This window comes from Colwellia sp. MB3u-45, assembly GCF_014077005.1.
Lineage (GTDB): Bacteria > Pseudomonadota > Gammaproteobacteria > Enterobacterales > Alteromonadaceae > Cognaticolwellia.
The window spans coordinates 461,372-576,714 of record NZ_JACGVC010000049.1 but is presented as its reverse complement, the minus strand read 5'-3'; the positions used below and the strand labels follow the sequence as shown (position 1 = coordinate 576,714).

Annotated in this window: 95 protein-coding genes (2 of these 95 running past the window's edge); 51 read left to right on the top strand and 44 right to left on the bottom strand. The window is 38.5% G+C overall.

The features are described 5' to 3' along the window. The 6 genes from H4J41_RS13455 to fadD form a co-directional block, all read left to right on the top strand. Positions 1-703: the 3' portion of an ATP-dependent DNA helicase gene (locus H4J41_RS13455; protein WP_182137597.1), read on the top strand. 1,250 nt of this gene lie to the left of the window's left edge; the window shows 703 of its 1,953 coding nt (coding positions 1,251-1,953); its start codon lies beyond the left edge, outside the window; its stop codon occupies positions 701-703. Positions 704-873: 170 nt separating this feature from the next. Further along, positions 874-1,560 (top strand): tRNA (adenosine(37)-N6)-threonylcarbamoyltransferase complex dimerization subunit type 1 TsaB, encoded by a 687-nt coding sequence (tsaB, locus tag H4J41_RS13450; protein WP_182137598.1) that lies wholly within the window; start codon positions 874-876, stop codon positions 1,558-1,560. A gap of 179 nt (positions 1,561-1,739) precedes the next feature. Then, complete coding sequence (locus H4J41_RS13445; protein ID WP_182137599.1) at positions 1,740-2,147, top strand: hypothetical protein; 408 nt, start codon at positions 1,740-1,742, stop codon at positions 2,145-2,147. A gap of 42 nt (positions 2,148-2,189) precedes the next feature. After that, positions 2,190-2,843, top strand: coding sequence for a M50 family metallopeptidase (locus H4J41_RS13440; RefSeq protein ID WP_182137600.1), 654 nt, complete (start codon positions 2,190-2,192; stop codon positions 2,841-2,843). A gap of 65 nt (positions 2,844-2,908) precedes the next feature. Continuing rightward, positions 2,909-3,772, top strand: coding sequence for an alpha/beta fold hydrolase (locus H4J41_RS13435; protein WP_182137601.1), 864 nt, complete (start codon positions 2,909-2,911; stop codon positions 3,770-3,772). Positions 3,773-3,983: 211 nt separating this feature from the next. Further along, positions 3,984-5,639 (top strand): long-chain-fatty-acid--CoA ligase FadD, encoded by a 1,656-nt coding sequence (gene fadD / locus H4J41_RS13430; protein ID WP_182137602.1) that lies wholly within the window; start codon positions 3,984-3,986, stop codon positions 5,637-5,639. Between the two features lie 299 nt (positions 5,640-5,938). On the opposite strand, the gene H4J41_RS13425 is transcribed toward fadD, so the two are convergent. Continuing rightward, a complete protein-coding gene (locus tag H4J41_RS13425; protein ID WP_182137603.1) occupies positions 5,939-6,676 on the bottom strand; it encodes a YciK family oxidoreductase in 738 nt (245 codons plus the stop codon). A gap of 280 nt (positions 6,677-6,956) precedes the next feature. On the opposite strand from H4J41_RS13425, the gene H4J41_RS13420 reads away from it, so the two are divergent. The 3 genes from H4J41_RS13420 to H4J41_RS13410 all read left to right on the top strand — a co-directional run bounded on the left by H4J41_RS13420 (position 6,957) and on the right by H4J41_RS13410 (position 11,708). Continuing rightward, positions 6,957-9,374 (top strand): VolA/Pla-1 family phospholipase, encoded by a 2,418-nt coding sequence (locus H4J41_RS13420; protein ID WP_182137604.1) that lies wholly within the window; start codon positions 6,957-6,959, stop codon positions 9,372-9,374. A gap of 597 nt (positions 9,375-9,971) precedes the next feature. Beyond that, positions 9,972-11,021, top strand: a complete 1,050-nt coding sequence (gene sohB / locus H4J41_RS13415) for a protease SohB (RefSeq protein WP_182137605.1) — start codon at positions 9,972-9,974, stop codon at positions 11,019-11,021. 36 nt (positions 11,022-11,057) lie between these two features. Further along, complete coding sequence (locus H4J41_RS13410) at positions 11,058-11,708, top strand: thiopurine S-methyltransferase (protein WP_182137606.1); 651 nt, start codon at positions 11,058-11,060, stop codon at positions 11,706-11,708. 484 nt (positions 11,709-12,192) lie between these two features. On the opposite strand, the gene H4J41_RS13405 is transcribed toward H4J41_RS13410, so the two are convergent. Then, positions 12,193-12,459 carry a hypothetical protein gene (locus H4J41_RS13405; protein ID WP_182137607.1) on the bottom strand — a complete coding sequence of 89 codons (267 nt, stop codon included), beginning with the start codon at positions 12,457-12,459 and terminating at the stop codon, positions 12,193-12,195. A 284-nt stretch (positions 12,460-12,743) separates the two neighbouring features. On the opposite strand from H4J41_RS13405, the gene H4J41_RS13400 reads away from it, so the two are divergent. From H4J41_RS13400 to rlmM, 4 genes are read left to right on the top strand one after another with little or no spacing between them, the layout of a single operon-like run. Beyond that, positions 12,744-13,652, top strand: a complete 909-nt coding sequence (locus H4J41_RS13400; protein ID WP_182137608.1) for a transcriptional regulator GcvA — start codon at positions 12,744-12,746, stop codon at positions 13,650-13,652. A gap of 5 nt (positions 13,653-13,657) precedes the next feature. After that, complete coding sequence (locus tag H4J41_RS13395) at positions 13,658-14,323, top strand: alpha/beta family hydrolase (protein WP_182137609.1); 666 nt, start codon at positions 13,658-13,660, stop codon at positions 14,321-14,323. Beyond that, positions 14,301-14,702: a DUF423 domain-containing protein gene (locus tag H4J41_RS13390; RefSeq protein WP_182137610.1), complete on the top strand. Its 402-nt coding sequence runs from the start codon at positions 14,301-14,303 to the stop codon at positions 14,700-14,702. The genes H4J41_RS13395 and H4J41_RS13390 overlap by 23 nt, the downstream gene beginning before the upstream one ends. A gap of 5 nt (positions 14,703-14,707) precedes the next feature. Continuing rightward, complete coding sequence (rlmM, locus tag H4J41_RS13385; protein WP_182137611.1) at positions 14,708-15,793, top strand: 23S rRNA (cytidine(2498)-2'-O)-methyltransferase RlmM; 1,086 nt, start codon at positions 14,708-14,710, stop codon at positions 15,791-15,793. A gap of 129 nt (positions 15,794-15,922) precedes the next feature. Here rlmM and H4J41_RS13380 read toward each other — a convergent pair whose 3' ends face one another. Then, positions 15,923-16,711: a hypothetical protein gene (locus H4J41_RS13380; RefSeq protein ID WP_182137612.1), complete on the bottom strand. Its 789-nt coding sequence runs from the start codon at positions 16,709-16,711 to the stop codon at positions 15,923-15,925. Between the two features lie 506 nt (positions 16,712-17,217). Here H4J41_RS13380 and H4J41_RS13375 point away from each other — a divergent pair. After that, positions 17,218-18,306 carry an L-dopachrome tautomerase-related protein gene (locus H4J41_RS13375; protein WP_182137613.1) on the top strand — a complete coding sequence of 363 codons (1,089 nt, stop codon included), beginning with the start codon at positions 17,218-17,220 and terminating at the stop codon, positions 18,304-18,306. Between the two features lie 535 nt (positions 18,307-18,841). Here the strand turns inward: H4J41_RS13375 and H4J41_RS13370 are convergent. The 5 genes from H4J41_RS13370 to queF form a co-directional block, all read right to left on the bottom strand. Continuing rightward, complete coding sequence (locus tag H4J41_RS13370; protein WP_182137614.1) at positions 18,842-19,849, bottom strand: isocitrate dehydrogenase; 1,008 nt, start codon at positions 19,847-19,849, stop codon at positions 18,842-18,844. Positions 19,850-20,332: 483 nt separating this feature from the next. Continuing rightward, positions 20,333-20,710, bottom strand: coding sequence for a DUF3192 domain-containing protein (locus H4J41_RS13365; RefSeq protein ID WP_182137615.1), 378 nt, complete (start codon positions 20,708-20,710; stop codon positions 20,333-20,335). 181 nt (positions 20,711-20,891) lie between these two features. Next, complete coding sequence (gene xni, locus H4J41_RS13360) at positions 20,892-21,692, bottom strand: flap endonuclease Xni (RefSeq protein WP_182137616.1); 801 nt, start codon at positions 21,690-21,692, stop codon at positions 20,892-20,894. A gap of 5 nt (positions 21,693-21,697) precedes the next feature. After that, positions 21,698-23,038 (bottom strand): nucleotide 5'-monophosphate nucleosidase PpnN, encoded by a 1,341-nt coding sequence (gene ppnN, locus H4J41_RS13355; protein ID WP_182137617.1) that lies wholly within the window; start codon positions 23,036-23,038, stop codon positions 21,698-21,700. 671 nt (positions 23,039-23,709) lie between these two features. Then, a complete protein-coding gene (gene queF, locus H4J41_RS13350) occupies positions 23,710-24,561 on the bottom strand; it encodes an NADPH-dependent 7-cyano-7-deazaguanine reductase QueF (RefSeq protein WP_182137618.1) in 852 nt (283 codons plus the stop codon). Positions 24,562-24,632: 71 nt separating this feature from the next. Between queF and syd the strand changes: the two genes are divergently transcribed. After that, positions 24,633-25,217 (top strand): SecY-interacting protein, encoded by a 585-nt coding sequence (gene syd, locus H4J41_RS13345; RefSeq protein ID WP_182137619.1) that lies wholly within the window; start codon positions 24,633-24,635, stop codon positions 25,215-25,217. Between the two features lie 53 nt (positions 25,218-25,270). On the opposite strand, the gene H4J41_RS13340 is transcribed toward syd, so the two are convergent. Further along, positions 25,271-25,594: a hypothetical protein gene (locus tag H4J41_RS13340; protein WP_182137620.1), complete on the bottom strand. Its 324-nt coding sequence runs from the start codon at positions 25,592-25,594 to the stop codon at positions 25,271-25,273. 173 nt (positions 25,595-25,767) lie between these two features. Here H4J41_RS13340 and H4J41_RS13335 point away from each other — a divergent pair, with 173 nt between their 5' ends. Beyond that, entirely contained in the window at positions 25,768-26,115 is a 348-nt protein-coding gene (locus H4J41_RS13335) for a DUF3192 domain-containing protein (protein ID WP_182137621.1), read from the top strand. A 325-nt stretch (positions 26,116-26,440) separates the two neighbouring features. Here the strand turns inward: H4J41_RS13335 and H4J41_RS13330 are convergent, their stop codons facing one another. From H4J41_RS13330 to H4J41_RS13315, 4 genes are all read right to left on the bottom strand, one after another. Next, positions 26,441-27,907 carry a DUF3300 domain-containing protein gene (locus H4J41_RS13330; protein WP_259364549.1) on the bottom strand — a complete coding sequence of 489 codons (1,467 nt, stop codon included), beginning with the start codon at positions 27,905-27,907 and terminating at the stop codon, positions 26,441-26,443. A 188-nt stretch (positions 27,908-28,095) separates the two neighbouring features. Beyond that, positions 28,096-29,478 (bottom strand): ATP-binding protein, encoded by a 1,383-nt coding sequence (locus tag H4J41_RS13325; protein ID WP_259364550.1) that lies wholly within the window; start codon positions 29,476-29,478, stop codon positions 28,096-28,098. A 48-nt stretch (positions 29,479-29,526) separates the two neighbouring features. After that, on the bottom strand, positions 29,527-30,216 hold the full coding sequence (locus tag H4J41_RS13320) for a response regulator transcription factor (protein ID WP_182137622.1): 690 nt from the start codon (positions 30,214-30,216) through the stop codon (positions 29,527-29,529). A 3-nt stretch (positions 30,217-30,219) separates the two neighbouring features. Continuing rightward, entirely contained in the window at positions 30,220-30,531 is a 312-nt protein-coding gene (locus H4J41_RS13315) for a PepSY domain-containing protein (RefSeq protein WP_182137623.1), read from the bottom strand. 253 nt (positions 30,532-30,784) lie between these two features. Here H4J41_RS13315 and H4J41_RS13310 point away from each other — a divergent pair, with 253 nt between their 5' ends. Next, positions 30,785-31,639 (top strand): choice-of-anchor H family protein, encoded by an 855-nt coding sequence (locus H4J41_RS13310; RefSeq protein WP_182137624.1) that lies wholly within the window; start codon positions 30,785-30,787, stop codon positions 31,637-31,639. Positions 31,640-31,821: 182 nt separating this feature from the next. Next, positions 31,822-32,472 carry a GNAT family N-acetyltransferase gene (locus tag H4J41_RS13305; protein WP_182137625.1) on the top strand — a complete coding sequence of 217 codons (651 nt, stop codon included), beginning with the start codon at positions 31,822-31,824 and terminating at the stop codon, positions 32,470-32,472. A 1,305-nt stretch (positions 32,473-33,777) separates the two neighbouring features. Here the strand turns inward: H4J41_RS13305 and H4J41_RS13300 are convergent. The 3 genes from H4J41_RS13300 to H4J41_RS13290 all read right to left on the bottom strand — a co-directional run bounded on the left by H4J41_RS13300 (position 33,778) and on the right by H4J41_RS13290 (position 36,722). Then, entirely contained in the window at positions 33,778-34,788 is a 1,011-nt protein-coding gene (locus H4J41_RS13300) for a hypothetical protein (RefSeq protein WP_182137626.1), read from the bottom strand. Positions 34,789-35,370: 582 nt separating this feature from the next. Next, the gene (locus tag H4J41_RS13295; RefSeq protein WP_182137627.1) at positions 35,371-35,673 is read right to left on the bottom strand and encodes a DUF3301 domain-containing protein; all 303 of its coding nucleotides are present in this window, start codon (positions 35,671-35,673) and stop codon (positions 35,371-35,373) included. Between the two features lie 8 nt (positions 35,674-35,681). Beyond that, positions 35,682-36,722, bottom strand: a complete 1,041-nt coding sequence (locus H4J41_RS13290) for a DUF3549 family protein (RefSeq protein ID WP_182137628.1) — start codon at positions 36,720-36,722, stop codon at positions 35,682-35,684. A gap of 407 nt (positions 36,723-37,129) precedes the next feature. Here H4J41_RS13290 and truC point away from each other — a divergent pair, with 407 nt between their 5' ends. The 3 genes from truC (at position 37,130) to H4J41_RS13275 (ending at position 40,706) form a co-directional block, all read left to right on the top strand. Further along, positions 37,130-37,882 carry a tRNA pseudouridine(65) synthase TruC gene (truC, locus tag H4J41_RS13285; RefSeq protein WP_182137629.1) on the top strand — a complete coding sequence of 251 codons (753 nt, stop codon included), beginning with the start codon at positions 37,130-37,132 and terminating at the stop codon, positions 37,880-37,882. A gap of 889 nt (positions 37,883-38,771) precedes the next feature. Further along, positions 38,772-39,824: a methyl-accepting chemotaxis protein gene (locus H4J41_RS13280; protein ID WP_182137630.1), complete on the top strand. Its 1,053-nt coding sequence runs from the start codon at positions 38,772-38,774 to the stop codon at positions 39,822-39,824. 39 nt (positions 39,825-39,863) lie between these two features. Further along, positions 39,864-40,706, top strand: coding sequence for a nitrate- and nitrite sensing domain-containing protein (locus H4J41_RS13275; protein ID WP_182137631.1), 843 nt, complete (start codon positions 39,864-39,866; stop codon positions 40,704-40,706). Positions 40,707-41,566: 860 nt separating this feature from the next. Here the strand turns inward: H4J41_RS13275 and H4J41_RS13270 are convergent. The 5 genes from H4J41_RS13270 to H4J41_RS13250 form a co-directional block, all read right to left on the bottom strand. Then, positions 41,567-43,477, bottom strand: a complete 1,911-nt coding sequence (locus H4J41_RS13270; protein WP_182137632.1) for a methyl-accepting chemotaxis protein — start codon at positions 43,475-43,477, stop codon at positions 41,567-41,569. Positions 43,478-44,149: 672 nt separating this feature from the next. Further along, the gene (gene dapD / locus H4J41_RS13265) at positions 44,150-44,980 is read right to left on the bottom strand and encodes a 2,3,4,5-tetrahydropyridine-2,6-dicarboxylate N-succinyltransferase (protein WP_182137633.1); all 831 of its coding nucleotides are present in this window, start codon (positions 44,978-44,980) and stop codon (positions 44,150-44,152) included. A gap of 30 nt (positions 44,981-45,010) precedes the next feature. After that, positions 45,011-47,635: a [protein-PII] uridylyltransferase gene (gene glnD, locus H4J41_RS13260; protein WP_259363351.1), complete on the bottom strand. Its 2,625-nt coding sequence runs from the start codon at positions 47,633-47,635 to the stop codon at positions 45,011-45,013. 128 nt (positions 47,636-47,763) lie between these two features. Then, positions 47,764-48,552: a type I methionyl aminopeptidase gene (gene map / locus H4J41_RS13255; protein ID WP_182137635.1), complete on the bottom strand. Its 789-nt coding sequence runs from the start codon at positions 48,550-48,552 to the stop codon at positions 47,764-47,766. 379 nt (positions 48,553-48,931) lie between these two features. Further along, positions 48,932-49,558 carry a hypothetical protein gene (locus H4J41_RS13250; protein ID WP_182137636.1) on the bottom strand — a complete coding sequence of 209 codons (627 nt, stop codon included), beginning with the start codon at positions 49,556-49,558 and terminating at the stop codon, positions 48,932-48,934. A gap of 373 nt (positions 49,559-49,931) precedes the next feature. Between H4J41_RS13250 and rpsB the strand changes: the two genes are divergently transcribed. From rpsB to H4J41_RS13145, 21 genes are all read left to right on the top strand, one after another. Next, on the top strand, positions 49,932-50,660 hold the full coding sequence (rpsB, locus tag H4J41_RS13245; RefSeq protein ID WP_182137637.1) for a 30S ribosomal protein S2: 729 nt from the start codon (positions 49,932-49,934) through the stop codon (positions 50,658-50,660). 94 nt (positions 50,661-50,754) lie between these two features. Continuing rightward, the gene (gene tsf / locus H4J41_RS13240) at positions 50,755-51,627 is read left to right on the top strand and encodes a translation elongation factor Ts (RefSeq protein ID WP_182137638.1); all 873 of its coding nucleotides are present in this window, start codon (positions 50,755-50,757) and stop codon (positions 51,625-51,627) included. 296 nt (positions 51,628-51,923) lie between these two features. Continuing rightward, positions 51,924-52,664, top strand: a complete 741-nt coding sequence (gene pyrH, locus H4J41_RS13235; protein ID WP_182137639.1) for a UMP kinase — start codon at positions 51,924-51,926, stop codon at positions 52,662-52,664. A 19-nt stretch (positions 52,665-52,683) separates the two neighbouring features. Further along, positions 52,684-53,241 carry a ribosome recycling factor gene (frr, locus tag H4J41_RS13230; protein WP_182137640.1) on the top strand — a complete coding sequence of 186 codons (558 nt, stop codon included), beginning with the start codon at positions 52,684-52,686 and terminating at the stop codon, positions 53,239-53,241. A 98-nt stretch (positions 53,242-53,339) separates the two neighbouring features. Next, positions 53,340-54,107, top strand: coding sequence for an isoprenyl transferase (locus H4J41_RS13225; protein ID WP_182137641.1), 768 nt, complete (start codon positions 53,340-53,342; stop codon positions 54,105-54,107). A gap of 193 nt (positions 54,108-54,300) precedes the next feature. Continuing rightward, on the top strand, positions 54,301-55,167 hold the full coding sequence (locus H4J41_RS13220; RefSeq protein ID WP_182137642.1) for a phosphatidate cytidylyltransferase: 867 nt from the start codon (positions 54,301-54,303) through the stop codon (positions 55,165-55,167). A 5-nt stretch (positions 55,168-55,172) separates the two neighbouring features. Next, positions 55,173-56,372, top strand: coding sequence for a 1-deoxy-D-xylulose-5-phosphate reductoisomerase (gene ispC / locus H4J41_RS13215; RefSeq protein WP_182137643.1), 1,200 nt, complete (start codon positions 55,173-55,175; stop codon positions 56,370-56,372). A 20-nt stretch (positions 56,373-56,392) separates the two neighbouring features. Then, positions 56,393-57,748 carry a sigma E protease regulator RseP gene (gene rseP, locus H4J41_RS13210; RefSeq protein WP_182137644.1) on the top strand — a complete coding sequence of 452 codons (1,356 nt, stop codon included), beginning with the start codon at positions 56,393-56,395 and terminating at the stop codon, positions 57,746-57,748. 29 nt (positions 57,749-57,777) lie between these two features. Beyond that, positions 57,778-60,252, top strand: coding sequence for an outer membrane protein assembly factor BamA (gene bamA, locus H4J41_RS13205; protein WP_182137645.1), 2,475 nt, complete (start codon positions 57,778-57,780; stop codon positions 60,250-60,252). Between the two features lie 141 nt (positions 60,253-60,393). Further along, positions 60,394-60,912, top strand: a complete 519-nt coding sequence (locus tag H4J41_RS13200) for an OmpH family outer membrane protein (RefSeq protein WP_182137646.1) — start codon at positions 60,394-60,396, stop codon at positions 60,910-60,912. Between the two features lie 450 nt (positions 60,913-61,362). Further along, positions 61,363-62,385, top strand: a complete 1,023-nt coding sequence (lpxD, locus tag H4J41_RS13195; RefSeq protein ID WP_182137647.1) for a UDP-3-O-(3-hydroxymyristoyl)glucosamine N-acyltransferase — start codon at positions 61,363-61,365, stop codon at positions 62,383-62,385. Positions 62,386-62,476: 91 nt separating this feature from the next. After that, positions 62,477-62,929 (top strand): 3-hydroxyacyl-ACP dehydratase FabZ, encoded by a 453-nt coding sequence (fabZ, locus tag H4J41_RS13190; RefSeq protein WP_182137648.1) that lies wholly within the window; start codon positions 62,477-62,479, stop codon positions 62,927-62,929. 1 nt (position 62,930) lies between these two features. Then, a complete protein-coding gene (gene lpxA / locus H4J41_RS13185) occupies positions 62,931-63,719 on the top strand; it encodes an acyl-ACP--UDP-N-acetylglucosamine O-acyltransferase (RefSeq protein ID WP_182137649.1) in 789 nt (262 codons plus the stop codon). 64 nt (positions 63,720-63,783) lie between these two features. Next, positions 63,784-64,932, top strand: a complete 1,149-nt coding sequence (lpxB, locus tag H4J41_RS13180) for a lipid-A-disaccharide synthase (protein ID WP_182137986.1) — start codon at positions 63,784-63,786, stop codon at positions 64,930-64,932. An 18-nt stretch (positions 64,933-64,950) separates the two neighbouring features. Further along, positions 64,951-65,601, top strand: coding sequence for a ribonuclease HII (rnhB, locus tag H4J41_RS13175; RefSeq protein WP_182137650.1), 651 nt, complete (start codon positions 64,951-64,953; stop codon positions 65,599-65,601). An 8-nt stretch (positions 65,602-65,609) separates the two neighbouring features. Beyond that, on the top strand, positions 65,610-69,164 hold the full coding sequence (dnaE, locus tag H4J41_RS13170; RefSeq protein ID WP_182137651.1) for a DNA polymerase III subunit alpha: 3,555 nt from the start codon (positions 65,610-65,612) through the stop codon (positions 69,162-69,164). Positions 69,165-69,216: 52 nt separating this feature from the next. Beyond that, positions 69,217-70,173 carry an acetyl-CoA carboxylase carboxyl transferase subunit alpha gene (gene accA / locus H4J41_RS13165; RefSeq protein WP_182137652.1) on the top strand — a complete coding sequence of 319 codons (957 nt, stop codon included), beginning with the start codon at positions 69,217-69,219 and terminating at the stop codon, positions 70,171-70,173. 95 nt (positions 70,174-70,268) lie between these two features. Continuing rightward, positions 70,269-71,645, top strand: a complete 1,377-nt coding sequence (tilS, locus tag H4J41_RS13160; protein WP_182137653.1) for a tRNA lysidine(34) synthetase TilS — start codon at positions 70,269-70,271, stop codon at positions 71,643-71,645. Between the two features lie 136 nt (positions 71,646-71,781). Continuing rightward, complete coding sequence (gene sstT / locus H4J41_RS13155) at positions 71,782-73,017, top strand: serine/threonine transporter SstT (RefSeq protein WP_182137654.1); 1,236 nt, start codon at positions 71,782-71,784, stop codon at positions 73,015-73,017. A gap of 253 nt (positions 73,018-73,270) precedes the next feature. Next, on the top strand, positions 73,271-73,840 hold the full coding sequence (locus tag H4J41_RS13150; RefSeq protein ID WP_182137655.1) for a PhnA domain-containing protein: 570 nt from the start codon (positions 73,271-73,273) through the stop codon (positions 73,838-73,840). A 162-nt stretch (positions 73,841-74,002) separates the two neighbouring features. Further along, positions 74,003-74,248: an EamA family transporter gene (locus H4J41_RS13145; RefSeq protein WP_404842469.1), complete on the top strand. Its 246-nt coding sequence runs from the start codon at positions 74,003-74,005 to the stop codon at positions 74,246-74,248. 202 nt (positions 74,249-74,450) lie between these two features. On the opposite strand, the gene H4J41_RS13140 is transcribed toward H4J41_RS13145, so the two are convergent. Next, positions 74,451-76,310 (bottom strand): DUF885 family protein, encoded by a 1,860-nt coding sequence (locus H4J41_RS13140; RefSeq protein ID WP_182137656.1) that lies wholly within the window; start codon positions 76,308-76,310, stop codon positions 74,451-74,453. Positions 76,311-76,627: 317 nt separating this feature from the next. Here H4J41_RS13140 and H4J41_RS13135 point away from each other — a divergent pair, with 317 nt between their 5' ends. Beyond that, the gene (locus tag H4J41_RS13135) at positions 76,628-76,996 is read left to right on the top strand and encodes a GNAT family N-acetyltransferase (RefSeq protein WP_259364552.1); all 369 of its coding nucleotides are present in this window, start codon (positions 76,628-76,630) and stop codon (positions 76,994-76,996) included. Between the two features lie 218 nt (positions 76,997-77,214). Here H4J41_RS13135 and H4J41_RS13130 read toward each other — a convergent pair whose 3' ends face one another. The 4 genes from H4J41_RS13130 to H4J41_RS13115 form a co-directional block, all read right to left on the bottom strand. Beyond that, positions 77,215-78,630: a M28 family metallopeptidase gene (locus tag H4J41_RS13130; protein WP_182137657.1), complete on the bottom strand. Its 1,416-nt coding sequence runs from the start codon at positions 78,628-78,630 to the stop codon at positions 77,215-77,217. A 92-nt stretch (positions 78,631-78,722) separates the two neighbouring features. Further along, complete coding sequence (locus H4J41_RS13125; RefSeq protein ID WP_182137658.1) at positions 78,723-79,256, bottom strand: YaeQ family protein; 534 nt, start codon at positions 79,254-79,256, stop codon at positions 78,723-78,725. A 116-nt stretch (positions 79,257-79,372) separates the two neighbouring features. After that, positions 79,373-79,792 (bottom strand): VOC family protein, encoded by a 420-nt coding sequence (locus H4J41_RS13120; protein ID WP_182137659.1) that lies wholly within the window; start codon positions 79,790-79,792, stop codon positions 79,373-79,375. Positions 79,793-80,138: 346 nt separating this feature from the next. Next, positions 80,139-81,137, bottom strand: coding sequence for a LacI family DNA-binding transcriptional regulator (locus H4J41_RS13115; protein WP_182137660.1), 999 nt, complete (start codon positions 81,135-81,137; stop codon positions 80,139-80,141). A gap of 304 nt (positions 81,138-81,441) precedes the next feature. Here H4J41_RS13115 and H4J41_RS13110 point away from each other — a divergent pair, with 304 nt between their 5' ends. The 3 genes from H4J41_RS13110 (at position 81,442) to H4J41_RS13100 (ending at position 86,540) form a co-directional block, all read left to right on the top strand. Then, entirely contained in the window at positions 81,442-82,713 is a 1,272-nt protein-coding gene (locus H4J41_RS13110; protein ID WP_182137661.1) for a sugar MFS transporter, read from the top strand. A 53-nt stretch (positions 82,714-82,766) separates the two neighbouring features. Continuing rightward, positions 82,767-85,316: a glycoside hydrolase family 3 N-terminal domain-containing protein gene (locus tag H4J41_RS13105; protein WP_182137988.1), complete on the top strand. Its 2,550-nt coding sequence runs from the start codon at positions 82,767-82,769 to the stop codon at positions 85,314-85,316. A gap of 105 nt (positions 85,317-85,421) precedes the next feature. Beyond that, the gene (locus H4J41_RS13100) at positions 85,422-86,540 is read left to right on the top strand and encodes a glycoside hydrolase family 16 protein (protein ID WP_259364554.1); all 1,119 of its coding nucleotides are present in this window, start codon (positions 85,422-85,424) and stop codon (positions 86,538-86,540) included. 55 nt (positions 86,541-86,595) lie between these two features. On the opposite strand, the gene H4J41_RS13095 is transcribed toward H4J41_RS13100, so the two are convergent. The 9 genes from H4J41_RS13095 to H4J41_RS13055 all read right to left on the bottom strand — a co-directional run bounded on the left by H4J41_RS13095 (position 86,596) and on the right by H4J41_RS13055 (position 99,540). Next, the gene (locus H4J41_RS13095; RefSeq protein WP_182137662.1) at positions 86,596-87,393 is read right to left on the bottom strand and encodes a polysaccharide deacetylase family protein; all 798 of its coding nucleotides are present in this window, start codon (positions 87,391-87,393) and stop codon (positions 86,596-86,598) included. A 1-nt stretch (position 87,394) separates the two neighbouring features. Continuing rightward, positions 87,395-88,108 (bottom strand): DUF6445 family protein, encoded by a 714-nt coding sequence (locus H4J41_RS13090; protein WP_182137663.1) that lies wholly within the window; start codon positions 88,106-88,108, stop codon positions 87,395-87,397. Positions 88,109-88,182: 74 nt separating this feature from the next. Beyond that, positions 88,183-89,679, bottom strand: coding sequence for a tryptophan halogenase family protein (locus tag H4J41_RS13085; protein WP_182137664.1), 1,497 nt, complete (start codon positions 89,677-89,679; stop codon positions 88,183-88,185). Between the two features lie 51 nt (positions 89,680-89,730). After that, complete coding sequence (locus tag H4J41_RS13080) at positions 89,731-90,747, bottom strand: cupin-like domain-containing protein (protein ID WP_182137665.1); 1,017 nt, start codon at positions 90,745-90,747, stop codon at positions 89,731-89,733. A gap of 33 nt (positions 90,748-90,780) precedes the next feature. Beyond that, positions 90,781-91,509 (bottom strand): SapC family protein, encoded by a 729-nt coding sequence (locus tag H4J41_RS13075; protein WP_182137666.1) that lies wholly within the window; start codon positions 91,507-91,509, stop codon positions 90,781-90,783. Between the two features lie 60 nt (positions 91,510-91,569). Then, positions 91,570-93,123 (bottom strand): tryptophan halogenase family protein, encoded by a 1,554-nt coding sequence (locus H4J41_RS13070; protein ID WP_182137667.1) that lies wholly within the window; start codon positions 93,121-93,123, stop codon positions 91,570-91,572. A gap of 274 nt (positions 93,124-93,397) precedes the next feature. Then, positions 93,398-96,376: a TonB-dependent receptor gene (locus H4J41_RS13065; protein WP_182137668.1), complete on the bottom strand. Its 2,979-nt coding sequence runs from the start codon at positions 96,374-96,376 to the stop codon at positions 93,398-93,400. A gap of 308 nt (positions 96,377-96,684) precedes the next feature. Further along, positions 96,685-98,013, bottom strand: a complete 1,329-nt coding sequence (locus H4J41_RS13060; RefSeq protein ID WP_182137669.1) for a glycoside-pentoside-hexuronide (GPH):cation symporter — start codon at positions 98,011-98,013, stop codon at positions 96,685-96,687. 180 nt (positions 98,014-98,193) lie between these two features. Then, positions 98,194-99,540: a GH1 family beta-glucosidase gene (locus tag H4J41_RS13055; RefSeq protein ID WP_182137670.1), complete on the bottom strand. Its 1,347-nt coding sequence runs from the start codon at positions 99,538-99,540 to the stop codon at positions 98,194-98,196. A 383-nt stretch (positions 99,541-99,923) separates the two neighbouring features. Here H4J41_RS13055 and H4J41_RS13050 point away from each other — a divergent pair, with 383 nt between their 5' ends. After that, positions 99,924-100,832, top strand: coding sequence for a homocysteine S-methyltransferase family protein (locus H4J41_RS13050; RefSeq protein WP_182137671.1), 909 nt, complete (start codon positions 99,924-99,926; stop codon positions 100,830-100,832). A 214-nt stretch (positions 100,833-101,046) separates the two neighbouring features. Here H4J41_RS13050 and H4J41_RS13045 read toward each other — a convergent pair whose 3' ends face one another. Then, positions 101,047-101,688, bottom strand: a complete 642-nt coding sequence (locus H4J41_RS13045; RefSeq protein ID WP_182137672.1) for a LysE family translocator — start codon at positions 101,686-101,688, stop codon at positions 101,047-101,049. A gap of 115 nt (positions 101,689-101,803) precedes the next feature. On the opposite strand from H4J41_RS13045, the gene H4J41_RS13040 reads away from it, so the two are divergent. Then, entirely contained in the window at positions 101,804-102,730 is a 927-nt protein-coding gene (locus H4J41_RS13040; protein ID WP_182137673.1) for a LysR family transcriptional regulator, read from the top strand. A 200-nt stretch (positions 102,731-102,930) separates the two neighbouring features. Here H4J41_RS13040 and nth read toward each other — a convergent pair whose 3' ends face one another. The 8 genes from nth to H4J41_RS13000 all read right to left on the bottom strand — a co-directional run bounded on the left by nth (position 102,931) and on the right by H4J41_RS13000 (position 111,578). Next, positions 102,931-103,593, bottom strand: a complete 663-nt coding sequence (gene nth / locus H4J41_RS13035) for an endonuclease III (protein ID WP_182137674.1) — start codon at positions 103,591-103,593, stop codon at positions 102,931-102,933. Positions 103,594-103,659: 66 nt separating this feature from the next. After that, positions 103,660-104,364: an electron transport complex subunit E gene (locus H4J41_RS13030; RefSeq protein WP_182137675.1), complete on the bottom strand. Its 705-nt coding sequence runs from the start codon at positions 104,362-104,364 to the stop codon at positions 103,660-103,662. Further along, the gene (gene rsxG / locus H4J41_RS13025) at positions 104,361-105,002 is read right to left on the bottom strand and encodes an electron transport complex subunit RsxG (RefSeq protein WP_182137676.1); all 642 of its coding nucleotides are present in this window, start codon (positions 105,000-105,002) and stop codon (positions 104,361-104,363) included. The genes H4J41_RS13030 and rsxG overlap by 4 nt, the downstream gene beginning before the upstream one ends. Then, entirely contained in the window at positions 105,002-106,066 is a 1,065-nt protein-coding gene (gene rsxD / locus H4J41_RS13020) for an electron transport complex subunit RsxD (protein WP_182137677.1), read from the bottom strand. Before rsxD ends, rsxG begins: the two co-directional genes overlap by 1 nt. 9 nt (positions 106,067-106,075) lie before the next feature. Then, positions 106,076-108,316, bottom strand: a complete 2,241-nt coding sequence (rsxC, locus tag H4J41_RS13015; RefSeq protein ID WP_182137678.1) for an electron transport complex subunit RsxC — start codon at positions 108,314-108,316, stop codon at positions 106,076-106,078. 12 nt (positions 108,317-108,328) lie between these two features. After that, positions 108,329-108,883 (bottom strand): electron transport complex subunit RsxB, encoded by a 555-nt coding sequence (gene rsxB / locus H4J41_RS13010; RefSeq protein WP_182137679.1) that lies wholly within the window; start codon positions 108,881-108,883, stop codon positions 108,329-108,331. Then, complete coding sequence (gene rsxA, locus H4J41_RS13005) at positions 108,883-109,464, bottom strand: electron transport complex subunit RsxA (RefSeq protein WP_081153075.1); 582 nt, start codon at positions 109,462-109,464, stop codon at positions 108,883-108,885. Before rsxA ends, rsxB begins: the two co-directional genes overlap by 1 nt. A 227-nt stretch (positions 109,465-109,691) precedes the next feature. Further along, entirely contained in the window at positions 109,692-111,578 is a 1,887-nt protein-coding gene (locus H4J41_RS13000) for an EAL domain-containing protein (RefSeq protein WP_182137680.1), read from the bottom strand. A 487-nt stretch (positions 111,579-112,065) separates the two neighbouring features. On the opposite strand from H4J41_RS13000, the gene rimP reads away from it, so the two are divergent. The 3 genes in view from rimP to infB are tightly spaced (at most 29 nt apart) and all read left to right on the top strand, a layout consistent with a single transcriptional unit that may run on beyond the window. Then, positions 112,066-112,527 (top strand): ribosome maturation factor RimP, encoded by a 462-nt coding sequence (rimP, locus tag H4J41_RS12995; protein WP_146878039.1) that lies wholly within the window; start codon positions 112,066-112,068, stop codon positions 112,525-112,527. A 29-nt stretch (positions 112,528-112,556) separates the two neighbouring features. Continuing rightward, positions 112,557-114,053 (top strand): transcription termination factor NusA, encoded by a 1,497-nt coding sequence (nusA, locus tag H4J41_RS12990; RefSeq protein WP_182137681.1) that lies wholly within the window; start codon positions 112,557-112,559, stop codon positions 114,051-114,053. A 21-nt stretch (positions 114,054-114,074) separates the two neighbouring features. Then, a protein-coding gene (gene infB, locus H4J41_RS12985; protein WP_182137683.1) for a translation initiation factor IF-2 crosses the window boundary here: on the top strand, positions 114,075-115,343 show its start. It continues 1,419 nt past the right edge of the window; only the first 1,269 of its 2,688 coding nucleotides appear in the window; it begins with the start codon at positions 114,075-114,077; the stop codon falls past the right edge of the window.

The window sequence follows — 115,343 nt, the reverse complement described above, 5'->3', positions numbered from 1 at the left end:
ATTTAAACATTTTTCTGGCCATTTAGGTATAGAGCATTCGGCCAGTTTGTTACTGGATAGCCCGTTTGATTATGCGAAACAATGCCAATTAATTATTCCGCGTTATTTGCCATCTGCTAATGATATGAATCGCGCTAAAGCCTTAAGTGAACTTGCTATTCCCTTAATTGCCGCCAGTGCTGGCGCCTGTTTTATGTTGTTTACCAGTTACCGTGTTATGCATCAAGTTGCTGAGTTATTGGCTGAGCGTATTGATAACCCATTACTGGTGCAAGGACAAATGGGTAAGCGTAAGTTATTAGAGCAATTTGTTGAGCAAGACAGTGCTGTGTTGCTTGCCACAGCAAGTTTTTGGGAAGGCGTTGATGTTAGAGGCGATAAACTTACCTGTGTGATAATCGACAAACTGCCGTTTGCTTCACCGAACGACCCTTTGTTGCAGGCCCGTAGTGAAGATGTAAAACGACAAGGCAAAGACCCATTTGCACAAATTCAATTACCCCAAGCGGTTATTGCCTTAAAGCAAGGGGTAGGGCGTTTGATTCGTGATGTTAATGACAAGGGTATACTGGTTATCTGTGATGACCGACTGGTTAATCGCCCATACGGAGAAGTTTTTCTCAAAAGTTTACCTGACATGAAGCGCAGTAGAGATATTAACCAAGCCGCAGAGTTTTTAGCACAATTGGTTGGTCGCGAATAACCTTTATCGTCAATAAAGTTTGCCGCGATCCAACTTGCTGTTAATTGACGTTGAAAGGATGCTTGTTTAGACGAGTAAAGTTTACCTGAGTTAAAGTTCTCTAGGCTTAAGGTAAAATAATGCTAAACTCGCCGGATTAGTAATGACAGTAATTTTAAAGGGTTTTTGACGTGAATTTTTTGGCCATCGATGCCTCTACTGAAGCTTGTTCAGTAGCAATTAAATATTTTGATCAACAGTTTAGTGAGTATGAACTGTGTCCTCAGTCTCATAGTTTGCGTTTATTACCTATGATTGACAGTGTATTAAAGCAGGCAAACGTTAAGTTAACTGAGCTTGATGGTATTATTTTTGGTCAAGGACCGGGAAGTTTTACCGGTGTGCGTATTGGCATAGGCGTAACACAAGGTTTAGCTTTTTCTGCAGAGTTGCCGGCGCGCGGTGTATCTACCTTACAAGCGATGGCTCAGCAAGCTTACCTTGATAAAGGTGTCAGCAAAGTTATTGCCGCGATTGATGCGCGTATGTCAGAGGTGTATACCTGCTACTTTGAAGTTGATGAACTCGGTATTATGCAGCCAAAAACTGAAGAAACGGTATTAAAACCTGAGTTGGTTGCCCAGTATTATAAAGACTTAGTATTACCCGCTTATGGTGTTGGAACAGGATGGGACGCTTATCCTGCATTGGCAGCATTAAAGTCTAATGTGGACTCACCTGAAATTTTGTTTCCAACCGCTTTAGCCATGTTAGCCATTGGGCAAATAGACTTTGCAGAGCAGTGTGTTGATGCTGAAAACGCCCAGCCTAAATACGTTCGAGATACCGTGTCATGGAAGAAGCTGCCAGGGCGATAAAGTAGGCATTATATTGCTTTTTGTTCTGAATGAGTTTTTTGATAAATACTTTCTCACACGGGCTTATGTTATTGCACTCGTGATGTTTTACTACATTTTAATCTAGCTTGGTTATTGCCCAGCTGATTTTTGATCAAAAATAGTTTTCACCTTGGTGATAAATTTGTTAGATTACTTTTATGCAAGTCAATAATTCTGTCAACTTAACATCCCAACCGGCTATCGGGTTAGGGAAGAATTCATCCGTACCCGCTCAAGAGCAGCGTACTAAGGCACTTGCGCGCGAAGCGCTTAGTAGCGAAGAAAGTCAAAGCCAAAAGTCACCATCGGATATTAATACACGCCAACGCCTCGATATCGATGAACAGGCAATGGCACTAATCGAACGTCAGCCGGTGCCCCCGTATGACAGTCGTAACAGCTCACCACAAAGCTCTCAACAAAATTATCAGCAAACTAGTACCAATAGTGGTTATGATACACCATCGAGCCAAAATAAATTGGCTGTAGCTGCTTATCAGTCAGTTGATGCTATTGCTCAACGCGATAGTATTCAACAAATTTTTGGTGTTGACTTATTTGCCTAATTTACTGGATAAAAACTATCATTCCTCTACCGAAAAAACACCATGAACTTTAGCCCTAAATATAAATTTTGGCTGATGTTATTCACGGTCATCATTATTTTACAACTGCCTTTTATTTCCATTCCATTTAAATGGTTAGAAAGCTATTTTCATGAAATTAGCCATGGCTTAACGGCGCTGTTAACCGGCGGAAGTATTGTACAAATTCAACTGTTTCCTAACGGCGCGGGGTTATGTACCACAAGAGGCGGCTCGGCATTTTTTATCAGCTTAATGGGTTATGGCGGCGCAATATTATGGGGCAGTCTGATATATTACTTGGCGTCGAGTCATAGAAAAACAGCACAGATTTTTTCTATACTGCTGATTGGCTTATTGGCGAGCAGTATTTTATTGTGGGTACGAGACTTATTAACCTTATTTATTGTGGTTGTTTTACTTATGTTAGTGATAGCGCAACTAAAATATTCATCACAAAAACACCTACAAACGTTATTACAATTAACCGGTTTATTAGTCTTAATTAACAGTTTAATGAGCCCGCTTTATTTACTTGACGGTCAAGCAAAAGGCGACGGTGCTGCTTTAGCTAATATGACCTTTATTCCTGAAATAATATGGGTTGTTATTTGGTTTTCGGCGGCATTATTTGCCACCTATCGACTCAGTAAATTATCGTTGCGTAGCACACGTTAGCGATTAGAAAATCATCATTGCTATGCAGCGTTAGGCTACTCTTTTCCAACTTATAAAGGATTTTTATGGCAACTTCTGATGTATTTAAACCAGTGGGATTTGATGTCAACGGCCGAAAAATTAGCGGTATAAGTTATGGTGATGAACAAGGACCCTTGCTTTTATGCTTGCATGGCTGGCTTGATAATGCGGCAAGCTTTCAACCGTTAATGCCGTATTTGTCAACCTATCATGTTATTGCTATTGATTGGCCCGGACATGGCTTATCTGATCATCGAGGCGCTGATGCCCATTATCACTTTTTAGATTGGGTCTATGACTTGATCAGTTTATTTCGCTCACAGCAATGGCAAGCTATCGATATTATTGGTCACTCTATGGGAGGGATGGTAGCGTCTGCGTTTTCGGCAGCCTTTCCTGAACATGTGAAATCATTAACATTGATTGACAGCATCGGTGTGTTAACCTCAGATGCAGCGACCACCACCAAGCAATTACGCAAAGGCTTGTTAAGTCGTTTAACGCGAGATAATAAAGCTAAAAAATATCATACTAGTCTCAACTCTGCTGTTGCGGCTCGCGTGTTAGTGTCAGATTTAAGCACCGATAATGCCACGCTCATTGTCGAACGTGGTATTGAGCAAACTAAGGCTGGTTTTATTTGGCGTGCCGACATTCGTTTACGTTCCACTTCTCCTTATCGATTTACCTTAGCGCAAGCCGAGCAACTTGTTACTGATATAAGCACTCCTGTGCAATTACTTTACGGCAGCAAAGGTATGGAAATGGTAACTAAAGGTGTAAAGTGCTTTGGCCCTTTGTTTAAAAACTTACAGGTGCATGAGTTGAGTGGTGGCCACCATGTACACATGGAACAAGCTGAGCAGGCCGCTAAGCTGATAAATGCCTTTATTCATCAGCAAAGCTAAGCAGTAAGATTAATTCAAGCAGTATATAACGGCTCCTTGAAGTGGAGCCGGTATACGTTATTTAGGGCGAATTTTAACCAGTTTGATGATATTAAATTTACTAATTATTCAGTTAATTTAAACAAGTGTTTAAATTAACTGGATCGACCAGTGAAAATTTGATAAAACGTGTCATTAAATTAAAAATAAAAATTTAAAGAGGAAAGGTACCGTGGAAAAAATTTGGCTTGAGAAGAGTTACCCTCCTGGTGTTCCATTTGAAATTGATCCTGATAAATACGCTTCAATTGTCGATATGTTCCATAAATATACTGAGGTTTATGCCGATAGAGCTGCCTTTATTAATATGGGGGCGCAGATTAGTTATCGTGAACTTGCGCAACAAGCTACAACCTTTGCTGCCTACTTACAGCAAGACTTAGGTTTAGTTAAAGGTGATAAATTTGCCATTATGGTACCCAATTGTTTGCAATATCCTATTGCACTATTTGGCGCCCTGTTAGCAGGTTTAACTGTGGTGAATGTTAATCCGCTCTACACAGCACGTGAATTAGAACATCAATTAAAAGACTCCAACACTAAAGCGATTTTGATTATTCAAAATTTTGCCAGTATTTTAGAAAAAGTTATTGATAAAACACCCGTTGAAAAAGTTATTTTAACCTCGCTTGGTGATCGTTTAGGTACAGTCAAAGGTGCCATTGTTAACGGCGTTGTTAAGTACGTTAAAAAAATGGTGCCCGCTTTTAATCTTAAGAATATAGAGCATTTTAATAAAGCTTTAGCTAAGGGAGAAAAATTAAGTTTTAGCCCAGTGACAATTTGCGGTGATGATTTGGCCTTTTTGCAATACACAGGTGGTACAACGGGTGTTTCAAAAGGCGCGATGTTAACGCATCGCAACATGGTTGCTAATCTAGAGCAAGCTAAAGCAGCGATTAAACCGCAATTAGAAGAGGGTAAAGAGCTGGTTGTTACAGCCTTGCCGCTTTATCATATTTTTGCGTTAACGGCTAATTGCCTGACATTTATTACCCTGGGTGGTACCAATTTATTGATCACCAATCCGCGTGATATGCCGGGGTTTGTTAAAGAGTTAGCAAAATATGACTTTACAGCCATTACCGGTGTAAACACCTTATTTAATGGTTTATTAAATACCCCGGGCTTTAGTGAACTCAATTTTTCTAATTTAAAATTATCACTAGGCGGCGGTATGGCGGTACAACGTCCGGTGGCCGAAAATTGGGAACGTGTCACGAAAACACGCTTACTTGAAGGCTATGGCTTGACAGAATGTGCACCTTTAGTAACGCTTTGCCCCTATAACCAAACACATTATAGTGGCAGTATTGGTTTACCTGCACCTTCTACCGATATTCGTATTGTGTTGGAAGATGGCAGTGACGCTAAAATAGGTGAAGCTGGAGAAATGTGGGTTAAAGGCCCGCAAGTAATGAAAGGTTATTATAATCGCCAAGAAGCAACCGATGAGATTTTAAAAGCTGGTTGGTTAGCTACAGGTGATGTCGCTTGTATGGATGAGAATGGCTTTTTCAAAATCGTTGATCGTAAAAAAGATATGATTATTGTTTCTGGCTTTAACGTCTATCCCAATGAAATTGAAGAGATAGCCATGAGCCATGAAGGCGTACTAGAAGCGGCGGCCATAGGTATTCCTAATGACGCTTCTGGTGAAGCAGTCAAATTATTTATTGTACGTAAAGATCCTAATTTAACTAAGAAATCGTTAATTAATCACTGTCGTGAAAACTTAACTAATTACAAAGTACCAAAATTTGTTGAGTTTCGTGATGAGTTGCCAAAAACCAACGTTGGTAAAATATTACGACGTGAATTACGCTAATGTAGAGATCGCTATCGCTTATCGACCATTAATTGACGTCAAAGTGACCATAAAAAAGGCCAACTAATGTTGGCCTTTTTTATGGTCAAATGAATTGTATGCTAGGTTCACATGAATGTGAAAGAGTGGCGATGTTCAAGTCGTTCTTAGCCATCTCGGTCATTGCACCTACCTTACTTTCATGACTGAGCTTTTTGTCAGAACATAATACAACAAAATATTGCGATAACAGCAAGATAACTATTATTTCAATCTAAAAGCACTAGGTTCTTAACTTGTTATTTTGCAGGGAAAAGGCATTATTGTGCGTTTATTCTTTCGCCATTAACCGCTTTGCTATCGTTAGCCATTAAATATACGTAAAGTGGCATGATATCTTTCGGTAAAGCAATTTCAGCTTTGTTTTCTGCGGGGTAAGCCACTGAACGCATATCGGTATTCGTTGCGCCGGGATTTACTACGTTAGTTCTAAGCGAACTGTTTTCATATTCGTCCGCAATAACCTGCATGAGTCCTTCTGTGGCAAATTTAGAAACGCTATAAGCACCCCAATAAGCTTTACCTTTATTGCCGACACCTGATGAGGTAAATACTAACGATGCATGGTCAGCTTTGAGTAACACAGGGATTAATGCTTGTGCTAATAAAAACTGGGCATTAACGTTAACTTGCATGACGTCTTGCCAAGTTTGTTGATTAATTTGGTTAAAGGGCGTTAACTCGCCTAGTATTGAAGCATTGAGTAATGCCCCATCTAATTGACCAAATTGATTATCAATGGTGGCGGCTAAGTCAATATAGTTTTGCTTTGTTGCCCCTTTTAAATCTAACGGTACAATGGCGGGTTCAGGATAGCCTTTAGCAAGTATTTCATCATAAACTGCTTCTAGTTTTGCAACGGTTCTGCCTAATAAAATAACCGTTGCGCCTAACGCAGCATAAGTTAATGCTGCTTGGCGGCCAATACTTGCGCCCGCACCGGTTACTAAAATGGTTTTGTTGGCTAAAATTTGTGGTGTTATTGTATAGTCAAACATAAGATTAATTTTTGAAATAATTTGATAACAATATTACTACTTTCACTGCTATGCTGACGAGAGTTTTTCGTTACTAATCTACATTTGTGGAATAAAACTTTGAATAAATTAAAATATCACTAGCACTTGAACTATTCTTGAGGTAAGTTTAACTGGTCGAACAAGTTGAGTTTAATGCTGGTATAAGTATAAAAATCAACGATAATAATGAAAAATAATAAAGATATATTTAGCCAGTAGTTAAGTATATAAAATAAAGATAAGTCAGTGGGGAGATAAAATGAAAAAGTTAGTACTCAGTCTAGCAATAGCGAGCACATTAGGTTTAAGTGCTTGCCAAGACGAAACCATAACAGATGTTGAAAGTGAAGTGGTTGATAACGGCACGGTCGTAACAGCCACAGCACGCGTTAAATTTGATCCAGCGGCGGGCGCTGTTGGACTTTCTATACCAAATGATTTGATTTTTTCTGGTACGGTTGATGGAACCTTAGAGATTCCTGTTGCCGACCCTACTGATGGTTCAGATCCTTTTGTTGCGATTAGTGCACTTGACGGTTGGTCAATTTCTCAACCTTTTCCCCTCGCTATTGAATTCCCAGCAGGAACTTCTTTAGATGCCAGTAGTGCTGCTGAACCTGGGTCGGTAAGAGTTTTTGAAACCGTGATGGGCGGTGACGTCAATGACAGTGATTGTACCGCTGTAACACGTGGCCTAGCCTGTAAAGTGATTGGCGAACTTACTTTTGGCCAACATTTTGTTACGCAAAAATCCGGCGACAATGTTTTGTTTGTCCCGATTCAACCCCTTAAAGCAGAAACAACTTATGTCATGGTGATGACGAATAATCTTCGTGATAACAATGGTAAAGCAGTTGCTGGCTCTAGTACTTATGAATTAGCGCGCCAAGATATCAATACCTTACCTTTGGGTAACGAGTCGCAATTAGGCTTACAAGGCGCGATTAATAGTTATGAAGCGGCTGTAATCGCTGCTGGCGTTGATAGCGATACTATTATTTATAGTGCTGCGATGACGACACAATCAACTACACGCGTATTAAGTACGGTTAAATCTTTAATGGCCGCTAGTGTACCTCAGATGGTTGCTAATGCTCAGCAAGGAACTCCAGCTATTGGCGTAGCTGATACCACTCTGTCAGTTGCGGATGTGTTAGCAGATCAAATTCCTGAAAGCTTGGTACCGTTATATTCTGCAGCAAACTATATTCGTGGTTCAATTACACTGCCTTATTACTCAGGCGTACCCTCTGCGGAAAACCCACTAGCACCGGTTAATGATTGGTGGCGTGCCCGTTGTGATTCAGGTGCTACACTGGCCGGATTAGCAGCAGCAAACCCAGCGGCAATTCCTGCTGGGCCATTAGATGCAAATGATGGCTTTTGTATGAACTTTGGTTTACGTGATTTGAGCTCAAGCTCAAATCCAGCGATAGCGGCTATTGATACTGAACGTAATTTAACTAAATTTAATCCAATTCCAACAGGAAAAATGTTGCCGATTGATGTGCAAATGACCACGCCAGATTTAGCCTGGGCTAACCCAGTGCGTGAAAGCATGGATTTACCAGCGTTAGAAGAGCCTGCAAATGGTTGGCCAGTAGCGATTTTAGTGCACGGTATTACCTCAACCAAAGAACAAATGTTACCCATTACCGGTATGTTATCTATATTTGGTATAGCAACGATTGCGATTGATCAGCCCTTACATGGTAGTCGCGGTTTTGATTTAAATGGCGATGATGTTGATGATATTAATGCCAGTACCGTATCAACCTTACATTATGTAAACTTGGGTAGCATGTTAAGTATGCGTGATAATACACGCCAAAGTACCTCGGATTTACTGGGTTTGCGTTTAGGTATGAACTTTTTAGGCGGTGCTGATAGTGATGGTAACCCAATAAAAATCGATAGTTCAAAAGTTCACCTGTTAGGTCATTCATTAGGTGGTATTTATGGGATTAATGCAGTTGGCTTAGCAAATACTGAGTTAAATCCACAAATCGATGGTTTATTTAAAATTGCCAGTACTTCTCTAGCCATGCCAGGTTTAATGTTGGCTAACTTTGGTTTGGATTCGCCAGCATTTGAAGGCTTAGCTAAATCTAATTTAACCTTACAGCTATCGCCTGAGTTTAAAGCAGCCGTTGAAGCAACTTTACCTGCCAATTATACCCAAGAAGAATTAAGTGCTTTCTACTTTGCTTTCTATGAAACTTTATCGGCTGAGCAAAAAGCCACTTTAAATGGCGGTTTCGCTCAATTTACTTTTGCAGCGCAAACAGTGACAGACTCGGGTGACCCTATTGCTTATGTACAAACATTAGCAGCGACTGAAACACCTACGCATTTAATCGAAGTTGTCGGTAATGGTGATGATAATTTATCAGACCAAGTGGTGACAAATAGAGCACCATTTACGCCCATGGGTGGTACTGAACCTGCGATTGCTTTCTTAGGCTTGCAAGGTGTGAGTGAAGACACTAATGGCTCAGGTGCAGTGAGATTTGTTAGTGGTCACCATAGTTCAATACTTGACCCTCGTCCTGTTGCCGCTTCACCAGATGCTGGGTTAAGTGCTAGAGCAACGCAAGAAATGCAATCGCAAGTGGCGGTGTTCTTTGCGACGATGGGACAATTAATTAAAGTAACTGACACTGCCGTTGTACAGTAGATTGCACAGTAGAGTATTCATGCACTTTGTGTTGAATAAAGCCTGCACCTTAGTCACAGTATTGAGTTAAGTCAGTTTTAATTAAATATTGTCGCAGGTTGACAAAATACTAACGGTCCATATCTTGGGCCGTTTTTTTTGGCTGGTATTTTATTTGTCTTGTAGTGCTTGTAGTACTTTTAATTCTGTAGCACTAAGGCCTAGTTTTTGATGGCACAGTAATGTTTTAGCTTAACGTACTTATGCCAGAGCAAAACTATACCAAAACTACACCAGGGCAAAGCTATGCTAAATAACGCTAGCCCGTGCTCAAAAGAGCAGGGTGTAAATCAGGTCAATTAGTTAACAATGTCATTGTGGTAGCGGATAAAGACGCATTTTTAAATACTACTCTGCAGTTTAGCCATTATTTTATAAAGCAAAAATTGGCTGACAGTTGCTTATTTATTTTCATTTAAGGGGTAACTTTAGTGAATAATTAGCTATTCCCCTTTTTTTACAAACTATATCCCCCATATTGATAACTAGAATAATCATTACAATTAATATACAACAATAGGGTTAACAGTTGTTAACCTGTTGTTTAGGAGAAAAATATTGGAATTTCTGTATGAATACGGTTTGTTTTTAGCTAAAACCATCACTTTCGTTATTGCGGTGGTTGCTATTATTATTGCTATTGCCTCTTCCGCAATGAAGCAAGGTGGTAAGAAAGGCGAGCTAGAAATTATTGACTTATCAGAGCAATATATTGAAGTTGAAGAAGATATTACCCACCACCTTTTATCTAAAGAAGAGTTAAACGAAAAAGAGAAAAAAGATAAGAAGGCGGCAAAAGAGCAAGCCAAAATCGATAAAAAAGCTCTCAAAGACGGCAGTGACGAAAAGAAAGCCATCCCACGTTTATTTGTTGTCGACTTTAACGGTAGTATTGATGCTAAAGAAGTTGGCTCTTTACGTGAAGAAATTAGTGCAATTTTAACTGTGGCTCAACCCAGCGATGAAGTTTTTGTTCGTTTAGAAAGTGGCGGCGGTATGGTGCACGGTTACGGCTTAGCGGCTTCACAACTCGACCGCGTACGTCAACGCAATATTCCATTAACGGCATCAGTTGATAAAGTGGCAGCCAGTGGCGGCTATATGATGGCCTGTGTGGCTAATAAAATAGTCTCAGCGCCATTTGCTATTCTTGGTTCTATTGGTGTTATTGCACAAGTGCCAAACTTTCATAAATTATTAAAGAAAAATGATGTCGACTTTGAGCAGTTTACCGCCGGTGAATTTAAACGTACGGTCACCATGTTTGGTGAAAATACCGATAAAGGCCGTGAAAAATTTGTTGAAGAGCTTGAAGATACGCACGTGTTATTTAAAAACTTTGTTAGTGAGCATCGTCCAAGTCTAGATATCGCTAAAGTGGCAACAGGTGAGCATTGGTTTGGCACACAAGCAAAAGAATTAGGGCTTGTTGATGAAATACTAACCAGTGACGATTACTTACAGGCACGTTGTAAATCTCACAAGTTAGTGCAAATTAAGTATGCAACAAAGAAAGGTTTAGCTGAAAAGTTTTCAAAAGCAGCATCTTTGTCATTTGATAGCATTATAAGCAAGGTTTGGCAAAATAATCGTATTTTTCCAAGTTAATAGCTTTGGCTGATTTAAGCTAATAAGGTCATATCAATGGACAGTTTTTTTTGGCATAAATGTTGGGAGCGCAACAAGCTGGGTTTTCACCAAAGTGACATACACCCTTTATTGTCTCAATATTTCAAAAAACTGTCTTTACCCTCCGATCAGCATGTGTTTGTGCCGCTATGTGGCAAAACACTTGATATGGCCTATTTAGCCCAGTATTGGCAGGTTACAGGTAATGAATTAAGTGAAATTGCCTGTAGCGACTTCTTTCTCGAAAACAATATTGAGTATCAAAAAAAGACCTCAGGTGATTTTGAGGAGTTTTTTTGTCCTCAGCTTTCACTATTACAAGGTGATTTCTTTAAGCTTTCTGCAGACGCCATTCACCCCGTAGATTGGATATATGACCGTGCGGCCTTAATTGCGCTACCAACAACAATGCAGCAAGCATACGTTAAGCATTTGAAAACGTTTTTTTGCTCACATACACGCTTATTTTTAGTAACAGTTGAGTTTCCAAGAACGCAATTAAGTGGTCCGCCATTTTCGATAACAGCCACTGATGTACAACGCTTGTTTTCAGGCTTCAATATTGAATGTATTGCGACCCATGAGCTTAAAGATAAGCAATTTGCCCAGCGAAGCTTTGAAGTTGATTACCTGAGAGAAAAGCTATATATCATCACTAAAAAATAATAGTGGATGAAGTAAATATCTAGCTAAACATAGTGTTAGGTACTTATTTTTAAGGAAATAGCGGTTAATTTAAATAGCGCTCAGTTAAATTTTTATTAATGGAAGGGGAGTTTTTTTAAAAGCTTAATTGAGTTTATTAGTGATGTATTTAACCTGACGGTTTTTATTTGACGTCATAAACTTGAGTAATATCTAGCAGTATAAATGCTGACCTATAATGATCAATCTTAAGCCTTCACTGCTTCCAATACACCTATGTTCCAATACACTTATGTAACCATTAATGTTACTTTGATTAGCTGCAATACCTTAGAAGGTATTCCTAAGTGCTTTAGATAGCTTACATAAGATTAATTAAGTTGCTATTGATTGCCTTATATTTTCGCATAGTTTATTGGGCTTTAAATAACAAAAAAGGTGCTGTTGGGCACCTTTTTTTTGAAGATTAATAGTCAAAAAGTTAATGGTTAATTTAATAGCCCTACTATTCAGCAAGCATCACCGCTTTGATGATAATTTCAGCGCCTTTGTTGACATGAAAATCGTTCATTGTAACTTGAGCGTGAGCTATTTTTTCGATAGGATTTATGACTATCGTATTTAACTTAATTGATTGTGCCAAGTGTAGTTTAGTGATTTCTACTAGTTCAACGGCGTTGATAGCCTGTACTTTAACTAATTGTGTTGCTTGGCTGTTACTTGCCACTAAAGCTAACATGGCGATAGTTGCTAATTTAAAAATGTTTTTCATAAGTCACCTGTAATAAAACGTTAATTGGTTTTATAGATGTTTTGGGACTCGTTCTTTTCAATGACAAACAAGGGTTGGGAGCCTGTTTGATTATTACCCGGTTATTTCGGGCTAAAGATGAAGTCCTTCATCTATGGCGTGCATATTACGGTAAAACTGGTAAAGTTTATAATGACTATTTATAATGCCATTCATTAGAAAAACTAATCCGACATGCTTATGTCGAAAACTTGATGAATTATGCAAGCATAGATTCATTTTTAACGTAAATTTATAGGTGTAATTTGGCGAATAGACTCCCACCACTTAACGCTTTGAGGGCTTTTGAGGCATCTGCTAGGCAGTTAAGTTTTACCCGGGCAGCGGAAGAATTATTCGTTACTCAAGCAGCAATAAGTCATCAAATAAAAGCCTTGGAAGATAATTTAGGCATAAAATTATTTATGCGTAAAAATAGAAGTTTGTTACTGACAGAAGAAGGCCAGTCATATTATCTTGATATTAAAGATGTGTTTAATGCCTTACATGACGCCACAGAAAGATTATTAGCCCGCGGGGCAAAGGGTGCTATTACGGTCAGCTTGCAGCCAAGCTTTGCCATACAGTGGTTGGTGCCTAGGTTAAACACCTTTAACTTATTACATCCTGATATTGACGTGCGTATTAAAGCAGTTGACCAACCTGAAAATTCGCTTACTGAAGATGTTGATTTAGCAATATATTATGGTAGAGGGCGGTGGAGTGGTATTCATGCGGAGCAATTACATACCGAGTATTTGATCCCCGTGTGTTCACCTTTATTATTATCGGGTAGTAAACCCTTAGGTATAATTGATGATTTAGCAAATCATACTTTATTACATGATGCCTCGAGAAGAGATTGGAAAAGATGGTTTAAGCATGTTGACTTCAAAGGCGGTAATGTTAACCATGGCCCAATATTTAGTCATTCGGCGATGGTGTTACAAGCGGCTATTCATGGCCAAGGGGTTGCTCTGGCGCATAGTGTGCTTGCGAAACCGGATATTGATAGTGGTCGATTGGTTTGCCCATTTAAAGAAGTATTAATCAGTAAAAACTCTTATTACATTGTCTGTCGAGAAAAACAATTGGAATTAGGTAAAATAGCGGCGTTTCGTGAGTGGGTATTACAAACGGTTGCCGACGAGCAAACTATGATTGATGAAGGGTAGCTAGTGTGATCAACAACGAATTATCAGTAAGTAACGAACTAAATAGCGCCAAAGACGCAAAAGCATTGGTCATATTTGCTCATGGTGCGGGTGCGGATATGCATCACCCGTACATTGAAGAACTTGTTGGTTTGATGAATGCTCAGCAATTGAGTGTTTTACGCTTTAACTTTCCTTTTATGGACAAGCGTAAACTTGATGGCAAAAGGCGACCACCGGACAGAATGCCCGCGCTAGTTGAGTGCTATCAAGCCATATTAGCAAAAGCCAATAGCACTTTACCGATATACATTGCCGGAAAATCAATGGGTGGTCGAGTAGCCGCGACTTTAGCGGGTGATAGCGTTTTAATGAAAAGTAATTTAATACGGGGCGTTATCTGCCTAGGTTATCCATTTCATCCGGTAAAAAAACCAGAAAAGTTACGCTTAGCGCCATTGCAAGATACACAATTGCCTGTGTTGATCTTACAAGGCGAAAGAGATGCGCTAGGTAGTGAAAGTGAAATTAAGCAATACGAAATTTCCTCACGTTGTCAGTTACATTACTTTAATGACGGTGACCACGATTTAAAGCCACGGGTAAAATCGGGTTACACCCTAAAACAGCATCAAACTACAGCGGTTCATAAAATGAGGAGTTTTATCGATGAAATTAATAACAGTTGCTAAACTACTGATGATATTTGTTGGTATCAGTGGGTGTTTTTCTGTATTATTCGGCGCTTGGTTAGCCCATGGTGGGCAATCGCTACCTTTGGCGTCACAAGAACGACTAATGACCGCATTAACGTATCAGTTTTTTCATACGTTAGCGCTAATGCTAACCATCATCTTATATAAGCTGCACGAAAAAGCTATGTTATTGATCGCAGGAATATTATTTGTGATTGGTATCGTATTTTTTAGTGGTAGTTTGTATATCAGAACGTTATTCGATGTGTTGAGTATTGGAAAGTTGGCGCCATCAGGCGGCCTGTCATTTGCACTTGCCTGGCTAGTGGTTGGATTTGCAGGTACTAAAATGTTTGACCAAAAGTTAGGTAATTAATTAAAATGACTGCAATAGTTTTATATTGTCGCCCCGGATTTGAAAAAGAATGTGGCGCAGAAATTCAAGAAAAAGCTTCATGGAATGAAGTATATGGCTATTTAGAGCTAACTAAAAACCAGGGCGTAGTTTATTTTCATTTAAATAAGCCGGAAGAGGGTGAGATTTTAATGGAAAAAATTCCATTAAAGCGACTTATTTTCGCTCGCCAATGGTTTGTCACGGTAACTGAAAAGATAGACTTACCTGACTACAATCGCGTTGAAGCCATTGTAGAAGTGTTAGGCACTGAGTGGCAATACGCTGATTTGCGTATGGAAACTCCTGACACAAATGACGGTAAAGAACTGTCGAAGTTTTGTCGTAAATTAGCAGTACCACTTCGACAAGCACTGAGAAAAGATAAAGTACTGACCGAAAAAGGTAATAAAGATGGCGCGGTGTTACATGCGTTATTTTTATCAGGCAAAGAAGTTATATTCGGCTTTTCATTAGCGCGAAATACTTCGCCACATGTGATGGGTATTCCACGTTTAAAATTCCCTAATGCCGCGCCAAGTCGTTCAACATTGAAACTTGATGAAGCTTTTTTATATTTTATTCCTAGAGAAGAATGGGATATACGTTTAACCTCAGGGATGAATGCAGTCGATTTAGGTGCAGCTCCAGGTGGTTGGACTTATCAATTGGTTCGTCGTGGCATGATGGTAACGTCAATCGATAATGGCCCAATGGCGGAGTCATTAATGCAAACGGGTCAAGTAAAGCATCGTACAATGGATGGCTTTAAGTACTTGCCGCAAAAGAAAAATGTTTATTGGTTAGTATGTGACATGATTGAAAAGCCACAACGCGTGGCAAAGCTGATGAGTGAATGGTTATTAAAAGGCCTATGCCAAGAAGCTATTTTCAACTTGAAATTACCCATGAAGGGGCGTTATCAGCAAGTTAATGATGACTTACAAACGATGAAAGATGCTTTTTCTCTGCACAATGTAAAATATGAATTGTATGCCAAGCATTTGTATTATGACCGCGAAGAAATAACCGTTCACGCTAGGTTATTATCTCCGCCGCCGATGGATATTTAGTGACTTTCTACTAACAATATTTTGAAAAAAAGCCCTATATTTCTGATGGATTTTAGGGCTTTTTTATATTTTAAGTTTATATATCTGCTAATACTGTTGTTTTACTATCAAATACACCGCTGTTATACATCAAGAGATAATCTTCCTTTTTATAAAAAATAGTAATGCTAATGATAGAATAGCGTATGATTTTGGTTCACCGACTGTTACCGCATTTGACACGCCTTGAATGACTATATTTTGAAAAGCGATAACTTCGCTGCCACCATTGACCTTAGCTTTCAATTCAAGTGTTAACAAGCTCCCAGTGTCTAAAATGGATGACGAAAATGCTTTAAATTCATTACTGAGTAATCGAGAATTTACCGTCATGGGATCGTTAAGCGCTATTAAGCTATTATCTTCTAAGCGGTAATTTTGTTGGGTATCTTCATTGCTTATACTTTGAAAAATTGTACTGTATGGATTGTTGTCAATACTGTAGCGCCATAAAAATTGGTCACTACTTTCAAAGTCGCCCATTGCCGCCATGTCGATAAAAAATGTTAATGCAGATAAATTTTTGATGTTGATTTTCCACTTAGCGAGGGCATCATCGATTGGGTTATTCAAGTTGACGGTATCAACAATGCCAAAAAAAGCTTGTGTATTGGTACTCGAAACAATGCCTAAACGGTCAGATATTGCTATTTCACTGTTATCTAATAATGCGTTGGGTATATTTAAACCAACATCTCGTTGATAGATTTGAAAGCCATCGTTAATACTTGAAAAAGTATTTTTAAATGGATTAGTATAGTTAATATGTGTCGATGAATGGGGTGTTAATAGCTCATAATTTATCAATGATGCATGGCTATTTCCGGTAAGAAGGTAGCTGCATATTATGGCTATAGTTTTTAGGTGAAATGGCTGCATAACAAAGTCCTTTTTGTCTTTAACATTTTGCTATAAGTTCCTCTAAGAAGTATTCGCTTTATTTGAAAAAGCAGGTAATTAACCGCTTTAAATACAATTAGCTTCATCCTTGGAGCAGGTTAGTATTACAGTAGTTTATAGGACGAATGTTAATAAATAGCCTATAAAACCTTAAACAGTATAGCGCTAGTGTTAATAAATGCGAATTTACCCAAGCCAACAATGTGAATCGACCTAGTAATTGAAATTATTGAACATTAAATACTATTAGGTCAATTTACACTAAGGCCAGAAAGCACTGAGTGATTGTTATCAGAAATAACCTTACTTGATGATCACTTAGATTTGGTTGCTAAGGTTAAAAATATATAAGTGTGGGACTCGTTATTTGGTCAAAAGATGTTAAAAACTCTATTTTAAATAAAAAGTAAAGACGTTCCCTTAAGTAAAAAACAAAAAATATTATGAATAATTCTAATATTTACATCTTCATATAAAGGAAAACAATGATGAGAAAACTACTTTTAGCCGCAATTTATAGCATAGCATTACTCAGTGCAGCGACGACATCGGCTAATAATAACAAGCTAAACACGGTAGCTATATTTGATGCACAACACCCTCCAGGCAATATTGCTATTACGCCGTCGGGCAGAAAATTTTTGTCAATACACGGATTTTACGGGCAAAAGCAAAAAATTATGGAGTTGTTCAAAGACGGTACAACAAAACCTTATCCTAATGAAGCGTGGGCTTACACTTACAATAACGGTAAAGGTTTTTATGATGTATTAGGTATTAACGTATCAGCCGATGGTATTTTATGGATGCTAGATACGTCAGGCCCTGATCACGCTGGACGATTAGTCGGTTGGGATACTATTAACGAGCAGCTTCATAAAATCATTTATTTAGCAAAGCCAACAATTACAGAGACCTCGTTTTTAAACGACCTAGCGGTTGATAACAAAAATGGATATATCTATATAGCAGATACAGCACAAGGCAGCCAAGCCGCGATTATTACTGTAAATATTAAAACAGGTGCAGCGCGAAGAGTACTGCAAAACAGCCATTATACTACTGCCGAAAACATCGACATAGTTATTGAAGGTCGCACTATGAAAATTGGGGGACAAGCGGCACGTTTAGGTGTAAACCCAATTACCCTTGAGCCAAATGAAAATTGGTTATACTTTGGCTCTATGTCGGGTACATCGATATATCGTATTGCTACCAGCGCAATGATAGATGAAGGTCTATCAAGTAAAGCGCTTGAACAAAAAGTAGAACGCTATGGTACTAAGCCAATTTCTGATGGCATTATTGTAGATGGTGGCGGCAACGTTTATGTAACGGATATTACTAACGGCGCTATCGGTGTGGTTAAGCCCAGTGGCGGTTACGAAGTGTTATTTAAAGATGAGCGGCTCGTGTGGCCTGATGGCTTCAGTTATGGTGCTGATGATAAAATTTACTTCACTGTGAATGAACTTCACCGTTCACCGCCACTTAATGACGGTAAAGACGGTAGCCAAGGCCAATTTAGCGTGCTTTCTTTTGAGCCGCTCGTTAAAGGTAAAGTAGGTCGGTAAGTGCCCCCTAATTCAGCAATAACTAACCGTCACTATTAGCATTGAGCAGTCCTTTAGGGACTGCTTTTTAGAAGCTAAAGTCGCTTTATTACTGTATTCCAACATGGATAAAAGGTTCAGATTTTAGCGAGATGAGGAAGGTTTGTGAACCTCTATTTTAGTTTGTGTTTAGCGCACCAAGTAATTGTGAATTTATTTCAGTATGAACAATTTCTGAGTGAGTCTCACTTGATGATGCAGAAGTTGATTTAGCTAAAAAACTATCACTTCTGAAACAGTAACTGCGTTTAGCACTTTTGTTGAGGTAATTTCATTACTCATCACTATTCAGACAAATTAACTTTTTTTTGAGTTATAACCAGTTATTCCTGCTCTAGTATATTTATACTAAGCTTGTTATATCCGTGCCATTAAACTTGTGGTTTTGTTATTGACAGGATCAATAAATTAATAACATGTGCAAGATAAGAGAAATGCTGAAGATAAAAAAACCAAGCACTGTGGCTTGGTTTTTCATATAAGGTAATAAGCAGTGTTATAAACGTTCTAATACAGCTTGTGTGAAGTCTGAGGTGCCGTGTGTGCCGCCAAGATCTCGTGTGGTGCGATCGCCAGACTCGATAACTTCCGTTATAGCGCGACGAATGTTATCTGCTTTATCAGCCATACCCAAGTATTCTAGCATTTGAATAGCGGCTAAAATAACTGAGGTAGGGTTTGCCAAGTTTTTGCCGGCAATATCAGGCGCACTGCCATGAACCGCTTCAAATATTGCACAGCCATTACCAATATTAGCGCCAGGTGCCATGCCTAAGCCACCCACTAAACCTGCACATAAATCTGACAGTATATCGCCAAATAAATTTGTAGTCACAATTACATCGAACTGCTCAGGATTCATAACTAACTGCATACAACAGTTATCTACAATCATTTCTGTTGATTCAATTTGTGGGTAACGTGCGGCTACTTCACGGGCTACTTTAAGAAATAGGCCAGATGTTGACTTTAGGATGTTAGCTTTATGAACAGCAGTTACCTTTTTACGACCTTCTTTTATCGCTGTTTCATAAGCGAAAGTTACAATGCGTTCAGCACCTTCACGAGTGACAAGACTTTTCGCTTCCGCTTGATTTCCGTCTTCTGAAACTGTTTGTCCTAGGCCTGAGTACATACCTTCAGTATTTTCACGAATGGTAATGATATCAATATTTTCATAACGTGCCTTCGTGCCTTTAAATGACAACACAGGACGAACATTAGCATATAGTTGAAAATGCTTACGTAAGGTGACGTTAATTGAAGTAAAACCTTCACCTACAGGTGTCGTTAACGGACCTTTTAGGCTGATTTTATTTTTTTCAATTAGTGCCAAGGTTGATTCTGGCACTAAGTCGCCATGATTCTCCAATGCGGTTAGACCAGCGTCAGCATACTCATATTCAAAATTACAGCCGGCTTTATCTAATATTTTGATAGTTGCGTCGATAATGTCTGGACCTATGCCGTCACCTGGGATCACTGTTATGGTTTGTTTTGCCATTGTTTAATTGCCTTTTGAGTATTGCTTTTTTGAATTACGAGAATCGTGAGTTTTTGTTTAAATATAAAACACTTACCAGCCAATATATTTGACCTGACACTACGCTTATTGATTCAACCGAGTTAATGCCTGCAATTATAGCAACTAACCGTAGCAGTTAGTAAGTTTTACTGTAAAACTTTAGTCTAATTCCTGTGCTACTAGGTTTCTAGTTGTTGGTAGGAGAAAAAATCAAGGCTGATGTTTATTCTTCTCAACTAAACTTGGGCTATTTTAATTAGCACATATGGGTAATAACTAAGTGGCATGGGTAGCTAGTGTTATATTTAGTGTGGAGTTTTAAGAATAAATATTTTTTTTCAGCAATACACGCGATATGAGTGATAGGCGTCGATTAAATATAAAAAAATGACTTATCAGACAGCTAATATGTCATCACTTGATGTTAAGTATAGCTGTTTAAATATTACTGAGATGTGCAGTTTAAAACGCTTTAAACTGCTGATAAGCTGTTTTACCAATAGCGGTTAAAATACCATTAGTAAACAATAATGCGGTGCATTCATCTTGTGTAGTGATGCCGTCAGACTTTACATGTTGGGTGCGGTAAAAGCTGACTTGATACCTGCTTTCGTTAACTATTTTTGCTTCGGTAATATCAGGACTACCTAGCTGTTCGATGGCACTATTAAAATTAAATTTTTTCAATTCAAGTTTAGCAATAAATTGTTGATTGTAAGCTTCTCGGTCTTCCCATTGCATGTTTGCAGGGCTGTCATCGTAAAAGTTGACCACTAAGGTGACAAATATACCGTATGCTGCTAAGGCGACTAATATGATAGCAATTATTTTTTTATTCACTTTTAATCCTTGAAGCTTTCTTGGTCATTATTTTTGAGTCATTATTTATTGTTAACGTCATTACTCATTATTAAGCTCTAAATAATGAGTAATGACGTTTTAGTGCGTTTTAATGGCTAGAGTGAAAATACCAGTAACAACTTTCAATGTTACCAGATTGTTAACTGCTGGCAAGTGCATTTTAAAAGGGTAGTCTTATGTCTTTTAAATTAAACCCTAAAGGGATATCAATTTTTAATGTCAGTAGCTTGCGACTTAACGTAATTTGTTCATCATGTTGCAATAGTTTTTCACTGATGCTATTTTTTAAGTCTTTAGCATTCAGTATACTTTTAATCGAGCCATACTGATTTAATAATTTTGCTGCGGTTACTTGACCTATGCCGGCTACGCCAGGAATTTTATTAGTGTTATCACCCGTTAAAGTCCATAAGTCCATTAACTTATCTGGTTTTACCGTGAACTTGTTAAGTACATATTCTTCGTCTAAATAACGACGATTAAAATAGTCATAGACTTGGATATTGGGATTGAGTAGTGATAAAAAACACTTGTCTGTAGATACCACAGTTACATTTCTACCACGCAATGCAACCTTTATTGCCAAGGTTGCAATTAAATCATCAGCCTCGTCTGCTTCTGAAACTAAAGAGTCAACGTGGTGTTGCATAAAGCGGTCTTGGATATCAGTTAACTTGTCAGCCAAATGCTCGGGCATTTTTTTACGGCCTTTTTTATAGTCTGGATAAATGTCATAGCGCCAACATGGCGCTTGAGAGTCAAACACCGCAAGCGCATGGCTAGGCTTTAACTGTTCAATAATTTTTTGTAAGGCTTGTTCACATGCTTTGGCGGTATTAAATAGCACTTGTTGCTTGGTATTTTCAGCCAATTCATTGTTCAACAAAAATGGCCGTTCTTGCACAGCATAAATTCTTCTGATTAAATTTAATGCATCAATTAATACCAAATGGACCGTCATAAAAATTAACCTTCAATGACTGTATAACAAGGAATGTATTCACTACCAGGTAGTTTCATTCTTTGTTGTTTGACGAAAGAATTCAATAGCGTATCCATTAATGCCATCATCTTACTATCACCACTTATTTTAAACGGCCCGTTTTCTCGGATGGCTTTTATGCCACTGGCTTTGACATTACCGGCAACAATACCAGAAAAAGCCCGGCGTAAATTGGCGGCTAATGACGCTATGCTTTGGTCATAATGCAAATTTAATGAGGCCATGTTTTTATGATCAGGCTCGAACGGCTGTTGAAATTCAGTTTCAATCACTAATGACCAATTAAAATGATAAGAGTCACCGGTCAATTTTCGATGTGCGACCACTTCTTCTGTGCTTAATTTAAAGGTTTTTGCGACTTGTTCAGGGTCATCAATAATAATTTTATAGAGTTGCTGTGCTGATTCACCAAGCGTGTTGGCAATAAAAGTGTCAATTTGCTGAAAATACTCTGCACTTTCAATGGGCCCAGTTAAAATAATAGGCAATTTTTGTAACTGGTTTTTTGGATGTAGCATAATACCTAAAATATAAAGTAACTCTTCTGCTGTACCTGCACCGCCGGGAAATATAATAATACCATGCGACATACGCACAAATGCTTCTAAGCGCTTTTCAATATCGGGCATAATGACTAATTCATTAACGATAGGGTTTGGTGGCTCGGCTGCAATAATACTAGGCTCAGTTAACCCTATATAGCGGCCAGTTGTGTTGCGTTGCTTGGCATGACCAAAGGTTGCTCCTTTCATTGGGCCTTTCATCGCGCCAGGCCCACAACCGGTACAAATATTAAAACTCCGCAAACCCAGATGATAACCTACTTGTTTGGTATATTTATACTCGGTACTATTAATCGAATGTCCACCCCAGCAGGTGATCAAATTAGGTGAACTGTCAGGAATTATCGCGTTGGCATTGCGTAACATATCAAAAATAACATTAGTGACACTGTCGACATCTTTAGTGCTGTAACAATCACCAATAAATAATATGTCGCGTAACACTGCCGAAAGGTGCTCTTGAATACCCTTGATAATAATACCGTCGACAAAAGCATGTTTGGGCGGGTTATCTAAGGCTAACTTAACACCACGCTCACGCCTTAATACTTTAATTTGAAAGTCTAAAAATTGTTGATATATATCTTCAGCATTATCGGTATGACTGCCGGCATTGAGTACGGCTAACGAGCAATTACGATAGAGATTATAGAGTTCACTGGTGGCGGATTGTTGTAAACGGTCAACTTCTGCTTGAGACAGTAAATTCATTTTGCCAACAGGATTAATTTGAGTATGCATAACGGTACTTCCTCGTGCTGATTATTATCCGTAAATAACGCTATATTTCCGTCTTTCTAGCTTGATACCATGCAGCGTTAGCATGTTCAAATGCGGTAATTTGTAAAAATAAACGGTAGACTTGCCACCTTTTTACGTAATATATTGAGCTTGTTTACTACAGTGGATTTATCGATATTACTCAACAAATTCTTCGTCACCATAACGGCTAATAAAAGCCTCTTTGGCCATAACACTTGTTAAGATAAAGGGTGTTAATTTTTTGCTAAACTACTGAGTTTTTTAGCATATATTTTAAGTTGATTAATTTGTTATTCAATAATATGTCATTGTCTTTGCAAGCGAGTGACAATTTATCATCAAGTTGTTCAATAATGCTGCTAGTGCGCTGAGCGTGAATCGCGGTATCAAATAAAGATTATAAACGGTTAATAGTGATGTTCGCGATAAAACTTTCACTCTTAAACTTTCAGCCATAAAAAAAAATCGCTCCAAAATATACTCATTGAATGGAAACAATAGCACTAGGTATGTTTTGAAACTATTGCTTTTACATCAAGGCTAAAGCAATAGTTTCTTGTTATATGATAATAATAAACACAACCATATAAAAAGCCAGTATAAGCGTATATCTAATAACTGACTGCTTAAAAACTACACGTTGTGTTGGCTTATTGTCGTAGTGTTCTTAATTTAGGCGCTTTTGTTTTGCTTGTTGAGCGAAATGGATTAATGTCTAAGCCGCCTCTGCGGGTATATCGAGCAAAAACTGTTAGGTGTTCAATCTGACAAAAACGCTTGAGATCACAAAAAATTCGCTCAACACATTGCTCATGAAATTCATTATGTTGGCGAAACGAAATTAAATATTTCAATAGGGTTTCATGACAAATTTGTTGACCGCTATATTCAATATAAACACTCGCCCAGTCAGGTTGATTAGTGATTAAGCAATTTGACTTTAATAAATGGCAAACTAAATATTCAGTCACAACATCTGCTTGGTCATGGTTGATACTTTTTAGTATTTGTGGAGCAAGTTGGTAATGACTCACTTCAATGTCTAACTCATCTATACATAATGCGTTATCAAGGGCTATAGCGAGTGCAGGGCAGTTATTGACAGGAAAAAGTTTTACTTCTGCACTGGCGCCAGCGGTAGCGGATAAGTCTTTTATTAATGCAGACTCTACACTTTGCCACGAGGAGAATCTAGTCTGATTAAAACTGTTTAAATACAGCTTAAAAGACTTTGACTCTACAATGTTTGGGCTGGTACATGGAAAACTAAATTCAGCCACCGCAACAACGGGCTTACCCTTGTCATTTAGCCATGACAGCTCATAGCCATACCAAACATCTTCACCTTTAAACGGCAGCTTGTTTGTTGTTAAACCTAAACTGTCTCTATTTAAGCTCCTAGGTACCGCTTGTAGTAATTCTGGGGTATATTGGCTGCAATAGCTTGTTACTTTTCCAAGCGTTAACTTGCTTAACGCTTTTGCGTTTGTATAAGTGCTCATTTTTGCGTAACTTCTTCTCTGATTGTAACAAGGTTGAAATCTTTCTCTATTTTATAGGAATTAACTGCTAGATGAAAATATCAAATCACTCTCTTAATGAACTCGTATGGCAATTTTCTCAAGATTACTTACAAGCATACCAAGATAGGTTTCAACATTTACCTATTACCCAAAAAGATGAAGACTGGTCATCGCCTTGTGAGCAGGGTGTGCATGAAGAAGATTTTTCTTTATGGCAGCCAATAAAAATGGCCCAAGTGTTAACGTTTGATAATGTTGAAGCGGCCTTGGAAGTCAAACTTCATGCTGACATTAAAGACTATTTTACCACTATTTATAGTGACAGCTTAGATGCCAGTTGCATAGAAGGAGACTTGTCATTGTTATTTGTATGGAGCGAAAAAGACTTTGCGCGTCTACAAGAAAATATTATTGGCCATATTTTAATGAAAACAAAATTAAAACAAAAGCTAACGATATTTTTTGCGCTGACTGATGATGACGACCATATTATTTCATTAGACAATGACACAGGCTCAGTGTGGGTGGAAAAAGTGGGCCGAGAGCCACATAAAAAAATAGCAGAGACACTGGCTGAATTTATGTCGCAACTTACGCCACGGATACCGCCAACCAGTATTGAAAATGCCCAGTAAGCGATAAATTTCTCAAACATTATAACGACTTTTTGGCCGTGCTGAGCATAAAGCTAGCTATTTTTATGCTGGTCTAATAATTGTTTTAGCTGTTGCTTTAATTCAGTTATATCTCGCTGCAGTGGCGCTAAAGCATTTGCTATCAGTAAACTTATTTCTGTGTTGTTAGGTTTTGCTTCAGTTGAGGTTTTGGTGGTGATTTCTTGATCTTGAGCCTGTATAAATTTTGGCTCGTGGTGCCAGTTTTTTAAAGCCGAAATTATTTTTGGCAAAGGTACGGCTTGATTCAGCTGACTTTTAATCAGTGCCACACTGGGCACTTTACCTTCATTGGCTAGCTTGTTGGCGATGATGGAAATTTCATCAGATATAGTCATAACGCATAACTCAGGTGTTAAAGAAGCAATATTTTAGCGAAAAACACTAACGCTGTCTCGCTTTGTTTTTAGTTTTTTTATTTATATTCAATACAATCAGTTGGTTATGAAAGTGGTTTAGTATTTGCAATTAGCCTTATCAAACCCATTACTTTTGATAAGAGAAAAATAAAATGAAACAAACGTTATTAGCACTCATTGTTATTGCGCCATTAACCTTGACTTTAACCGGTTGCGTTATTGCCGTTGGCGGCGAAGATGGTCACTCTATTTCTGGCGATTTTGACGATAGAGAATATCAAAATAGAAAAAAAATCGCCGGTATACAATTAAACACCACGTTTGCTGATGTTTCTCGTGTAATGGGCGTAGCTGATTTTAATGAAACTTATTTCGATGACGGCAAAACGGTTAATGTAGTTTATTTTCGTACACATCGTTTGCACAAAGATGGCTTAACAACGAAAGATGAGTGTACAAAGTTAGTTTTTGTTAACGATGAATTAACTGCCATAGAGTAAGGGTGATAATCAGTGGTGTGTTGATCGGGCTTATACCAATCTCACTCATTATCTGATCATTTTTACTGGTTAAAATAATCCACTACTGCGTTATTTATTTAATAATTAGCACAACTAGTGATTAAAATAAATGCCTTATATTTGGCCATTTTCCCTGCGTATAAAGTAGACCACCTAATTAATGAAATTGGTATGAGTATCTTAAAGGCATGAGAAAAGGGTGATATCAATTGATATCGCCCTTTTTAGTTTTACAAACGTAACATTTTCAGCATCGACTAACTATGTTATTAACGACCCGCTGGGAATAAACAGCGGGGATAAATTAGTTATGCCGCTTTGCTCTGTTTTGATGTGTTCTGCTACCCCTGTTTTTTTGGCTGCGAGTTACCTTGGCGTTTGAGCGCTTATGCACGCTTTTTTCACTTGTTGAAGTTGGGTGGTTTTGGTAAGTTTTTTTAGGTTTTTTTACAGCTTTAAGATAACTTTTCTCAGTACGGGCTCTATTAGTGATGCCTTGATCATTTTGGCTATAACTGTCTTTTTTTATATATTTTTTAACCTCATTATTCCTATTCCTATTCATATTTACCTGCGGCTTAGCTGTTTCGATTTTATCGTTATAGGGTTTTTTACTGCCCTTAGTTTGTTGCCAAGGCTTATTTTTATAGGCTTTTTGTTGAGTTAATGAATTTTTCTTAAGCGGATGCTTGTCAATTTTCAGCGCTCGATTAACCTGCAGCTTATGCTTCAGGCTTTGGTTTTGGTTTTTACTGTGGGTATATTTATTTCCGGTATGTTCAGTAAGGCGTTTATTTTTATTCACAAAAGACTTTTGTTTTGTACGCAAAGCCTTATGCTTTTGCACATTAGGTGTGTGACTGCGATATTTCTTCTGTATGTTGGATGTGCGATACGCTACGCCTTTTCTATGGCGAGGGTTATGCTGCCAAGGTTTTGATTGATAACTGGTAGACGATTTTTTATTACTATGGTGTTTGTAATATCGAGACTTGTGATGATTAACAACCACATGACGATTACTCCAGTGCACGGCACCAAAAAATAGTCCAACAGTCAGGTGGACAGGGTTATGCCAATAATAGGGGCCATGATTCGAAGCATAGTGCACAGGGTGGTGCCAAAAAATGGGCGGATAATGTGACCAGCGCCAATCGCCATAAACGACTCGAGTATCGTAATAAGGCACATAAATAATATCAGGTTGTCTTGACTCTATGATGATTGTTTGGCTTTCTCGAACAACCTTGACGTTACTCATATTTTCAAGGTTACCTGCTTGATCTGCTTGTTGGCGTAATCTTTGTAAACTGGCAAGCACCTGTGCTTCATCTTGTAAAAAAGCATCACCTAAATTAGTCATCCAATGTAAATCTTCACTTAATTTTTTAAGTATGTTTGGAAAAGGTAATAGGGCTTTAACGCTAGGATCCCAATCTTTGTCTTCTGCGGCATCAGCAAGTGCTTGAGTACTTAGCCGGTTATTTTTATTTAACCATCGCTCGGCGTCAACAACTTCAATAGGATAGGTTGTGGCAATAAGAATGTGGCTAAGCAAAGCGTCTGGATATAATGCGATGGGCGCTAGCATTTGTGCTAACTCAGCATCAGTAAAGTGACTGGCTTGGTCTGTTAAGCTAGGTTCAATGTTTGACTCATCGAAAGTTACACTGGTGTTGTCAGCGGCAAAACCTAGGGGTGAAAACACCAAGGCGCTTGATAAAAATAGCATTAAATAAATCAGTGAGTTTTTAAAGTTAATTTTTTGCATCTTGCTACTCCTTAATACGTATGATTAAAAAGCCGCCTATTCACACTAGCTATTTACATAGCCTAACGGTAAATAGTTAGTGTAAAACAGCTGAAGTGGCTTTTTAAGCTTTTTAAGTTATGCTAGCAATATTAACTGCTGTAAACTGAACGTTAGCTGAATCGAGTACTTATCAGGTGAGTTAAATTTTATAGTGGGAAATTAAGTGTAAACTTGGCACCTTTTAGTCGCGCTGACGACTCAATGCATATGCTACCTTGGTAACTATTGACTAAATCTCGCACTATCGCCAAACCAATGCCATGACCATGCTGATAAGTGTCGGCTCGAGTACCACGTTGTAATATCTCTTCTCTTAAGTCGGGCGCTATGCCAGCCCCGTCATCTTCAATAATGATCATCATGTTTTTGCTACTGTGACGGATCTCAAGTTGTATTTCTTGCTTAGCGGCTTTGCAGGCGTTATCTAATAGGTTACCTAGTATTTCTAATAGATCGGCTTCATCACCTTTAAAGTTGCATTCATCGGTGATATTGACCACAAATAATAAGGATTTATCGCGGTATATTTTTTCTAAACTTTTGATTAATTTATTGGCTATTGGTGCTACCGCTGTACCCAAGTACCAGGAGGATTGGCCAGCGCTTTGTGCTTTGCGTAACTGATATTCAATGATGGCATTAATAATATTGAGCTGCTCTTGAGTTAGTGGCGATAGCGCGGCCTGAGTTTGCATAACGGCCAGGGGTGTTTTTAAACTATGAGCGAGATCTGATAAGGCATTACGATAGCGCTGGCGCTGTTTTTGTTCGGCATTTAATAATAAATTCAATTGCTCAGTCACTTGATGTAGCTCGGTTGGGTAAGTGCCGATAAGACGCTCACTTTTGCCTTGTTCGACATCACTAAGCTCTGTTTGTAAGGTTTTTAACGGCTTTAACGTCCATAACGACCAAAGGTATTGAATCAATAAAAGTACTAGCATTAAACCGGCTAACCCTAGCATTAATTGGCGATGAAATTCGGCCATCATCTGAGTTAAGTCGTTTTGTTGTTTAATAATATGTAGGGTCATGGGCAAAGGTTGTTGTTCACTGCCATAACTGACACTTAAGCTATAAACAAAGTGTGGCTGCGCTGCTATCTGAGCTTGATAAAATGCACTTTCTCCTAAGTGAGGTTGTTGAAAGTTTTCTGCCGTCCATGGCGACAGTAATGACTGAGAACTCCAAAGCTTTTCAGGTGAGCTGGGTAGTTGATGCGCCGTATTTTCTTGCATGGTTGCTGAGCTACTAGTGAGCACCGCATATAAGCCTGACTGGCTAACATTAAATTGCGTTTCCAATAACTGCTCAGGCATCAGCAAGCTGTTATTTTCAACTTCAATAATGGCTAAAATTGAGTAGGAATAAGCAGAGAGTTCATTTTTTAAACTAGCAAGCATATGTTTTTCATAGGCATTACTGATAATCAACCCAACAATGGGCAATAAGATGAAAATCATTAATAAGGCACTAAGCAGCACTCTGGTTTTTAATGATTTAAGTGACTTTTTTAGCGAATTTAACAACTAAATTTACCTTTTGTAAAATAAAAGCCCAATGCTATGTTAGTTTGATTAACCAGAGGTTAGATGTGTTAAGTCTTTTAATAAATAGCCTTGGCCACGTAACGTTTCAATAAATTGGTATTGGTTTTCAGGGTCAAGTTTCTTTCGTAGGCGGCGGATAAAAACTTCTATCACGTTGGAGTCCAAGTCAAAGTCTTGATCATAAATATGTTCGGTGAGCTGTGTTTTTGATTTGACTTCACCTAAATGGTGCATCAAATATTCAAATAATTTGTATTCATAACTACTGAGCGAAATAGCCTGTTGATTAACGCTAACCTGCCTACTTGCGGTGTTAATCGCAAAGGGGCCATTTGCGATTAACGGACTTGCTTGACCGGCACTGCGTCTAATTAAGGCATTTAACCGTGCTAAAAGTTCTTCAATATGAAAAGGTTTAGTTAAATAATCATCAGCGCCAGCGTCTAATCCAGCGACTTTATCTTGCCAACTACCACGCGCCGTGAGTATTAATATAGGAAAGCTAAAACCTTGTTCGCGCAAAGATTTAACAACGCTCACGCCGTCAATTTTTGGTAAGCCTAAATCAATAATAGCCGCATCGTATGGAAACTCTTGGCCTTGAAATAAACCATGCTCACCATCACTTGCCACATCGACACAGTATTTTGCCGTGATTAAATGATCTTTCACGTGTTGTTGCAGATTTTTATCGTCTTCGATGAGCAAAATTCGCATTAATTAGTTTCCTGATACACGGCCTGATTGGGCGTCAACGTTAACTGAAATTACATGACCGTTGTCTTTAAGTAACTTTACCCGGTAGCTTGGATTTTTTTTAGAACCATTGTTATTAACTTTTAATATTTTACCGCCAAATTTATTTTGAACAATTCGGGCCGCTTGTTGAGGACTAAGTGATTTAGCACTGTTAGATTGACCATAGTTAGCTTTTACAATCATCAAGCTATTAGGCGTAGCCTCAATACTAGCAAACACTGGGGCTGCTATTAATGACGTTACTACGCTTAAGATAAATAATTGTTTTTTCATTGTGAAACCTTATTAAAACGACTTGATCAAAACGAGATTGTCAAACAGTGTAAAATAATGATGGATAGAATCCAAGTAGGGGTTATTTTAAAATAACTAAACTGAATGCTTTCTGAATATAAGCTTACTGTTTTATTCGTCTGCATCTCATGGTGTTTAATGACGGTAGTATTTAAAAGTTAAAAACAGTGTTCAGCTAGGGTTCAGAATACCTCAGGTTAAATGACAGCCATACTTTATCAAGGCTATCATTATGTTTAATAAAATTTTTTATAAACTGTTTAACAAACGACTTAATAAGCTATTTAATCAGAAATTTACTATCAAGTTAACGGCAACATTGTTGTTGGTCAGCCAAGTGTCTGTTGCACAAACGCAGCTAGAAGTTGAACAGGCAAGTCGCTCTGTTAGCGGATTAAAAAATAATGTCGTCGAGCGTGAAAAAACTAACCTTAACCCTAAAGGGCAAGTCAAGATTTCCCAGAGAACCTTAGCATTTAAAGGCATGAGTCGACCTGAGGTAAGCTATGCCCGCCAGCAAAAAGCAACATCAAATTTACTCACATCAGCGCTAAGTCAAGATACTGAATATGATGCCGGCTCGTATCATAGTTTTTCAATTTACAGCGGTTACAGTGAGCTTATTCTGGATATTGATGAAGACGGCTATTATCAGAGTTTTAGCGTCACATTCGATGCCGATATATTATCGTCAATGGCGAATGAACAAGCCGTTGTTTATGCTGATTTATACCTGAGTCAAAACGGTGGGCCTTGGGTTTTGTACTTTTCTAGTGATGACTTTGTTATTACTGGCGAAGATAGTGAAGATGAGTTTGAAGTAGTTACTCAGTTAGATTCAGGTTATGTAGCAGATCATTATGATGTGCTAATTGATTTATATGAAGTGGGCTTTAGTCCTGTGGTGGCGACTTACAGTGCCAACAATACTAATGCGCTTTATGCACTGCCATTAGAAAGTAGCGACTATGATCCTGAGTATATAGCGGTTGAATACTACGATGAACACTCAGGAGGCAGCAGTTGGTTGTTGTTCGGCGCATTATTGGCCTTAGTTTACCGTTATTGTTTAGTTAAATTCGGGTGATATTAAAAAATAAATTAAACTGACAAGGTTATGTTATTTCGCAGTAATAAAGCGACTATTAGCGAAAATAGCGTGGCTTGTCGCTTATGTATAGTAATAAAGTTTGACCTGATTTCTAATATCCTGATATGGTTGATAGATAAAAAAACAATAAAAATCGTACTATTTATGAGGGACTCTAGATGTCACCAGAAGTCATTGAAAAAACCAATGTCGATATAAAAGCTGCATACCTTTCGGCTGAAGATTTAAAATTAGCCGCATCATTATTATACCAAGCGTATCATGATGACCCGGTGTTTCTTGAAATATTCTCTGCGGATAAAAGCGATTATGAACAACGCTTACGGGCAGCGATACGCGAAGAACTGAATGTTTTTTGGCAAGCAAAGCAGCCAATGATCGGTTTGTATTTAGGTGAAACCATGGTGGGTGTTGCCTGCTTAAATAACCCTGAAGAAGGTGTGTCATCTGAGCGATTTTGGCATTGGCGCTTGAAAATGATGCTGGGTGCCGGTTATTTTAGTACCAAACAAATGATTGAAAAAGAAAATATTGTTTTAGCGACAGTTCCGTTGAAAAAATTTCACATGTTGTCTTTTATTGCTATACATCCATTACATCAACACCATGGCTTTGGTCATTATTTAATGGCAGCGGTAAATACCATTTTAGCAGAGCACAAAGACAGTGAAGGCGTTGCTGTTTACGCTACCAGTAAAAAATATAAAGCATTTTTTAAAGACGTAAACTATCAGTTCATTAAAGAAGTTGCTGTTGGTAATGTCTCTGGTTCTTTGATGGTTTATTATCGAGAAGCAGCGGAAAGTTAATTCTTAAGCATTTAGCTGTCAATTTTATATAAGTAAAGTGATACAACCAAAAGCTTTACTTTAGCTCGCTAGCTAAATCATCAACTCGTCACTAGGGTTATGGTTTTCATTGATTATGGGCGACTGGCATTTAGTTATTGGCTGTGATGTTATAGCGACATTAGCACTTAACTAACTAAAAGATTTTCTCATAACATTTCTAGTAGGCTTTTTGTTATAGACCCTTATCATTTCTAACTTAACTCCCAACGAGCAAGCCAAGAAAGCGTCACCTTTGGTGTTATCGATTTTGGCAATACTTTTATATAGAGACTCTTACCTAAAGGCTTTTATATAAACGCTCCCACATAGAGACTCCAATATAGACGCTCCCACCTAAATCTGAGTTACTAAGGTGACACACACGCAGTTGCCGAGAATAAACGCTTTTGGCTCTGGTAACCAACTTTCTGTTACTTTCACCCTATATTGTGCTGCCTTAAATTATGTCTGGTAGCGAACCCTTTCTCAGCTTGCACAAGTCTGCATCTTAAAATGCAAGGGGCACAATACTAGTAGTTTGTTTTTCGTACACCTGAATGCGCTAACTCAATGTAAGACATGTCTCACATTACTGTAAGATATAATACTTTTGATAGGCATGTACATATTTTTATTTATTTTAAGCTGTTGTTTTTATAGGTTTATTTTTTATTTTTCAATGCTGCGATTGATTTTTTGATGTTTTTTTTAAATCACCTACTTTGAAAAGCTAGCATTTAGTCTACTATTATACCTGTCAGGAAGACAAAGGGATTACGAATAACGGTAATGGTTTACCACTAGGATGCTTAGATTAGCAAAGAGATAGGATGTCTCACAAGGATAGATTGAATAGTTGTCACGGAATAATCATCAGGAAGATGAATATAGACAATTGATGTAACTAGGATAGTTATTATTAAGGATAATAGGATGTAACTAGGATAGTTACTATTAAGGACAATATGATGTAACTAGGATAGTTATTATTAAGGACAATATGGACAGCAAAAGGTTTGCTAGGAAAGGCTAGGGATAGCTCTTTATGGATGAAGAGGGAACATTATATATTTATGCAGGATGCATATAAGCTAGTTATAGAAATGCGGTTCATTGAACCGCTTTTTTTTCGTCTAAAATTCACTCAACGTACTAATGCCAGTCTAATTTTAAGCCAATCTAACAAGAAATTTTGTTAAAGCTTATTTTAAACAAGGCCATTAACCCCTCTTTAAATCCAATCATCAATTAATTCAATGCTGGTTTTTTTATTTTTAGGTCAAATTAATATTCAATTAAATTGGCATAAAAAGGCGATTTCCCTAACCTAGCTTGACTACCTTTTAATGAGAAACTGTAACCGCAGAGTAAAAATTTGTTTTTAAAAGCGATATTTTTAATTAACGCTTTGGTGTCTAATGGCGAAAAATAGGCATAATACTTGTTATCTATTGTGCTGACACTATAGGTTCTGATCACTTCTTCTTTCGTAAACTCGATGCTTTTACAACTTTTATCACCTGCAGCAGTGCCTAGGGACCAAACGTTAAGGTTATCTTTAACACTAGCTTGCCACTGGATGACAATAGCGTTATCAGCAGCGATCATGATAGAGAAGTTGTCTGGTAATGTTATTTGATGTTGAAATTCTTTTGCTGTTTTTTGAATTTCACTTGTGTGTTCCACAGGATTATCAGCCGGTGTTGGTTTAGCAAATAGCATTGATATAATGAATGCTATTACTAATAAAAAGCTAATCAAGGCTATAGTGAGTTGGCTATTTTTTTTGCTAAAAAGCGCTAAGCGAATTGACTCAGCAAGTTCGACTTTATCTTGCGAACTATCACTGAAGTGATTGGCATGGGTGGTTGAAGAGGTATTTTGATTGTTATCTGCAAGTGGCGAATAATCATTTTTATTAATTGAAGATTGACTGATATTGACACTATTCATAGTAGGTTCAATACGTTGGCTGTTACGAGAGTTAGTTTTTTTTAGTTGTTGAAAATCAGATAAATTAACTGGACCATTATAACCAAGTATATAGCGCTTTTGACTTTTACTTGGGTAAGTTAAAAGTACTACCATCATAAGTAAAGGTATTAATAGCAACCAATAGCTGCTGTTGTAGCCAGTAAAAACAATGAAAAAACCTGTTACCAAAAAACTGCCCGCAGGCGCTAGAATCCAAGTGTTATGTAGGTGCGCATCATTGAGTCGGCGCCGAGTAGCCGCTAAGTATGTTGATGAACATAATAACAGTATAAAAATGGCGCTGAATTTATGATCACTCAAGCTTTCATTTAGTATGATAAAAGCAAGAAAACATGTAAGACTAATAAAGATAAAACGTTGTCGGTTATCAAAACCGTGCCAGCAAAATAGCGACTTAATAAGTTGCAAAAGACCTCCAAAAATAAGTTAGCTATATGGCGGTATACGCTAACTTGAAAATTACTAAAATAAAACTCAATGAGAGTTATCAAGGGTAACTAATTTAGCCTGCGAAGTCAGTTTATCTGAGATATTTGTTTGTGCATTTATAGGCATTTATCAAACTAATAAAAATAAAAGTTTATCTAGCTATTTTAGCACATCAATTAAAGTAGACTCCATACTGTTAAGTAGGCACAGAGCTAGGGAGACGATTAAGTACAGAGAAAAAATAGCGTTGTATTTATAGCGTTAATCAATTTATTGCTCAGAGAGTATTAGGTTATATATTTAGGTTAATATGGATACTTTGCAGGACGTTTAGGTTATTCATGGAGTGAACAGACCCTTTTGGAACGATATGTTAAGGGCATAATTAGCGAAATCAAAAAAAAGCGACTTAAGGTCGCTTTTCCTTTACCTGCTTATTTATTCAGCGTTGTGTTAGTTAACTCGGTAAGGGGGCGTGTCGATATTGTCAAGTTTGTAACCGCGTAATATCATTGTGCCATGGTATGTAGATTCACCATCACCACTAAATTCAAAATCAAAATGACTTAACCAATGTGGTCCTAAGCGTTTAGAGAACCTAAATCGACTCGATAAACGCGCTATCGCTATAAATTGCAAATTTTCATCTTTACAATATTTATCAACATGGGAGCGAGCATACTCAGATACTTTTCGTAAATATACAAAATACCAAAAGAGTAAGCCGATAAAAAGTAGATAGTAAATATTTTCCATGAGAATGCCTATGGTTTAAAAAGCGTGCCAATGGCTTGGGCCAAATCAGGGCTGCGTTTTGGTGAACGAATGGCTTGCAATAGTACGGGGCGTATCATCGGTATTGCAACTAAATCTTTAAATATTGCTGAAAATAAGGCCTTGTTTTTATCTTTTATTAAATGCTCTAAGTAGACAAAAAGCATTTTTTCCGTACTTAATATTGGCCATAAACGACCCGCAATAATAATCAGTATATCTTCATCTAACCTTTGATTAATGATTAAATTATTCAGCAGGCTTTGACTATAAGTGTGCTCTGTACTCGATGCAAGTGCACGTAACAACGCGATGGTAATGACGGTATTGTTACTGGCTTGTGCTTGTTGAAAACGTAGTGTTATTTGCTCAATAACGTCAACAGGTAAGCTAACGTTTTCAAGTGCAGAAGATAAGGGAACAAGTACTTGTTCAGGCAAGTAACTTAAAGCGTTGGTTAAAACCTCACTGTTGTTAGCTTCGTTGAGTCGAAAGGCAAAGTCAGATAAACCTTGTACCCCAAGGTCTTGCCAAGCTTCCCATCCGTTGACACCCGATAAGTAACGTTGTGCAGGTGCATAAAACTTGCTGGCCGCTTGTTTAAGCGACGTTGACAAAACACTATTTATCGCGGCTAATTTATACTGGGCCGGTGTAAAGTGATAAGGATTTTTCTTCAGTAACGCTTCTTGTTGCTCGGTTGGATTTACCGTAAGGTTTTCACCTAAGGCTTCAACAATAATGGCAATAAAATGATTCCTAGCTCCTTGATTTAATAGACCTCGTTCATCTAACGGTAGTTTGACAAACCATAAGTAAGGGCTAGTAGATTGCTTTTGCCAAAATGCAATGGCAAGCATTGCATGACCTTGAATTGGAAAGGGGTAAGGCAGTTGAGCTGCTTCAATTTGTTCAAATTGCTCTATTGATATTTTATCTACTCGACGACCGATGTCGTAAATACAATATTGAGAATCTGATAAGTTCAGTAATGCTGAAATTGAAGAAATAGTGTCCGAAGTTATACTCATAGAATCTACTGTCGCTATTAAAAGTTTAATAAGTGGCTAGGTGTTGTTATGACACAACATTATAGAGATAACGCTGCTTTAACTCCACCGTTAATCTTTATCCTGTGATTTTAGGTAACGGCAATGATTATTATCTTCTATCTATAAAATTTATACTGCACAATTTCTATTTAGCACTTAAAGTAGCACTGCTGTGACGTTAATAGATCCAGCACTAAATCTGAGAAGGTAAAAATCTATTTTTGACCGCTAAATTGGCTAAGTACTATTTTTATCGAACGATTAATAACAACAATACAACAATACAACAATACAACAATAACGAATATTGACCATTTGGCCTGTGAGGTATTAACCAGATTATTTTGAGCAATAAAAGTTAATATCAGAGAGAAAAATAAATTAACATGACAATTAAAAATGCGGGTACGGTAATTGTTGAAAAACCACTATTGAAAATTTTATATCAAGATGAATATCTTGTGGCTGTTGATAAACCCCCAGGGCTTTTTGTCCACCGAAGCTTTATGGACAAAGATGAAATTTACTTTGCTTTACAACTTATTCGTGATCAAATTGGCCAATATGTTTACCCATTACATCGGCTTGATAGACCCACATCAGGTGTGTTGTTATTTGCCTTAACCCAGGATGTAGCTCGCTTAATGGGGCAAGCGTTTAGCGAGAGGAAGATAAAAAAAACTTATTTTGCCTTAACGCGGGGACATTTGCTAAATGAAGGGGTTATTGATCACCCATTAAAAGAAAAGCTTGATGATTTAGGAGATAAAAATGTTAGCCGTGATAAAGACGCGCAAAGTGCAGAAACATTTTACAAGTCAGTCGCTATTGCGTCATTGCCGGTGCCCTTAGGTAATTATACAAGCGTGCGATATTCGTTAATTAAATGTCAACCTCATACGGGACGCCGTCACCAAATTCGTCGACATCTTGCTCACTTACGCCACCCTATCATTGGTGATATAAATTATGGTGACAATAAGCAAAATCCATTTTTTGGTGAACACTTTGGTTTTAAACGTTTAATGTTAATGGCTAAACAGGTGGAGTTTATTCACCCCGTAACAGGGCTAGAAATGTTAATTGAAGCTGAGTTTGATGAACAATGGCAGCAGATATTTAATGTCTTTAAATGGTAATACTCGGCTTTTACAGTCGTGGTGTATTATTTGTCTCAATCTAACGAATCACGGGGCTGTTAATTTACATCCTCATTTTTTGTTGCAGGATTTAACCTAACTACGTTAGCTTGATACCCACTACCTTAAATGATAGTGGGTATCAGCCTATATATTCTATGGCGTTAACGCTTGCATAACAATATAGAAGGCTAAGGTGCTCTGAATTTACACACTTGCTGTGGGTTCTAGATAAAGTTGGAAACTGAAATTATTAGGTTTAGATACCAAAATATCTTTCAAAAAATTTAAGTTAACAGTCTCCTGATCGCCGACGTTGCCCATTGATTGAAATATATATTTTTTTGATGGAAGTTTTGTCATTGAGTCATCTAGGCTGACAGACAACTAGGCCACAGCCGTCGTTCATCATAAAACTGCTAATGCTAACTTTGTGCGTAGTGTTGACATAAATAGGTTAAACAAAAAGGTCAACTTTCCGATTATATAGCTGACATATTTTTCGTACTCCTCTGGTGCAAAGGGGCACGAGGCGTTATAAAATCTTTGATCCTATTTTGTAACACTTAGTTAAGCTTTTTTAATATTAACTGATTACTCTACCACTGGCAGCAACTCACTTCATAATTGACAGGAGTTCGATAATTAAGTTTGAAACCCCTTTTTTTAGTGCAATTGCACCATTTTATTACCAGAAAGCGGTTTTTAAATGGGTATATTTTAAAATAATACTTTAAAAACAGTTGATTATGTTTTGGCGTATATCTTGCTTTAGGAAAAATGCAATTAAATTGAGTGTATATGAATTATTATGGTCATTTTTCTACCAGTTGAATATTTAATAAGATTATTAGGCCTTAAGCTAACTTTAATCTGTTTTATTACATTAATGCTTACCTTAATTAATACTGTTCCTTTTTTTGGAAGTACAGAGGCTGCACTATTTTCTGCTGTCATTCTTTATTTTTTTTTCGGGCTAACATTAACCTTTTCACGCCAAGAACATCAGTTCAATTCAATCATAAATAATATTGACCCGGTAAGTTTTGACTACCGAAGCCTGAAGTTCGATACGTTATTATCCAAAAACACGTCAATTGCACTATTACAATCTTTTCGAGAGTTATCGCGTATTAATCAGCAGCAAAAAAATAAGTTAAAGGAAGTAACTTACTCTGCAAGCCAAGTAATAGAAACCACGATAAGTTTATCGAACAATGTGGAAAAGCAATTTAATGCAACATCGTCGACCGCAGCTGCAATTTTAGAAATGAGCCAATCAATTAGTGAAGTCAGCAGTAAAATTTCCGCAGTACACAGCTCTGCTAAGCATGCGGATGAAATAGTACAGAGTGGACAAAATCATATTACTTTGTTAACAGGCGCGATATTAGAGGTAAGCAAAGAAGTGTCTCAAACACAACAAGGCATGCAAGATTTAGACGATTTGGCACAGGAAGTCACTTTGATCACTGAATCTATTCGAAAGATATCATCACAAATCAATTTATTAGGATTGAACGCATCTATTGAAGCTGCGCGCGCTGGTAGTTTTGGTCGAGGCTTTGCTGTTGTGGCAGAAGAAGTTAGAAACCTAGCAATAAGCACAAATAGTTCTAGCGATCACATAGCCAATATAATCAATCAGGTATTAAGCCAAAGCAGTAATACTGTTGAAAGTATGAAACTTGTCTTCGACAAAACAAATGCTTGTGGTGAAAAAGCAAAAAATGTTAACAAAATGCTGGAAAAAATAGCCTCGGCAACAGACTCAGTGCAACAGGAAACAGAAGTCGTTTCAGTAAATGCCGAGCAACAAGTCTTAGCTACGGAAGAAATATCACGACATGTCGAGCAAATTGTTCAAAGTTCAGAAGCCAATGCTGACATTGCTAAACAAACTGAACTTGTGGCAGAACACTTGAGAAAACTTACCCATTAGCTGTGCAAAGAATTAACTTAAAAAGAGGGTTACTAACAAATGAATCTTTATCAAATAATTGTACTGCTAATATTTATCCTAGTTATCTTTTATTTAAAACTAAGACTTTCTAAAAAAAATCGCTTTAAAATACAGCATCAAGGTTTGCTGAATGTAAGAGCTTTAAAAGAACTTATTTATTTTATTCAACAACACAGAGGAATGACCGCGGCATATTTAAATGGCAAAAAAGAGATGTTACCTAAAATGAAGACCATCAGACAGCGCATTCAAGAAAATATTAGAGAAAATGAGCTAACTTTTGCTAAAGATAATGAGCGTTGGCACAGCTTTTTGGATCACTGGCAAAGACTTAGTACAGGTAGTACAAGCGCAGACAATAGTTTTGATCAACATACACTACTCATTAGCAACATATTATATTTACTTGAAGACGAAGCCGAAAAAGGTCTGTTATTTTCTCAATTTTTACTACAGTTTCCTGAAGCTGGTTATGTTTGGCGTGAAGTGATCGGTGCTACAGAAATGATTGGTCAGGCAAGAGCCATTGGCGTGAGCGTCGCAACACAAAAAACTTGTTCTAGTACCGACAATATTCGTCTAAGTTTCTTACAACAACAAATTAGTGAAGTAATTAAAACTGTATTGCATCAACTTCATTGTTTGCCACAATATTTAGAAGAACATAATAAGTTAATTAAAATCACACAAGAGCAAACCGAAATGTTCTTGTCTACCGTTGACCAAGCTTTTCTTAATGCCGATAAAATTACGTTAGATCAACAAGTATATTTTGAACAAGCTAGTTTGGTTATTCAGTCTATTGATGATGTATTTGAACATCAGTTAACGCAAATCAGTAACTCTTTGGATATAGCTTAGAGACAGTTACTGATTAACTAGTACCTCCTACTTAAAAAATGCCATCAATAGCTTATGTAGCTCTTTAGCTACGAGGAATAACAAATGACAATAACAACAGTCGCTTCTGTAGCTCAAACTACATTGATTTCACCTTCATTAACACTAAAGGAAATCAAACGCTCAACACACCATCAGACAGCCCCATCAAATACATATTTCACCACCCTACCAATCTATTACAGGAGATGGGCTCTGCATTACCACCTCAATGTGTTTTGATACCGACGAAGGACAAAAAATATTATGCATGGATATTTTAGCTGAGCACCAGTTTGATTTTATAGCCTCTACTTGCCTATCGCTGATGACCGCTTTGTTGTTCAAAGTTGTCGTTATGGATGTGTGACACAATGTCAGCAAAGTGGTAAAAGTGAATGTTCAGATAGGAGTCGTCACCGGCAGTAATGTTTGCAGCAGTCAGATAAATTATGTTCGTTCTACAACTATATTTGATTTTTCAATCATGATATTAGTCTCAAAATAAATTTTTGGAACGGTGACTATGCCAATGATTATCAAATTGACTTTCGACCTGCTTAAGTCAACTAAAGGGTGTACAGTCGACTTTACCTATACAAAAAATTTCAAATTTTTTCTTCCACTCTTGCGTATTAAGAAGCCAGGCTGCAACTTTATGTGGAATATTTTTGATGCTTTTTTAATCAATAAAGCTTATTGCCAAATTTTTCTATCTTTATTCACAAAAGCCCATTTATGCCCAACGGCATAAATGGGCTTGCATGGGATGTTTGTGTCGATTTTTATTTAGCTTCTACAACTGCTTAGATGTTGCTATTAGCACTTGCTAAAACTTTTTTTTATATTTTAAATCGTTCTACTAAGCTATCTAAGTTCATTGCCATTGCGGTTAACGATTCACTTGAAGAGGCTATGCGGGTTGATATTTGTGCACTATTTTCTGTACTATCACTAATCGCATGCACATGAGTATTAATTTCACCAACGACCGCGGCTTGCTCTTCTGTTGCCGTGGCGACCTGAGTGTTTAAATCTGAAATTTGTTGAATATTTGCAACAATTTCATTGAGTGCTTCTGTGGTTTGCTGAGCATCAGTCACCCCAATTTCGGCAGTCTCTTTACTTTCTCTTATACCCTCTACCGCTCGCTTAGATTCCGTCTGTAACAGGTTGATCATCTTATTAATTTCATCTGTTGCCTCGCTGGTGCGCTTCGCCAAGTTGCGTACTTCATCAGCGACAACAGCAAAACCACGACCCTGTTCGCCAGCTCGAGCTGCCTCAATAGCGGCATTTAAGGCCAGCAAGTTTGTTTGCTCTGAAATGCCACGAATAACATCGAGAACACTACCAATTGCATTGCTCTTATCGGCTAACGACGCAATGGTAGTCGATACTGACTCCATCTTCTGAGCCATCTGGTCAATATTTTCAGTGGAATCTTTAACAACAATTTGCGCATGCTTAGCTTGAGTTGTTGCTTCATTTGTCGAGTCTGCTGCATGGGCGGCATTTTCGGCAATTTCGCTGATGGTTGAACCCATTTGACTAATGGCTGTTGCAACTTGCGTTGCAATATCACGCTGACTTTCGGCATCTAATCTTGATTGTTCTGCATCTTGAGAAACTTTAATAGCGGCTTGGCGAACACTTTTCGATGTGGTGGACACATCATTAACCACAGCATGTATTTTATTGATAAAGGTATTAAAACCATGAGCTAAACGCGATACCTCATCACTACCGCTTTCACTTAGTCGGTAACTAAGATCGCCTTCTCCATCACCTAATTCACTGAATACTCGTGCAAGATCGTTAATAGGTTTGGTTAAACTTTTTGCTAAGATGATACTGATAAAGATAAACACAACAACAATAATACCAAACCATATAAGCATATAATTTCGAGATTCGTTCAATGCTAAGTAAAGCTCAGCTTTTGGAACTTCTGCAACCACATACCAGCCAAGGCTTGAGATATAGCTAGTCGCAATAATTAAATTTTCGGTTTCTTGGAAGGCAAATTCTTTTTGGGATAAAAGAATTTGAGCGTTTATATTACTGTAAAGATCAGTGAGTTTTGTTTTGTCACTTTTTTCCTTATCTTTATGAATTTTCACTAACCCTGAATCATTCACAAGATAAACAAAGCCAGACTCTTCAATTTTAAAGCTATTTAAATAACTCACCATGTCATTAAATGACTTTGACAATCCGGATATACCTCTTCCGTTCAGCTGCTGATAGTTGATAAACACATCGACATTACCATTAGGGTATTCGTAGGTACTTGCGGACTCTTCTTTGTTTCCATTGGTGAACGCAAAAAACCAACCGTCAATATTGTCATCTTTAAGTACACGAAGAAAACCATCTTGGTTCCAATATTTAGCTGTTTTACGATCGGCAAAGGATGCATTACTCAAGTTGTTATCTTTAGCTATTTTATCTAACATTTTTATAACGTTAGCGTCATTGTCTGCACTTGCACCAGACTTTATCCAATCAAGCAAAAAGGGGTTTGTTGCAATGGATTTTGTCAGCACTTTCATTTCTGAAATCTCTCCATCCACAGCATTGCGAACGCGCAGCAAAAGGTTAGGTAAGTCGGAATGCTGCAGTCGAGAAATAAGTAGCTCTTTAGCTTTTGAGTGACCGACAAATCCGACGATGCTAGTAGATATTACGACGGCCATTAACATGGCAATCACTAGTTTAGATCGGATAGAAAGGGTGGTGAAAAATCTCATCAAAGAGTTCCTATGGGTAAGTTTTCTGTAGACTTTGCTGTTACGGCGATTTGACAATAAAACTCTGTTATAACGGGGGTATAACAAGTGTTCGCTATAAATTTTTTCTAGTTTAACATATGCTTGTATTCTCACCATTAAAAAAACAATCTTTATCTAATTAGCACCAGCAAAAATCTATTATTTTTTGTCTACCGCTAATTAGGCTGATTAACTGCCTACAAGCCGCTAGGCATTAACAGAGAGCAGTTTAATAGATAGGTTACTTAATGGCGTTTTTATCTCTATTTGTAGCAGTAAATTATAATGTTTTTTTTGATAATAAAGTGTACTTAGCTTGATGATTGCAAAGGTGATAGTGGTAAGCGTTATAGCGGCAAAGCTTAGAGCAATTATAAATTTGACTAAGTTAGATTATTTGACCTTCTCGCTTAATATTATAGTGCTTTGACTTGTTGATGAACTTTTGATTTAAAGCGCTTTTTAAGCATTGGGTTTATGGTGCTGAGCATGGTGATGAGCAGATATTTAGAAAATTTATTTAGTCAATCTAGATGAGAAGCAAGGTGTTAACAAACAGGGTTTTATTTAAGAGGTATAATGTTTTAATTAAACTTGTGCAGTGTACTTAACAACACTACACAAGTTAAGGTTAACAGTTAAAGCAGAAAATTACTCTTCAGATACCGAGCGAAGTAGGGCATTAATACCTACTTTAGCACGTGTTTTTGCATCAACTTTTTTAACGATTATCGCTGCATATAAGCTATAGGTACCACATTTAGAGGGAAGGTTACCTGGCACAACAACTGAACCTGCTGGTACTCGACCGTAATGCACTTCACCAGTTTCTCGGTCATAAATACGCGTACTTTGACCGATATAAACGCCCATTGAAATTACGGCACCTTCTTCAACCACAACGCCTTCAACAATTTCTGAACGAGCGCCAATAAAGCAATTGTCTTCAATGATGGTTGGTCCGGCTTGTAGCGGTTCAAGTACGCCGCCAATGCCAACGCCACCTGATAGATGCACGTTTTTACCAATTTGTGCACAAGAGCCAACCGTTGCCCAAGCGTCTACCATACAGCCTTCATCTACATAGGCACCAATGTTAACGAAACTTGGCATTACCACAACATTTTTACCAATAAAACTACCGGTACGCACTGACGCACCCGGTACAACTCTGACACCATCAGCAACAAAATCGGCATGGCTATAATCAGTATATTTCATCGGCACTTTATCGAAAAATGTGCTTTCTGCGCCGTCGATAACTTCGTTATCCCAAATTCTAAATGAGAGTAACACAGCTTTTTTAAGCCACTGGTGTACAACCCATTCACCCGCAATTTTTTCTGCAACGCGCGCTGAGCCATTGTTTAATGCCGCTAATGCATCTAATACCGCTTGTTTTACTTCAGTAGAGACAGTGGCAGGCGTAATGTTCATACGCTCTTCAAACGCTTGTTCAATAATTGTTTGTAATGCTAACATCAAAAATTCCTAAGATTAATTTGCTAAAGTTTATCGGTGACTATCAGCGCAAAGCATCGCTTCTAATACGTTTTTTTGCTCTGTGGTTAGTATTTTATTGTCATTATTTGAAATGGTAAAAACATCCTCAGCTTTTTCGCCGAATGTGGTGATTTTAGCTGAATGTATTTGTATGTTACATTTTTGAAAAATAGTAGCAATATTAGCCAATAAACCGGGATGATCTAAAGCCACTATATCTAATATCGTCCGGTTTTTTGCTGTACCGTCGATAAAACTGACATGTGTTGGTACTTTAAATTGGCGAAAGCGTTTCGCTAAAGGCTTAGGCTTGATACGGATTTCTTTTGACGCTAATTTAACGCTTAACGAACGCGCTATGGTCAGGGCTCTAGCACTATCATTAATGGCTTTATTACGGTTATCTAAGACCACAAAGGTGTTAGCAGTGAAGCCAGACTTATTAGTAGTTATTTTTGCATCATGTATGGACAGTTTTTTTGCGCCAAGTAATGAAACAATATTGAAAAATATATTAGGTTTATCCTTTGTATAAACAAATACTTCTGTGCCACCACGATAAGGTTTTGGACTAATAATGACCAAGGGCTTAACTTTGTTGTGCGACAAAATATGCTTAGAGTGCCAAGCAATTTGTTCAGGAGAATAACGTAAAAAGTAGTCGGCTTTAAACTCTTTCCATAATTGTTTTAAGCGCTCTTGATCAAGTGATTCTACTTTTAAAATTTCAATAGCTTGTTGTTGATTTTCTCTAATTTTTGCTCTTAAATCAACTGGCTTTTCAAGACCACGTCTAAAGGCTCGTTTAGTACTATAATATAAATCTTCCAGTAGATTAGCTTTCCAACTATTCCATAAACTTTCGTTGGTGGCACGCATGTCAGCGACAGTTAAACAGTATAAGTAGTCTAAGTGAGCTTCGTCTCGTACAATCGTGCCAAAAGTTTTAATGACTTCAGGGTCAGAAATATCTCTGCGCTGAGCGGTAACTGACATTAATAAATGTTTTTCTACTAGCCAAGCGATCATTCGACCGTCGTGATCACCTAATTTATGGATTTTAGCAAAATTTAACGCGTCAATCGCGCCAAGTTTTGCATGATCACCACCACGACCTTTAGCAATATCATGAAATATACCGGCAAGATATAATAGCTCAGGTTTACGAACACGTTGAACAATTTTGCTGCACAAAGGGTATTCATTATTATGTTTTACTTGGCTAAAACGGTACAAGTTTTTTAATAAACGATAACTGTGCTCGTCGACAGAATAGGCATGAAATAAATCAAACTGCATTTGGCCAACTATATTTCGCCATAGCGGTAAGTAAGCACCAATAATAGAATGGCGGTGCATAAGTGTAAACGCTAGGCCTAAACCACGAGGGTGTTTAATTAAGGCGATAAAGATTTCCCGGCAGCGAGCATAGTCAATCATACCTGATACTAATCGCCGGCGCGCATTACGCATTAAGCGTAAAGTCTCTGGATGTAAGTCAGTAATCTCTTTATGTTGGGCAATCAGTAAAAACATTTCCATGATCATGGTTGAACGGGTAAAAACTCGTTTATCACAGACCTTGATTTGACCATCAATAATGACAAAGTCATCATTAAGCACTATTTTCTTACTGTGTTTTTTTTCGTTTAATATCGCGTATTCAAAATGCTGCAATAGCATTCTATTTAACTCTGAAACACGCGATATAATACGGAAAAATCGTTTCATCATCCGTTCGATAGCAAGCTTGCCACCATCGCCAAAACCCATTAACTCAGCAACATCAGCCTGGTAGTCAAACAGTAAGCGGTTTTCATTACGTCCAGCGATAAAGTGCAATGCACAGCGCATGCGCCATAAATAATCTTGACACTCAAGCAGTTCAAAAAATTCATTAGTGGTGAGGTAGTTATGGTCAATCAATTGCTCAAGCGTATCTGCCATAAAATGACGTTTGGCGACCCAGCCAATAGTTTGAATGTCGCGTAAACCACCAGGGTTAGCTTTCAAGTTAGGTTCGAGGGTATAAGATGCGCCATGGTATTGTTGATGACGTTGATACTGTTCATTACGCTTGGCAAGAAAAAACTTTTCAGAGGTCCAAAAGATGTCTTCAATCAACAAGGGTTGTAATTGAGACACTAAGGCATTATTACCGCAAATTTGTCGCAATTCCATCAAGTTTGTCGCGATGGTAACATCGTCAATTGCTTGATTTAGACATTCTTTTATGTTGCGAACGCTATGGCCTATATCCAGTTTTACATCCCAAAGTTGGGTAATAAAAGCGGATATTTTTTCGGCTAAGTCATCGGCTACGACATTTTGGGTAATTAATAAAATATCAACATCTGAATAGGGATGAAGCTCTTTGCGACCATAACCGCCAACAGCAACCAAACTGATTTGAAATTCATCCAAATGGTGCTGACACCAAAGTTTGGTTAAAATCAGATCAACATAAAAGGCCCTAGCAGCAACAAGCGAGGTAACTTCACTTATGGGAAACTGCTCTTTTTGCCACTGAAGAAATTCATTACTCAGTAAACATATTTGTGAACTATTTAATGAAGGGGCACTAACGGAGAGAGCCTCAATGTACTTATCTGGAATTAATGATGATGTATTCAACAATTAGCTCTCATATTTAGCTCTCATATTTTTTATTAATATTGCCATTAGCTTTTAATTTATAATATTACTAATGGTTACTGAGTTATTAACCATTTAACCATTTAACCATTTAACCATTTAACGATTTAATTATGTAATATTCGGGCAATGGTGTCATCTTTGCGTAAGGTTAATATTTCGCAACCCGTTTTGGTCACTAAAAGGGTGTGTTCCCATTGTGCTGATTTTTTACCATCTAAGGTATATACCGTCCATTTATCTTCTTTGTCGAGCAAGGTATTAGCACGACCTAAATTGATCATAGGTTCGATGGTAAAGCACATGCCTTCTTGCATCTTTTCGTTGTCATTATTTTTATAATGAACAATTTGTGGTTCTTCATGGAATTCCGTGCCTATACCATGGCCACAATATTCTTTGACTATCGAATAACGCCCCGATTTTTTGATGAATTTTTGAATAGCTGTGCCTATTTCACCAAAGCTATTGCCAGGCTTAACTTTTTTAATGCCGATATAAAGTGCTTCTTGGGTAATACGACAAAGACGATTATCTTCAGCAGAAGTTTCGCCAATTAAAAACATTTTACTGGTGTCACCGTGGTAGCCATCTTTTATCACAGTAATATCAATGTTGATAATATCGCCATCAACTAAAGGCGTGTCATTGGGAATGCCGTGGCAAACCACGTGGTTAACCGAAGTACAAATGGACTTTGGAAAATGATGGTAATTTAAAGGTGCCGAAATGGCATTTTGTACTTTGTCAGTAAATTCAGCACATAAGGTATTAAGCTGATCGGTTGTTACACCAGCCTGTACGTGAGGTTCGATCATTTCCAATACATCTGAAGCAAGTTTTCCCGCAATTTTCATTTTTTGAATTTCTTGCTGATCTTTAATCGTTATTGTCATAAAACCTCAAACGTGACTCTGTAAATAATGTGATTAGGATAAATTAATTAGCTACTTATTGTATGTTAGTAAACTGTATCGCAATACAGTTAGTCGTAGGTAAATAATAATTATTGGTGATTTTACCTGCTTTTGTTACTTTTTCCCAATCGTAAAACGCTAGAGTGAATAGTTAAATAACAAATAGCAGATGTTTGCTGGGTATAGCGTGTAAATATTAACGATGAAAAAAGCATCGTGCAGCAGTTAAAAATAATTTCGACTCTCTTTTTTCTGTTTATTAAACGATGTTTATTGAGCTATTTCTCTTGAGCTATTTTTATAGGGTAATGTCCTTTAAAAAAGAGTAATGACAACGCAAAGTTGTCATTACTTAGCATTAAGATAAATTCTCTAATTCAATGTTAACTGCTTCTATTATGGCTTCAGGATTCTCTAAATAAAGGTTGTGATTTAACAATACCAAACTCTCATTGCATGCCAATAACATCGCTGGAATGGCTTGTGTGCCAATAATTTCCTGAATTTCTATAATGTCATGAATAGCAAATTCAGCATCTTTGGTTAGCTTGTTAGATTGCAGGCACTTTGCTGGTGGTGACAGTTTGAGCTCGTCAATAATTTCACTAACGCTTTCTTGGTCAGTTAATTCATTACCCAAAACAAAATGTGCATGCTGCAATTTCTTCAACAATTCAAAGGCAGACTTTGCTGATTTGTTTTGCACCCAGGCCATTAAGTTAGCGGCTAAAGTTGAGTCTTTTGTGTAATTGAGTGTATCAAGGTAGTTAGCACCAAACACTACTTGACTAAATTCGCCTACATCAGCAAGGGTAGTGGCTGACACTTTGTTGTCGCCATCGTAATAACCTATGTGCATAGCTCTAAGCGTAATGTTTGGAAAAGCACTTAACACTTTTTCAACTAATACTGCAGAGGCATAGCTCCAAGGACAATGACTATCATAAATATAAAAAAGTTCTGCATTTGGTGTGTTCAATGACATAAGTTAACGAGCCTGATAAAAAAGTGGCCTAATTTTAACTTGCTGCTATTAAAGATCCTAGCCCTTAGTAAAATAAAATATTATTAAGCTTAATTTCAAGTTAAAAACTAGTTAATTGCTCTTGAATATGTTATAAAGTGCGCCGTTAAATTGTTTGTCTGAGTCGTCGATGATGCTTGTCTAAATCTTCGCTGATTTTTTCAAATATATTTAGCACTAAAAAGGGTATTGAAAAAATTCAGTACATTAAAACTAAACTCACATACATCTAGCAAAGATATACCGGGGTGCTCAGCGAATTTACAATAAGTAAAACGCAATAAGGGTCGTGTATATTGGATGTATGAACGCTTAACCCCACAAAGGAAAAAACATGCCAAACGTTTCTATGCGCGATATGCTTAAAGCAGGTGTTCATTTCGGTCACAAAACCCGTTATTGGAACCCAAAAATGAAATCATACATTTTTGGTGCTCGTGATAAAGTTCATATCATCAACCTTGAACAAACTGTACCAATGTTCAACGACGCTCTTGCTGTATTAAGCAATGTTTCTTCGAAGAAAGGTAAAGTTTTATTTGTTGGTACTAAACGCGCAGCAAGCGATGCTATAAAAGATGCAGCGATAAAATGTGATCAATTTTACGTAAATCACCGTTGGTTAGGTGGTATGTTGACTAACTGGAAAACAGTACGTCAATCAATCAAACGTTTAAAAGATCTTGAAGCTCAAAGTTCTGACGGTACATTTGAAGCACTTACTAAAAAAGAAGCTTTAATGCGTACTCGTGAAATGGAAAAACTTGAGAAAAGCCTTGGTGGTATCAAAAACATGGGTGGTTTACCTGATGTTTTATTTATTATTGATGCGGATCATGAGCACATTTCTATTAAAGAAGCTAACAACTTAGGCATTCCAGTAATTTCTGTTGTTGATACAAACTCAAATCCAGATGGCGTTGACTACATCGTTCCAGGTAACGATGATGCGATTCGCGCTGTGACCTTATACTTAGATTCTGCAGCTAACGCTGTACTTTCAGGTCGCGAGCAAAACATCGCAGTACAAGCTGAAAAAGACGGTTTTGTTGAAACTGAATAAATCCAGTTTTAAGTAACGTTTTATGCTGTTATTACCACAACAATTTTGGTTGTTGTGGTAATTACTGATAACTTTTTATATTGAGGAAAATTTCATGACAATTACTGCTGCACAAGTTAAAGAATTACGTCAGCGCACAGCTGCGGGCATGATGGATTGTAAAAAAGCTTTACAAGAAGCTAACGGCGATATGGAACTTGCGATTGAAAATATGCGTAAGTCTGGCCAAGCGAAAGCGGCTAAAAAAGCGGGTAATATCGCTGCTGAAGGTACAATCTTAATTAAAACTGAAGGTGGCATTGCTGCTTTAGTTGAAGTTAACTGCCAAACTGATTTCGTAGCAAAAGATAATAACTTCCTAGCTTTTGCTAATGAAGTTGCTGATGCCGCTCTTGCTGCTAAAGCAACTATCGAAGAGTTACAAGCTCAATTCGAAGAAAAGCGCATTACGCTAGTGACAAAAATTGGTGAAAACATCAATGTTCGTCGCGTAGAATACATTGAAGGTACTACATTAGCGACATACAGTCACGGCGCTACTATCGGTGTTGTTGTTGCTGGTGAAGGTGATGCAGAAGCACTTAAGCACATCGCTATGCACGTTGCTGCAAGCAAGCCTGATTACATCAATCCTGAAGATGTTCCTGCTGATGTTGTTGAAAAAGAAAAAGCGATTCAATTAGATATCTTAAAAATTGAAAATGACAAGCTTGAAGAAAACAAGAAAAAGCCTGTAGAATTGCTTGAAAAAATAATTATTGGTCGTATGAAAAAATTCACTGGTGAAGTATCTTTAACCGGTCAACCTTTCATCATGGAACCTAAGAAAACTGTCGGCGTTATCTTAAAAGAGAAAGGCATTTCAGTTGCTAACTTTGTTCGTTTAGAAGTTGGTGAAGGTATTGAGAAGAAACAAGAAGATTTCGCTGCTGAAGTTGAAGCACAAATCGCTGCGGCTAAAGCTTAATTCACCTTGGTGAATTGATATGAGTTAAAGCAAATTTCTTGAAAAAGCGCCAATTGGCGCTTTTTTTATGGCAAAATTTTGCAGGTAATCCAGGCGACAATAAGTCAGCTACTTTGGATAATGTGTAGTTATTGTTCAAATATCATACTATTTTATCAGTGAAAAACGATAAATAGCTTCTAGGGTAGACTTTTTTCATATTTGACTTTCGAACCGTGGCTAAACGTATTAAAATAGTCGCGGTCGATCAGACCTAGTCTATTTTAATTTAAAAATTCTTAAGGAATGTTTATTACATGAGCATCAACCCCAAACCAATGTATCGTCGAATTCTTTTAAAACTTAGTGGTGAAGCCCTAATGGGCGAAGAAGGTTTTGGCATAGATCCGAAAGTATTGGATCGCATGGCACAAGAAATAAAAGAATTAATCGAAATGGGCATTCAGGTTGGCTTAGTTATTGGCGGTGGTAATCTGTTCCGTGGTAAAGGCCTGGCTGAAGCCGGCATGAATCGTGTTGTGGGTGACCAAATGGGCATGTTGGCAACCGTGATGAATGGCTTAGCCATGCGTGACGCTTTACATCGTGCTTTTGTTAATACGCGTTTAATGTCAGCAATCGATTTAGCTGGTGTTTGTGACCGCTATAATTGGGCTGAAGCTATTAGCTTATTAAAATCTGGCCGTGTAGTTATTTTTAGTGCTGGCACAGGCAACCCATTTTTTACCACTGATTCAGCAGCGTGTTTACGTGGTATTGAAATTGAAGCGGACGTGGTGTTAAAAGCGACCAAGGTTGACGGCATTTACTCAGAAGATCCTGTGGCCAATCCAGATGCAACCTTATATAGCCATTTAACCTATCAAGACGTTTTAGAAAAAGAATTACAAGTGATGGATTTAGCTGCTTTTACGCTAGCGCGTGATCACAGTATGACGCTACGTGTGTTTAATATGAATAAACCTGGCGCATTAAAGTCCGTCATTATGGGTGGTGATGAAGGTACAACGATAGATCACGCCAAAAATTTAAATTAATTAGTGCAGGAATAAAATAGTGATAAACGAAATAAAACAAGACGCTCAAGAAAGAATGGCGAAAAGTATCGAGTCATTAAAAATTAGTTTGAACAAAGTACGTACTGGGCGAGCACATCGTTCATTACTCGATAATATTGTTGTCTCATATTACGGTATGGACACACCGCTTAACCAAGTGGGTAATATCGCTGTGCCAGACGCACGTACTCTAGCTATTACCGTATTTGACAAAGGTATGATTGGTGCAGTTGAAAAAGCCATTTTAAAGTCTGACTTAGGGCTTAACCCGTCATCACAAGGTACGTTAATTCGTATTCCTTTACCGGCGCTAACCGAGGAGCGACGTAAAGACTTAGTTAAAGTCGTTCGTGCTGAGGCAGAAGGCGGTAAAGTTGCGGTACGTAATATCCGTCGTGATGCAAATACTGACATTAAATCATTGAATAAAGAAAAAGAAGTCAGTGAAGACGAAATGCATCAAGCGGAAGATGACATACAAAAAATTACTGACACGTTTATTAAACAAGTTGATGATATTTTGACCGTTAAAGAGAAGGAATTAATGGAAATTTAAAATTTTCATTGCTTAATCCATAACGCCGTAGATAATGACTACGGCGTTTTTGCATAGACCAATTTAATACTCAGCGTTAAGCTTACTATGGAGAGTATGTGAGTAAAACAGATAACCAAATTAACCCCTTGCTAGCAGTAGAGGCAAAAATACCTCAGCATATTGCTATTATTATGGATGGTAATGGCCGTTGGGCGCAGTTAAGAGGGAAAAAACGCGCAGCAGGGCATAAGTCTGGTGTTGAGTCAGTGAGATCTTCAGTCGCTACGGCAGCAAAAAGTGGTGTTAAAGCGTTGACCTTATTCGCCTTTAGTAGCGAAAACTGGCAACGGCCCGAAAGTGAAGTTGGCGTTTTGATGGATCTGTTTATGTTTGTGTTAACTCGAGAAGTTAAACGATTGCATAAAAATGGTATTAAATTTAATGTGATTGGTGACTTGAGTAAGTTTTCCAGCAAATTGCAGAAAATGATCCAAGACTCAGAAGCTTTAACGGCTGAAAATACTGGTATGGTATTATCAATCGCCGCTAACTATGGCGGTCGTTGGGATATCACTCACGCAGCAAAAAAATTGGCAGAAAAAGTAGCACGTCAAGAAATCACCGCTGATGAGATTACCGAAGCCGCACTGCACGAACAAACAAGTTTGGCGCAGTTACCTGAATTAGATTTATTGATCAGAACAGGTGGCGATTATCGCATAAGTAATTTTTTGCTTTGGCAAGCAGCCTATGCAGAGTTATATTTTACCGATGTCTTATGGCCAGACTTCAATGAAAAAGAGTTTATAAAAGCGATTACTGTGTTTGACCAACGAGAACGACGTTTTGGTCAAACGGGTGAACAAGTAACTAATAAAAACTAAAAATACTTAATAACAATTTGATTAACCAAATGATCTACTTTTTAATGAGGAAAAATGGATAAATACCAGGCATAAAATTTAGTCAGTAGTTATTCTACTTATAAGTTTTATAACGCCGTGTTTTTTCATTTTAACCAGTAAAAATTAACCGGTCATTAATCAAGTTGCTATAACACAATTTAAGGAATATCGTTTGTTAAAACAACGCATTATAACTGCATTAATACTCGCACCCGCTGCGATTTGGGCGATTTTTTATTTATCTCTAATTAACTTTGCAGCAGTAATGCTAGTTGTTATGGCTATTGGTGCTTGGGAATGGGGACCCTTAATGGGTTTTGCCAACAAGCGTCGCCGATTAGCTTTTGTGGCGATCACCAGTATATTAATAGCAACATTATGGCATTTTTTACCGCTTGAGCAATTGTGGCATGCGCCAAAGCTTTTACTTGAACAAGCCAATATAGTGTTATGGTTAGCTGTTGCTTGGTGGTTGTTGTCTGCAGGCTTAACCTTTTTATACCCACGCTATAGCGCATTTTGGTCAAGTCATCGCTCGGTGCGCGGAATTTTTGGCTGTTTAACGTTAATTCCTACGTGGTTGGCTTTTATGGTGCTTAGAAGTAGCGATTATCAAGTAGACAGTTACCATGGCGCGCAATTGTTGATGTTCCTGCTTCTCATGGTGTGGAGTGCTGACGTTGGTGCTTACTTTGTCGGCAAGTCTATTGGCAAGCGCAAACTGTTACCTAATGTCAGCCCAGGTAAAACCTTAGAAGGTTTCTTAGGCGGGGTTATTTTTGCCTGTGTTATGGTGGCAGTTGCCGGTTATATTATTGATTGGTCTATAGCGCAGTATCGCGTTGTAATACCCGTAACGATTTTAATTACCACTATTTCTGTCTTGGGTGATTTAAATGAAAGTATGTTTAAACGTCAAGCGGGTGTAAAAGACAGTGGTACCATATTGCCAGGGCACGGTGGGGTACTTGACCGTATTGACAGTTTAACCGCAACAGCACCTATCTATGCGTTATGTTACGTATATTTGGGTTGGTAGCATAAATGCAAAAATTGTGTATTCTAGGCTCTACCGGATCCATTGGCAAAAGCACCTTAGATGTTGTGCGATTGCATCCTGAAAAATTTGATATTGTGAGTTTGTCGGCTTATTCAAGCGTTGATGATATGTTCAATCAATGCCTAGAGTTTCAACCTAATAAAGTCGTTATGGTCTCTGAAATACATGCCGAACTGCTGGTTAAAAAATTGATTGTCGCAAAACTTGCTCACATTGAGGTGACCTCAGGTACTTCTGCGCTTGAAACCATCGCACAAGACCCGATTACTGATACGGTGATGGCCGCTATTGTCGGTGCTTCAGGCCTGTTGCCGACATTAGCGGCAGTAAAAGCCGGTAAAAAAGTGTTGCTCGCTAATAAGGAAGCTTTAGTGACTTCTGGCGCCATATTTATTGCGGCAGTAAAAGAATTTGGCGCCCAGCTTTTGCCGATTGATAGCGAACACAATGCAATATTTCAGTGTTTACCCTTAAGGGCACAACAACAACCAGGTTATTGTGACCTAGCTGATAACGGGGTGAGTAAAGTCTTATTAACAGGCTCAGGTGGGCCGTTTAGAACCTGGGAGAGTCATGAGTTAGAACATGTGACTCCTGCACAGGCTTGTGCACATCCTAATTGGGATATGGGCCGTAAAATATCGGTTGATTCAGCTACTATGATGAATAAAGGCCTAGAGTTTATTGAGGCCAAATGGCTGTTTAATCTTGACCCTGATGATATTCAAGTTGTGCTGCACCCGCAAAGTACTATTCACTCTATGGTGCAATATAAAGATGGCTCTGTTATTGCTCAAATGGGTAATCCTGATATGCGTACACCGATTGCGCATGCATTAAGTTTTCCACAACGCATTGAATCTGGCGTCGCACCCTTTGATTTTTTCGCCGCAAAATCATTAGAATTTCAAGCCGTAGACCTCATCAAGTATCCGAATTTAAAGTTAGCCATTGATGCCTGTAAAAGTGGCCAAGGTGCATGTACGGCACTGAATGCCGCCAATGAAATAGCCGTTGATGCTTTTTTAAACGAAAAAATAAAATTTACTGATATTGCGAAAATAAATGAAACTTCTGTCAATAAATTTGTCTCAGAAAAGGTGACTTCAATTGAAGAGGTTGTTGCTTTGGATAAAAATGTTAGAGTCTTCGCACAATCACTGATAACTCAAGCCAAGCATTAGCGTAATTAAAGAGTAGTAGCATGTTAGAGTTTATATGGAATCTTGTGTCTTTTGTTGTTGCACTGGGTATTTTAATTACCGTTCACGAATACGGTCATTTTTGGGTCGCACGTAAAAACGGTGTGCAAGTAGACCGCTTTTCTATCGGTTTTGGTAAAGCCATTTGGCGTAAAGTCGACCGTCACGGCACTGAGTTTGTTATCGCCATGATACCACTGGGCGGATACGTAAAAATGCTCGATAGTCGAGTCGATGACGTAAGCGAAGCACAAATAAGTCGCACCTTTAATGCCAAGTCAGTGTATCAACGCATTGCCATTATAGCCGCTGGGCCTTTTGCTAATTTTGGCTTTGCTATTGTTGCTTTCTATTTAATGTTTTTAATTGGTGTGCCAAGCGTAAAGCCTATTATTGGTGAGGTAACTGCGGGTTCAATTGCTAGTGAGGCTAACTTACCGAGAAATAGTGAAATAATTGCTATTTCAGGGCAGGAAACCTTAGACTGGCAAGCGGTTAATTTGGCGTTAGTCAGTGCAATAGGCGACAACAATATTATCTTTACGGTAAAGACCGCGGATAGAACATCAAGTCAAGACTTTAACTTAAATACCAAAAACTGGACATTTGCTCCGGAAAAAGAATCCTCGATAGCCAGCTTAGGTTTTATGCCATATCGTGCTAATGTGCAAGCAAAGTTAGCTGTTGTTGCAGCAGGTAGCCCAGCAGCAAAAGCAGGATTAGTAGTGGGTGATGAATTAATTTCGATTGCGGATGAAAACATTAATGGTCAATGGCAGAAGTTTTCTGATCAAATTAAACTCTATCCAGACAAAAATATTCCGGTTAGGGTATTACGAGATGGTAAAGAATTAACGCTTAACGTTCAACCTGAGGCAAAAACGCAGCAAGGTAAGGTGATTGGTTATTTAGGCGTGCAGCCGATATCGGATCCCTATCCAAAAGAATATTTATTTGAACAAGCTTATGGTCCAATATCTGCACTTGAACAAAGTGTGGTAAAAACATGGAATTTAGTAACATTAAGTTTTGATATGATTGGTAAGCTAATTACCGGTGACGTATCAGTTAAAAATTTAAGTGGCCCAATATCAATTGCACAAGGTGCAGGTAATAGCGCTAGTTATGGCTTTGTCTACTTTCTGGGCTTTTTAGCGCTTATTAGTATCAACCTTGGCATAATTAATCTTTTACCTTTACCTGTTTTAGATGGAGGACATTTGTTTTACTATTTTATCGAGCTTTTAACGGGGAAACCCGTGCCAGAAAAAATACAAGAAATAGGTTTTAAATTTGGTACTATAGCGTTACTAAGCTTAATGAGTATCGCCATATTTAACGATTTATCGCGATTATAACTAAAAGAAGTATATAAAGTTAATATTTTATGATTATTAAAAAACTTACCCTGGCGGTATTATTAGGTAGTTTGGGAACATCAGTGCAAGCGGCTGACGATTTTCAAGTAGAAGATATTCAAGTTAAAGGCCTACAGCGTGTTGCGCTAGGAGCGGCCTTAACTCATATCCCATTCAATGTTGGTGATAACTTAAACGAGTTTCGTGTATCACAATCAATTAAGGCACTTTATAAGTCTGGCCACTTCAGTGACGTTGTGGTCTCAAGAGATGCTAATGCTGTTATTTATCGGGTCCGAGAAAGAGCAACGATTAGTGCTATTACTTTTGATGGTAATAAAGATCTCAAAGAAGAGCAATTAACCGAAAGCCTTGACGGCAGTGATATTCGTGTTGGTGAAACGCTAGATATGACCGTTATTTCAGGTCTTGAAGTCGGTTTAGAAGATTTTTATCACAGTGTGGGTAAATACAACGCTGATGTTAAAGCCAATGTCACTCACTTGCCGCGTAACCGCGTTAACATCGACTTTGTTTTTAAAGAAGGTGATGCTGCTGCAATAGAGCAAATCAATATTGTTGGTAATGAAAAGTTTTCAGATACCGAGTTGCTCGAGCGCATTGAATTAACTTATGATTCACCTTGGTGGGACTTTATGGCGCAAGATCGCTATCAAAAGCAAACCTTGCAAGGTGATATGGAAACCATTAAAAGCTACTACCTCGACCGAGGTTATTTGCAATATAAAGTTGATTCAACGCAAGTATCAATGACACCGAATAAAGAAGCGGTATACATCACGCTTAATGTTACTGAGGGCGAGATGTATACCGTTAGTGAAGTTGACTTTATTGGTGATATGGCCGGCTTTGAAAAAACTATTCGTGCCATTACCCCGATTAAAACGGAAGAACTTTATAATGGTGCGCTGGTGACTTACTCAGAAGAGTTAGTCAGCAAGTTTTTAGGTCGTTATGGTTATGCCTATCCAAAAGTGGTGACTATTCCTGAAATTGATGAAGAAAACAAAACCGTGAAACTGGTGTTGTCTGTCGATCCGGGTAAACGAGTTTATGTTAATCGTATTAACTTTAAAGGCAATAATGTCACCTCTGAGAGCGTTTTACGCCGTGAAATGCGTCAAATGGAAGGTGCTTGGTTATCTAACAACCTGGTTGAAGGCTCAAAAGCTTGGTTACAACGTTTGCCTTATATGGAAACGGTTGAATTTCAAACTAACCAATTACCTGGTGAAGACGACCTCGTTGATATTGACTTTGAAGTGAAAGAACAACCATCGGGTTCATTTACCGCCGGTATTGGTTATGGCTCAACGACACAGTTAAGTTTAAACGCGGGTATCCAGCAAAATAACTTTTTAGGTACGGGTAATCGCTTAGGTTTTAGTATTAATACCTCAAGCTACTCAAAAAGTGCCAATGTTTCTTACACCGACCCTTATTTTACGGTTGACGGTGTTTCGTTAGGCGGTAATCTTTTCTATCAAGAGTTTGACGCCGGTAATGCCAACTTAGTTGAGTATAATAATAAAACTTACGGTGCAGGTATCACCTTAGGTTTTCCTATTAACGAGTATGTGCGCTTAAGTTTTGGTGCAGGTTATAAGAATAATGGTATTACTCGCTTAGAATCTTACGAACAAATTCAGAAGTTTTATGAATTATATTCAGATCCTGATGATCCTGATGGTGGGTTAAATTTTGAGAACTTTGATATTAATGCCGCCATATCACGTTCAACGCTGAATCGCGGAACATTTCCTACTGCCGGCTCGCAACAAAGTTTATCTTATAAGATGACCACGCCGAACTCAGACGTGAATTATTTTAAAATTAACTTAGATACTAAATGGTATTTTCCGTTAACCCAGGACCAACGCTGGACTGTTTTAGCTAAGTTTCAGCTAGGTTATGGTAATGGTTATGGTTCTGTCGAAGGCAACGATCAAGTTTTACCATTTTGGGAAAACTTTAGAGCGGGTGGCTCTGGCACTTTAAGAGGCTTTGAGTCAAATATTGTTGGACCACGTGCCATATATCGCCGACCAACTTCAATTCCAGGAACACCGGATTCAGTTGGCTCTAATGGTGGCTGTTGTTTAGGGCCTGATCACGATTTCATTCAAACCTCTAGACGTTCTGTTGGTGGTAATGCTATTGCTATTGCAGGTCTTGAACTTATCGTACCAACGCCATTTTTAGATGAAGGCTTTAGTAACAGTGTTCGCACAAGTATATTTATTGATGCCGGTAATGTTTGGGATACCGAATTTGATTTAAACAGCTACAAAGACTTGAATAGCATTGAGCGTGAAAAAATTGATGACTACTCAGATGCAGGTCGCTATCGCGCGTCGGCAGGATTATCTGTACAGTGGTTATCACCCATGGGGCCAATGATTTTTAGTTTTGCTAAAACATTGAAAGAAATTGAAAGCGATGATACCGAATTCTTTAGCTTTAATATCGGCCAAACGTTTTAAGTTTTACTTAAATAAAGGCTGTTAATTGACATAATTTAGCTTCCTTTAAATAAATAGGCTTGAACCAAATTAACTGAGGCGGTATAACTACCGCATAACAAAATTAAATAAAAATATTGAACAATATTTTAGGAGTAAAAATTGAAAAATTTGATTAAATCTATCGCTATGGCTACTGCAGCATCAGGGTTTTTATTAGCAAGTTCAGCTATGGCAGCAGAGCAAAAAATTGGTGTAGTTAACTTTCAAGAAGTTATGGGTAAAATTCCACAAACTGCAGCAATAATGAAAAGTCTAGGCGAAGAGTTTAAAGACGAACAAGCTGTGTTATCAAAACTTGAGACAGATATTAAGTACCTTCAAGAAAAGCGCAAACGCGATAGTTCTTTGATGAGTGCTAAAGATATTGCAGATTTAGAAGCTCAAATTGGTACGCTTTATCAAGATTATCAAGCGAAAGGCAAAGAGTTTCAGGAAAAAACTGGTGCGCGTAAAAACGAAGAAACTAATAAAATCATCGCATTGGTTCGCCAAGCAATAGACAATATTGCTGCAAAAGGTGATTATGATTTAGTACTTGAGCAAAGTGCCGTAGTTTATTCAAAACCAGACTCTGCCATCACAGCAGAAGTGGTTAAGCAAGTTAGTGTACTGAAGTAATAATTTATTGTCAGGCAGTTTGAATAAAAACTAATACAGTTCTTTATTCTTTGCTTTCTCGCCTATTTAATATTCCGAATCAAGTTGATTCGGAATATTGCGTTTAGCCCTAAGATGGCTAGCACTTTTCTTTAAGTCGAAATGGATTAAATAATTGACTACATTCAATGAGACAAAGAGTCATGTTCAATACGGATAATTGCTGCTACATACGCTGATGACTTACACCCATGTAAGAAGATGGCTCTAGAGTATAAGTCAATACTTGTACGTCGATGTAAGCCAATAGAACAAAGTCGCAGCACATTGTTGAAATAGTTAACGGATGTGATAGTGCACAACGAAACAGTGTGCTACTTAGACGATTTGAAGCTGAACAATTAATTTACCTGCCTGTTATAACGGCTACTTTAAACTTTACCTTAGACAACATATAAAAAGTTGATGCTTATGAGTTATATTCTTGCAGACATTGCAGAAAAAATAGGGGCTGTTGTTCAAGGCGATGGACAATGTGAAATATTGAGTATTGCCACCTTAGCTGGGGCATCATCCGGACAAATCGCTTTTTTAGCGAACAGTAAATACAGTGAGCAATTAGCAACAACTCATGCCAGTGCTGTTATTGTTACCGAAGCTGACGCGGAAAAATGTCAAACTAATGCCTTGGTCATGGGTAACCCTTACATGGGCTATGCTTTAGTTGCGCAGTTACTTGATACAACACCAAAACCTGCCCACAGCATTCACGCCAGTGCTGCTATCGATGATGGCGCTATTATTGGTGAAGGCGTGACTATTGGTGCTAATGCGGTGATTGAAGCCGGTGTGAATATTGCAAAAGGCGTTAGTATAGGTGCCGGGACTTTTATTGGTATTGGCGCTCAAATAGGTGCTAACTCTAGTATTTGGTCTAACGTTAGTATTTATCATGGCGTGGTTATCGGTAAAAATTGCTCAGTGCATGCTAATACCGTTATTGGTTCCGACGGTTTTGGTTATGCAAATAATAATGGCAGTTGGGTGAAGATACCGCAATTAGGCACAGTTATTATTGGCGATAATGTCGAAATAGGGGCGAGCACAACAATAGATCGTGGCGCTTTAGGTAACACTATTATTAATAATGGCGTTATTTTAGATAATCAAATACAGATTGCTCATAATGTGGTAATCGGTGAGAATACCGCCATGGCGGCTTGTAGTGTTATTGCTGGCAGTACTGAGGTTGGAAAAAATTGCGTTATTGCTGGCCTTGTTGGTATAAATGGTCATATTAGCATCGCTGATAACTGTGTATTTACCGGTATGACCATGGTAACAAAAGCGATATCTGAGCCAGGGGTTTATTCATCTGGCATGCCATGTCAACCCAATAAAGAATGGCATAAAAATAACGCAAGAATTAAAAAACTTGAATCGTTAACTAAACGCTTAAGTACAGTAGAAAAAGAATTATCTCAATTGAAATAATTCTCGCTAACGAAAGAATTCATTAAGTTAATGACGATGAGTAAAAAACTTGCACTTAAACGTCATAATTAAATACATAAAGGAATAAATTTTGGAATCGCAAAATAATATTATCGATGTTGAAGGAATTAAACAGATCATTCCACATCGTTACCCGTTTTTATTAGTTGATCGTGTACTTGATTATACGCCTGGAAAGTCAATCCATGCGATAAAAAACGTCACAGTCAATGAGCCTGCATTTATGGGACATTTTCCAAGCTATTCTATCTTTCCAGGCGTACTTATTCTTGAGGCGCTGGCGCAGGCTAGCGGTATTCTAGGCTTTAAATCAGTTGCAGATAAAGTCGATGGTGAATTGTTTTTATTTGCCTCAATTGATAAAGCAAAATTTAAAAAGCCCGTTCATCCTGGAGATACCATGCATTTGCATTTAGAACTTATTAAAGAGCGCCGTGGCATGTGGAAGTTTTACGGCGAAGCTAAAGTTGATGGCAAAGTGGTATGTTCTGCGGATTTAATGTGCGCAAGAAGAGCAATATAATATGATAAATTCAACGTCATTGATCCATCCGCAAGCTATTATTGAAGCTGGGGCTGTTATTGGCAAAAATGTTAACATTGGACCATGGACTCATATCGCAGCGAATGTTGTTATTGGGGATAATTGTCAGATAAGTTCACACGTGGTTATTAATGGCCCAACGACTATTGGTAATGGCAATCGTATTTTCCAATTTGCTTCGATTGGTGAAGATTGCCAAGATTTGAAATATGCCGGTGAGCCAACAGAATTGGTGATCGGGGACAACAATGTTTTTCGTGAATACTGCACCGTGCATCGCGGTACTATTCAAGACAATAATCTCACGCAAATTGGTAGCAACAATTTATTTATGGCTTACACCCATGTTGCGCATGACTGTATGGTTGGCAGCCACTGTATTTTGGCAAACGGTGCGTCAATTGCAGGCCATGTTCATGTTGGCGACCATGCCATTATTGGCGGTATGACCGGTGTGCATCAGTTTTGTCATATTGGCGCGCATTGTTTTGTTGGCGCCAATTCTTTAATTCTTAAAGATATTCCTCCTTATGTTATGGCCTCAGGCCAACCGGCAAAACCTTTTGGTTTAAATAGTGAAGGCTTAAAACGCCGTGGTTTTGATAAAGAGGTTATCTTGCATATTAAACGTGCTTATAAAGCGGTTTATCGCCAAGGCTTAACGGTTGATGAAGCCATGAAAAAAATTGCTGAAGGGGATGCAAGTCTAGCTGAATTAACCTTCTTCACTGACTTTATTAAAAATTCAAGCCGCGGTATTATCCGTTGATTTTCCTGTGATTAAAGTGAATTCAAAACCGTTAACTGACAATAACTTACCGAGTAGTGAAACGATGAATGATGCTGTAGTAACTTTTGCTATGGTGGTTGGTGAGCATTCTGGCGATACCTTAGGGGCGAGCTTAATGCAACAACTGCAACTGAGTTACCCTAAGGCCAAGTTTATCGGTATTGGCGGCCCTAAGATGTTGGCGCTGGGCTTTGAAAGCCTATTTGATATGGAAGAATTATCGGTAATGGGGGTTTTTGAAGTGCTTGGTCGCTTACGGCGGTTACTGCATATTCGAAAAACTTTAAGCGATTATTTTATTGCCAATAAACCTAACGTTTTTATCGGTATTGACGCGCCTGACTTTAATATTACCTTGGAAGCACGGCTAAAAACACAAGCGATAAAAACCGTACATTATGTTAGCCCTTCAGTTTGGGCTTGGCGGGAAAAGCGCGTTTTCAAAATTGCTAAAGCAACCAATATGGTGCTGTCTTTATTACCTTTTGAAAAAGCTTTTTACGACAAACATCAAATCCCTTGTACCTTTGTTGGCCATTCGCTTGCTGATGATATTCCGCTGGTGAGTGACAAAGGCATGGCGCGACAAGCGCTCGGTTTATCTGAGTCAGCAAAAATACTGGCACTTATGCCAGGTAGTCGTTCAGGAGAGCTAGCACGACTGGTTGAGCCATTTTTATTGACAGCAAAAAAACTATTGAGTACTGAGCAAGAAAATAGGGGTGAAGTCATCTTTGTTGTGCCTATGATCAGTGAGCAAAGGGCGCAACAATTTCATCAACTACATCATAAAATTGCGCCAGAGCTTTCGGTACAGGTTATTGTTGGAAAAACTCAACAAGTCATGGCTGCCAGTGACTGCTTATTAACCGCATCAGGTACGGTCACGTTAGAAGCGGCCTTAGTAAAACGCCCAATGGTGATATGTTACAAGTTTAACCCGTTGACTTATCATATGTTTAAAGGTTTTGTAAAATTGAAGTGGTTTTCATTACCCAATCTACTTGCTAACAAAAGCTTAGTGCCTGAGCTTTTGCAAGCAGAGGTTAGTGTAGAAAATATTCTGCCTTTAGTTACAGAGCGTTTGTTTGAAGATCAGTCTGCGTTGAATCAAGCTTACACTGATATCCACTTAACGCTTAAGCAAAATGCTAGCAAGCAAGCGGCTAAAGCGGTTATCGACTTATTATAATAGTGAACTAGAGTAATTATGCCTGCAGTTAAAAAAGTTTTTCCACCTTTTGAATATCCCTTAGCCTACTGCATTGCCGGTGTTGATGAAGTGGGGCGCGGGCCATTGGTCGGCGATGTCGTGACGGCTGCGGTGATATTAGATCCTGACAATCCTATTGAAGGATTAATGGACTCAAAAAAACTCTCAGAAAAAAAAAGACAGCATTTGTCAGAAGAAATTAAGCAACGTGCTATTGCTTGGTCAATAGGCCGTGCGTCGCCAGAAGAAATTGACAGCCTTAATATTCTCCACGCCACCATGTTGGCAATGCAACGTGCTGTGCAAGGATTAAACGTAACACCTGATTACGTCTTAGTCGATGGTAACCGCTGTCCAACGTTTGCCCATGAAAATGGTCATATTACCGGGCAAAGTGTAGTTAAAGGCGATGCGCGTGTAGCAGAAATTAGTGCCGCCTCTATTTTAGCGAAAGTAGCCAGAGATGGCGAGATGGTCGCCTTAGACAAGCTATACCCTTACTATGGTTTTGCACAACACAAGGGTTACCCAACAAAAGCACATTTAGAAAAAATCATTGAGCATGGGGTCTTAGATTGTTATCGCAGAAGTTTTAAACCTGTCGCCAATGTACTTGCTAATACAGCAGCCCATATTACCAATAATTAGAGCACTAGATGTCTGAATCTGAGTTCCCAATATCTGCCGCACTATCGGGTCAATTAGTCAGCACTAATGATCCCAAGTTTATTCATCTAAGAGTGCATAGTGACTATTCTCTGTCTGATGGTTTAAAAAAAGTTAAGCCCATTATTGCCAGAGCAGCCGAGTTGAATATGCCAGCTATGGCATTAACCGACCAAACTAATTTATGTGGTTTAGTAAAGTACTACCATGCCGCGCACAACGCAGGCATGAAACCTATTATAGGTTGTGACTTTTGGGTTAAAAGCGCTGCGCTTGAAGATGAATTATCACGTTTAGTGATTTTAGCAAGTAACAATGTAGGCTATAAAAACTTAACAGAATTAATTTCTCAAGCCTATTTACGTGGCCATATTCAAGGTAAAGCGGTACTAGACCGCGATTGGCTAATTGAGCGCGCAGAAGGCTTGATTTTACTTTCTGGTGGCCGAGAAGGCGACATTGGTAAAGCACTACTAAAAGGTAATAATGAGCTTGTTGATGAAATGCTCGGTTTTTATCAACAATATTTTCCTGATTGTTATTATATTGAGCTGATTAGAACAGGTCGTAACGATGAAGAGAATTACCTTCATCTTGCTGTAGAGCTTGCCTCTCGTTATGAGCTTCCTGTTGTTGCCACCAATGAAGTGATGTTTTTGAGTCCGGATAACTTTGATGCTCACGAAATTCGTGTGGCTATACATGACGGTTACACCCTAGACGATAAACGTCGGCCAAAAAAATATTCTAAAGAGCAATATCTTCGTACTGAAGAGGAAATGTTAGCCCTTTTTGCTGATATCCCCGAAGCACTAGCCAACTCAGTCGAAATTGCAAAACGCTGTAATGTTACCGTGCGCTTAGGAGAATATTTTTTACCTGACTTTCCTACTGAGGGCTTATCGATTGAAGACTTTTTGGTTAAAGTATCAGAAGAAGGTTTAGAAGAAAGATTAGAATTTTTATTTGATAAAAACGCCCCTGATTATGCCGAAAAACGTAAACCTTATGACGAACGTTTAGCTATTGAGCTAAAAGTGGTTAATAACATGGGGTTTCCGGGTTATTTCCTGATCGTGATGGAGTTCATTCAGTGGAGCAAAGATAATAATATTCCGGTCGGACCTGGACGTGGTTCAGGGGCAGGTTCGTTAGTGGCTTATGCCCAAAAAATCACCGATCTTGATCCGCTTGAATATGATTTACTTTTTGAGCGTTTTCTCAACCCTGAACGTGTCTCTATGCCTGATTTCGATATTGATTTTTGCATGGACAGACGCGATGAAGTGATTGATCACGTTGCAGAGTTATATGGCCGTGATGCGGTATCGCAAATTATTACCTTTGGTACTATGGCCGCAAAAGCGGTTATTCGTGATGTTGGTCGAGTGCTTGGTCATCCTTATGGTTTTGTTGACCGTATTTCAAAGTTGATCCCACCCACTCCGGGCATGACCTTAGCAAAAGCCTTTGAAGAAGAGCCAAAACTGCCAGAGATGTATGCTCAAGACAGTGACGTAAAAGATCTTATTGATATGTGTCGCATCTTAGAGGGCACAACACGAAATGCCGGTAAACATGCCGGTGGTGTGGTTATTTCGCCCACCACGATTACTGACTTTGCACCCCTTTATTGTGATGAAGACGGTAAAAATCCAGTCACCCAATTTGACAAAAACGATGTTGAGGACGCCGGTTTAGTTAAATTTGATTTTCTTGGTTTACGTACCTTAACCATTTTGCAGTGGGCCATAGAAATGGCTGATGAAAAACTGTTAAAACAGGGTAAAGAGCGGATTGATTTAGCGACTATCAATCTCGAAGATAAAGCCAGTTTTAAAGTGTTATTAAGATCGGAAACAACGGCTGTTTTTCAACTTGAATCCAGCGGTATGAAGTCACTTATCGCCAAACTTAAGCCAGATTGCTTTGAAGATATCATTGCCTTGGTAGCACTGTTTAGACCCGGGCCTTTGCAATCAGGCATGGTTGATAACTTTATTGAACGTAAACATGGCCGTGAAGCGATAAGTTATCCTGATGCAACTTGGCAACACCTTGACTTAAAACCTATCCTTGAGCCCACTTACGGCATTATTCTTTACCAAGAACAGGTTATGCAAATTGCCCAGGTGCTAGCGGGTTACTCGCTGGGTGGCGCAGATATGTTACGTCGTGCAATGGGTAAGAAAAAGCCAGAAGAAATGGCCAAACAGCGTGAGGGTTTTGAAGCCGGTGCTGTTGGCCGTGGCGTTGATGGTGAGCTGGCGATAAAGATTTTTGATTTAGTTGAAAAATTTGCCGGCTATGGTTTTAACAAATCACATTCTGCCGCCTATGCTTTAGTATCTTATCAAACGCTGTGGATGAAAACCCATTTTCCAGCACCTTTTATGGCGGCAGTAATGTCAGCCGATATGGATAACACAGATAAAATTGTTACCTTAGTTGATGAATGCGGCAACATGGGGCTTGATTTATTACCACCAGATGTTAACCGTGGCCACTATAAGTTCACTGTTAATGACGCCGACCAAATTATCTATGGTATTGGCGCGGTCAAAGGTGTTGGTGAGGGCCCGATAGCAGCCATAATCGCCGCACGTGAAAGTGATGGTGAGTTTATTGATTTGTTTGATTTTTGTGCTCGAGTTGATTTGAAAAAAATTAATAAACGCATATTAGAAAAACTAATTAAGTCTGGTGCCATGGATGCGCTTGGCCCTAATGCCAAAGACGGGCCACATCGCGCTGCCTTGTTTGAGACTTTACCCGAAGCGCTAAAAGCGGCTGAGCAACATGCCAAGGCACAAGCTATTGGGCAAAACGACTTATTTGGTTTGATTAATGAAGAGCCAGAAGACAATCGACAAGCATTTAAAACCGTTGCTAAGTGGCCTGAACAGCGCTGGTTAGATGGCGAAAAAGAAACATTAGGTTTATATTTAACCGGTCACCCAATAAATCGTTATTTAAATGAAATTAAACGTTATGCAACTGGGCGTTTAGTCAGCTTACAGCCAACCAATAAAGATAAAACTAGCATAGCCGTAGGCTTGGTTTTAGCGGTGCGGGTATTAGTCAATAAGCGTGGTCGACGCTGGGCCTTAGTCACGCTTGACGATAAAAGTGCGCGTATGGATATCCGATTATTTCCAGATGACTACGATAGGTTCGCTGAATTACTCATATCTGATGCAATTTTGGTCTGTAGTGGACAGGTCAGCTTTGATGATTACTCTGGGGGTATTACAATGACCGCTCGAGATATTATGACCATTGCTGATGCACGGGAAAACTATGTCACGTCATTAGATTTGCAAATCGATAAAAATCAGCTATCAGGACGATTTATCGATCAGTTTACGGAGGTGTTAACGCCTTATAAAGATGGTATTTGCCCAGTTCGTGTTTTTTATCAAAGAGATGAAGCGCAAGGTATGCTAGAGTTGGGAGTACAGTGGCGCGTATCGCCAAGCGACACGCTATTATACGATTTGAAAACCCTATTGGGTGAAGAGCAAGTCGAGTTAAAATTTAAATAGGTAGCGTTTATTAACAACGGTACTCAAAGCCAACATAGGTAAGAATAATCATATGTCACTAAATTTTTTAGATTTTGAGCTCCCCATTGCGGAACTTGAAGCAAAAATTGAAGAATTGCAATTGGTCAATAATGGCCAAGGATTAGATCTTGATTTAGAAGATCAAATTTCTCAGTTGCGAGAGAAAAATAACGAACTCACTCAAAAGATTTTCTCTGGCTTAGACCCTTGGCAAACGGCGCGAGTTGCCCGTCATCCTCAGCGCCCATATACCTTAGATTATCTGCCACGTATTTTTACTGAATTCGACGAATTGGCTGGCGATAGAGCCTATGCCGATGATAGAGCTATTGTTGGTGGCACGGCGCGTTTAGACGGTCGACCTGTGATGATTATTGGTCATCAAAAAGGTCGTTCAACGAATGAAAAAGTTAAACGTAATTTTGGTATGCCACGTCCAGAAGGTTACCGTAAAGCCTTGCGTTTAATGAAAATGGCAGAGCGCTTTAAAATGCCAATTATCACTTTTATCGATACTCCGGGCGCATATCCTGGTATTGGCGCTGAAGAACGTGGCCAAAGTGAAGCGATTGCGACGAATTTAAAAGCGATGTCACGTTTAAATGTACCGATTATTTGTACTGTTATCGGTGAAGGTGGCTCAGGTGGTGCACTCGCTATTGGTGTTGGTGATAAAGTGAATATGCTGCAATATTCAACTTACTCAGTGATTTCTCCAGAAGGCTGTGCCTCTATTTTGTGGAAAACGGCTGATAAAGCACCGACAGCAGCAGAAGCTATGGGTATTACGGCTAAACGTATTAAAGAGTTAGGGCTTATCGATAGTATTGTTGAAGAACCCTTAGGTGGCGCTCATCGTGATATGGATCAAATGGCGGCATTTCTTAAGCAAGCGTTAAAGTCTGATCTTGCTGAACTTGATAAACTTTCCAGCGATGAATTAATTGAAAGTCGTTATGATAAATTAATGTCATTCGGCTACTGTTAAAACCATAAAAAGCGACCTACAAAGGGTCGCTTTTTATATGCTTGGTAACACTTCCCTTAGTCATCATATTTTATACGCGATGTTGTTTTAGAACTGTGAATATAATTGAATTAGCACTGGTGAGTTTCTTTAAACCTACACCAGAAAAACCTATTATTATTGCCTATAGCGGTGGTGTAGACTCCCAAGTACTAATGGTTGCCTTGGCAAAATTAAAACAACAGCAACAACTGCCCAATGCTATTGTTGTTTGTCATGTTAACCACGGTTTAAGTCCTGATGCAGATGCGTGGCAAACGTTTGCACAACAAGAATGCGATAGACTATCTTTAACTTTTATCAGTCATAAATTAAATTTAAAAAAGCTAGCACAGCAAAGCTTAGAAGCGATTGCGCGTGATGCACGCTATAAAGTTTTAGTGCAAGCAAGCACTGAACCTGCTTTTATTGTTACCGGTCATCATCTCAATGATCAAGCAGAAACATTTTTATTGGCCTTAAAACGTGGCTCGGGATTAAAAGGTTTATCGGCTATGCAGGCAAGCTTACCGTTAGCGCAGCATACGCTTGCTCGGCCGCTGTTATCGATATCTCGTACCGATATTGTTGCCTATGCCAATCAGCAGCAACTGAGTTGGATTGAAGATGAGTCTAATAGCGATGAGCGCTTTGAGCGAAATTTTTTGCGTCATCAAATTTTACCAACATTGGATGCGCGTTGGCCAAGTATCAATAAGACGATAGCGCGCAGTGCTGAGCATTGCTTGGAAGCGCAGCAACTGCTAGATGAATTAGCGCAGCAAGACTTAGCGGATTGCCAATATTCGTCTTGTCAGTTATCTGTTGCTAAATTGAATGCACTGAGTGAGCCAAGGCTTAAAAACCTGTTACGCTATTTTTTATCTAGCCATGATTTTTTGATGCCAAGTCGTCAACAACTAATGCAAATATGCCAACAATTAAATGCACAAGCTGATAAGTCGCCGGTTGTTCAGTTAGCCGCGTGTTGCATAAGGCGATATAAAACAGCGCTGTACTTAACACCTATTTATCAGGATCTTTCAAAATGGCAACAGAGTTTAGATGTAGCGGTTTTAGCCGATGAAAAATCCTTCCAGGTTTGTCTTCCAGATAAATTAGGCGTGTTGAGCTTTTCGAGTTTACTCACACAAGAGCAAGATATAAGTCATTGGCATGCGTTGATCAAAAAACCAAATAATAATCAAATAGTCACGATACGTTTTTCTCACGAAAATCCTATCTGTTTACCGCAATACCGACAGCATTCACGCCCGGTAAAAAAAGTATTACAAGAGCTTGCTATCCCGCCATGGCAGAGAAAAAGATTACCTTTTATATATTATGATCATGAACTAGTCGCTGTAGCAGGGCAGTTTGTTTGTCAGGCCTATGTCGCTGATAACAAAAATTCAGCGTTGGCTATTTTATGGCGTGGTGAACTGTCTTTTTAAAGTTACCGTGTAACGAATAAACTAGACAGTTCTGGTGCATAAGTGGTAAAAAATATTTCATCAATACGTTATCTTAATAACTCAAATAACTCAAATAACAATAATTCAAATAATAATAACTTAAATAAGAGCAACTATGACAACAGAAAATACTCCTTTAGAAAGTCAGTCACTTTTTAGCAAACTAAAAGCGATTAATATTGTTAATCAAATCATTATTGCTATTATTTTGGGCATTGCTTTAGCACTTGTTGCACCTGCTATTGCTCAGTCATTTTCCATGCTGGGCAGTTTATTTGTCAGTGCATTGAAAGCGGTTGCGCCTATTTTGGTCTTAGCTTTAGTCGCGTCATCTATTGCGAATCAAAAACCGAATAGTGATGCGAATTTGAAGCCTATTGTCGGGCTTTATTTAATTGGCACTATAAGTGCGGCATTAGTGGCGGTGGTATTAAGTTTTATTTTTCCTGTGCAATTAACCTTAGATTTAGTTGGCGCCAGCGCTAATCCTCCACAAGGTTTAGGTGAAGTATTATCAACATTAGCCTTTAAAATTGTTGATAACCCTTTCAATGCCGTTGTTACTGGTAATTTTATTGGTATTTTAGCTTGGGGCTTAGGTTTAGGCTTCGCGTTGAAAAAAGGCAGTGATTCAACCAAGGTGATGGTGCATGATTTTGCCGAAGCTATTTCAAGTATTGTTAAGTTAGTTATTCGTTTCGCACCCTTAGGCATCATGGGTTTGGTCGCCAATACAGTAGCGACAACAGGCTTTGATACCTTAGGTGAATTTAGCCACTTAGTGCTGGTACTTCTAGGCTCAATGCTGATCATGGCATTGATCGTTAATCCCGTCATTGTTTACTTTGTTATGCGTAAAAATCCTTATCCGTTAGTGCTTAGGTGTTTAAAAGAGTCAGGTATTACTGCATTTTTCACGCGTAGTTCGGCAGCAAATATTCCTGTAAATATGGAATTATGTGAAAAACTTGATTTACATGAGGATACTTATTCGGTCTCTATCCCTTTAGGTGCCACTATTAACATGGCTGGAGCGGCCATCACGATTACCGTATTAACCCTGGCGGCAGCGAACACTTTAAATATTGAAGTGGATTTTGCTACTGCTATTTTATTGAGTGTTATTGCGGCGGTATCAGCTTGTGGTGCTTCAGGCGTTGCGGGTGGTTCATTATTACTTATTCCACTGGCTTGTGGTTTGTTTGGTATTGATAATGACATTGCTATGCAAGTGGTGGCGATAGGTTTTATTATTGGTGTTATTCAAGACTCAGCAGAAACAGCACTGAATAGCTCTACAGATGTTGTTTTTACGGCAGCGGCCTCGCATCATATTACTAAAAATTTATAATACATTTAGCTCAAATTTTAGTGTGCTTTGTTACTGTCATACGAAATAAACTGAATAAAACCATCGTCCTGAAATACATTCGGCTCGATGGCTTTATTACAATTTTACTGCATAAGCTGCTTATGAAAAATACAGTAAAACATTGTCATTAAATAAATTGTGTGGCTTAATTTCTACCGTGGCAATAATCAGCACTTCTTAAATCGCTTAATTAAGAGCATAATAACGCCAAAATTTTTGTGGATATATTATTATGGTAACCGAACAGGCATTAAAGCAACGTAGTAACTCAAGTTGTGAACTTTGTACTTCAACTGACAACTTAACGGTATTTCCTGTGCCGCCGACCAGTGATTTAAGTGCACAGCAAAGCATTTATTTGTGTAGCGTTTGTTTAGCACAAGTCGAAGGCAATGCTGAACTCGACATTAATCATTTACGTTGTTTAACTGACGCAATGTGGAATCAAGAACCTGCAGTGCAAGTCATGGCTTATCGTCTGCTACATAAATTGTCAGCAGAAAGCTGGGCGCAAGATGCGCTAGATATGATTTATCTAGAGGATGCGGTAAAAACATGGGCAGAGCAGGGTATAGCTGCCGCTGAGCGCGAAGGGCCAACGCGCGATAGCAATGGCGCTGAATTGCAAGATGGCGATAATGTCACCTTGATTAAAGATCTAAAAGTTAAAGGCGCAAACTTTACCGCTAAACAAGGCACTATGGTGCGTGGCATTAGCTTAACGGATAATCCAGAGCATATCGAAGGTAAAGTTAACGGAACGCGTATTGTGCTAGTGGCTAGCTATTTAAAGAAAGCCTAACGTTAAAGCAGCGCTACTATTAGTCAATAAATAACGACGAAAGCACTATCAGCCTAATCTCTGCTTAGTGCTTTTTTTATTGATGGTAGTTTGCCTTATTAGCAATGGCAAGCACGCTCTATTTGGGCGATTTGATATCTAGGTATATTTGGCTCATTGGTTGTGTTTTTAGCCTGTTTTTTCATCTTACAAAGATTAAGGGCGAGTACTGTTGCGTTGATTACTATGATGACACCTGTTTTTGCTTTGTATTTAGGGGCAAGGTTAAATAATGAGCCCGTAAGTTTATTTTTAGTTTTTGGGGCATTATTGGTTAGGTGTGGTTTAGCATGGTGTCGTGGGGCGGGAAAACTAAATGGCGAAAAAAAAGCGTCGGAAAATAAGTGGCGAAAAATAAAACCCGTTTAATGGTTAGCTTAAGCATAATTACCGCTAAAATAAAAACGCCAACTGCTTATGCACTTGGCGTTTTTTATATTCAGGATGAATGCTCAGCTTTTATGTTTCCGACAAAAGCTAAGTACCGACATCCATGTCGGCAATGCTAGGATCACATGAATGTGAAAGAGTGGCGATATTTAAGCTATTATAAGCTTAACTCATCATAGCGTTAACGATTTAATGCGATGTAGTCATTAACCATAGCTTCTAATACGTTAAGCGGTACTGCGCCATTGGTTAAGACAACATCATGAAATTCGCGAATATCAAACTTATCGCCTAACTGTTGTTTTGCTTTGGCTCGCAACTGCACAATTTTCAACATGCCAATTTTATATGCTGTCGCTTGTGAAGGCATAACGGCATGACGTTCAACCATTTTTATCGCATCAGACTCTGCATTTGGCGTATTATTCATGTAATACGCTAGGCTTTTTGTACGATCCCATTTTTTATTGTGCATGCCAGTATCGACCACTAAACGGCAGGCGCGCCATAGCTCCATTGCCAAACGGCCAAAGTCAGCGTAAGGGTCTTGATAAAAGCCAATTTCTTTTGGGATCATCTCTGAATATAAACCCCAACCTTCACTATAAGCTGTGTAACCACCAAATTTTCTAAATTTTGGAATACCTTCAAGTTCTTGTTTTAGCGCTATTTGCATATGATGGCCAGGAATGCCTTCATGGTAAGCGAGTGCTTCCATTTGATAAGTTGGCATGGCTGCCATATCGAAAAGGTTAGCGTAGTAAATACCAGGGCGTGAGCCATCAGGGGCGGGTTGTTGGTAAAAGGCTTTACCCGCAGATTTCTCTCTAAACGCTTCAACTTGTTTAACTTTTAAGTCTGCTTTTGGTTTAGTAATAAATAACTGATCTAGTTCACCTTTCATAGTATTAATGATGTCAGTTGCTTCAGTTAAATAACGCTGACGGCCAGCTTCATCGCCAGCATAATAAAATTGTGGGTCGTGGCGCATAAATTGGAAAAACTCGTTTAATGAGCCTTCAAAGTTAACCTTTTTCATGATCACGCGCATTTCATCATGTATGCGTGCAACTTCATCTAAACCAATTTTATGAATTTCATCTGCGGTTAATTCAGTGGTGGTTGTTCGGTTTAGGGCATTATTATAAAATTTATCGCCTTGTGGAAATTTCCAGGCACCGTAGTTATCATCAGCTTGTTGTTCAAGTTCAGTTAAGTAGCTGACTAATGCTTGATAGCCGGCCTTAAACTCTGTGGTTAAGGCGCTTGCTAGCTCATCAGTTAAGGACTGTTGCTCTTCATCAGAGAGCTCTAATTGTGCTATTTTTTTATTAAAGTCTGCGAATAAAGTACTGTCAGTTTTATTATCAAATGGGGCACCTACCAGTAAATTGCTTGCATCGCGTATGGTATGAGAAAAAACAAATTTGGGGGCAATAATACCTTTATCAGCTCTGATTTTAAGTTGATCAACCAATTGCTCCAGTAACAGTTTCGAGTTTTTTACACGGGCAATATAGTCATGGGCTTGCTTAGTGTCTTGAATACTATGTTGGTTAATCAGTAATGCGGGTATTTGTGAGTGAACCCCAAACATTTGGTTAACAGGGTAGTTATGGTGACGCCAAGGATAGTCAGCAATTTTTTGTGTTAATTTTTGTGAAAGTAGCTGGTAGCTCAACTGGGTTTGTTTATCGACATTATTGATGTCAATGACTTGAATTCGTTGCAGCGCTTGTTTAGCAAATTCGAGCTCTTGAGCACTATTTTCCTCTGATAGATCTTGCCACTTATCGTAGTCAGTTTTAATACCAAGATAGGTTTGTCTAACAGGATTACGATTAACGCCTTCCATAAAAATAGTGTCAAATAACTCATTTGCTGCTTGAGAAGCCTCAGCTGTGCTATTAAGTTGTGCTGATGTAGATGGCATTGCAAGCGCATTATTGCCTTTAACAACGGGTGTTATAGTCTCATTACTGCAAGCAAAGGATAGTACCGCGGTAATAGATATAACAAGAAGTGATTTATTGAAGGTCATGTTGAAGTCCTATTTTAGTTTATGCGCTATATTGCCGTTATCTTTCGTTAGTGATCAAGCATGCCGCGCCCAATGGTGGTTTTTTTGCGATGACTTTCAGTTATTCTCTCATAGTTCAAATAAGAAATTTATGGTTTACCTCATTAATCAACTTGCTATAGTAGTGTCATTGATGGATAAATTATTCGCCTTCGAGGTGACAAATAAATAAAGTATTGGCCAGTAATAACCTTAGCCAAAAGCGTGCAGCTATGGTTAGCTTTCGACGGGCAATAATAAACGATAGAGCTTTTCTGTTAAGCTTACGAAAAGTAACGATGAACAAGCATTTACAATATGCTGGACTTTATCTTGATGATACGGCTCATATGCTGCGCATTGATGAGTGTTTTTCTGATTCGTATATTATTTCATACCAAAATAAAGCGATTGGATTATTAAAATTAGGCTTGTTTGCTGATAAAATTCACCTGCGTCAATTACAGTTATTACCGCAATATCAAGGTTTAGGAATCGGCAGCAGAGTGCTTGAGTTAGTTAAGCGTAAAGCGCAAGAAAAACAGCTCGCTATTACCTTAAATGTATTGTTAAAAAATCCGGCTAAGCAGTTATATTTACGCCATGATTTTGTGGTTATGGATAGCAATAAACTCGAGTATCAAATGCGCTGGCAATGTCAGCCATAATGAGCAAATAGCTGAGCTTTAACCGCTTAAAAATAGCCGCTTAAAAATTTAGTGCTTTTGGTTATCATACGCCGGATTAACTTTTCTCTAATTAAGGGCGCTCTTATTAAAGGCTCGCCTATTAAAATTAGTCTTAAGTTAGACCTAAGGTTAGGCGTAAAGGTCAATATTAATTTTGAAGGCTAACACTGACTTTAAAGCTAAAAAGCATAATCAGTTTAGTAAATTTTACCTTCAGTGGCTACTTGCGCTTTATCAATGCGCGTTGGTGTTACTGCGCCGTCAACAAGCGACTGTGTTGCTGTGGCTAACGATTCAATGACTTTATGCATCGATGATAAGTCTAAACTACTAATATTGTCGCTAACTTGATGATAATGTTGGTCCTTATCGAGTTGTGTACTGCTAAAACTGTGTGCAGGTACACCTAAACGCGCCAAAGTTGCATTGTCTGAGCGATAAAATAGCCCTTGTTTTGGGTAGGGGTCTTGGTATATTTGTGTGTTAAGCGCGATGAGTTTGTCATTGAGTAATGCGCCTAAATTAGAGCGTTCCATACCCGTCATCCAAACAGTTCCTGGACCAAATTTCGATGGTTTGCCAATCATTTCAATATTGATCATGGCAACCACGTTATCAGGGTTAAGCTGCTGTGAAAAATAGCTAGAACCAAAGCCGCCAATCTCTTCAGCAGTAAAAGCACTAAACATTAAAGTACGTTTGTTATCGCCTTTTTGGGCGTAATATTGCGCTAAATTTAATACCGCTGTCGTACCAGATGCATTGTCATCAGCGCCATTATAGATTTTTTTACCATCGTCTGTGATACCCAAGTGGTCGTAATGTGATGAGTATAAAACGATTTCTTTAGTGCTTTCAATACCGGGTAAGACACCCACTACATTGGTTAGCGATTGTTTAGTTATTATTGCACTGGCGTCAACGCTATAGTTTTCAATTTCATTTTCGTCACTTAATACCATGACAATAGCACCAGGATGTTCAAGTGAAAGCTTAGTTAAGCCACGATTAAAATAGTTTTGATAGGCCTTAAAGCTTTTGGCATGTGCGCTATTGATAATAACTAAGTGTTGACCACCTACTTGGTTTAACTCAGTTAAGATTTTACGTAAATCATCGGTTTTATCAACCCTATGGCTTTGTGCATTACCGAATTGCCAATTTACTTGTTCCATCGTTGTCGCTATAGCCAAGTATTCAGGACTAATTTTTTTACTATTTAACACCACGTTAAGCGTTTGAGCTTGAATTTGATTGACAGTAAAAGTTTGTAAGAACAGCGCAGGTTTATCTTTGGCGTCAAGAGTCGCATTAATGGCTGCTTTACTTAACGGGAGATTGTTTTGCAGGGGCTTTAGGCCAATATTAGCAAAGCGCTGAGCAATATAATTTGCCGCTTGGTCAATTTCAGGGCTAAAACTTGCCCGACCTTTTAAATTGTCAGCGGCTAAATAGGTAATATCTTTGACCACTTGTTTTAAGGGTATTGTTGCTGCAACGCTAGAAAATGAGCAGGTAATCGCTAACACAACCGACAATGCTTTGAGTTTATAATCAGTGTTTTTCTCTAGTGAAGAGTTAAATATGCGCATCATAGTTATTGGTGTTGCCATAGTATTTAAAGCTTTTTTATTGAAATTTCACATAGATAATCAAGTGGTTAACGCTAAGTGTCGTTATTCAATTAGCGCATATTAGGCTAAGGTTATTTAAGTTTATCGAGTTCAATTAATAGTGACTGTTCACCACAGGTAAGCCAGCACTGGCCATCTTGTATACTCACTTGAAACTCCATCGAGCGATTGGCGAGTAGCTCCAAAGCTTGTGATGTTTCTTCACTAAAGCTTTCTACCGATAGTTTATTGAGTTGATTTAGTTTACTTTTAGATTGTTGCCACCAGGTGTCTACGCTGCTGCCATAACAATAAAGCTTTACTTGTTGGGCGCGATTACAGGCTTTTTTCAGCCTTTTTTCATCGAGTTGGCCTAGCTCAATCCATAGTTCAATGACATCACTGTAATTAACTCGCCAAATGGCTGCTTCGTCCTCATCACTAACACCTTTACCAAATTGTAGGTTTTCACTGGCATTGAGGACATAGGCAATGAGTCTGATCATCATACGACGGTCATTCTCAGAAGGGTGCTGTGCTATGGTTAATTGTATGGTGTCATAATAGTGACGATCCATATCAGAGAGATGGATCGTCGCTTTTTTGATGGTTGCTTTTAAGGCCATGAAGATTCTGAGTATTATTTTTGATTAATTAATTCAGTATATTAACGCGTATTAAGTCCTTGTGATAGCAACTTATAACAAGTGAATTAATTAATCTTCAGCTAGTATGTGCTATTTTACCAGCTACCTGAATTTTCCATACTTAACCAAGGTTCTTGTGGCGCTAATCGCTCACCTTTTTGCAATAATTCGATTGAAATATTATCAGGTGATTTAACAAATGCCATGTGGCCACAGCGTGGTGGTCGGTTAATAGTGATGCCTGCAGCCATTAGTTTTTCACACAAGGCATATATATCGTCAACCTCAAAGGCTAAATGGCCAAAGTTTCTACCCACAGTATATTCTTCTGCAGAATGCCAGTTGTGGGTAAGTTCTATTTCAGCTGCACCGGGCTCTGTTGCTAAAAATATTAAGCTGAATTTACCTGCAGGAACATCAAAACGGCGGGTTTCTACTAAACCTAAATGCTTAATAAAAAAATCTAGTGACTTATCTAAATCCGTAATACGAATCATAGTATGTAAAAATTTCATAGTTTACTCATCCAGTTTATATTTAATGATAAAAATTTATAACCTTATCATTTTTAGTCTTTGATATTATTATTTGGGAAGGTTTTTAAGTTATTTATTGTAAAAATATATCTCACAGTTTCGACTTCCCATAATGAAAGTATTGGATTTTTAGTTTTTAAAACAGGTGAAAATTATTGAGTTCAAGTTTAAGCACCATGTCTATATTAGCGTTTTATTTACCATCGTATTTTAACTCTTGTTATCTTTTACTTAAGAGAAATTGTGATGCTGGAAGATTAATTAGCTCAATATTTGCATCAATTTAAATCGCTTCAGTTAAGTTCGTGGATGATTACATCTCAGGTTAATTTTTTTTGACTGATTGTCGTTCAATAAGTTCAGGAATAAACATGTTTGTGATGTCTAACTCTTTTTGCTTATAGACATTTTTCAGAATCCATTGAGTAGACATTTTCGCCATATCGTTAACTGGAAAATTAATAGTCGTTAATTGAGGGTAGAGATACTCAGTGAAAAAAGCATTATCGAAACCAATAAATGAACATTGTTCGGGGATTAACCATTTGTGATCTCTGGCTCCTCGCATGGCCCCAGAGGCCATCTCATCATTTGAACAAGCAACAGCAGTAAATGTGCTTTTATGCTTGATGAGGTAATTGATACCATCTCGACCACTTTTTGTTAAATAATCACCTTCATAGAGTAAACTTTCTTTAAAGGGAATGTTGGCTTCAGCTAATGCTTTTTTATGGCCAGTTAAGCGCTCAGTAGAATCTTGTTTTGTTAAAGGTCCAGATATATAAGCAATCTCTTTATGCCCTTGTTCAATTAGATATTTTGCGGCTAAATAACCCCCTAGTTCGTTATCTAAATAAAAGCAATGGTCACTAATTTCTGAGATATTGCGGTTCAAGATAACAAAAGGGGTGTTACCTTTACTTAATTTAATTAAGTAGTCATCTGAAATGGCGTCAACCAGTAAAATAAGTGCGTCACATTTTCGATCAATTAAAAAATCTAAGCCATTTATTTCACTTTCTTCATCACTATGGCCTGCAGTAATAACCGCATGTTTACCTGCCTTTCTGAGCTCTAACTCAATACTGCTCAACATGGCACCAAAAAAGGGACCATGGAGTTCAGAAACTAGTACACCAACACTGTTTGAACGATTGGAGGCTAATGATCGGGCAATGGTATTTGGGCGATAGTTTAACTCGTTCATTGCTGCCACAACTTTTTCTTTAGTTTTTTTACTCACATGCTCATGATCATTTAGTACGCGAGATACAGATGATAATGAGACTCCCGCTAATGCGGAAACTTCGTATATAGTCGCCATTTTATTCCTTCATATTTTTTATTAATGCTGCTTTAGAGGATTTAAACATAAAAGGTCTTAGCTAAACCAAATACTGAGCCTATAGTTATATCTGTTACAAGATACACAAATAATTTCTATTTTAGAAGCGCTTCCTATGGCTATAAATAATAGTTGCTTTTTATCTTAATGGCATTCAATATGGAAGCGCTTCCAGTTTATTGTAAAAAATACTTACTTAAGGACTACTTAGGTATATTAAAGTGGAAAATTATAAAAATAACAACAGCAATGACCTGTTGTTCATAATTATTAGGGGAATTATATGGCTAGTACACCGATTCAATCAAATGTGAATAGGTTTTCATCAAACACTGAAAACAAAAATTATACCTTTGCACTTACATCATTAACATCACTCTTTTTTATGTGGGGATTCATTACTTGCTTAAATGATATTTTAATTCCTCATTTGAAAGCTATTTTCGATTTATCTTATAGCCAAGCAATGCTGGTACAGTTTTGTTTTTTTAGTGCTTACTTTCTTGTTTCTATTCCGGCAGGAAAAATAGTTAAAAAAGTAGGTTTCCAAAAAGGCATTGTGCTTGGTTTGATTGTTGCTGCCATTGGTTGTTTTGCTTTTTACCCAGCAGCAGCTATGCACAGCTACCCGGTGTTTTTATTGGCACTATTTATATTAGCCAGTGGTATTACGATATTACAGGTGTCAGCTAATCCTTATGTCAGTATTTTAGGCAATCCTGAAACAGCCTCTTCACGTCTGACGATGACACAGGCATTTAATTCACTTGGCACCACAGTCGCGCCATTTTTTGGTGCTTATTTGATCTTAGATCAAGTAGCAGAGTCGATGTCGGTTGCTCAACAAGCAGAATCGGTGCAATTACCTTATGTATTACTCGCTGGTTTATTATTAATACTTGCGGCTATTTTTTCTTATATAAAATTACCTGTCATTGAACATATTGAACATATTGAAGAGTCAGTGGCTGAAAAACCGATAGCGGGTAGCGCTTGGGAATATCGCCATTTAGTTTTAGGTGCCATTGGTATTTTTGTTTATGTGGGTGCTGAGGTTTCTATTGGCAGCTTCTTAGTGAGCTTTTTTAATGATCCGAACATTGCTGGTTTAGAAGAATCCCAAGCCGCAAAATATATTGCCTATTATTGGGGCGGTGCAATGGTGGGACGATTTATTGGTGCCGCGGTTATGCAAAAATTAGCCGCAGGAAAAGTATTAGCCTTCAACGCTTTTATGGCAGTAGTATTTATTATTATTACTATCTTTGCATCTGGTCAAATAGCGATGTTGGCCATTCTGTTAGTAGGTTTATGTAATTCAATTATGTTCCCTACCATCTTTAGTTTGGCCATTAATGGTCTAGGCCAGCATACTAGCCAAGGTTCAGGTATTTTATGTTTAGCGATTGTTGGCGGTGCTATTTTACCACTTATTCAAGGCGTTTTGGCCGACAGTATTGGCCTACAAAACTCATTTTTCTTACCCATTATTTGCTATGTATTCATTGCTTATTATGGCTTGTCAGGTAGTAAACCTGTATCAGTAAAGGTATAAATATTGTTATGTTTATTCAAATAAATTCACTTAAAAGCGTTGCTAAACCCTTCATGGGGATTGCTGTCGCCATGTCACTTTTTGCTTGTACTGATAACGCTAACTCTAACGCTAACTCGGATATAGCTCAGGTTGATGTTGCCCCTTATGGCGAAAACAATATAGCCATTTGGCCGGTACTTGATATTGAAGTTAAAAAAGACAGTAACGTTGAAACTAAAGTTGCCAAAATTCTAGCAACTATGACGTTAGAGCAAAAAGTTGCCCAGATGATCCAACCTGAAATCCGAGACATTACGGTTGAAGATATGCGTAAATATGGTTTTGGCTCATATTTAAATGGTGGGGGTGCTTTTCCTGATAATAATAAGCACGCAACACCTGCTGATTGGATAAAATTGGCTGAATCTCTGTATCAAGCATCAATCGATGACTCAGTAGATGGGACAAATATTCCAACTATGTGGGGTACTGATGCAGTACATGGTCATAACAATGTGATTGGCGCAACATTATTTCCACATAACATTGGCTTAGGCGCGGCAAATAATGCTGAACTTATGGAAAATATCGCCAGTATCACGGCTAAAGAAGTGATGGTAACCGGTATTGATTGGGTGTTTGCTCCTACGGTTGCCGTTGTTAGAGATGATCGTTGGGGCAGAACCTATGAAGGTTATTCTGAAGACCCTGAAATAGTTGGCTTATATTCGGCCGCTATTGTAAAAGGGCTACAAGGTGCTGTAGGCGATGACTTTTTAGGCGACACTCGCGTTATCAGTACGGTTAAACACTTTATTGGTGATGGTGGCACAAAAGGTGGTGATGACCAAGGGGATAACTTAGATAGCGAAAGTGATCTTTTTAAACATCATGCCCAAGGTTATGTTGGTGGCTTAACGGCTGGCGCGCAATCAGTAATGGCATCATTCAATAGCTGGCATGGCGCTAAAACGCATGGCAACAAGTATTTAATGACCGATGTTTTAAAAGATCGTATGGGCTTTGACGGCTTTGTTGTTGGTGACTGGAACGGCCATGGCCAAGTAAAAGGCTGTACTAATGAAAGCTGTCCACAAGCAGTCAATGCGGGCTTAGACATCTATATGGTGCCAACAGCTGCTTGGAAACCTTTGTATGAAAATACCATTAAACAAGTTAACAATGGTGAAATTAGCTTATCAAGAATAGATGATGCAGTTAGCCGTATTTTAAGAGTAAAAATACGCGCAGGTTTATTCACTAAACCCAGCCCAAAAAATCGTCCATTGTCAGGAAAAACTGACTTAATTGGCTCAGCAGAGCATCGTTTAGTTGCTCGTCAAGCCGTACGTGAATCTTTAGTTTTGCTTAAAAATAAAGCTAATTTATTACCCTTAACGCCGAGTGCAAATGTATTAGTTGCAGGAGATGGCGCTGACAATATTGGCAAGCAGTCAGGAGGGTGGAGTATTACTTGGCAAGGTACAGGTAACACTAACGCTGATTTTCCGGGTGGGTCTTCGATTTATGACGGTATAGAGCAAGTTGTTAATGCGGCTGGCGGTAAAGTGCAATTAAGCCCTACAGGTGAGTTCACTGAAAAGCCAGATGTTGCTATTGTTGTTTTTGGTGAGGAACCTTATGCCGAGGGTAATGGTGACTTAGATAACCTTGAGTATCAACGCGGTAATAAAACCGATTTAGCTTTACTCAAACGTTTAAAAGCACAAGGGATACCTGTTGTTTCTGTTTTTATTAGCGGACGACCAATGTGGGTAAATGCGGAACTTAATGCGTCAAATGCTTTTGTTGCTGCTTGGTTGCCAGGTTCAGAAGGCAATGGTGTCGCTGACGTTTTATTTAGTAAAGCGGATAGCAGTTTACGTAATGACTTTAAGGGTAAGCTTTCATATTCATGGCCTGCTAGTGCCGATCAAACCTCTGTTAATAGATTTGATGAAAACTATCAACCCCTATTACCTTATGGTTTTGGTTTAACCTATCAGCAGCAAGATAATAAAAAAATGACCCTATTGTCTGATCAGTTAAGTGAAGTCTCTAAAATATCTTCTGATGAGTTAGCCACTTTTAAAATATTTGAATTAGCGATTAAGCAGCCATGGAGTGTTGCGTTGCAATCAGGTGAACAGTCATCTCCTGTTACTTCAAATACGCAGTCATTAGGGGCTATTACCTTAAGAACTATGGACAAAGTGGTACAAGAAGATGCTAGAACAATAACCTTTGATGGCAGTGAACTGGCCAGTGTCAATATCTTTAGTAACTTTCCGGAAGATTTGCGGGCATATAGCGAGGCTGACTCGGTATTAAGTTTTAGCGTGCGTTTAGAAACTACACCAGTAGCACCGATTAATTTAGCTATGAGTTGTGAAGGGGATTGCAAAGGTTCACTTGATATCACCTCATTGTTAATTAACCAGAGTTTAAATGAATGGCATAACGTAACGATAGACTTAGCTTGCTTTAAAAAAGCAGGTACAGATTTCTCCAAAATTATGTCGCCATTTAACTTGTCGACTAATGGCAAAGTTTCATTAAGCTTCGCTGATATAAACTTAACGCCACAAGGTATTGATAAAGCAACAATGAGCTGTGATTAAACTATTATTGACGCGTTAAATTAAACCGCCGTATTACTAGAATTACGGCGGTAACTACTGATTGCAATTTATTAATAAAAACATATATATAACAAGGACTTTTCTATGCAGCATTTAACATTATTACTCATAGCCTGTTCAATGACTTTACTTGGATGTGGTGGCGGATCGGGTAACAACACGAACACGACTAATATATCAAGTACGCCAGCTACAGATATATCTTCTGATCATGCGAGTGAAGAGAGTAAAGACCCTACAACTGCTTCTGTAGAGAATAATCAATGGCAGTTAATTTGGCAGGATGAATTTAATGATAACAATATTGATTTAAACAAATGGAGTTTTGAGGTCAATTGTTTTGGTGGGGGTAATGATGAACAACAATGTTATACCGACCGAGAAGATAATGCTTTTATTGAACAAGGTATTTTGAAAATAGTGGCATTAAAAGAAAATTTTACCGGTCCTGCGGCACATGACGATGATACTAATTACAACGCTATGAATACCCGCACTCTACCTTATACATCAGCACGTTTACGCAGCAAAAACAAAGGTGACTGGACTTTTGGACGCTTTGAAATTAGCGCTAAATTACCGCAAGGACAAGGCACTTGGCCAGCCATTTGGATGCTGCCTACTGACTGGGCTTATGGTGGATGGGCTGGCTCGGGTGAAATTGATATTATGGAAGCGGTGAACTTAAAAACACAATCAGATGAAGCGGGTGCGAGCTCAGGAGAAGAAGAATCACGTGTGCATGGCACGCTTCATTATGGCCGTGCCTGGCCTGAGAATGTTTATTCGGGTAAAGGATTTAACTTACCTGATGGTGTAAACCCAGCAGATGGTTTCCACGAATACGCTGTTGAATGGCAAGCAGGGGAAATTCGTTGGTATGTTGATGATATTCATTTTGCTACACAGCGTGATACCGGCTGGTATAGCCAATATATGAATGATGAGGGTTTATTGGTAAACGGTGCGGGTGGTGCACCTTTTGATCAAAAATTTCATTTATTATTAAATTTTGCTGTTGGCGGGAATTGGTCCGCTTCGGTTAACGACAAAGGCATTAATGACAGTGTATTTCCACAATCATTAGAAATAGATTATGTCCGAGTGTATGAATGCTCAGTGTCACCTATCACAGGTGCTGGCTGCGCAACAATCGGTGATGACGCCGCTTTAGTGGGTGGTAAGCAAGCACCGGCGCTGTAACGTTAATATAGAATTGACTAAATTGAAATTTCTGCTAACTAATATCTTTATGATGCTAGTTAGCATTTTTTTTGATGTATAAACTAATGTTACGATAGGTATCAACCCAGTAAATATCTTTATTTTTTGCTAAGAAATCTAGTAGCTCCTGATGAGCCTTTATAGAAACAGGCAGATGATCACCGCCAACGCCGTGAAAAGTAAAATTAGCGATAGTACCGTAGAAAGCCGCTTGCTTTGCATAAGCTATTAACTCGGTCCCCGAGTTCCCCGATGGCGACCAAACTGCAGCATCCATCACATTGATTGAACTGCGACTTTTTGGGATTTTACCGACATGAGATTTAATACCGACAAAAGCATCATGAAGCGCATGCACGTAATTCTTATGCTCAACCAACTGATCGGCACAAGGTACAGTAAAGGTTCTTAGCGTTTCACCATCAATAGCTTTTAAAAATGTATTAGCGGTATTAATCTCTTGAATAATTTCATTAAATTGTTTTTTATCAAGATCATTGTAGGTTAGTACCCAATCTCTGCCAGGTAGCGAGCCATGACAGGCATGATTTATTGAATGATTACCTAATTCATGGCCCTGTTTAGCTATGTGACGCCACTCTTCTAAGCGTTTGCTAACCGTTGGTGAACTCAAGGTTAAATAGAATGAAGCTTTTAAATTGAGCTTATTTAGCGCAGGCAAGGCATGATCTAACTGACTATTTAATGCATCATCATAGGCCAGACTAATCGCTGCTTTAGCATGATTAGGCCATTCGAAAATTGTCTTAGCTGCTGCGTTTGAGCAAATGAATATTGATAATATCGTTATCGTTATCGTTTTTGTTTTCAAGTTATGTAAATTCTATAAAAACATTTGCCGTGAGCCGACCTGTTTCGGGATTTGGGTCTATATCATTTTCAGGGGAAATAATGATCGAATGAAGTAATTGTCCAGGATAAATAACTAAACGATTGGGTTTATATTCAATTTGTTGATATAACTCAAAATGCTCATTTGAACGAATACAATATTCCTGAGCAGACTCGCCATTATTATCAATAAAGCGTTGAGCCGAAGTTAAATAATATTCCACATTATGCGTTTCAATTTTGTCTAACCCCGTAGGTTTGTGACGAAATAAGCCTGTATTTCCGTGCTTATCATTATTGAGGTAATGCAAAATAGCAAAGTAAAATGGCCTACTGGTGTCAAAATGAGGCATGCGCTGCAGTAAGTTTAACTCGGTTGCGGCTGTAGTGATCAAAGAAAAATAAGCTTCTTGAGGTTTTAATTGTAAGTGCTGAGGAATGTTATAGATATGGCAAATATCTTGATAAATGGCTTGTAGTACATTGATGACATAGTTTTTAGGTAAAGGTGCTCTTATACCTGGATAATAAGTGTTATCAAGTGCTTTAAATTCAGCATGAGCACAAGCGTGAGCGATAATGTTATGGGTATCAATAGCAAAGTCATCAATGACGATCACCGGTGTTTTATCAACACCGACGGTCATTATTTTAAGCTTAATATCGCGATTTATTTGTATAGCTAAGTCATTCATTTTTTATATCATAAAATAGAACAATTAATCGGCAGCGCAGTAAGATCTGCCGGAATATTTTATTTTTCAATCCGTTACATCGTAGTGGATTTACAATAATGATTGATAAAATCGTTATTGTCAGGCCAGTTATCCACTTTGCGTTTTACGGCTGATTTTATATTATTTAAAAAGCTCGTTAATTCTTCATCGCTCATCAAATCTACAATAGGATGATATTGCTCAGGCATTAACCCTTGTCCCATCATGACTTGTATCCAAGAGGTTTCACCGAATAAGTCTTCTGCTTTTTTAAATACCTGGCCACTTTCCTTAAACAACGACATACGATGTTTTAAGGTATCTGGAATTTCCATATTTTTGCAATAGCGCCAAAATGGTGAATCTGTGCGCTCTGTTAAATGATAATGCAGAATAATAAAATCTTTAATGTTGTCGACTTCAGTTTTAGTTTGGCTATTAAATTCATCAACATCAGCTTGATTAATACCCTGAGAAGGAAACATTTGCATTAATCGCACAATGGACTTTTGAAATAAATGTATACCGGTTGACTCCAATGGTTCGATAAAACCAGAAGATAAGCCAATAGCAACACAGTTTTTATTCCAATGTTTACGGCGTGTGCCGGTTTTATATTTGATCACACGAGGTTCGTTGAGCAACTCACCTTGAACATTCGCTAAAAGTGTTTGCTTAGCTTCTTCATCTGTCATGTATTTACTACAAAAGACTAAACCATTACCGGTGCGGTTTTGCAGCGGTATTTGCCATTGCCAACCAGAATCCCTGGCGATAGCGCGGGTATATGGAACCGGTTTTCTGACCATTTTAGTTTGCACTGCGATAGCACTGTCACAAGGTAAGATATGACTCCAATCTTCAAAGCCTGTATTGAGTGCTCCTTCGATTAACATGCCTTTAAAGCCGGTACAGTCGATGAAGAGATCCCCCTCAACAATTTTACCTGATGCTAAAGTAATTGAGTCTATATAGCCGGATTCGTTATCTAGATTAACCTGGGATATTTTACCTTCAATGCGTGTTGTGCCATGTTTTTCAGCAAGACTTCTTAAAAACTTAGCATAGAGCCCAGCATCAAGGTGATAAGCATGGTTTAACTCTTGATTTGCTAAAACGGCAAACTTTCCGGCTCTTGCGCCCAAATGTTCAGGAACATAATCACCAATCTCAGAAACAATGCCTTTTGCACGGCCTTTTAGCCAAAAATGTTGAAAACCAGCCGCCCAACAACCTTTACCTAGAAAACCAAAGGAATGAATATAATCTTTACTTATGTCGCGCCAGTTTTCAAAAGAAATGCCCAGCTTAAAGGTGGCATTGGTTGCTGCCATAAACTCTTGTTCATTAATGCCTAATAATTGGTGAAAAATATGTAAGGTAGGAATCGTTGCTTCACCAACGCCAACCGTAGGGATTTCGTCTGACTCTATTAAAACAACCTCTATGCCTTTACCTAATAATTTTGAGAGTGCTGCTGCTGTCATCCAACCCGCAGTACCACCACCAGCAATAACGACTTTTTTAATTTTTTTGTTTTGTGTTTTCAAAATAAAACCTTATTAATTAACTTTAGTAGGATGATTTGTTGTACTTAGTTACTATCGTTTTAATTTATTCAGTAAATCTGCGCGTATTTGTTTCGCTAATAATTCATCAAGGGGTTTTGACAATCGCCCTTGAGCAGCGGTAGGAATATGAGAGAAATCTTCTTGGTCATGCTCAAAAATATAATAGTTAAATTGCGCTTGCCATGCTTTTCGCTGAGCTAAAGGCAAGTCTTTTAAGCTTAACATTGCCAACATAAGGGCATTGTTAGGGCGTCCCATAAATGCGGGGCTATCACGCCACCAATGGGTTACTAGCACGTTAAACGCGGTTAAACTTTCAACATGATGCCACCACATACTAGGTAAAAATAGGGCGTCGCCAGCTTCCAATTCGGCAACTTGTGCCGAGGCTAACGCTTGTTTAAACTTTGGATACTTAACAAAATCAGGGTTGTCAAAATCCACTAAACTAATTTCTTGTCCACCGGGGGAAAATTCCATCGGGCCAACGTACAAATTTTCAAGCTGCTCTGGTGGGAACAAAGTAAATTTACGACTACCCACTACACAACAAGCTAAATTATTAGGGAAATCAAAATGTGCAGCTATTTTGCTTTTATTGCCTAACCATATGCTGGTTAACGGCTTTAAATGGTCGATGGAGGCATTGTTTTCTTCATTATAGCCCGGTAAGCAATGGTTAATTTCAGTCGAACCCACATACATTGTCGGTGGTTGCGGATCATTGACATGCTCAAGTAACTTATCAAGCACTTGATTCAGGTTGGCTTTTGAACTGTTAAAATTAAAACCTGTCATGTTTTCATTGTAAAAAACACGGCCATTATTTTTAGACTCACCATAATAGGCAGTTATAGGCGCATTGGTATAAAACTTTCTTAAGTAATCAGCAGCTGATTGTGGCGAGGTTTTACCCGCAATAACTGCGGGCCAATTACTGCCAAAATTTTTCAAAATCATGGGCTCAGTAGAAGACAAGACAAATTCTGGAATATTGCCGGGTTGGCAATGGTGAATTTCTTTTACTTTATGATTAATTGTTAGCACCTAATCACCTTATTTAGCTCTGTATTAATGGTTTTACAAACCCAACTGTTCATTTTTTTTATTCATTAACGCTCGAACATTTGATTGCGAAGCAATCGCCATATAAATGGCTTGTAAATATCCCAACTGATGCAGTTTGGCCAAAGTATCCGGGGTTAGCGTTTTTAATTTATCTTCATTAATAGTATAAAAACCAACCATTTGGTTTTGGCTTTTATCGTTTAATGTCATATCTAGCGAGAAAGGCTCTAACAACTCATGTTCAATCAGTAATTCCATAAATAACTTACTGTCGATAAGGCCATGATGCATGGTTTCGAGTATATCTGCTGCATTATCTAAGTAAGGGGTATTGCCACCAAACTCTAAAAACAGTGCTTCACCTTTGTCTTGGCTCACTCTTGGGTGTTCAAGATCAATATGTAACATTCTTTGTTCTTTTTCTTCGCCGTCTTCTACAACTTTTTGGACACCAATTAAGAACGGCTGTCTTGCTACGCTTAATGGAATGTAAGGTGTCTGCCAGCCATCTTTTGATAAAAATAAGTTTTCATTTTCTTGAAAACCAAATAGCGCAACCGCATAAAATTGACCTGTACTTGAGTCTTTATTAAAAAATATCGGATAATAGGCCTGAACGCTTCTAAATTCAGTGGGGAAGGTTAGGGTAAACCAAACATTGTCGCCGTATTTTTCTTCACGTTCGGTAATAACTTTTAAATTTTGATGATCGGTACTATTTAGTAATACGTGATTTGCCATTTTCATTCCAAATTATGTTGTTTACTGATGTGTGGCTAGATTTTTTAAGCGTTGGTATCGCTATATTTTTGGTAAGCCATATTTTTTAATTTTATTAATTAATTCACGATTTGTTGGCAAGGCAGATAATAGTTGTTTTGTTCGTTGTACATTTTCATTGAACAAAGCCTCTGCTTTTGCTGATTGGTCTGTTCTTTTTTTATGGGGAGCTTGGGTAACAAAGCCCATACCATATAAAACGAATTGAAAACTTGCTGGCGGAAACATTTCTTCCGTATGAATTGCATCGTATTTATATGGCGCTTGATATTGCCATAATGCTAACTGTTCTCGTAAGCTCTCTGGGATATGCATTGCATTTTTATTATCGCCCCAATAATCTGAATCCGTTCTTTTACTTAACACGTAATGCAATTTGAGGAAATCAATGATGTTGTCCCAACGATGTAAAAACTTGCTATTAAAGCGCTTAGCCACAATGTCCATTGCTTGACGGTTTACAGGTAATTGTTCACTGATCATTTTAGCTGAGAGCTCTATTAACACTAATGCTGAAGCTTCTAGCGGCTCAATAAAACCAGCAGACATTCCTACAGCGACACAATTTTTATGCCAGAACTTTTCTCTGTGTCCAGGGTTTAGTGCTATTTTACGCATCATGGCAGCGTTGGCAGACTTTTTACCAATAAGAGGAGTAATGTACTCTATTAACTCTTCCTCAGCTTTTGTATCGCTAATATGAGCACTGGAGTAGGTGTAACCGACACCACGGCGTGAAGGTAAGCCTATATCCCAAATCCAACCGGCCGTTTGCGCGGTTGATGAAGTAAAAGAAGCAATAGGGCTATCTTCATTTTCATGAGGAACATGAACCGCTAGAGCGGAATCATTAAATAAAATATGTTTTTTACTGATGAAAGGAATCTTGTAGTGTTTAGCTAATAAAATCGATGCTGAGCCGGTACAGTCAATAAATAAATCAGCAGAAATATCACCATGTTTTGTGGTGGTAATTGAGGCTATATCTTCATTCTTTGCTGAGTTGATCTTACTGACATGATCAACAATGTGTTTAACATGCAATTTTTCAGTGCAGTGTTTGCGTAAAAACCGACCAAATTTAACTGAATCTAAATGATAACCATAATTGGCTGCAAATGAATATTCAGCGCTGGTGATTTGTTTAGGGGCTAGACCATGAGCGCCTAAATGACTTTGTTGACAAACGGCATCGGCAAAACTGATTTTATCTCGAAAGGGTTGCCAATACGATGATAGGTTTATGTCATTAAAGCCATGTGGCAAAGTAAAAGGATGATAATAGCCTTCATGAGTATTGGTAATCCAATGAGTAAATTTTGACCCTTGTTTAAAGCTAGCATCACACTCGATGAGAAATTCGGTTTCTGAAATTCCCATTTTTTTCAAGGTAGTACGCATTGATGGCCAAGTACCTTCGCCAACCCCCATAGTGGCAACATCTGCAGATTCAACTAGGGTGATTTCGATACCCGAATCTTGAGCACTGGCGTGTTCTGCCGCAATTATTCCAGCGGTCAACCAGCCAGCCGAGCCACCACCAACAATCACAATTTTCTTTAATGGTTTATTCATAAATTTACTTAAAATTAAAATATTTACAAAAAACATAAGGACATATTTCAACTAAAACTATATCGTGCTTTCTTTAGGCGATCTACTGCTAGTTAACGACTAACTGGGTATCTAACCTACTTAAGCGCTTGAAAATATTTGTTTAAGACCGATGTTTTTTGTAATAATTCTATTTTTACATCATATATAAAGAGGCCGCATAAAATATCAAATACATTATCGAATAATTTATACGGCCTTTAATTTACTTTCTTATCAGCTCAATAAAGGGCTGTTAGAATGTATAGCGAGCACCTAAAGAGTAACGTGCACCTTGTTGAATAGAATCTAATACTTGTCGTTCGTCACGTCCACTAGTGCGGGCATTTTCTTCAGTAATGTTGATGGCATTGAAGAAAACAGTTAATCCTTCTGCTTGTGGTACATCGTAACTTACGGTCATATCAACTTGAGCATATTCTTCAATATAGCGTGGGCCAGGACCTGCTTGACCATCTTGTACAAGCGCTACTAAGAATTTATCACGCCAGTTATAAGCAATACGAATTGATAAACCATCTTTTTCGTAGAAGCCAACAACGTTAGCCGAATCACTAATACCTAATTCAGCCGCTTGAGCGCCAATGTCAAAGTCATCATGTTCATTGTCAGTATTTGTTTTAGTGTAATTAACAATAGTACCAAAACCGCTATTACCAAATAAGTGTTGTACGGCAAACTCAATACCGTCATAACCGGTTTTTTCAGTTAAGTTTATCGGAGTACTAATACCGAAGTTCATCAAGTTATCAGTTTCAGCATTACCTAAAATAATAATGTTGCCACCTTCCATGAAGACGTGTTCTGGATCTGTTGCCGCATAGGTATCAAAGATGTATTGACGTTGTGCTAAACCATCATTGCCAACAGCTGCTCGTGCTTCTTCTGTATAAGGACCGTCTGCAGGGTTAACAATACCCGTGGTAGTATTTACCGTGTCTACTAATATATCGTTTGTTACGTCTTTAGTGAAATAACCTAATGAAACGTAACTACCTTCGCCGTAGTACCATTCTGCTGATAAATCGATGTTTTCAGATTCAAGTGGTAATAAACCAGCGTTACCGGTAGAACCTATACCGCCACCTACACGAGCACCAGGGTTTAGCAGTGTGCCACCAATCATATTGTTATATTGAGGGCGGCCAATAGTTTCACTGTAAGCTGCGCGAAGAATAACATCATCAGTAACTTCTAAATTGAAGTTAATGCTGGGTAGCAAATGATCATAGCTTGCTTCTTGTGTACCGTAGATAACATTACCAGAGCTTAATAGTGATACTTCACTGGTACCTTCCCAACGAGGTTCATTAGTAAATTCAGGCACTGAAGACGTTGAAGTAACATCTGTTTCTTCATAACGGATACCAAAATGCACATCAAATGGCATAGTACCAATTTCACCTTCGTAGTTATATTGGAAGTAAACTGAAGTCATTTCTTCTTTAGTATATTGGTCAGTTTGTGAAGCATAGTCGCTTGATGGACAAAATGAATTACCACAATCACCTAAAGCAGATGCTTGAACACCTAATACATCAACAGCACGTTCTCTAACGCCATTAAAATCAAAGGCGAAATAATTTTCTAAAATTTCGACATCGCCATTATAACCTTCAAAGTTACCACCGCTTAAATTGTCAAATTGGTCTTGAATGCTTCTACGTGGAAATAATGACTCATCGAATGAACCAGCAGTACCTTCACCACCCCAGTTATTTCGTTGAACATTCTTTTCTCTATGTCGGCTTTCAGAACTGGTCAATGATAGACCAAAATCTATGCTACCGGCTTCTTCAAGAATATAATTACCATGCAGTTGAGTTTGCGTAATATCAGCACGGTTTTTGATGTTGATAAAAGAACTACCGGTTACAATCATGTCTGAGGCTTGAACTGCATTACCGCCAGTAACAGATAGTACTGGAATATCACCTGTATAGTCAGTTGCAGAAGCTGTACGAACAAAAGCAGCCATACCGATAGTGTTGCTTGAACCTAAAGGACTATTTGGATCACTTTGAGCTGACGAGTCGTGATGATCTAATCTTAGACTTAAGCTGTTGTTTACTTGCCATTCTAAATTTAAACCAAGCGATTTAGTTTCATCTTTAACACTAAAGTCACCACCACCCATTGCAAGATCGGTAGGGTTATTTGGATCAAAAGTTTCAGAATAAACAGCAGGAGAACTTATTGGGCCATCTGTCCAAATATTTTCGCTTGGTCCAAAGTTATACCATACTGAAATGTCGTTAAATTGTGTGTCATTTTCTTTTTTTACATAGGTGTAATCAAGTGTCGCAGTAATAGCATCTGTTGGACTATATTGCAGCACTAATTGCGCATTACTTCTTTTACGCTGTTGTTCTTCAAACTTGTAAATAGTATTTTGTGGTACTGAATAAATGTCATCGTCGCCTGGGCGATTAGTTTGGCTATCATCTCTTCCTACACCACCCCATGCCGCATTAGAGCCACCCCAGTCATTATCCTGTACACCTGAAAAGCTTCGCCAGAAAGCTGTTTTACCTTGCTGACTACCACTTTCACGCTCTGAATAACTACCTGATATCGAAATACCAAATTTACCATCATCAAATGTATTTGAATACAAGCCCGAAAATTGTGGCGTAGTAGAGCCTTCTTTGGTTGTTTGATCTTTTAATGCTTCAGCGCTAAATACCGCTTTTTCGCCTGGATTATCAAGAGGGCGATGGGTAGTAATATTAATTGTTGCCCCAATACCACCGGTAGGAACATCTGCTTTTGAGGTTTTGTATACCTGAACACCGCTAACACCTTCAGCGGCAAGATTGGAAAAATCAAACGAGCGATCACCGGTAGTAGTCGGAAGTTGACGACCATTAAGCGTGACTAAATTACGTTCAGGACCAAAACCACGAGCGGTTACTTTACTGCCTTCGCCGTTTGATCTTTCTATAGAAATACCCGTAATACGTTGTAACGATTCAGCTAAGTTACTGTCGGGAAATTTACCAATGTCTTCAGCGTTAATAGCATCAACGATACCACTAGCTGAGCGCTTCATATCCATCGATTTAACCATACTGCTACGGATACCCGTAACTTCGATCACTTCAGTTTTATCTTTTGCAACTTCTTCAGCAGCAAAAACCGGCGTTATTGCCGTTACGCCTAAAATTATAGATAAACTTGTAGCAAGTTGAGTTTTTTTAAAAGTTGAATTCATCGTGTGTCTCCCGAGGTATTTCATATTATGATTATTATATATTTGGAAGCGCTTCCAGTTCAATTTAAAAAAACATCCTTCAATCAGGAAGCGCTTCCACAATTTAAAATATTTTACTAATAAGGTCAACCGTATTTTAATAAATAAAGTTAACTATTTTAGAGCTTTTACTCGTTAAATTTAAGTTTAAATGTTGTTTAGTTGTTAGATTTAGCATGCATTTATTTATTTGATAGAGGCGACGTTAACTCGCTAATAAAACGCTAACTATATTATTTTAGGCTAGCGATTTACATTTTTCAAATTAACTAACTTGATGTGTTTTTTAAAGCTTGGTGAATAAATTGCACTTTTTTTGCATCAAGTATGTACCAGCGCATTACCCAGGCAACTAATATCGACCCTACAGCAGGAAAAATAGTGAAAGCAGCTAATATGCCTTGTTGCGTGTTAGTGCTTTGTTCTATATCAGCTTGGTAGCCATAATAGGCCAATAACCAACCCGCTAATGCACCGCCAATGGCAACGCCAAGTTTGATGAAAAAAACGATAGCTGAATAAACCATACCCGTTATCCTAACGCCAGTTTTCCAGTGTCCATAATCGATGGTATCAGCCATTTTAGCCCAAAGTAAGGGGGTGGCCATCTGCAGGAAAAAACTCCAAAGAAAGAATAAAGTGAAGGCCATAACTGTTTGTTCACTGCCAACAAAATAACTGATAATACAAATAAAAGCAGCGATTGATTGTAAACAAATATAGGCTTTAATTTTACATACTTTTTTAGATAGTGGTAACGCCAGTGCACAACCTAGAATGCTACCTATCATCCCTAAAGTCATAAACAAGGTGATCAGGTCAGCGCGACCTAAATAATATTTCACATAATAAACCGCCAGTGTGCCGCGCAGTACTTGGCCACTTAATAACAATAATCCAGCTAAGCAAAGAATTCGCCATTGATCATTTTTCCATAAGGCAGACAAATCTTCTTTAAAGCTTGAGTTTTGATCTTTTGGCGGGCTAACTCTTTCTTTAGTACCGGCAAAACAAAGCAGAAAAAGCATTAAGCCTAGCAAGCTCATGGCTATCATAGTGTACTGATAGCCTTGTGCTTTATCTCCAGCACCAAACCACTCTACTAATGGCATAGTACCTGCTGCAACGATTAGACCACCTAACATACCAAAAACAAATCGATATGATTGTACTGATACGCGTTCTTCAGGGTCAGCGGTAAGTACACCACCCAGCGCTGAATAAGGAATGTTTATCGCGGTATAAGCGATCATTAATAAAGTATAAGTAGCAAATGCATAAACGATTTTACCATTTTCAGATAAATCAAAGGTGGTAAAAGCTAAAATACTGATCAGGCAAAAAGGCAGGGCTAGCCATAATAAATAAGGTCTGAATTGTCCCCACTTAGTTTTCGTTCTATCAGCCATTGCTCCCATTAAGGGATCAGTGATTGCATCAAATATTCTAACAACAAGAAAAAGAGTGCCAACAAGTGCGGGAGAAAGACCAACCACATCAGTATAATAAATAAGTAAAAACATCATCACGGTTTGGAAGATGATATTACTGGCTGTGTCGCCCAAACCGTAAGCTATTTTTTCTTTAATTTTTAGCATGTGAATCTCTTTTTTTTTAAAGTTAATATTATTCTTATTTTATATACAATGACACTTTACGTTGTTCAATTATATTCAAAGGCTAGTTTATAAACACTTGAAACAGCGCTATTGGTATCACATGGAAATAACATTTATTTTAATGATAGTTGTGTTTAAAGTATTCGGTTTTTCAATTAACTATTTGTTGTTATTGCTTTTTCGTTGATGGATTAAATCACGATAGGCATAACCACTGGCTTTTATAGTTCTTTCTTGGCTTTGATAATCGACGTAGACAATACCAAACCTTTTTAAATAGCCTTCAGCCCATTCAAAATTATCCATTAAACTCCAAGCAAAGTAACCTCTGATGTCGACACCTGATTCAATGGCTGTATTTACCGCGTTAAGGTGGCTTTGGTAATAAGCGACTCGGTGAGCATCTTCTACTTTGCCATCTTTGATACTGTCAGGCATTGCAGCGCCATTTTCAGTAATATAAATAGGAGGTAAGGTGTATTTGGCATCTAAAGAAATCAATAAATCAGAAAACCCTGATGGATATATCTCCCAACCCATATCGGTTAAAGCAACATCTTTAAGGGAAATTTGAGTGAATATTTCATTTTCATCAGCTTGATATATTGCACGTGTATAATAATTAATACCTAAAAAATCAACAGACTCTGAAATGATGTCCATATCACCTGCAATAATATCAGGATGTTGTGATAATGGCAGTTGCGCAAGTATTTCTGGATATTGAGCATCAAAAATAGGTTTTATATACCATTGATTAAAATATTCATCGGCAAACTGAGCTGCTGCTATATCAGCTGGATTTTGAGAAGCAGGGTAGCCAGGGGTAAAATTAAGTACAATGCCATTAAGTGTGTTCGGGCTTAATTTTTTAAGAGATTTCATCGCTAAACCATGAGCAAGTAATAAATGATGAGCTGCCTTTTTGCCAAACTCTTTACCTTTAATACCTGGTGCATGAATGCCAATTTCATAGCCTAAATAAGCGCTACAAAAAGGCTCATTTAACGTAGCATACGAATGCACTCTATTGCCAAATGCTTTAATCACTATTTCGGTATATTTTTGAAATTCGTAAGCCGTTTCTCTGTTTAACCAACCACCTTTATCTTCAAGGTGTTGAGGTAAATCCCAGTGATAAAGCGTAACAAAGGATTTAATGTTTTTCTCTACTAATTTATCTAACAAGGCAATATAAAATGCTACACCTGTGGCATTGATACTGCCATCTTCATTAACAACTCTTCCCCACGAAATAGATAAACGATAAGCATCAACGCCGAGAGATTCAATCATTTCGATGTCTTGAGGCCATTTATGGTAATGATCACAGGCAACGTCTCCATTTGAACCATCGACAATACTGTTTTCTAAAGAGCAAAATGTATCCCAGATACAGGGCAATCGTTGCTCGATACCGCCCTCGATTTGGAATGAGGCAGTAGCAACACCATAAATAAAATCTGTTGAATTCATTTTTGAGTTATAAGGTAAAGTCAATTTCATAGTTATTTATTCTTAATGATTTATTGTTAGTGGTTTTAGTTAGTGGTTTTAGTTAGTGGTTTTAGTTAGCGTTAATTATTTTTAGAACTTTCAGTTTTTTATCGAATTTGGAAGCGCTTTCAATTTAGCTCGATTGATATTAAAGGTCAATCTGTTTTCGGTAAATAGTAGGGTAACTAATGTCTGGTATAATGATTTTTATGTGATTTAAGTAGGAAAGGGCATGTTTTTAGTTGACTAGGCCAGTAGCTTGCTACTAGAGATCAACATCCAAAAACGCAAAGCCTAGTTCAATTTTATCAATGTCCTATTTACGCTTGCTTTACGCCAACCGCATGGTTATTCTGCTCTTATTTTTATAGATAACAGATGAAAGAATGAGTATGAAATTACCCTTTACATTTCCGATAATTCTTGATGGTGGTATGGGCCGTGAACTGCAACGTATTGGTGCCCCTTTTCAACAACCAGAATGGTCAGCTCAAGCGTTAATTGAAGCGCCTCATTTTATCTCTCAAGTGCATCGTAGCTTTATCAAGGCCGGTGCTGATATCATTACCACCAATACCTACGCGTTAGTGCCTTTTCATATTGGTGAGAAACGCTTTAACGAACAAGGGGCTGAGCTTATTAAACTAGCCGCTAGGTTAGCACGAGAGTGCGTTAAGGATAATTCAAGTTTGTTAGTCGCGGGTTGTATTCCGCCATTGTTAGGCTCTTACCGACCAGATCTTTTTTCAGTGGCACAAGCGCAGCCCTTGCTTGAGTTATTAATAAAAAATCAGGAAGTTGATGTAGATTTATGGCTAGCCGAAACGATATCATCTATCGCAGAAGCCGCAATGATCAAGGCTCGCACTCTTGTTACTGGCAAACCTACTTGGATTGCCTTTACTGTTAAAGATGAAATATCCACCGAGTCGACTCTACGTTCAGGAGAGTCAGTTTATGATGCCGTTAGCGAAATTGCAGGGCAAAATGTTTCGGCAATATTATTTAATTGTAGCTGTGTCGAAGTCATGCAGACCGTACTTATCACCGCTAAACAGGCGCTATTAGATCAAGGAATTGAAAACGAAGTTCAGTTAGGTGTGTACGCTAATAATTTTTCAGTAATTGGTGAACTACACGAAGCGAATAAAAGTAATGGTATTTCTGGTATCAGAGATGATGTTCCACCAGAAAAGTATTGCGAATTTGCCTCATCTTGGCTTAAATCTGGTGCCTCTATTATCGGTGGCTGTTGTGGGATTTCACCGGCACATATCAAAAAATTAGCTGAACTTAAATAATGTCATCACTTGGAAGACACATATTAAATGTGGAATATTGAATGTTGAATCTTAATACTTAATATCTGCCGCGGTACTATTAGTCTTTGTATAACAATAAGTATTGAGCGAAAATAAAACTGAAACCTGAAGTTTTTTGGTCATATTCTGATAAAAACGAAGTCTGAAAGCCTACAATTAGCTATGTCTTGAGATCGCTAATTGTAGCTCTTACTTAAATAGCACTGATTAGGCTGAGCTTGATAGCAATGAGCATCAGGATAAATCCTGCTACCTTATCAATTTTTTGTTTTTGGCGATTAAAGCGAGGCAATATACTGGGGTGTGATAACAGTAAAACAACACCGCTGTACCAGATAAAATGTGCCAACATAATGATCAACCCATAGCTTATTTGCATTATTAAGGGGGTATCTACCGACACTACTTGGGTAAAAATACTTAAGAAGAAGATAGAGGTTTTAGGGTTTAATATGTTGCAAGTAAAGCCACGACGCAGCGCGATAAAGGCCGAAATATCTGCTGTTTGATGTTTTTGGTCATTATGTAAAGGCTCGCGTGTTGTTAACAACTGCCAAGCAATATAGATAAGATAAGCCGTGCCTAAATATTTGATTGCAGAAAATAACCAGGCTGAACTTGCAATCACCACGGCTAAGCCTGCAATTGAATAACTGGCATGAATACAAACAGATAAACACATGCCTAAGCTCATATATAAACCGGCCAAACGACCATTGTAGATACTCGTGCGGGTCACTAACACAAAATCAGCCCCAGGTAACATAGCCATAAAAATAGCGATAGTGCCCACCGCGATAATTTCTGCCATATACGTATTGATTAACAACTCCATATTTACCTCTCATCATTTAACATATGCTCATAGCAGCCAACTCATGACTGCGGATATATGTTAATCTATGAGATATTTAAAACAATACACATATTTGTATAAGGACTTGTGCCTAGTGGACACAAATAAACTCATGCCTTTATTGTCTGATATGGCTATTTTAGTCACTGTGGTTGAGCAGGGAAATTTTAGTAAAGCGGCAAAAAAACTTGGCGTAACACCCTCAGCAGTCAGCCGTCAAATAAGCAGATTAGAAGATGCATTAGGCATCAAACTATTACAGCGTACAACACGACAACTGGCGTTAACTGAGTCAGGAAAAATAACTTTTGATTACTGTAAACAGATGGTTGAGTCGGCAGAAAAAGCGGTTAATGCCAGTCGTTCTATCACATCGACGGTGAGTGGGTTATTGAGGGTGGCGGCACCAAAATCACTGGCCAATCAGGTATTACGGCCACTTTTTGTTGAGTTTTTAAAACGCTATCCAGACATTCAGTTACATTTAAAAGTCACCGACCGTATTTTAGATCCGATCCATGACGGTGTCGATTTTTTGATTCATATTAATGACTATCCTATTGAAGCTTTGGTCAATGTTAACATTGGCCGCGTTGAACAGGTGTTATGTGCCAGTCCTGATTTTTTAGCCAAGCATGCTCTGCCAAAACATCCCGATGATTTAAAAGCTTTACCTTGCATTTGCTTAGGCGAAAATATGACCGACAACCGATGGCGATTTAGTAATGAAAATCATAAAACTACCGTAGAAGTCACGGGATCATATTTACTTAACCACAGTGAAATGCGTCGAGACGCGATTGAACAGGGCTTTGGTATTGGCTCTTTACCCGATTACACCGCGCAGCAAGGGCTTGAAGCGGGAAGGCTGATCCCGCTATTGAAAGACTGGCAGTTACAATGTAGTTATCATGGAGACATTTGTTTGCAGTATGTGCAAAGTAAATATATGCCCAATAAAAACCGCATGTTTATCGATTTTATGAAACAAAAATTACAGATAATTAAATCAGACGGCTAAGTGATTGTCATCAACACATAGGAGTTTGATAGGTTTAGTTTGTCAGTAAAAACCGCTAAATTATCAGTAAAGTGTTGAAAAACATAGCAGGATTAACAAGGTGGTTTTCATCTACTTTCGCTGCTGGCGTTAACGATAAACACTTAAGCTCAATGGCTAATATTGCACTTGTACTGGTCTTAAATAGGTTAAGTAAACTTTTAGTCTTCAGTCTTATCTTTAAAGTCGCATAAGTCTTCAATAATACATGAACCGCATTTTGGTTTGCGGGCTATGCAGGTGTAGCGGCCATGAAGAATGAGCCAATGATGTAAATTAAAAAAAAATTCTGTTTTTCTTGGCGTGTGTTTGATGATGTTTTTTTCTGTTTCTTCTACTGTCTTGCCTTTGGCGTAGCCAGTGCGGTTAGCGACGCGTTGGATATGGGTATCAACGGCAATAAAGTATTTACCCTCATTATCTTTTAGCCAACCAAACCCTGTGTTGAGTACCACATTAGCGGTTTTTCTGCCAACGCCGGGTAGGGCTTCAAGGGCCGCTCTATTTTCAGGCACTTCACCATTATGCAAATCGATTATCATTTGACAGGTTTTAAGGGTATTTACCGCTTTGGTGTTAAATAAACCTATGGTTTTGATGTAAGATTTCAAGCCGTCAAGACCAAGGTCAAGTAGTGCTTGTGGTGTATTAGCGACAGGATAAAGTTTGTCAGTGGCTTTGTTGACACTGACATCAGTGGCTTGAGCAGATAATAACACCGCAATTAATAACTCAAAAGCACTGGAGAAATTAAGCTCTGTGGTTGGGCTTGGGTCGTTGTCTCGCAACCGCGTTAACATATCTAGTCGTGTTTCTTTATTCATCAGAGATATTTTTTATTATTTTCATTTAGGTATGCTTATTTAGGTATTCTTATTTAAGTGCGCTAGTTAATTTTCAAAGTTTACACGAACACGTTCAATCGCTTGTTCTAATTTTTTAGGCTTTGCTTGTGCTATTTTATGATCAATAATATTTTTACCTGCGATTAAAAAGCCCATGGCAATAAAGGCACCTGGCGGTAATATCATCAATAAAAATTGGCTATCAAGCTGGTAAATCTCTACTCTTAATCCTGTGGCCCATTGCCCTAAAAGCAGGTTTGCGCCATCAAACAATGTACCTTGACCTAAAACTTCACGTATTGCCCCTAAGACAACTAATACGGCTAAGAAACCAAGCCCCATCATTAAGCCATCAAAACTAGATTGTTTAATAGGGTTTTTAGAGGCGTAGGCTTCTGCCCGGCCAATAATAGCGCAGTTGGTGACGATGAGCGGCAGAAAAATGCCTAACGATTGGTATAAGTCGTAAGTAAAGGCGTTCATCAGCAACTGCACACAGGTAACAAAAGTGGCAATAATAAGCACGAAAATTGGAATGCGGATTTCTTTGGGCACCCATTGTCTGATGGCTGAGACGGTGGCGTTTGAACAAATCAGGACAAACATGGTTGCTATGCCTAAGCCTAAAGCGTTAACAACCGTTGAGGTTACCGCCAATAAGGGACAAAGGCCAAGCAACTGCACCAAGCCTGGGTTGTTTTTCCATAAACCTTGCCAAGCTAATGTTTTATATTCTGGATTTATTTTCATTGTTCCACTCCACAGTTACTGGCGGTATTAAAAATGACTTTTTGATTAGCTTGAAAGTAGTCAATGGTTTTTCTAACTGTTTTTACTACAGCTCTGGGGGTAATGGTAGCTCCGGTAAACTGGTCAAACATACCACCGTCTTTTTTAACCGCCCAGCGACTATCGTTTTTATCTAAGACTTTTTTTCCAGCAAATGTTGTTATCCAGTCACTTTTTCTGAGTTCTATTTTATCACCTAAACCGGGTGTTTCTTTATGTAGTAATGTTCTAACGCCACTCACACTACCATCAATGTTGAGCGCAATTAACAATTCAATATTGCCACTGTAGCCATCGGGTGCCACTGTTTTAATGGCAGCAGCTGTCGGCATATTATTTAATCGCGCGCGGTAAATTACATCGATTAACAACTCTGTGTCCTTGCCCGTAGGCGCTATAATACAATCACGGAACATTTCATTATCATGACTATCTTTTTGAATAACTTGGTTTAATTGTTGAATTAATTGTTGTTGAGACTGAAGTTCAATACGATCTTCTGTCAGTAGCTGCACTAAAGCAACGGTTGCCGTACAGGCTACCGCGAATAAGGCTAATATTTTTGAGTTTTTACTTATTGCAGGCGTTAACTCAGACATTATTTTTTCACTCCTAAGTCGTGGCCATAAGTGCGAGGGCGGGTATATTGATCAATTAAAGGCGCGGACATATTACAGAGTAAAACCGCAAAGGCGACAGCATCAGGATAGCCACCAAACTTTCTGATCAGAAAAACTAATAAGCCAGCCAGTGCGCCAAAGACGAGTCGACCTTTAACGCTCGTTGCACCAGAAACAGGGTCGGTCAGAATGAAAAATGCCCCTAGCATGGTTGCGCCAGTAAACCAGTGAAACATAGTTGAGGCATTGCTATCAGGACTAATCATAAAGGCAATGAAACTACAAACAAATAAACTTAATAGAAAACTTACGGGTGTGCTCCAAGGAATGGCTTTTTTACTCAATAAAAATAAGCCGCCAAGTAGAAAGCCAGCATTGATCCACTCCCAACCCACGCCAAAATGTTTACCTATGGTTGGGGCTTGCATACTCTCAACTACGGTTAAGCCTAAAGTCATATTAGTTTTAACCGTATCTAGCGGGGTCGCCATAGTAAAACCATCGATGTGGGTACGAATTTGTTCAACTGAGTAACCTTGTGGCGTATAGCCAGAAAAAATAACGGCAAGCGTGTCAGTTAATTGTATATCCATGGCCAGTAATGATAGTGGTGGTTGCCACTGAGTCATTTGCAGCGGAAATGAAATCAGCAGCATTACATAGGCCGCCATGGCTGGATTGAAAGGGTTATGTCCTAAACCACCATAGAGTTGTTTAACCAGTGCAATCGCAAAAACGCTACCAATAACTGATATCCACCAAGGGGCTAAGGCAGGTAAACTTATACCCAGTAAAACAGCGGTTAATATGGCGCTACCATCAAATAACTGAGGCGTAATTTTTTTATTTCTTAATGATAGTACCGTAAACTCAGCGATGATTGCGGCAGCTACTGCTAAAGAAATATGAATTAAGTTACCCCAGCCAAAGAAGTACCATTGCGCAAATATCCCTGGAATGGTGGCATAAATCACCAGCCTCATTAGGCTTGATGTTTCATTTTGTTGATGATTGTGCGGTGAACTTGCTATCCAAAAGGCCATGGTACTTAATTACTCTGAAGTTGTTGATTTGTTGGATGAAGCGGCTAGTTTTTTCGCCTTTGCTTTAGCCACTACTGCCGCTACGCGCGCTTTTTTAGTTGCCGCAATATCCGCTTGTGCTGCTGTATTACTGTCTTGCATAACATCAATGTTAGCGGGCGTTGTTGATGGCTCGGCACGGTCAAACGATGTTTCAGCCGCTAAATTTGCTGCTGTTTTAGCTTTAGCTTTAGCCTTTGCTTTCGCGATTGCAGCGGCCACTTTCGCCTTTTTATTTAGTGCTTGAGTGGCTTTGTCATCTGAATCTGATGCTAAGTTAACTATCTCAAGGGGAAGTGCTTTTGTTGTTGCGTCAACTTGAGCATTAGGGCTGTCTGATATTGTTTCTGCTTGAGGTTTATTTTCGTTTGCTTTTGCTTTTGCAATAGCTACGTCAACCTTAGCTTTTTTATCAATGACAACCGGCGCTGCTTGCGATGAGCTTAGTGACTCGTTGTTTTGCAGCGTATCTAACGACTCTATTTGTGCTTGGTTTTTCTGTGCTATTTTTTTCGCTTTTGCTCTTGCAATAGCATTGGCCACTTGGCTTTTACTCTCGTCAACGGGTGCAACGGGTACAACTGATTCAGCAGTCATCTCGACAGTACTGGTAACAGAACCTTCTGCAGTATTTTGCTTTAGGCTGGCTTGAGCTTTTTTTGCTTTTACCCGAGCAAGTGCGTCTGCTACTGCAGATTTCTCTGATTTTGCTGCACTTGTATCTGTATTCATTCTGGCTTTGCGCGCCTCGGCAGCTTTTTTATGTTTTTCTACTCGGGCAACTTTTTCGCGTTCAAGTCTTTGCTTACGCGCTTCAAATCTAACTTTGGCTTTTTCGGCTTTGATATCGAGTAATTTTTGTTGACGGATTTCAGCTTTGGCAACACGATAATAATGCACTAAAGGTATTTGGCTTGGGCAAACGTAAGCACAAGCACCACATTCAATACAGTCAAATAGATTAAGCTTTGCCAGTTGTGCCTGATCTTTTGCTTTCGCACTCCATAGTAATTCTTGTGGTAGCAATTGTGCAGGGCATACATCGGCACATTGACCACAACGAATACACTCAACCTCTTTACTACTCGTTGACGAAAAGGGTGAGGCTATTTCAATTTCACTAGGCGCTAAAATACAGTTGGTGGTTTTTATCACCGGAACTTGATCATGAGGTAAACTAAAACCCATCATAGGGCCACCCATGATTAAATGCCTATTTTGACTATTTTTGTAGCCACATTGATCCGTTAAAAAACCAACGGGAGTGCCAATAAGTGCCCAGATATTTTGTGGTTTTTCTAGCGCTTGGCCGCTAACGGTAACAACGCGTTTGATCAGTGGTGTGTCATTGATAACGGCGTCAGCAATAGCAAAGCAGGTGGCAACGTTCTGCATCACTATACCCAACGAGCTTGGTAAAACGCCACTAGGGACTTCTTGACCGGTTAATATTTGTATCAGTTGTTTTTCACCACCACTTGGGTATTTCGTTGGAATAACACAAACGTCGATATGGTCAATATCTGCCGTGGCTTTTTTTAAGGCTGAAATGGCCTTAGTTTTATTTTCTTCGATACCGATAAGAATGTTTTTTGGAGTTAATAAATGGTCAAGAATTTTAATGCCATCTAGAATGGTTGGGCTATGTTCTTGAAGCAATAAATCATCAGCAGTGATATAAGGCTCACACTCAGCAGCATTGATAATTAAGTAATCTATTTTAGCTAAGGTGCTTACTTTGACCTGTGTTGGAAAGCCTGCGCCTCCCATACCAGAAATACCTGCATTAGCTATTTTCTCTAATATTTGCGTTTTGCTTAATGAGTGAAAATCAGGACAAATATGACGCTGTTTCCAAGTGTCTTCTCCGTCAGGTGTTAATATAATGCAAGCTTCACTTAAGCCAGAAGGGTGAGGGATCGCCATTGATTTAATGGCCGTGATTGTACCACTGGTAGGGGCGTGAATCGGCACCGACATTGGGCTGTCACAATCACTTAATATTTGCCCTTTAAGCACCTTGTCGCCGACTTTGACCATGACATTACCTGCCTGGCCAATATGTTGACGAATAGGGATAATCAACTGTTCAGGAATTTGCGCACTGGCAATGGGTTTGGAGCAGGTGAGAAATTTTTGCTCAGGCGGATGTATGCCGCCATGAAACTGCGAAAAACTTCCTCGTTTTATACGTTCAATTACCGATTCCACCCAAACCTCGTCTTAATTTATTTGTACTACAGGTATACTATCTAAATCCCATTGCCAGTTTTGTGTTGTTGTGGCAACTGAGATCATCTCTATACAATCTACTGGGCACGGTGCAACACATAAGTCGCAACCGGTGCACTCATCAGCAATGATAGTGTGCATTTGTTTGGTTGTGCCTATAATGGCATCAACCGGACAGGCTTGAATGCACTTGGTACAGCCAATACAGTCTTCTTCAATAATAAAAGCGACTTTAGGGGAGTTATCTGCTTCATGATTCTCATCTAAAGGCTGAACCTCTACCCCCATTAAATCAGCAATTTTTTTAATGGTGTCTTCACCACCTGGCGCACATTTGTTTATAGCTTCACCATTAGCAACGGCTTCTGCATATGGTTTACAACCAGGGTAACCACATTGGCCACATTGTGTTTGTGGCAGCAGTGCATCTAACTGTTCAGCCAGTGGATCACCTTGTACTTTAAACCGCACTGAAGCGAAACCTAACAAGGCACCAAATAAGGCGGCTAGAACACCCAGTACTAATATTGCGATGATTGTATTCATTAAAACTTAACCAATCCTGTAAAGCCCATAAATGCTAATGACATTAAACCTGCCGTGATCATGGCAATAGCTGAGCCTTTAAATGGCGCTGGTACATCGGCATTAGCCAGTTTTTCCCGCATAGCTGAAAACATGATTAATACTAAAGAAAAGCCGACAGCGGCGCCAAAACCATAAATGATAGATTCGAAAAAATTATGTTGCTCATAAAGGTTTAATAGCGCAACACCAAGTACGGCGCAGTTAGTGGTGATCAGTGGCAGAAAAATACCTAACAAGCGATATAAGTTTGCACTGGTTTTATGCACAACCATTTCAGTAAATTGCACGACAACGGCAATCACTAAAATAAAGGTCATGGTGGTTAAATATTCTAAACCTAAGGGCGCTAGAATATAACTATTGACGATGTAGCTCAGTAACGAAGCTAGCGTCATAACAAATGTTGTCGCAAACGACATACCTATGGCAGTTTCAGTGCGAGACGACACGCCCATAAATGGGCATAAGCCTAGGAATTTAACCAAAACAAAGTTATTTACTAATACTGTGCCAACAAGTAGCAAGAGATAATCAGTCATTTGATCAATATATTACTGTGGAAATTCGCGCTATTATCCGTGTTTATCTGGCAATAAACAACATACGAACCGTAAGGATATTCATTTTAATGTGTGGTTAATTACTTGTGGTGAAAAAAACCGAGTAAAGTTAAACAATGAAGCCACAAGTTAATGGCTTTTAAAATTAGATGAAAAAATAAAAAGCCACAGTATTTCAGTGGCTTTAGTTAAGGTTGCTTAATCCACTACACCAAAGAAATAGCTCTGGGCTTACCAATATAGAAACCCTGACAGCCATCAACAAATAGTTTTTCAAGCATAAATTTTTCTTCTTGGGTTTCAACGCTTTCTGCCAGTACACTCACACTTAATCTGTGGGCTAAATCTACCATCAACCGCATAAAATATTGATTATTTTTGTCTTCGTCAATATCTCGAGTGTAAGTGCTATCCATTTTAATAAAGTCAGGCTTTAAATCTCTAAAGAATTTAAATGAAGTTAAGCCAATACCAAAACGTTCAACGGTAATTCTGGCGCCAACCCGGTGGATCATATCAATAAATTTTTTGCTGGTTTTTATATTTTGTTGTAAGCCACTTTCAGTAATTTCAAACACCAGTTTTGAGGCAATGGCGGTATCGCGCAAAAGCCGTCTTTCTAGCCAAATAACGAAATGACCGTCGTTTATCGAACGAGCACTAATATTAATACCAAAGAAATGATTTTGCATATTTCTATCCTCAATTTCTTTTATTACAGTCTCTATAATCATCTGGTCAACAGCAGCAATTTTGTCGAGCTTTTCAGCCATAGCGAAGAAAGAAGCCGTGGGAAGCATATCGTCATTACTATTTAAAAAACGAGCCAAAACTTCTGAGTATACCCGGTTGTTAGGGCTGCTGGGCTTAATCGACTGGACAAGTAAATTAACTCTTTGGTTTTCAATAACACTATCAATTTCTTGCCGCCAATGTTGATTGCCATAACTCGCGCTGATGTTGTATAAAATGCTACTGTCAGCTTGGGCATACCAAGCATTAACGCTTTTGGTTTGGGCGACACTAATGCCAGTATCAGCTAACGCTAAAAGTTCACCTACAGGTTTGTTATCATTAAAATAAACCAAACCTGTATAGCCGATAGAGTCTAAATCTGACGTATGTTGATATTCATTAAAACTTGCCGTGAGGTCTGCCGCAAATGTTTCTGCGCTTTTTAAGCTCACATTGGGGATTAATGTCGCAAAGTCAGAACTATTTAAACGAAAAACTTGCGCACCTCTATATCGACTGATGGCATTTTTCATTATGTCAGCCACCTTGCGGATATAATTATCACCTTCATGATAACCGTGCACTTGATTAATGGTTTGTAATTCAGAGCAACGAGTAATCGACAAAACCCCGAAATCAGAACGGCTATCTGCATTTTCAAAAAATTGAATAAAACAGTTACGATTTTCTAATTTAGTTACTGGGTCGATGTAGGCATCTTTTTCTAATAAGGCTGTTGCGCTAGTTTTTTTAGCAAGCAGTGTTTTGAGTTCAGTTAAATTTTGCTGAATTTCAGGTAAATCAATTATATTATCTTTAACCTCATCAGGGTCATCTTGACCGGAAATGATAAGGTTAAGGTCTTGCTTTATTTGCTCACAAATATTTTGAGTTAATCGACGATAGCGTGCAAGGCTAAATGAGGTTGCAATAAAAATGAATAAAATACTTAATACAAACACCGATAATACCGCTTTACGTAAAAAGACTACCGCATGATTGGCATCTAATTGATATCGTATCGTTAACGCTGAATTAGGCAATTTCACTTGGCTAATAGGCGCCAGTATCAAGTCGGCAAACTGCATAGGCTCTTGTTGCTGATTAATAATGATGGCACCCTCATTATTAGCAATATTGATAAATTGGTAACGGTTGAACTTTGATACTTGCTTGGCAAAGGTTGCACTGTCGCCAGGTTTTATCTCTTGGTCTACAGTGAGTAATGTCTGCTGGTGTTGAATTTGTTGCTCAGAAATTTGAAAGGCCAATAGCAAAGTACAGGTAATTGCTATGCTAGCAATGAAGCCCAAAGCAAAGAGAAAATTTCTTAAAAGTAATTGAGAATATCTATACATATAATTCCAGAATGCCGGTATGTGCCGCTGTAATGATCACAAGTTAAGTGTTGCGAATGATTTTTAACATGAATTAGAGTAATTTACTAACTATCTGATTATGCCGCAATAATTATTATACTCATCTCGGTGAAGTTTGTAGTAATTTTTTTCGCTAGGGCGCGCTTAGCTTACTACTTTAGCCTTATCGTGTTTAAGAAAATTAACTTGCTATCAAAATAGCTATTCTATATAATACGCGCAGCTTGAATGTAGCAATATTTCACTGAATAGATTTTTATCGCAATTAGGTAAAACTTCTAAGATATTGTTATACAGAACCAAGAGAGTTATTGCTTGGTTTACATCGTGGGTTCAGTGAATAAGCCCCGCGTAATGGGGCTTTTTTGTATCTTAACTTTGTGAAAAGGTGCAATAGCAGCAAGGTATATCGCTGGGCTTTATGCCCTTTTTTTGTTTCTGGACTCTTCCAAATTGGAGAAAATGATTGGCTAAATTTGAACACAAACTCACCGCAATGTTACGTCCTGCCGTTGAAGAAACGGGTAAGGAGTTATTAGGCGTTGAATTTCATAGCGCGGGTAACCACTCGGTTTTACGAATATTTATCGACCATGAAAATGGTATCGATGTTGATGACTGTGCTGAAGTCAGTCGTCAAGTAGGGGCTATGCTAGACGTAGAAGACCCAATCAGTAGTGAATATAGCTTAGAAGTTTCATCACCCGGGCTTGATCGCCCGCTTTTTGATAAAGCGCACTTCGAAGCGGTTGTTGATGAAACGGTAGAAGTAAAAATTTCAATGCCATTGAACGGCCGTCGGAAATTCAAAGGTAAATTAGTTACTGTTGAAAACGACAGTTTAATTGTCATGGTTGATAACGAAGAATATGAACTTGTTATCAGTAACATAGATAAGGCTCACCTTGTTTATAACCATCGTAAATAAATTTAAAATACTGAGAAAGGCTAACTAGCATGAGTAAAGAAATATTACTGGTTGTAGATGCTGTTTCTAATGAAAAGGCATTACCACGAGAAAGCATTTTTGAAGCGATGGAAACCGCTTTAGAAACAGCGACAAAAAAGAAATACGAAGGCGACATTTTAGTTCGTGTCAGTATAGACCGTACAACGGGTGAATTTGATACTTTTCGTCGTTGGTTAATCGTTGAAGAAAGCGATACACCAATGGAAAACCCGTATGCTGAAATTAGTTTGGCAGCAGCACAATATGATGAACCAGAATTAAACGTTGGTGATTATGTTGAAGATCAAATCGAATCTGTTAAGTTTGACCGTGTAACAACGCAAACGGCAAAACAAGTTATTGTACAAAAAATACGTGAAGCAGAACGTGGTCTTATTGTTGATGCTTACCAAGAGCAAATTGGCGAAATTATCACAGGTGTGGTGAAAAAAGCCAGCCGTGACAGTGTTATTTTAGACTTAGGAAATAATGCAGAAGCGATTATTTACCGCGATGACATGTTACCGCGTGAAAGTTTCCGTCCAGGCGATCGTGTTCGTGGTTTACTTTATGAAATTAAACCAGAAGCACGTGGTGCGCAGTTATTTGTGAGCCGTACAAAACCAGAAATGTTAATTGAACTTTTCCGTGTTGAAGTACCAGAAATTGGCGAAGAAATGCTTGAGATCAAAGGCGCAGCTCGCGACCCAGGTTCTCGTGCAAAAATTTCTGTAAAAAGTAACGACAAACGCATCGATCCAGTGGGTGCTTGTGTTGGTATGCGTGGATCACGCGTACAAGCCGTTTCAAGTGAGTTAGGCGGTGAACGTGTTGATATCGTTTTATATGATGACAACCCGGCACAATATGTTATCAATGCAATGGCACCGGCAGAAGTTGCCTCTATCATTGTTGACGAAGACAAAAATACCATGGATATCGCTGTTGAAGAAGGCAACTTAGCCATGGCGATTGGTCGAAGTGGTCAAAATATACGTTTAGCTAGCCAATTAACAGGCTGGGAACTAAACGTCATGACCGTTGCAGACATGAACGAAAAGCACCAAGCTGAAAACGATAAAGTATTAACGCTATTTATTGACAAGCTAGACCTTGATGAAGACTTTGCCTTGATGTTAGTAGAAGAAGGCTTCACATCGTTAGAAGAAATTGCTTACGTACCTGTTGCTGAAATGCTTGATATTGACGGCATGGATGAAGACATGGTTGAAGAATTGCGCGAACGTGCAAAAGCAGCAATTACTACGCAAGCATTAGCCAGTGAAGAAACACTTGAAGGTTCAGAGCCAGCAGAAGATTTATTAAATCTTGCCGGTTTAGAACGTCATTTAGCGTTTGTATTAGCGAGTCGTGGTATTACAACATTAGAACATCTTGCTGAACAAGGTGTTGATGAAATATCAGACATTGAAGAATTAGATGAAACCAAAGCGGGCGAGCTAATTATGGCTGCACGTAATATTTGTTGGTTTAACGAAGAATAACTCACCGGGAGAATTATATAGATGGCAAACGTAACAGTAGAACAACTTGCCACAGAGATCGGTACACCGGTGGAGCGTTTAGTTAGCCAATTGGCTGACTCTGGCGTGAATAAATCGGCAACTGATTCTGTTTCGCAAGAAGAAAAAGAAGCATTACTTGACCACTTGAAAAAGCAACATGGTGATGACTCAACCGCTAACCCAAGCAAAATGACCCTTAGCCGTAAGCAAAAGTCTACTTTGGTGTTAGGTCACGGCAGCAAAGCTAAGTCGGTTCAAGTAGAAGTACGTAAAAAACGTACCTACGTAAAACGTAGCGATTTAGAAGAGCAACAACAAGCTGAAGTTGATTCGAAAGCGGCTGAAGAAGCACGCATTCAAGCAGAAGTCGACTTGAAAGCTAAAGCAGAAGCTGATGCTAAAGAAGTAGTAAACGCGCTTGCAGTAGCTGCAGTAAAAGCAGAAGTGCAGGCAGAAGCTAAAGCCGAAGCAAAAGTTGAAGCAGACGCTAAAGCTAAGCAAGCTGCTGTAGTGAAAGCAAAGAATATTGAAGAGTCGGCTGCTAAACCAGCACCAGTGGTAGCTGAAACTGAAGAAGCGAAAAAATTACGCTTACAGCAAGATGCTGAATTAGCCGCTAAAGTTGAAGAAGAAGCCCGCTTGTCTGCAGAAGTAGCACGTAAACTTGCTGAAGAAAACGAATCACGTTGGAAAGAGCAAGAAGCAGAGCGTAAAGCGAAAGAAAAAGAAGTAGTGCATTTAACCTCTTCTAAATACGCGCAAGAAGCTGAAGACAAAAGTGACTCGGCAGATGAAAGTGGTCGTCGCCGCAAGAAGAAAAAACCTGCTGGCCAAGACAGAAATAACCGTGGTCGTAATGCCAGAGGCAAAGGCAAGTTAGGCTTATCTTCACCTCAAAGCTTAAAGCATGGTTTCACTAAGCCAGTTGAAATTAAGCTGAACGAAGTTCGTATCGGCGAAACAATTTCGGTAGCAGAGTTAGCGAATAAAATGTCTGTTAAAGGCGCTGAAGTCGTTAAAGCCATGTTTAAAATGGGTGCTATGGCAACCATTAACCAAGTGATTGACCAAGAAACTGCAGCATTAGTTGCTGAAGAAATGGGTCGTGAAGTTGTGTTAGTGAAAGAAAATGCCTTAGAAGAAGCGGTACTTTCAGATCGTGATCATACCGGTGAAGCTATTACACGTGCACCTGTTGTGACTATTATGGGTCATGTTGACCATGGTAAAACGTCATTACTTGATTACATTCGTAAAGCTAAAGTAGCT

Coding starts and splice junctions, on each gene's coding strand:
- H4J41_RS13445 (WP_182137599.1), top strand. CDS start 1,740: ATGCAAGTCAATAATTCTGTCAACTTAACATCCCAACCGGCTATCGGG.
- H4J41_RS13440 (WP_182137600.1), top strand. CDS start 2,190: ATGAACTTTAGCCCTAAATATAAATTTTGGCTGATGTTATTCACGGTC.
- H4J41_RS13435 (WP_182137601.1), top strand. CDS start 2,909: ATGGCAACTTCTGATGTATTTAAACCAGTGGGATTTGATGTCAACGGC.
- H4J41_RS13425 (WP_182137603.1), bottom strand. CDS start 6,676: ATGTTTGACTATACAATAACACCACAAATTTTAGCCAACAAAACCATT.
- H4J41_RS13420 (WP_182137604.1), top strand. CDS start 6,957: ATGAAAAAGTTAGTACTCAGTCTAGCAATAGCGAGCACATTAGGTTTA.
- H4J41_RS13410 (WP_182137606.1), top strand. CDS start 11,058: ATGGACAGTTTTTTTTGGCATAAATGTTGGGAGCGCAACAAGCTGGGT.
- H4J41_RS13405 (WP_182137607.1), bottom strand. CDS start 12,459: ATGAAAAACATTTTTAAATTAGCAACTATCGCCATGTTAGCTTTAGTG.
- H4J41_RS13390 (WP_182137610.1), top strand. CDS start 14,301: ATGAAATTAATAACAGTTGCTAAACTACTGATGATATTTGTTGGTATC.
- rlmM (WP_182137611.1), top strand. CDS start 14,708: ATGACTGCAATAGTTTTATATTGTCGCCCCGGATTTGAAAAAGAATGT.
- H4J41_RS13380 (WP_182137612.1), bottom strand. CDS start 16,711: ATGCAGCCATTTCACCTAAAAACTATAGCCATAATATGCAGCTACCTT.
- H4J41_RS13375 (WP_182137613.1), top strand. CDS start 17,218: ATGATGAGAAAACTACTTTTAGCCGCAATTTATAGCATAGCATTACTC.
- H4J41_RS13370 (WP_182137614.1), bottom strand. CDS start 19,849: ATGGCAAAACAAACCATAACAGTGATCCCAGGTGACGGCATAGGTCCA.
- xni (WP_182137616.1), bottom strand. CDS start 21,692: ATGACGGTCCATTTGGTATTAATTGATGCATTAAATTTAATCAGAAGA.
- ppnN (WP_182137617.1), bottom strand. CDS start 23,038: ATGCATACTCAAATTAATCCTGTTGGCAAAATGAATTTACTGTCTCAA.
- queF (WP_182137618.1), bottom strand. CDS start 24,561: ATGAGCACTTATACAAACGCAAAAGCGTTAAGCAAGTTAACGCTTGGA.
- syd (WP_182137619.1), top strand. CDS start 24,633: ATGAAAATATCAAATCACTCTCTTAATGAACTCGTATGGCAATTTTCT.
- H4J41_RS13340 (WP_182137620.1), bottom strand. CDS start 25,594: ATGACTATATCTGATGAAATTTCCATCATCGCCAACAAGCTAGCCAAT.
- H4J41_RS13335 (WP_182137621.1), top strand. CDS start 25,768: ATGAAACAAACGTTATTAGCACTCATTGTTATTGCGCCATTAACCTTG.
- H4J41_RS13330 (WP_259364549.1), bottom strand. CDS start 27,907: ATGCAAAAAATTAACTTTAAAAACTCACTGATTTATTTAATGCTATTT.
- H4J41_RS13320 (WP_182137622.1), bottom strand. CDS start 30,216: ATGCGAATTTTGCTCATCGAAGACGATAAAAATCTGCAACAACACGTG.
- H4J41_RS13315 (WP_182137623.1), bottom strand. CDS start 30,531: ATGAAAAAACAATTATTTATCTTAAGCGTAGTAACGTCATTAATAGCA.
- H4J41_RS13310 (WP_182137624.1), top strand. CDS start 30,785: ATGTTTAATAAAATTTTTTATAAACTGTTTAACAAACGACTTAATAAG.
- H4J41_RS13305 (WP_182137625.1), top strand. CDS start 31,822: ATGTCACCAGAAGTCATTGAAAAAACCAATGTCGATATAAAAGCTGCA.
- H4J41_RS13295 (WP_182137627.1), bottom strand. CDS start 35,673: ATGGAAAATATTTACTATCTACTTTTTATCGGCTTACTCTTTTGGTAT.
- H4J41_RS13290 (WP_182137628.1), bottom strand. CDS start 36,722: ATGAGTATAACTTCGGACACTATTTCTTCAATTTCAGCATTACTGAAC.
- truC (WP_182137629.1), top strand. CDS start 37,130: ATGACAATTAAAAATGCGGGTACGGTAATTGTTGAAAAACCACTATTG.
- H4J41_RS13280 (WP_182137630.1), top strand. CDS start 38,772: ATGCTTACCTTAATTAATACTGTTCCTTTTTTTGGAAGTACAGAGGCT.
- H4J41_RS13275 (WP_182137631.1), top strand. CDS start 39,864: ATGAATCTTTATCAAATAATTGTACTGCTAATATTTATCCTAGTTATC.
- H4J41_RS13270 (WP_182137632.1), bottom strand. CDS start 43,477: ATGAGATTTTTCACCACCCTTTCTATCCGATCTAAACTAGTGATTGCC.
- dapD (WP_182137633.1), bottom strand. CDS start 44,980: ATGTTAGCATTACAAACAATTATTGAACAAGCGTTTGAAGAGCGTATG.
- map (WP_182137635.1), bottom strand. CDS start 48,552: ATGACAATAACGATTAAAGATCAGCAAGAAATTCAAAAAATGAAAATT.
- H4J41_RS13250 (WP_182137636.1), bottom strand. CDS start 49,558: ATGTCATTGAACACACCAAATGCAGAACTTTTTTATATTTATGATAGT.
- rpsB (WP_182137637.1), top strand. CDS start 49,932: ATGCCAAACGTTTCTATGCGCGATATGCTTAAAGCAGGTGTTCATTTC.
- tsf (WP_182137638.1), top strand. CDS start 50,755: ATGACAATTACTGCTGCACAAGTTAAAGAATTACGTCAGCGCACAGCT.
- pyrH (WP_182137639.1), top strand. CDS start 51,924: ATGAGCATCAACCCCAAACCAATGTATCGTCGAATTCTTTTAAAACTT.
- ispC (WP_182137643.1), top strand. CDS start 55,173: ATGCAAAAATTGTGTATTCTAGGCTCTACCGGATCCATTGGCAAAAGC.
- rseP (WP_182137644.1), top strand. CDS start 56,393: ATGTTAGAGTTTATATGGAATCTTGTGTCTTTTGTTGTTGCACTGGGT.
- bamA (WP_182137645.1), top strand. CDS start 57,778: ATGATTATTAAAAAACTTACCCTGGCGGTATTATTAGGTAGTTTGGGA.
- lpxD (WP_182137647.1), top strand. CDS start 61,363: ATGAGTTATATTCTTGCAGACATTGCAGAAAAAATAGGGGCTGTTGTT.
- lpxA (WP_182137649.1), top strand. CDS start 62,931: ATGATAAATTCAACGTCATTGATCCATCCGCAAGCTATTATTGAAGCT.
- lpxB (WP_182137986.1), top strand. CDS start 63,784: ATGAATGATGCTGTAGTAACTTTTGCTATGGTGGTTGGTGAGCATTCT.
- rnhB (WP_182137650.1), top strand. CDS start 64,951: ATGCCTGCAGTTAAAAAAGTTTTTCCACCTTTTGAATATCCCTTAGCC.
- dnaE (WP_182137651.1), top strand. CDS start 65,610: ATGTCTGAATCTGAGTTCCCAATATCTGCCGCACTATCGGGTCAATTA.
- accA (WP_182137652.1), top strand. CDS start 69,217: ATGTCACTAAATTTTTTAGATTTTGAGCTCCCCATTGCGGAACTTGAA.
- sstT (WP_182137654.1), top strand. CDS start 71,782: ATGACAACAGAAAATACTCCTTTAGAAAGTCAGTCACTTTTTAGCAAA.
- H4J41_RS13150 (WP_182137655.1), top strand. CDS start 73,271: ATGGTAACCGAACAGGCATTAAAGCAACGTAGTAACTCAAGTTGTGAA.
- H4J41_RS13140 (WP_182137656.1), bottom strand. CDS start 76,310: ATGACCTTCAATAAATCACTTCTTGTTATATCTATTACCGCGGTACTA.
- H4J41_RS13135 (WP_259364552.1), top strand. CDS start 76,628: ATGAACAAGCATTTACAATATGCTGGACTTTATCTTGATGATACGGCT.
- H4J41_RS13130 (WP_182137657.1), bottom strand. CDS start 78,630: ATGGCAACACCAATAACTATGATGCGCATATTTAACTCTTCACTAGAG.
- H4J41_RS13125 (WP_182137658.1), bottom strand. CDS start 79,256: ATGGCCTTAAAAGCAACCATCAAAAAAGCGACGATCCATCTCTCTGAT.
- H4J41_RS13120 (WP_182137659.1), bottom strand. CDS start 79,792: ATGAAATTTTTACATACTATGATTCGTATTACGGATTTAGATAAGTCA.
- H4J41_RS13115 (WP_182137660.1), bottom strand. CDS start 81,137: ATGGCGACTATATACGAAGTTTCCGCATTAGCGGGAGTCTCATTATCA.
- H4J41_RS13110 (WP_182137661.1), top strand. CDS start 81,442: ATGGCTAGTACACCGATTCAATCAAATGTGAATAGGTTTTCATCAAAC.
- H4J41_RS13105 (WP_182137988.1), top strand. CDS start 82,767: ATGGGGATTGCTGTCGCCATGTCACTTTTTGCTTGTACTGATAACGCT.
- H4J41_RS13100 (WP_259364554.1), top strand. CDS start 85,422: ATGCAGCATTTAACATTATTACTCATAGCCTGTTCAATGACTTTACTT.
- H4J41_RS13090 (WP_182137663.1), bottom strand. CDS start 88,108: ATGAATGACTTAGCTATACAAATAAATCGCGATATTAAGCTTAAAATA.
- H4J41_RS13075 (WP_182137666.1), bottom strand. CDS start 91,509: ATGGCAAATCACGTATTACTAAATAGTACCGATCATCAAAATTTAAAA.
- H4J41_RS13070 (WP_182137667.1), bottom strand. CDS start 93,123: ATGAATAAACCATTAAAGAAAATTGTGATTGTTGGTGGTGGCTCGGCT.
- H4J41_RS13065 (WP_182137668.1), bottom strand. CDS start 96,376: ATGAATTCAACTTTTAAAAAAACTCAACTTGCTACAAGTTTATCTATA.
- H4J41_RS13060 (WP_182137669.1), bottom strand. CDS start 98,013: ATGCTAAAAATTAAAGAAAAAATAGCTTACGGTTTGGGCGACACAGCC.
- H4J41_RS13055 (WP_182137670.1), bottom strand. CDS start 99,540: ATGAAATTGACTTTACCTTATAACTCAAAAATGAATTCAACAGATTTT.
- H4J41_RS13050 (WP_182137671.1), top strand. CDS start 99,924: ATGAAATTACCCTTTACATTTCCGATAATTCTTGATGGTGGTATGGGC.
- H4J41_RS13045 (WP_182137672.1), bottom strand. CDS start 101,688: ATGGAGTTGTTAATCAATACGTATATGGCAGAAATTATCGCGGTGGGC.
- nth (WP_182137674.1), bottom strand. CDS start 103,593: ATGAATAAAGAAACACGACTAGATATGTTAACGCGGTTGCGAGACAAC.
- H4J41_RS13030 (WP_182137675.1), bottom strand. CDS start 104,364: ATGAAAATAAATCCAGAATATAAAACATTAGCTTGGCAAGGTTTATGG.
- rsxG (WP_182137676.1), bottom strand. CDS start 105,002: ATGTCTGAGTTAACGCCTGCAATAAGTAAAAACTCAAAAATATTAGCC.
- rsxD (WP_182137677.1), bottom strand. CDS start 106,066: ATGGCCTTTTGGATAGCAAGTTCACCGCACAATCATCAACAAAATGAA.
- rsxB (WP_182137679.1), bottom strand. CDS start 108,883: ATGAATACAATCATCGCAATATTAGTACTGGGTGTTCTAGCCGCCTTA.
- rsxA (WP_081153075.1), bottom strand. CDS start 109,464: ATGACTGATTATCTCTTGCTACTTGTTGGCACAGTATTAGTAAATAAC.
- H4J41_RS13000 (WP_182137680.1), bottom strand. CDS start 111,578: ATGTATAGATATTCTCAATTACTTTTAAGAAATTTTCTCTTTGCTTTG.
- nusA (WP_182137681.1), top strand. CDS start 112,557: ATGAGTAAAGAAATATTACTGGTTGTAGATGCTGTTTCTAATGAAAAG.